At 51.0% G+C, this 99,500-nt stretch carries 91 protein-coding genes, 1 other RNA gene, 1 pseudogene and 1 riboswitch; of the genes and pseudogenes, 31 read left to right on the forward strand and 62 right to left on the reverse strand.

Annotation, left to right across the window (positions count from 1 at the left end):
• Positions 1-403: RNA-guided endonuclease TnpB family protein (locus tag HEQ50_RS03760; RefSeq protein WP_168899187.1), on the forward strand; the 403-nt coding region annotated here is incomplete at its 5' end.
• Positions 404-1,128: 725 nt separating this feature from the next.
• Here the strand turns inward: HEQ50_RS03760 and HEQ50_RS03765 are convergent.
• The 3 genes and pseudogenes from HEQ50_RS03765 to HEQ50_RS03775 all read right to left on the reverse strand — a co-directional run bounded on the left by HEQ50_RS03765 (position 1,129) and on the right by HEQ50_RS03775 (position 3,745).
• On the reverse strand, positions 1,129-1,401 hold the full coding sequence (locus HEQ50_RS03765; protein ID WP_168899188.1) for a DUF2812 domain-containing protein: 273 nt from the start codon (positions 1,399-1,401) through the stop codon (positions 1,129-1,131).
• 17 nt (positions 1,402-1,418) lie between these two features.
• Positions 1,419-1,731 (reverse strand): annotated as a pseudogene (locus HEQ50_RS03770) (PadR family transcriptional regulator).
• A gap of 286 nt (positions 1,732-2,017) precedes the next feature.
• Entirely contained in the window at positions 2,018-3,745 is a 1,728-nt protein-coding gene (locus HEQ50_RS03775; protein WP_168899189.1) for an MFS transporter, read from the reverse strand.
• A 95-nt stretch (positions 3,746-3,840) separates the two neighbouring features.
• On the opposite strand from HEQ50_RS03775, the gene HEQ50_RS03780 reads away from it, so the two are divergent.
• Positions 3,841-4,374, forward strand: coding sequence for a TetR/AcrR family transcriptional regulator (locus tag HEQ50_RS03780; protein WP_168899190.1), 534 nt, complete (start codon positions 3,841-3,843; stop codon positions 4,372-4,374).
• An 85-nt stretch (positions 4,375-4,459) separates the two neighbouring features.
• Here HEQ50_RS03780 and HEQ50_RS03785 read toward each other — a convergent pair whose 3' ends face one another.
• From HEQ50_RS03785 to HEQ50_RS03805, 5 genes are all read right to left on the reverse strand, one after another.
• Complete coding sequence (locus HEQ50_RS03785; RefSeq protein ID WP_168899191.1) at positions 4,460-4,843, reverse strand: type II toxin-antitoxin system HicB family antitoxin; 384 nt, start codon at positions 4,841-4,843, stop codon at positions 4,460-4,462.
• Between the two features lie 115 nt (positions 4,844-4,958).
• Positions 4,959-5,153 carry a type II toxin-antitoxin system HicA family toxin gene (locus HEQ50_RS03790; protein WP_168899192.1) on the reverse strand — a complete coding sequence of 65 codons (195 nt, stop codon included), beginning with the start codon at positions 5,151-5,153 and terminating at the stop codon, positions 4,959-4,961.
• 348 nt (positions 5,154-5,501) lie between these two features.
• Positions 5,502-5,999, reverse strand: coding sequence for a cysteine hydrolase family protein (locus HEQ50_RS03795; RefSeq protein ID WP_168899193.1), 498 nt, complete (start codon positions 5,997-5,999; stop codon positions 5,502-5,504).
• A 177-nt stretch (positions 6,000-6,176) separates the two neighbouring features.
• On the reverse strand, positions 6,177-6,707 hold the full coding sequence (locus tag HEQ50_RS03800) for a DUF3278 domain-containing protein (RefSeq protein ID WP_168899194.1): 531 nt from the start codon (positions 6,705-6,707) through the stop codon (positions 6,177-6,179).
• 2 nt (positions 6,708-6,709) lie between these two features.
• Positions 6,710-6,898 (reverse strand): helix-turn-helix transcriptional regulator, encoded by a 189-nt coding sequence (locus HEQ50_RS03805; protein ID WP_168899195.1) that lies wholly within the window; start codon positions 6,896-6,898, stop codon positions 6,710-6,712.
• Positions 6,899-7,130: 232 nt separating this feature from the next.
• Between HEQ50_RS03805 and HEQ50_RS03810 the strand changes: the two genes are divergently transcribed.
• On the forward strand, positions 7,131-7,643 hold the full coding sequence (locus HEQ50_RS03810) for an LURP-one-related/scramblase family protein (protein WP_168899196.1): 513 nt from the start codon (positions 7,131-7,133) through the stop codon (positions 7,641-7,643).
• Between the two features lie 80 nt (positions 7,644-7,723).
• On the opposite strand, the gene HEQ50_RS03815 is transcribed toward HEQ50_RS03810, so the two are convergent.
• Complete coding sequence (locus HEQ50_RS03815) at positions 7,724-8,524, reverse strand: serine/threonine protein phosphatase (protein WP_168899197.1); 801 nt, start codon at positions 8,522-8,524, stop codon at positions 7,724-7,726.
• Positions 8,525-8,691: 167 nt separating this feature from the next.
• Here HEQ50_RS03815 and HEQ50_RS03820 point away from each other — a divergent pair, with 167 nt between their 5' ends.
• The 3 genes from HEQ50_RS03820 (at position 8,692) to HEQ50_RS03830 (ending at position 10,944) form a co-directional block, all read left to right on the forward strand.
• The gene (locus tag HEQ50_RS03820) at positions 8,692-9,510 is read left to right on the forward strand and encodes a helix-turn-helix transcriptional regulator (protein ID WP_168899198.1); all 819 of its coding nucleotides are present in this window, start codon (positions 8,692-8,694) and stop codon (positions 9,508-9,510) included.
• Positions 9,511-9,586: 76 nt separating this feature from the next.
• A complete protein-coding gene (locus HEQ50_RS03825; protein WP_168899199.1) occupies positions 9,587-10,018 on the forward strand; it encodes an SRPBCC family protein in 432 nt (143 codons plus the stop codon).
• Complete coding sequence (locus tag HEQ50_RS03830; protein WP_168899200.1) at positions 10,018-10,944, forward strand: zinc-binding dehydrogenase; 927 nt, start codon at positions 10,018-10,020, stop codon at positions 10,942-10,944. The genes HEQ50_RS03825 and HEQ50_RS03830 overlap by 1 nt, the downstream gene beginning before the upstream one ends.
• A 249-nt stretch (positions 10,945-11,193) precedes the next feature.
• On the opposite strand, the gene nth is transcribed toward HEQ50_RS03830, so the two are convergent.
• Complete coding sequence (gene nth / locus HEQ50_RS03835; RefSeq protein ID WP_168899201.1) at positions 11,194-11,844, reverse strand: endonuclease III; 651 nt, start codon at positions 11,842-11,844, stop codon at positions 11,194-11,196.
• A gap of 133 nt (positions 11,845-11,977) precedes the next feature.
• Positions 11,978-12,826, reverse strand: a complete 849-nt coding sequence (locus tag HEQ50_RS03840; RefSeq protein WP_370520126.1) for an alpha/beta hydrolase — start codon at positions 12,824-12,826, stop codon at positions 11,978-11,980.
• 487 nt (positions 12,827-13,313) lie between these two features.
• Between HEQ50_RS03840 and HEQ50_RS03845 the strand changes: the two genes are divergently transcribed.
• The 3 genes from HEQ50_RS03845 to HEQ50_RS03855 are packed head-to-tail and all read left to right on the forward strand — an operon-like array spanning position 13,314 to position 16,655.
• Positions 13,314-14,036: a WxL domain-containing protein gene (locus HEQ50_RS03845; protein ID WP_168899203.1), complete on the forward strand. Its 723-nt coding sequence runs from the start codon at positions 13,314-13,316 to the stop codon at positions 14,034-14,036.
• 27 nt (positions 14,037-14,063) lie between these two features.
• The gene (locus tag HEQ50_RS03850) at positions 14,064-15,173 is read left to right on the forward strand and encodes a DUF916 and DUF3324 domain-containing protein (RefSeq protein ID WP_168899204.1); all 1,110 of its coding nucleotides are present in this window, start codon (positions 14,064-14,066) and stop codon (positions 15,171-15,173) included.
• A 15-nt stretch (positions 15,174-15,188) separates the two neighbouring features.
• A complete protein-coding gene (locus tag HEQ50_RS03855) occupies positions 15,189-16,655 on the forward strand; it encodes a WxL domain-containing protein (RefSeq protein WP_168899205.1) in 1,467 nt (488 codons plus the stop codon).
• 69 nt (positions 16,656-16,724) lie between these two features.
• On the opposite strand, the gene HEQ50_RS03860 is transcribed toward HEQ50_RS03855, so the two are convergent.
• From HEQ50_RS03860 to HEQ50_RS03870, 3 genes are all read right to left on the reverse strand, one after another.
• On the reverse strand, positions 16,725-17,639 hold the full coding sequence (locus tag HEQ50_RS03860) for a prenyltransferase (protein WP_168899206.1): 915 nt from the start codon (positions 17,637-17,639) through the stop codon (positions 16,725-16,727).
• A gap of 26 nt (positions 17,640-17,665) precedes the next feature.
• Positions 17,666-17,998, reverse strand: coding sequence for a MazG nucleotide pyrophosphohydrolase domain-containing protein (locus HEQ50_RS03865; RefSeq protein ID WP_168899207.1), 333 nt, complete (start codon positions 17,996-17,998; stop codon positions 17,666-17,668).
• 145 nt (positions 17,999-18,143) lie between these two features.
• On the reverse strand, positions 18,144-18,989 hold the full coding sequence (locus tag HEQ50_RS03870) for a bifunctional 2-polyprenyl-6-hydroxyphenol methylase/3-demethylubiquinol 3-O-methyltransferase UbiG (protein WP_168899208.1): 846 nt from the start codon (positions 18,987-18,989) through the stop codon (positions 18,144-18,146).
• A 239-nt stretch (positions 18,990-19,228) separates the two neighbouring features.
• Between HEQ50_RS03870 and HEQ50_RS03875 the strand changes: the two genes are divergently transcribed.
• Positions 19,229-19,744: a VanZ family protein gene (locus HEQ50_RS03875; protein ID WP_168899209.1), complete on the forward strand. Its 516-nt coding sequence runs from the start codon at positions 19,229-19,231 to the stop codon at positions 19,742-19,744.
• Between the two features lie 197 nt (positions 19,745-19,941).
• On the opposite strand, the gene HEQ50_RS03880 is transcribed toward HEQ50_RS03875, so the two are convergent.
• The 6 genes from HEQ50_RS03880 to HEQ50_RS03905 form a co-directional block, all read right to left on the reverse strand.
• Complete coding sequence (locus HEQ50_RS03880; protein ID WP_168899210.1) at positions 19,942-20,379, reverse strand: GtrA family protein; 438 nt, start codon at positions 20,377-20,379, stop codon at positions 19,942-19,944.
• A gap of 292 nt (positions 20,380-20,671) precedes the next feature.
• Positions 20,672-21,199, reverse strand: a complete 528-nt coding sequence (locus HEQ50_RS03885) for a folate family ECF transporter S component (RefSeq protein ID WP_334427150.1) — start codon at positions 21,197-21,199, stop codon at positions 20,672-20,674.
• 39 nt (positions 21,200-21,238) lie between these two features.
• A riboswitch (THF riboswitch) is annotated at positions 21,239-21,336 on the reverse strand.
• Positions 21,337-21,387: 51 nt separating this feature from the next.
• Positions 21,388-22,254, reverse strand: a complete 867-nt coding sequence (locus tag HEQ50_RS03890; protein ID WP_168899212.1) for a DegV family protein — start codon at positions 22,252-22,254, stop codon at positions 21,388-21,390.
• A gap of 225 nt (positions 22,255-22,479) precedes the next feature.
• Positions 22,480-23,727, reverse strand: coding sequence for an MFS transporter (locus tag HEQ50_RS03895; RefSeq protein WP_168899213.1), 1,248 nt, complete (start codon positions 23,725-23,727; stop codon positions 22,480-22,482).
• Positions 23,724-24,983, reverse strand: a complete 1,260-nt coding sequence (locus HEQ50_RS03900; protein ID WP_211089195.1) for an ectonucleotide pyrophosphatase/phosphodiesterase — start codon at positions 24,981-24,983, stop codon at positions 23,724-23,726. The genes HEQ50_RS03895 and HEQ50_RS03900 overlap by 4 nt, the downstream gene beginning before the upstream one ends.
• Positions 24,984-25,048: 65 nt before the next feature.
• Positions 25,049-25,480 carry a MarR family winged helix-turn-helix transcriptional regulator gene (locus HEQ50_RS03905; protein WP_168899214.1) on the reverse strand — a complete coding sequence of 144 codons (432 nt, stop codon included), beginning with the start codon at positions 25,478-25,480 and terminating at the stop codon, positions 25,049-25,051.
• A gap of 270 nt (positions 25,481-25,750) precedes the next feature.
• Here HEQ50_RS03905 and HEQ50_RS03910 point away from each other — a divergent pair, with 270 nt between their 5' ends.
• Positions 25,751-27,463 (forward strand): NFACT RNA binding domain-containing protein, encoded by a 1,713-nt coding sequence (locus tag HEQ50_RS03910; protein WP_168899215.1) that lies wholly within the window; start codon positions 25,751-25,753, stop codon positions 27,461-27,463.
• 108 nt (positions 27,464-27,571) lie between these two features.
• Here HEQ50_RS03910 and HEQ50_RS03915 read toward each other — a convergent pair whose 3' ends face one another.
• From HEQ50_RS03915 to HEQ50_RS03945, 7 genes are all read right to left on the reverse strand, one after another.
• Positions 27,572-30,145 (reverse strand): carbamoyl phosphate synthase, encoded by a 2,574-nt coding sequence (locus tag HEQ50_RS03915; RefSeq protein ID WP_168899216.1) that lies wholly within the window; start codon positions 30,143-30,145, stop codon positions 27,572-27,574.
• Between the two features lie 3 nt (positions 30,146-30,148).
• On the reverse strand, positions 30,149-31,225 hold the full coding sequence (locus HEQ50_RS03920) for a carbamoyl phosphate synthase small subunit (RefSeq protein WP_168899217.1): 1,077 nt from the start codon (positions 31,223-31,225) through the stop codon (positions 30,149-30,151).
• Positions 31,226-31,249: 24 nt separating this feature from the next.
• Complete coding sequence (gene pyrR, locus HEQ50_RS03925; protein ID WP_168899218.1) at positions 31,250-31,783, reverse strand: bifunctional pyr operon transcriptional regulator/uracil phosphoribosyltransferase PyrR; 534 nt, start codon at positions 31,781-31,783, stop codon at positions 31,250-31,252.
• Between the two features lie 135 nt (positions 31,784-31,918).
• Positions 31,919-32,842 carry an RluA family pseudouridine synthase gene (locus HEQ50_RS03930; RefSeq protein WP_168899219.1) on the reverse strand — a complete coding sequence of 308 codons (924 nt, stop codon included), beginning with the start codon at positions 32,840-32,842 and terminating at the stop codon, positions 31,919-31,921.
• Complete coding sequence (gene lspA, locus HEQ50_RS03935) at positions 32,842-33,306, reverse strand: signal peptidase II (RefSeq protein WP_168899220.1); 465 nt, start codon at positions 33,304-33,306, stop codon at positions 32,842-32,844. The genes HEQ50_RS03930 and lspA overlap by 1 nt, the downstream gene beginning before the upstream one ends.
• Positions 33,307-33,743: 437 nt before the next feature.
• Positions 33,744-35,399 (reverse strand): formate--tetrahydrofolate ligase, encoded by a 1,656-nt coding sequence (locus tag HEQ50_RS03940; RefSeq protein WP_168899221.1) that lies wholly within the window; start codon positions 35,397-35,399, stop codon positions 33,744-33,746.
• Positions 35,396-35,812: an EbsA family protein gene (locus tag HEQ50_RS03945; RefSeq protein ID WP_168899222.1), complete on the reverse strand. Its 417-nt coding sequence runs from the start codon at positions 35,810-35,812 to the stop codon at positions 35,396-35,398. The genes HEQ50_RS03940 and HEQ50_RS03945 overlap by 4 nt, the downstream gene beginning before the upstream one ends.
• A gap of 38 nt (positions 35,813-35,850) precedes the next feature.
• On the opposite strand from HEQ50_RS03945, the gene HEQ50_RS03950 reads away from it, so the two are divergent.
• Complete coding sequence (locus tag HEQ50_RS03950) at positions 35,851-36,258, forward strand: ribonuclease HI family protein (RefSeq protein ID WP_168899223.1); 408 nt, start codon at positions 35,851-35,853, stop codon at positions 36,256-36,258.
• Here HEQ50_RS03950 and HEQ50_RS03955 read toward each other — a convergent pair.
• Positions 36,234-37,358, reverse strand: coding sequence for an FAD-binding oxidoreductase (locus tag HEQ50_RS03955; RefSeq protein WP_168899224.1), 1,125 nt, complete (start codon positions 37,356-37,358; stop codon positions 36,234-36,236). The two genes, HEQ50_RS03950 and HEQ50_RS03955, sit on opposite strands and share 25 nt — an antisense overlap.
• A gap of 225 nt (positions 37,359-37,583) precedes the next feature.
• Between HEQ50_RS03955 and HEQ50_RS03960 the strand changes: the two genes are divergently transcribed.
• The gene (locus HEQ50_RS03960) at positions 37,584-38,090 is read left to right on the forward strand and encodes a hypothetical protein (protein ID WP_168899225.1); all 507 of its coding nucleotides are present in this window, start codon (positions 37,584-37,586) and stop codon (positions 38,088-38,090) included.
• A 119-nt stretch (positions 38,091-38,209) separates the two neighbouring features.
• On the opposite strand, the gene HEQ50_RS03965 is transcribed toward HEQ50_RS03960, so the two are convergent.
• Together HEQ50_RS03965 and HEQ50_RS03970 are read right to left on the reverse strand one after the other, a co-directional pair.
• Positions 38,210-38,812: a nitroreductase family protein gene (locus HEQ50_RS03965; RefSeq protein ID WP_168899226.1), complete on the reverse strand. Its 603-nt coding sequence runs from the start codon at positions 38,810-38,812 to the stop codon at positions 38,210-38,212.
• A 261-nt stretch (positions 38,813-39,073) separates the two neighbouring features.
• Positions 39,074-39,598: a TetR/AcrR family transcriptional regulator gene (locus HEQ50_RS03970; RefSeq protein ID WP_168899227.1), complete on the reverse strand. Its 525-nt coding sequence runs from the start codon at positions 39,596-39,598 to the stop codon at positions 39,074-39,076.
• Between the two features lie 185 nt (positions 39,599-39,783).
• Here HEQ50_RS03970 and HEQ50_RS03975 point away from each other — a divergent pair, with 185 nt between their 5' ends.
• Positions 39,784-40,449 (forward strand): CPBP family intramembrane glutamic endopeptidase, encoded by a 666-nt coding sequence (locus HEQ50_RS03975; RefSeq protein ID WP_168899228.1) that lies wholly within the window; start codon positions 39,784-39,786, stop codon positions 40,447-40,449.
• A 185-nt stretch (positions 40,450-40,634) separates the two neighbouring features.
• Here HEQ50_RS03975 and HEQ50_RS03980 read toward each other — a convergent pair whose 3' ends face one another.
• From HEQ50_RS03980 to HEQ50_RS04000, 5 genes are all read right to left on the reverse strand, one after another.
• Positions 40,635-41,096 (reverse strand): 8-oxo-dGTP diphosphatase, encoded by a 462-nt coding sequence (locus HEQ50_RS03980; RefSeq protein ID WP_168899229.1) that lies wholly within the window; start codon positions 41,094-41,096, stop codon positions 40,635-40,637.
• Positions 41,093-42,175, reverse strand: a complete 1,083-nt coding sequence (locus HEQ50_RS03985) for an acyltransferase (protein ID WP_168899230.1) — start codon at positions 42,173-42,175, stop codon at positions 41,093-41,095. The genes HEQ50_RS03980 and HEQ50_RS03985 overlap by 4 nt, the downstream gene beginning before the upstream one ends.
• 97 nt (positions 42,176-42,272) lie before the next feature.
• Complete coding sequence (locus HEQ50_RS03990; protein ID WP_168899231.1) at positions 42,273-42,470, reverse strand: hypothetical protein; 198 nt, start codon at positions 42,468-42,470, stop codon at positions 42,273-42,275.
• A 129-nt stretch (positions 42,471-42,599) separates the two neighbouring features.
• Complete coding sequence (locus tag HEQ50_RS03995) at positions 42,600-43,937, reverse strand: ammonium transporter (RefSeq protein WP_168899232.1); 1,338 nt, start codon at positions 43,935-43,937, stop codon at positions 42,600-42,602.
• Positions 43,938-44,249: 312 nt separating this feature from the next.
• Positions 44,250-45,197, reverse strand: a complete 948-nt coding sequence (locus HEQ50_RS04000) for an AraC family transcriptional regulator (RefSeq protein WP_168899233.1) — start codon at positions 45,195-45,197, stop codon at positions 44,250-44,252.
• Positions 45,198-45,324: 127 nt separating this feature from the next.
• Between HEQ50_RS04000 and HEQ50_RS04005 the strand changes: the two genes are divergently transcribed.
• The 3 genes from HEQ50_RS04005 (at position 45,325) to HEQ50_RS04015 (ending at position 49,329) form a co-directional block, all read left to right on the forward strand.
• Entirely contained in the window at positions 45,325-47,601 is a 2,277-nt protein-coding gene (locus HEQ50_RS04005; protein WP_168899234.1) for an excinuclease ABC subunit UvrA, read from the forward strand.
• Positions 47,602-47,615: 14 nt separating this feature from the next.
• Positions 47,616-48,266 carry a sugar O-acetyltransferase gene (locus HEQ50_RS12945; RefSeq protein WP_168899235.1) on the forward strand — a complete coding sequence of 217 codons (651 nt, stop codon included), beginning with the start codon at positions 47,616-47,618 and terminating at the stop codon, positions 48,264-48,266.
• Between the two features lie 208 nt (positions 48,267-48,474).
• Positions 48,475-49,329: an AraC family transcriptional regulator gene (locus HEQ50_RS04015; protein ID WP_168899236.1), complete on the forward strand. Its 855-nt coding sequence runs from the start codon at positions 48,475-48,477 to the stop codon at positions 49,327-49,329.
• A gap of 108 nt (positions 49,330-49,437) precedes the next feature.
• Here HEQ50_RS04015 and HEQ50_RS04020 read toward each other — a convergent pair whose 3' ends face one another.
• From HEQ50_RS04020 to HEQ50_RS04045, 6 genes are all read right to left on the reverse strand, one after another.
• A complete protein-coding gene (locus HEQ50_RS04020) occupies positions 49,438-49,827 on the reverse strand; it encodes an HIT family protein (protein WP_168899237.1) in 390 nt (129 codons plus the stop codon).
• Between the two features lie 6 nt (positions 49,828-49,833).
• Positions 49,834-50,979, reverse strand: a complete 1,146-nt coding sequence (locus HEQ50_RS04025) for a class I SAM-dependent RNA methyltransferase (protein ID WP_168899238.1) — start codon at positions 50,977-50,979, stop codon at positions 49,834-49,836.
• Between the two features lie 184 nt (positions 50,980-51,163).
• Positions 51,164-51,543: RNase P RNA component class B (rnpB, locus tag HEQ50_RS04030), an RNA gene on the reverse strand.
• A 19-nt stretch (positions 51,544-51,562) separates the two neighbouring features.
• Positions 51,563-51,916 (reverse strand): cell division regulator GpsB, encoded by a 354-nt coding sequence (gpsB, locus tag HEQ50_RS04035; protein ID WP_168899239.1) that lies wholly within the window; start codon positions 51,914-51,916, stop codon positions 51,563-51,565.
• A 54-nt stretch (positions 51,917-51,970) separates the two neighbouring features.
• Complete coding sequence (locus tag HEQ50_RS04040) at positions 51,971-52,540, reverse strand: DUF1273 domain-containing protein (RefSeq protein WP_168899240.1); 570 nt, start codon at positions 52,538-52,540, stop codon at positions 51,971-51,973.
• A gap of 169 nt (positions 52,541-52,709) precedes the next feature.
• Positions 52,710-54,929 (reverse strand): alpha-galactosidase, encoded by a 2,220-nt coding sequence (locus tag HEQ50_RS04045; protein ID WP_168899241.1) that lies wholly within the window; start codon positions 54,927-54,929, stop codon positions 52,710-52,712.
• A gap of 464 nt (positions 54,930-55,393) precedes the next feature.
• On the opposite strand from HEQ50_RS04045, the gene recU reads away from it, so the two are divergent.
• Entirely contained in the window at positions 55,394-56,002 is a 609-nt protein-coding gene (gene recU, locus HEQ50_RS04050) for a Holliday junction resolvase RecU (RefSeq protein ID WP_168899242.1), read from the forward strand.
• A gap of 30 nt (positions 56,003-56,032) precedes the next feature.
• The gene (locus HEQ50_RS04055; RefSeq protein ID WP_168899243.1) at positions 56,033-58,363 is read left to right on the forward strand and encodes a PBP1A family penicillin-binding protein; all 2,331 of its coding nucleotides are present in this window, start codon (positions 56,033-56,035) and stop codon (positions 58,361-58,363) included.
• A 153-nt stretch (positions 58,364-58,516) separates the two neighbouring features.
• Here the strand turns inward: HEQ50_RS04055 and tnpA are convergent, their stop codons facing one another.
• On the reverse strand, positions 58,517-58,957 hold the full coding sequence (tnpA, locus tag HEQ50_RS04060) for an IS200/IS605 family transposase (protein WP_168899244.1): 441 nt from the start codon (positions 58,955-58,957) through the stop codon (positions 58,517-58,519).
• A 476-nt stretch (positions 58,958-59,433) separates the two neighbouring features.
• Between tnpA and HEQ50_RS04065 the strand changes: the two genes are divergently transcribed.
• Complete coding sequence (locus HEQ50_RS04065; protein ID WP_168899245.1) at positions 59,434-61,161, forward strand: autotransporter-associated beta strand repeat-containing protein; 1,728 nt, start codon at positions 59,434-59,436, stop codon at positions 61,159-61,161.
• A gap of 121 nt (positions 61,162-61,282) precedes the next feature.
• Here the strand turns inward: HEQ50_RS04065 and HEQ50_RS04070 are convergent, their stop codons facing one another.
• The 4 genes from HEQ50_RS04070 to HEQ50_RS04085 form a co-directional block, all read right to left on the reverse strand.
• The gene (locus HEQ50_RS04070; RefSeq protein WP_168899246.1) at positions 61,283-61,981 is read right to left on the reverse strand and encodes a DnaD domain-containing protein; all 699 of its coding nucleotides are present in this window, start codon (positions 61,979-61,981) and stop codon (positions 61,283-61,285) included.
• Positions 61,982-62,113: 132 nt separating this feature from the next.
• Positions 62,114-63,289 (reverse strand): pyridoxal phosphate-dependent aminotransferase, encoded by a 1,176-nt coding sequence (locus HEQ50_RS04075; protein WP_168899247.1) that lies wholly within the window; start codon positions 63,287-63,289, stop codon positions 62,114-62,116.
• 17 nt (positions 63,290-63,306) lie between these two features.
• Entirely contained in the window at positions 63,307-63,810 is a 504-nt protein-coding gene (locus tag HEQ50_RS04080) for a DUF5590 domain-containing protein (protein WP_168899274.1), read from the reverse strand.
• Positions 63,811-63,859: 49 nt separating this feature from the next.
• Positions 63,860-66,703 carry a helicase C-terminal domain-containing protein gene (locus HEQ50_RS04085; protein WP_168899248.1) on the reverse strand — a complete coding sequence of 948 codons (2,844 nt, stop codon included), beginning with the start codon at positions 66,701-66,703 and terminating at the stop codon, positions 63,860-63,862.
• A 395-nt stretch (positions 66,704-67,098) separates the two neighbouring features.
• Here HEQ50_RS04085 and mvk point away from each other — a divergent pair, with 395 nt between their 5' ends.
• The 4 genes from mvk (at position 67,099) to fni (ending at position 71,240) form a co-directional block, all read left to right on the forward strand.
• Positions 67,099-68,046 carry a mevalonate kinase gene (mvk, locus tag HEQ50_RS04090; RefSeq protein ID WP_168899249.1) on the forward strand — a complete coding sequence of 316 codons (948 nt, stop codon included), beginning with the start codon at positions 67,099-67,101 and terminating at the stop codon, positions 68,044-68,046.
• Positions 68,043-69,020, forward strand: coding sequence for a diphosphomevalonate decarboxylase (mvaD, locus tag HEQ50_RS04095; RefSeq protein WP_168899250.1), 978 nt, complete (start codon positions 68,043-68,045; stop codon positions 69,018-69,020). Before mvk ends, mvaD begins: the two co-directional genes overlap by 4 nt.
• A 93-nt stretch (positions 69,021-69,113) precedes the next feature.
• Positions 69,114-70,187, forward strand: coding sequence for a phosphomevalonate kinase (locus tag HEQ50_RS04100; protein ID WP_168899251.1), 1,074 nt, complete (start codon positions 69,114-69,116; stop codon positions 70,185-70,187).
• Positions 70,188-70,199: 12 nt separating this feature from the next.
• Positions 70,200-71,240, forward strand: coding sequence for a type 2 isopentenyl-diphosphate Delta-isomerase (fni, locus tag HEQ50_RS04105; RefSeq protein ID WP_168899252.1), 1,041 nt, complete (start codon positions 70,200-70,202; stop codon positions 71,238-71,240).
• 113 nt (positions 71,241-71,353) lie between these two features.
• Here the strand turns inward: fni and HEQ50_RS04110 are convergent, their stop codons facing one another.
• On the reverse strand, positions 71,354-72,724 hold the full coding sequence (locus HEQ50_RS04110; RefSeq protein WP_168899253.1) for an RsmF rRNA methyltransferase first C-terminal domain-containing protein: 1,371 nt from the start codon (positions 72,722-72,724) through the stop codon (positions 71,354-71,356).
• A gap of 198 nt (positions 72,725-72,922) precedes the next feature.
• Between HEQ50_RS04110 and HEQ50_RS04115 the strand changes: the two genes are divergently transcribed.
• Positions 72,923-73,735 carry a Cof-type HAD-IIB family hydrolase gene (locus HEQ50_RS04115; protein WP_168899254.1) on the forward strand — a complete coding sequence of 271 codons (813 nt, stop codon included), beginning with the start codon at positions 72,923-72,925 and terminating at the stop codon, positions 73,733-73,735.
• Positions 73,736-73,840: 105 nt separating this feature from the next.
• Here HEQ50_RS04115 and HEQ50_RS04120 read toward each other — a convergent pair whose 3' ends face one another.
• The 8 genes from HEQ50_RS04120 to HEQ50_RS04155 all read right to left on the reverse strand — a co-directional run bounded on the left by HEQ50_RS04120 (position 73,841) and on the right by HEQ50_RS04155 (position 83,326).
• Positions 73,841-74,989 carry an ArgE/DapE family deacylase gene (locus tag HEQ50_RS04120; RefSeq protein ID WP_168899255.1) on the reverse strand — a complete coding sequence of 383 codons (1,149 nt, stop codon included), beginning with the start codon at positions 74,987-74,989 and terminating at the stop codon, positions 73,841-73,843.
• Positions 74,990-75,323: 334 nt separating this feature from the next.
• Entirely contained in the window at positions 75,324-76,958 is a 1,635-nt protein-coding gene (locus tag HEQ50_RS04125; RefSeq protein ID WP_168899256.1) for a glycoside hydrolase family 43 protein, read from the reverse strand.
• 16 nt (positions 76,959-76,974) lie between these two features.
• Positions 76,975-78,141 (reverse strand): glycoside hydrolase family 5 protein, encoded by a 1,167-nt coding sequence (locus HEQ50_RS04130; protein ID WP_168899257.1) that lies wholly within the window; start codon positions 78,139-78,141, stop codon positions 76,975-76,977.
• A 14-nt stretch (positions 78,142-78,155) separates the two neighbouring features.
• Complete coding sequence (locus HEQ50_RS04135) at positions 78,156-79,400, reverse strand: MFS transporter (protein ID WP_168899258.1); 1,245 nt, start codon at positions 79,398-79,400, stop codon at positions 78,156-78,158.
• A gap of 161 nt (positions 79,401-79,561) precedes the next feature.
• The gene (locus HEQ50_RS04140) at positions 79,562-80,437 is read right to left on the reverse strand and encodes an AraC family transcriptional regulator (protein WP_168899259.1); all 876 of its coding nucleotides are present in this window, start codon (positions 80,435-80,437) and stop codon (positions 79,562-79,564) included.
• A gap of 63 nt (positions 80,438-80,500) precedes the next feature.
• Positions 80,501-82,000, reverse strand: coding sequence for a glycerol kinase GlpK (gene glpK, locus HEQ50_RS04145; RefSeq protein WP_168899260.1), 1,500 nt, complete (start codon positions 81,998-82,000; stop codon positions 80,501-80,503).
• Between the two features lie 176 nt (positions 82,001-82,176).
• A complete protein-coding gene (locus HEQ50_RS04150; RefSeq protein WP_334427151.1) occupies positions 82,177-82,392 on the reverse strand; it encodes a 2-hydroxymuconate tautomerase in 216 nt (71 codons plus the stop codon).
• A 43-nt stretch (positions 82,393-82,435) separates the two neighbouring features.
• Complete coding sequence (locus HEQ50_RS04155) at positions 82,436-83,326, reverse strand: YitT family protein (protein ID WP_168899276.1); 891 nt, start codon at positions 83,324-83,326, stop codon at positions 82,436-82,438.
• A 281-nt stretch (positions 83,327-83,607) separates the two neighbouring features.
• On the opposite strand from HEQ50_RS04155, the gene HEQ50_RS04160 reads away from it, so the two are divergent.
• Both HEQ50_RS04160 and yjeM read left to right on the forward strand, forming a co-directional pair.
• Complete coding sequence (locus HEQ50_RS04160; protein ID WP_168899261.1) at positions 83,608-85,023, forward strand: C69 family dipeptidase; 1,416 nt, start codon at positions 83,608-83,610, stop codon at positions 85,021-85,023.
• A 55-nt stretch (positions 85,024-85,078) separates the two neighbouring features.
• Positions 85,079-86,593 carry a glutamate/gamma-aminobutyrate family transporter YjeM gene (gene yjeM, locus HEQ50_RS04165; protein ID WP_168899262.1) on the forward strand — a complete coding sequence of 505 codons (1,515 nt, stop codon included), beginning with the start codon at positions 85,079-85,081 and terminating at the stop codon, positions 86,591-86,593.
• A 60-nt stretch (positions 86,594-86,653) separates the two neighbouring features.
• Here yjeM and HEQ50_RS04170 read toward each other — a convergent pair whose 3' ends face one another.
• A complete protein-coding gene (locus HEQ50_RS04170; protein ID WP_168899263.1) occupies positions 86,654-88,642 on the reverse strand; it encodes a KUP/HAK/KT family potassium transporter in 1,989 nt (662 codons plus the stop codon).
• A gap of 16 nt (positions 88,643-88,658) precedes the next feature.
• Positions 88,659-88,952 carry an LlsX family protein gene (locus tag HEQ50_RS04175; RefSeq protein ID WP_168899264.1) on the reverse strand — a complete coding sequence of 98 codons (294 nt, stop codon included), beginning with the start codon at positions 88,950-88,952 and terminating at the stop codon, positions 88,659-88,661.
• Positions 88,953-89,610: 658 nt separating this feature from the next.
• Here HEQ50_RS04175 and HEQ50_RS04180 point away from each other — a divergent pair.
• Genes HEQ50_RS04180 through HEQ50_RS04195 form a run of 4 tightly spaced genes read left to right on the forward strand, consistent with a single transcriptional unit; the run spans position 89,611 to position 93,636 of the window.
• The gene (locus HEQ50_RS04180; protein ID WP_168899265.1) at positions 89,611-90,657 is read left to right on the forward strand and encodes an ABC transporter ATP-binding protein; all 1,047 of its coding nucleotides are present in this window, start codon (positions 89,611-89,613) and stop codon (positions 90,655-90,657) included.
• Positions 90,650-91,558, forward strand: coding sequence for a carbohydrate ABC transporter permease (locus tag HEQ50_RS04185; RefSeq protein ID WP_168899266.1), 909 nt, complete (start codon positions 90,650-90,652; stop codon positions 91,556-91,558). The genes HEQ50_RS04180 and HEQ50_RS04185 overlap by 8 nt, the downstream gene beginning before the upstream one ends.
• Positions 91,555-92,379 carry a carbohydrate ABC transporter permease gene (locus HEQ50_RS04190; protein WP_168899267.1) on the forward strand — a complete coding sequence of 275 codons (825 nt, stop codon included), beginning with the start codon at positions 91,555-91,557 and terminating at the stop codon, positions 92,377-92,379. The genes HEQ50_RS04185 and HEQ50_RS04190 overlap by 4 nt, the downstream gene beginning before the upstream one ends.
• Positions 92,380-92,385: 6 nt before the next feature.
• A complete protein-coding gene (locus HEQ50_RS04195) occupies positions 92,386-93,636 on the forward strand; it encodes an extracellular solute-binding protein (protein WP_168899268.1) in 1,251 nt (416 codons plus the stop codon).
• Positions 93,637-93,773: 137 nt separating this feature from the next.
• Here the strand turns inward: HEQ50_RS04195 and HEQ50_RS04200 are convergent, their stop codons facing one another.
• From HEQ50_RS04200 to HEQ50_RS04220, 5 genes are all read right to left on the reverse strand, one after another.
• Positions 93,774-94,721: a YafY family protein gene (locus HEQ50_RS04200; RefSeq protein ID WP_232842669.1), complete on the reverse strand. Its 948-nt coding sequence runs from the start codon at positions 94,719-94,721 to the stop codon at positions 93,774-93,776.
• 116 nt (positions 94,722-94,837) lie between these two features.
• Entirely contained in the window at positions 94,838-95,401 is a 564-nt protein-coding gene (locus HEQ50_RS04205; protein WP_168899269.1) for a hypothetical protein, read from the reverse strand.
• A 515-nt stretch (positions 95,402-95,916) separates the two neighbouring features.
• Positions 95,917-96,480 (reverse strand): hypothetical protein, encoded by a 564-nt coding sequence (locus tag HEQ50_RS04210; protein ID WP_168899270.1) that lies wholly within the window; start codon positions 96,478-96,480, stop codon positions 95,917-95,919.
• A 597-nt stretch (positions 96,481-97,077) separates the two neighbouring features.
• Complete coding sequence (locus HEQ50_RS04215; protein ID WP_168899271.1) at positions 97,078-97,632, reverse strand: TetR/AcrR family transcriptional regulator; 555 nt, start codon at positions 97,630-97,632, stop codon at positions 97,078-97,080.
• A gap of 160 nt (positions 97,633-97,792) precedes the next feature.
• Positions 97,793-99,500: hypothetical protein (locus HEQ50_RS04220; RefSeq protein WP_211089194.1), on the reverse strand; the 1,708-nt coding region annotated here is incomplete at its 5' end.

Consider the following 99,500-nt stretch of genomic DNA (forward strand, 5'->3'; position numbering starts at 1 on the left):
CCAACGGGAAGTTGCTAATCGACGGAAAAACTTCTTACATCTTGTTTCGACAGCACTAATCAAGAACCACGATTTGGTTGTCGCCGAAGAATTAAGAAGCAAGAATCTGTTACGAAATCACGCTCTTGCCATGAGTATCGCTGATGTTGGTTGGCGGACGCTCTTAGGCATGCTCACGTATAAAGCTAATTTGTATAACCGTCAATTTATGACTATTGATCCCCGAAATACCACACAAACGTGTCATGATTGTGGCTTTATCATGGGTACCGAAACAACACAAAAGTTGACCTTGGCCGATCGTCAATGGACCTGTCCGCGATGTGGCGCTTATCACGTTCGCGATCACAACGCCGCTAAAAATATTTTAGCTAAGGGATTAGCGACCCTAGCAGAGTCATAAGAAACACCGGTCCGTCTGGCAACCTGCGGACACTAAAGGCTTTGGTCATTAGCACGTAAGACCTGCATGCAGGCAATCGCTGTATCTAAGCAAATTGCGGTCATAACATTTTAAGATGTTGTTCCCGCAAACCTCTGACTTTAGTCAGGGGTGGTTGATCTTCTTTGACGACCTAAACGCCAAACAAATTGTAGTGACTCCCAAGGTTGTGCCGAATCTTTACTTAATCTTACTACAGAGAATCATTCAAAATTTAGTCGGCAATTGGCTAAAAAATGCGGCCAATTCTGCAGTTATTAGTCTCGACAAGGCTGATGAGCAACGCTTAAATTGGTCTTCAGCAATCACACCACCGAAGACTTGACTGGGGATGACACACTCACTGAGCAGTTTCGCACAACTAACGTCCATTCCTCGCAGAGTTAATCTTCTGAACCACGACCACGCCAAACGCACAGGCGAGACTGACCCGCAATAGTGCCCAGGGCGTCTCGAACCAAAAGGCTTGCCAAAACTGGTTACCCTGCAATTTGCCACAACCCAGGCGTTAAATACCAGCTCTGAAAATTAAAAATATTCACACCTGAGCTAATCAAGCCGAAAAACATGGCGAGAAACAAAACACCGTAGAAATACCCCATCCGACTGTAACGGCGACGACTGTCCTGCTTCGACCGCTCATCCGAAAAGATGGCGTTGTCTACCGAGTCCCTGCGCTGCTGAAATTATTGCACGCCACCGTGACGACTGCCACCAATCAAGCGCCAACCGCTATCGTTAAAGAGTTGCCGATAATCCTGATAGTTCCGCCAGCTCAACCCGCGATCGCGAAAGTCCAACTGTACTGTCGGTATAAATTGATCTGCAATTATCAACGGCACAAAGGTATAGCGATGTAAGATATGGTTCACAAACGTCAAGCGGTAGCCCGCAGCATGCACCCCATTGATCCAATTTTCTTCCTCGTCAAGATTTAAAAATACGCGAAATTTTTTCATGTCATCGTCCTCCCAAACTAATACCCAAATGACCGCGCTAACGTCCCCAGTTGTCGTAACCGCGCTGTCTCCAACGTCATGATTTTTCGGCCAGTTGGTGTGATTTGATAGACTCGCCGCCGTTTATCCGGACCCGGCACTTCTTTGATCCATTTCAGCTTCAGTAGGTTCTCAGTCGCCCCATACATGGTTCCCGCAGCCACCTTGACCCGTCCCCTGACTGATGCGGGCAATCTCTTGAATGGCACCGTAGCCGTGTAGCGGCTGGGTCAAAACAAGTAAGATGTAGTAAGTAGTCTCAGTTAAGGGCAAATTTTTATCTCGTTCCATTTTTCCCTCCAGTGGTTAGAAATCTCACACTATACAGTTCAGCTATATATAGAATGACTGTATAGTGCCTATTTTGCAAGCCAAGGTCGTTTAGATTTCTGGTGGAGGTCTTACCTGTCTTTTAAACTTATCATGAGTAAATTGGCTTAGCCCAGCATTTTCGTCTCTAGTCACTAAGCAAATTGATGGACAACTTATTTTTCGTTTTGATAATCTTCAATGATCATGGCAACCTCATGCACGACAAAAACGTCCAGAATCTCAATTCTGAACGCTTTTTTGCATGTTATCTGAATCCATGATCATTTTCTATGCGTTCACGTTCCAGATAATTCCGCCGTCTTCGAAGCAGAAAAACTGTCAGTAGCATGACCAGCGTAAACGGCATCGCCAGCCGATACGGCCGCATAAAGGCTCGGGTTAATTGACGCTTCGTTTCGTGGTGAATGGCCGCTGTCAGTCTCGCTAAAGCACGATTGTCATGGGCAACTCGTCGCGTCACAGCCCGCTCAATGCGCTGATAGATCGCCCGCTTAATCGGTACTGGTGCCTGCGTCAACCGTTGCTGAACGAGCGCTCGCTGGTAATGACGTTGAATCAGCTGATTGGCCTTTGCCTGGTCAATGAAGGTCGTTTGCGGGTGCTGGGATAGCGATTCTGCGGCTAACTGGTCGTTAACCTGAACAAGCGACTCTCGCTTGACTTGTGCGGTCACTGGTAGAACGGCGACTTCATTTTGGGCAAAAGCCCGTATGTTGGTTTTAGCGATGGCTAGATTGGTTGACAGCGCCGATACGAAGATAGCAACCGCCAGCGATGTCCCAACCTGGCGGAAGACGCCAATCACGCTCTGTGACGCCGTTAAGAGTTTGCCGGTAAACTCGCCAGCCGCTAGCACCGTGATGGGGCCAATGATGATGCCGTACCCCGCCCCAATCAGAACTATTGCCATAAGGACTTGCCCATACTGATTGGGATTCAGGCGAGCCAACACCATGTATCCGCCAATCATGGTTAGACTCCCCGTCAGAATCACCAGCCGTGGGCCCAATTTAGCCAATAGTAAGCCACTGAGCGGCGACCAGATAAAGATCATGACTGAGGCCGGCGTTACCATCATTGCGGCCAATAACGTCCCTTTCAGCTGCACCTTCACGAAGAAACTCGGCATCAACACCAGTAAGGCGACCAGAAAGATCCCCGACAGCACAGTCATGATGGCCGCCCCCACAAACTGCCGATCTTTGAAAAGCATCAGGGGGACCATGGGGTGTTTCGTGTGGGCTTCGACGAGAAGAAAGCCTGCCAGTGCCAGGCTGCTCAGCAATCCTAGCCCCAGGCAACGCAGATTCGTCCACCCCCAGTCACCGCCCTTGACTAGCAACAGGGTTAAACTAAAGAGCAGGGTCATCGACAGGACTGCTCCGCCTAGATCCAGGTGTTCAGCCGGTTGACGATGTTCGTGCGGGTCAAACAACCGCCAACAAAGGATCAGCGACAACAGCGTCACCGGTACATTGATCAAAAAGATACCGCGCCACCCCAAGAACTGGGTCACGACGCCGCCAATCGTTGGTCCCAACGCCGCAGCCAGCCCCTGCGCAATACCCAGTGTCGCAATCGTCTGGGGGCGTTTAGCCAAGGGAACGCTGTTAATACCAATCGTCATACTGGCGGGAAAAACAATTGCTGCTCCCAAGCTTTGAATGCCCCGGCCACCGACAAGCCATCCGATATTACCAGCCAGTCCCGAGACCAATGATCCTCCTAAAAATAGTCCCAATCCCACCAGGTAAACCCGCTGACGACCATAAATATCGGCTATCCGCCCCAGCGGAATCGTCAGCGTCGCAAATAAAATGGTGTAGAGATTGAGCGCCCAGGATAATTGTGCCAGGTCGGTGCTCAGCCCCGTTTGCATTGCGGGTAACGCAATGTTCATGACCGTGGTGTCCAACATACAGAGAAAAATCCCCATCGCCATGGTACCCACTAGTTTTGTTGTTTGCGCCATGATAAAAAATCCCCTCCTCAAGTGTTATCGCTAGTTTATCGGGTGCCGTTCAGATACACTAGCTTTAGGTTACAGAAAGGGGGATGTTGTGACCCATGACGCCACAAGCCCGTAAGCAACAAAATCTAGAGGCCATCTACCATGCTTTGCTGGCGCTAATGGCCAAAAAGCCACTGGCCGCAATTTCCATTACCGAGTTATGCCAGCGCGCTCAGGTCTCGCGAACTTATTTCTACCGCAATTATCAGGACTTTAATCAAATCATTACGCGCTATCAAATGCAAAACATGTTACGTTATCTCCGACGATTGCCGCGGTCCACACAAGTTAATCTGGCCGACCTGATGACACATTACTTCGAGCTGGTCCAGTCTGAAGCCACCACCTATCAGCTACTCATCAAAAATGGCCAGCTGGATGTCTTACTCCAAACTTTTCAAACGGTTTTCCAGCTCCTGAAGAAACAGCATCGGATCCACGGCTCGCGAATCAACGAACCGTACTACCTGGAATTCTTTTCCGGAGCCGTTATCAACGTGGCCGTTACCTGGGTCACCCACGGTTTCGTGGAATCACCGCGATACCTGGGAGACTTAGTGGCTCGCTTCGCCTCAGTAAAACAACTTTAAGCAAAAACGGCATGCCTCCCAGACTGGGAAAGCATGCCGTTTATTTATTACCTGTTATTGGATACATTGTCTAATTTCGAAGTCATCAAACCTCTAGTTTTGTTTTTAATGCCTCCGTTAGCACCTGAGAGACATTTAGCTTTTTCTCTTTAGCCATTGCATTTAAATATCCTGGAATGGTGACATTCCGACGCACCGTTTTAGAGTACTTAATTCTAAATGCCGCTAGATCAACTGAAATATAGACGAGGGACTCCCCTTCGGCTAAATCAATGTCTTGGGGATCCGAAGGCTTGGGATAGTTGGTCTCATCTTCCAGTAAATTACCGATTAAATCTTCAGCCATTTTTACAGCATCAACTGCATCCGTTCCCTGAGTGAAACCACCCTGCAAGTCGGGAATTCGAACAAAAATATAGTCCCCGTCCTCACTAAAAATTGCTGGGTAGATGACAATATCCTTCTGCACAGAAATCGGCCTCCCTTCGTGTTAAACCCACAGATTTTTTCATGATTTGCGTGACCTATTAAATATTTAAAGAAGCTATCTCCAATAACTTTTGGACCACAGACGAAAAATATAATTACCTCTTTATTCCTGCTTCTCTTAAAATCGCATGTTCTAAGCCTTTGCCTAGCTCTTTGGCGTGAATCGGTACCATAACAATCTTACCGGTTTGCGGATTGTAAAGCTTTAGGTGTGACGAACCATTTTGCGATTTTGCGATAAAGCCATTTTTCTCTAGCAGACGCACCATCTGTCTCGGCTTCATCGGCATCTCGGGCACCCCTTCATCATCAGTAGTTCTATTATACACACTGGATACACACTATGTAAAGGAAAAAGAATTCAAGCGACAAGAAAAATATCTTAGAATATTGGGGTGCCATTACCATCATGTCCGCATTTTACCCCATGCTTTAAACCAGCGACTCATCACACACCACTTGTTTTCCAATACCAGCTGTTTCAGGTCTAAACTAATTAAAAAGCCCTTAAAATGTCCCACCAACCAGTTACAAAATCGCCGCTAGTTTCTTTGGTATAGAAATGGGAGTGAGTGGCATATTCCGCCAGTCACTCCCATATCGTCTGCTACTTCGCTATTAACGCCAACGGCCTTGCATTAAGCCTCTAACATCGTAACAAATCGATGATCCCAAATACCTTCGAAAAAGGCAATAGTTTGTTCGGCCGTCATGAATTTATTATCCACTGTGGTCGTTAACCCGCGGGTCATTTGTAGGTCGTAGCCAATGCCATGAGCGACCTTAGTCGTGGTGTCCACACAGTATTCGACCTGGGCCCCACAAATTTCCAATGATTCGGCGGCGAAACTCGTCAGCACCCGCCGCAAATTGGTATGGTAAAAGGCGTTAGCGTGGTGCTTTGAGACTAAGGGGTCCGTGTCACGATAATCCAGGTCGGGAATCAATTCCCAATCGTGCGTTCCTTGGACCAAATCTTCATCCGAATGTTGAATAAAAACAATTGGCTTTTTCGCCTTGCGATACGCCGCAATCCGGGCATTAACGCCGGTAAGGACTTGGGGCATGTTTGCGGCGGTCTGTTCACCGTAACAAACCCCGTTTTGCAGATCAATGACTAGTAAAACGTCTGCCATGTCGATGGCCTCCTTTAGGGATCTTTTAGTTCAGTTCCTATCATACCCTATTTATAGAACCTATCACCAATAAATATGCCGATGTAAGCTATTGCTAGTTTAACGAAGAGCGTCCTCTTAAGAGACGCAACCCAATCAAATACCGAGCTGTGATCATCTCGTCAGTACCAACACCGCCTACTCCTGCTTTTTAAGACGAATCCAGTAAGAAATTCCCATGATAAGGCCAAAGAAAATTCCCGAATAAATGGCCTGCCGAATATTGCCGATAGCTGTGAGTTCTTGCCAAATGTTGGCGCCATCGAAAACAGTGTCGACTAAGGCCTGCATGACATACATGACGACCATAAAGTACAGCGCATAGCCCACGGCCTTCTGGACAACCTGCTTACGAGCTGTGCGCAGGTCTGATGCCGCAACTTCGTGGTCGGTCAGATGGGCCCGCCGACTTGCAAACGCTAGGTACGGTGTCACAATCACCATCACAAAGATGACATCAAACAGAATCAACCCGAGTAAGGCCGCTTCGGGTGAAGTCACCGCCCATAGCGCGGCAATTGTCGGCGGCAGGAGTAATGCCGGTATACACAGCATTAACGCGTTGGTCCCGATCCGATTGGCCTCCTGCCGCTTGTATTCGTCGAAATCCCCAGAAATATTAAAAAAGTGTCGCACTACCCGATTACGCAAACTTTCCCCGTTCTTCATGATTATTCCTCCCAGAATAAGTGATTAAGATCCGTCTGTAGCGCTTTGGCCAACCGAATGCAGAGATCGAGTGACGGATTGTATTTATCATTTTCAACCAGATTAATGGTTTGCCGCGCCACGGCGACCTGTTGGGCCAGCTGAAATTGCGTCAGTCCAGCCGCCTTACGATATTCCTTAACGCGATTCACGTTGGTCCACCTCCCATAAATGTCAGCTATATATGACACCATCAGTATAGAACGGTCATGGGTAGATGTCAATTATATGTGACATTCCGTATGAAATTGAATCACTATTTTCAGCACCCTGTAAATGTTTGGTAAACCATCTATGCTTGTTGCTAAATATTCGGTATCATAGAAACCAACTAAAGGACGGCGTCAACCGTGATCGTCGTTCCATTTGATGGGAGAAATTCTGATGCGTAAGCTTTATCTTAATCAAAAAGTTTGGTCGTTTCGCGAAAAATTTGCGATTTGTGACGCCAACGATCGGCCCGTCTACCATGCTGTGGGAAGTGTTTTCCAGATTCCCAAGCACTTTGATATTCTCGATTTGCAAGACAATCGGGTGGCCAGTGTCATCAAACAACCCATGACCTGGCTGCCTCGTTTCTATCTCAAAATCGCTGGTCAACAGGTGGCCACCATTCAGAAGAAATTCACCCTGTTTAAGCCCCGTTATGAACTGTCGGCGGCCGGCCTGACTGTGACCGGGGATTTTTGGGACATGAACTTTACCGTCTCCCGCCGTGGTAAGGTCATCGGTACCGTAGCCAAGCGCTGGTTCAGCATTGGCGACAAGTACGAGATCACCATTCAGGACGACACGGATAGCCTTTTATTGGTTGGTCTCGTCATCGCGATCGACTACGTTAAGCGCGCGGAGCAGGCTGCCAGCTCCTCTAGCAGTACCTTTAACGGTAGCAATTAACCCGGTCCCTAAAAAAACGGCAACAACTGACGGGAAAGTTTACCGTCAGTTGTTGCCATCCGTTATTGACCCCAACAGCATCACATTAAGTGTGGCCCCGTACCATCATAGAGTTGTCCCTTAATCGCCCAATTCATCGCGATGACCTCACCCTGTTCGGTCAGCGTTAGGGCAAAGATACCGCCGTTGCGAGCGCCCGAACGGCTCCCCGCATCGATTAGATATCGTGGCGTGTCCTGCGCATCAGCCTGCATCTTAATGAAGCCATAGCCCGACGTCGTCAACGTCTGAACCGGTGTATGCCCGGTCACAATAACCTTATTCGTCAGGTTACGATGCCACGAATGGTCTTGATCAAAGTAGTAATCATCACGAATCCAGATCAGGTCATCACGTAGCTGGTGGTCAAACGGATAGTCCCAGTTGAGCCCCGCATGCACAGCCAGTATGTGTTGCTGCTCCCAAGTGATCGGGAGACCGGCCAAGAATTGAGTATAACGCTGGAGCGGATCGTGGCTCAAGGCCGCGGCTATCACTTGCGGACTACTAGAATGGATTCCCAATTGGCGCCAAGTTCTGGCACCACCGTTAAGCCGCCAGGTCTGATAGCTCAGGTCGTCACCGCGCGCCGTTTGGACCCAAAAGTCATCGTGATTGCCTAGAAGCGCGCTATCGCCATGATTCTGAACGCGGTCCATAATCATATCCAGCACGGCAAGAGGGGCGATGGGACTCGGTTGTTTCGCCCCCATCCGCATCGCGCTGCCGTCGATATAATCACCGAGAAAAATCAGACGACTATTCTGTAGCGCATTGGCCTGCAGGAGCACCGCCAAATCGTCGGCCGCCGAATGGATATCGCCAATAAATGTATACTGCAATTCTCACACGCCCCTTTTAAAGTAGGTTGTTCAATTCAACCTGAATCGCCATCTAGGCGCTAGCATTTACTAACCAGCGTTCAGCATACCATACCGGTGTTCACTTCCGACACATGACTGGCCATTTAAGTGACGAATTGATAGATTAGATTGGGAGGCGATCATTCATGTCATTAGGAACGACACTCAAACAAGTTCGACAGCGTCAAGGACGGTCTCAGGCCCAAGTCGCAGAAGGCATCTGCGCACAATCAATGCTATCAGCGATTGAAAATGACCACTACACCCCAAACGCAAAACTTCTACTGGCTCTTTGTCACCGGCTGGCGATTTCTCTCGACGAAATTAGTCTAGCCACCGACTTCGCCATTAGCGGGGATGACACGCGCAATGCTCGGATGCAACGGCTCTGTAACCAACACCGTTACCAAGAATTGCGGGACTTTCTCATGGCACCAACTACGGTCGCCGCCGTCACGACGGACCAACAAACCCAAGCGTACTATTACTATCTGGGGGTGGCTCAACTCCACGTGGATACGCGTTTAACTGCCGCTCAACAAAATCTCACGTTTGCCACAACTATGACCACCCAGCGCCACCCAACCACATTGACTCGCCTAGCACTGGCCTCACTGGCCGTTGTGAAGGCCAAACAACAATTGAACCACAGTGCGGCTCTGTTGACCGATCAGGCCTTAGCGCAACTCGATCAGCAACCGTACGAAGAAAATCAAAATATTATTTTTTATCTGGCGGCGTTGACCGCTTATCGACTCAACGAGCCACAACTGGCCACCGATCGTCTGCTAACCGGCATTCGCTTCATTACCGATCACCACTCACACTATATGCTGGCCAACTGCTATCGCCTGATGGCTGAGATTGCCGATCAGGCCGGTCAAAAGAATGAAGCGGCGGATGCGCGGCAAAAACAACGTTTTCTTTCGATGCTGTTCCACGAAAAAGTTCCCGGTAAGTTTTAGATTATCAGAATTCTGATTTTCCGACACTGCCCCAATCGGGTAAAGTAAGGCCATCCAATTAAGGAGGTCTTTTTCTATGTCAACGGAACCTTTGTTTGAAAATCACACCATTATTCAGGCAACTCAGCACCAGGTCGTCGCGTTACTGACGGATCTTAAGAACCTACCCCTGTGGGATAACGAGATCACCCGGGTCACGCCCACAGCGACCGGTGCTCAAATTTTCCGACAGTCACCCGCGTTAAACCCGCGAGAACAGCTAACCGTCAGTGCCACGCCCCATCAGGTCCAGTATCACAGCCAAGGTAGCCGGCTCGCCTACCACCTGGTCTTTACCCTGACCGAATCCGCAGGTCAAACCGCAGTGACAGAATCACTCACAATTTCTGCGAATCCCGCTTTACCGGTACCGCTTAGTTTATTGGCCCCCATTGCCAAGCGCGCCTTCGCGCAGAAACTACAGGCGCTGGCCACCCTCGCTGAAAAACTAGAGGGGGTAACCGACTAATGCAAGCGATTATGCAGGCGTCCTATCAAGGCATTGACGCACTGAAACTAATCACCCAGTCAGTGGCGTCACTTAACCCAATGGCCGCGCGCGTGGAGACCCGTTACACGCCCGTTATGCCTTACGACATCTTAACCGAGACGGGACAATTACAGCGGCTACGCCCAGTCAAGTTACCACGGGTTGTCGGCTACGGGTTTGGCGGTATTGTGCGAGAAGTTGGTCGCTTACGGCCGTCACGATTGCTTAACCAACCCGTGATTGGGATCCACCTCAGCGGCAGTCACCAAGAACAAATCTTGTCGATGCTCCCACCATTTTTGTTTACAGTCCCCGCGGGTGTTTCTCTAGCCGACGCAACCACACTGATTGGCGGCGCGGATGCGGCCTACTTTGCCCTTAAGCAGAGTCGCCTTCAGCCTAACGAAACCGTTCTTGTTACGGGCGCCAACGGCAGTGTTGGTACCTACCTCCTGCAACTTCTTCACCTATTTGGTTATCATTCGCTTGCCGTCGGTCACACTAGCCGTCATGATCTCTTGACGACATTAGGGGCCGAACAGATTGTGGACTATGACCGTCCATTGGTCCAGCAGAAGGTTAACTTCGCCGCAGTATCCCACGTTGTCGATCTAGCCGGATCACCGGCACTACTCGATAGATTGACCGCTAAACTTGGTCCCGTGCGCATTCTGTCACTTGCCTTGCAGGATTACCGTCCACACCCCCACCAAACGTTTACCTTTGCCAGTGGCGCCATCACACCTAGGGACTACCGCTGGCTATTAACCCAGTTGGCGGAACAGAATCTTCGGGCAATTGTGCAAGAAAAATTGCCTTTCACGGCCATTAAAACGGCCCAACATCACTTGCTGGATCACCATGCAGCTGGCCGAATCTTAGTGACCTACAACCAGGAGGTCTGAACTTCATGCTCATGCTTATTTTACTGACGACCAATTGGGGCCAGCTTTTACCTCAACTCATCTGGCTTTGGCTCATTAGCTGGGGTGTCCGTGCTTTACTTGTTGGGCTCCTCTTGGGCAGCTTATTCTGGCTATATAGGCGATTACGTTAGCCGCGGTCGCTCGTGAATCAAAACCAGTGTCATCAAAAAACGGACTGAGGCGACGGCCCCGATCCGTTTTTTATTTGATACGATGACAACCTGTACGCTACAGTTCAGCCTCGTTTTCCTCGTTCAATTTGTCACAATCAATAATCACCTGACAGACCTCTTTTTCGGGCGTCAACTTCATCGAGTACTTCCGCCCAAATTCAATCATCGTGTGGTGCGCTTGATGCAGTTCGTCTGGCTGCAGCACGGCAATAATTCTCTGCTCAACCTGTAAGGGGGATGCCGACTGATCCACGAAATGTAACCGCTTGGAAATCGCCGAGACGTGCGTATCTACGGCAAAGGTCGGCTGATTAAAGACATCACTCAAGACAACGTTGGCCGTTTTACGTCCTGCCCCGGGCAATGCCATGATTCCTTTACGATCCGTGGGTACCACATCATCCAACTCTTCGTGAACAATCCGCGCCGTCTTGATAATGTTCCGGGCCTTATTATGAAATAACCCGACACTTTTAATGATCCCTTCAACATCCGTTACCTCGGCATTCATTAAGGCTTGCGGGTCCGGATACTTTTCAAATAAAATCGGCGTCACCTTGTTGACGGAGACGTCCGTTGCCTGCGCACTGAGAATAACCGAGATCAGGTATTGAAACGGCGTCCTTGAATCCAATGAAGGACCAACTGGCCCGATATCCGCTTCCATCTGATGAATGGCCCACACAATTTGTTCGTCTTTTAACACGCTATTTCCCGCTTTCTTCATCGTTTTGGGATACTTTTATTTAAGCCCAATTTTACCCGAAAACGCCGAAAAAGTCAGATTTCATTTTCGGCAGTGATCCCGATTTACCGAGGACTTACCGGTAACACGCCGCTTATTTCTCTGTAGCATGCTGCTGTGACTTTCCCCACAGGAATTGAATCAGGACGCGATCAACTTGCGGGTTATCGTGGAGCTTACTGTGTTGTGCGCGTTTCCCCGTGAATTCATGTTCTTGATAGGATTTGGCTCGCGGCTGAACGAGATACTTTAGTGAAAGAGATGAGACGTTGGGCACAGTCCCATCCGTTTGCCCGCCAATATTGCCGTATAAATTAAGAACCGCGACCTGATGTTGGGGCAATGTGTGCCGCAATTGTGTCATTTCCCGATAGGTCGCATTCATTTTGTTCGGCTTACCCGCAGCATTCAACCGTAGTCCGGCTGGTTGTTTTACACGAGCTGGCACCTTCTTAAAGTCCAGCCCGGCGAAGTGGCCCGCAATATCAACTTGTTTACGAAGCTTGGGGAGATGCGGATCCCGACTGGCTTCCAATGAATAGTAAATCAGTGAAATATTTCCCAACGAATGGCCGACCATATTAAAGGACTTAAAATGAATCTGCTTCTGCAGCGCACGAACAACGTTAATTGCCCAGACACCGTGTGTTCGGTAGTTCATCTGCGTATTATCCGCGTAATTCACTTCAACGATAGGATTACTTGCTCCTGGCTTAATCTTCCCCACCAACTGCACGTGCCCCTGTGGGTCAACCATGGCCCGAATGATGGTCCGGGTTACGCCAGCTTTTCTCGCCGCGTTAGCCATATGTTCTTCCGCATGATAACTGCTACCACCGCCATGAAAGAAGAGCGTTGGCACGGGTTCCTGAACATACTTCTGTGAATTAAGCCGCGTCCCACAGCCGCTTAAACCGACCACTACCATTATTAAACTCACCATGAATTCGAACCATCTACGGCGCATATCCCCAAATTCCCCCTATTGTTATTTTGCTTAAAGTATACAAGCTTAGAGTACGTTGAAGGCAAGCCTTTTTCCATAAATTAGACAAAAATTCTGAACAAATTCGCGTCTCCACATACAAGCACAAACTATGGCTCAAAACACAGCTAGTCTGTCTTAATCCGGTCCCCTGCGTCTCACGCCCTAATTAGCTTACCCGCCAAATGACTGAGCCACTCCGCCAGTGGTGACAATTAAAGAATAATGTCAAAATCATCATCTCACTATTAGCAGTTAGTATACAGACATCGCTAAACAAGCGTATGGGTCCTGGTTGGCTTTAAACCCTGCTAGTATAGAGTTGCAGGGAAGGAAATGATCAATTCAAGCGATTCATTTTAGAAACTATTTATAGCTAATCGCGTGGAGCACAGACTTCCAGTTAGCCAGCCTTAATTGGCACAATTAGATTGGAGGAAATATTATGCGTATCAAGAATATCATTAATCGTGCCAGCAGTAGTCTTGCTGTTGTTGCTTTAGCCATGGGATTATCTCCATTAGTCGCACAGGCGGCTGGTCCTGGGACCGCGACCAGTAACTTAACCACGGTTTCTACCGGTTATGTTGCCGATACGACGGGTCCTGCCGAAGCGACTTCTAACGCTGAATTCACTGTAACACCAGGGATGCTGACGCTTAATGCGGTTCCTAATGTTCTACTGAACAGTTCTAGTGTTAAGACGATTGCTTCATCGGATGCCACGTTGACCAGCAATACTGGTGCAACTACCGGTGGTACCGCTTATGACGGGAACAACACCGGTGCTTTGAACGTTACGGACTATCGTGGAGACCATTCCGGTTGGAACTTAACCGTTGGGATGGGTCCCTTCACATCTGGTACATCCACGGTTAATACGGCCACGTTGGATTTGGACATGACACCAGGAACCATGGATAACACAGCAACTGCTGCGCCAACCAGCGTTGCCCTGACTCAGGGTACCGTAACGAACGGCTGGATCACTAATCCTTCTACTTTGTGGAATGCTGCTGCTAACACTGGTGAAGGTGACAACAGCGCAACCACGAGCTCTAGCACGAATTTGAAGCTTGGCAAACAAGCAACGGTTTCTGCCGGGACTTATGATGCGACGCTTTACTGGTCCTTACAAGACGCGCCAACCGCTGCGCCTGCAGCTTAATTCTGATGACTAAAGGTGGTGCTGACAATGAATTTGAACAGGTTTAAATGGTGGCTCGTTGCGTTTCTAGCGCTTATTAGTCTGCTGGGCGGTGGTTCAGCAGTCTCGGCGAAAGCCGCACAAACTGGGAATGCGAACTTCGATGCGACGCCGTTGCTTCCAAAAAATCAATTGTCGAATAAAGTCGACTACTTTGATCTCAAGGTTCAACCCGGCGGCAGTCAAGTTCTCAAGTTAGCCGTTACCAATCCCAGCAAGACCGCGCGAACCCTTAAGGTTATTCCTGTGAATGCCACGACCTCAGATACTGGTCAGGCCGTCTACGTGCCATCAGATCGCACGGATCCATCCGCACAAACGACCTTTACGAAAATGACCTCAGGGGCCGTTACCTTGCATTTGGCGGCACGCCAAGGTAAAACCGTCACTTTCACAACACGAACGCCAGCATCCGGTTTTACGGGGCAAGTTTTGGGTGGCCTCTTCGTGACTGACCCTAAAGCCACACCATCGTCATCCAATAGCAACTTCACCTTGCAGAACCGTTATGCTGAAGTGGTGGCTGTGTCCCTGTGGTGTCAGCCCAATCAGGTTCTACCCATTAATCTCAAGTTAGCGGATGTTGCGGTTAAAACCCAAAATGGTCAACCCAAAGTCTTGGCCAAATTGCGCAACGTGACACCAGCTCTCTTCGGAAATATGCGGATTAAAGCACGGGTTATGCGGGGAAAGACGAACAAACAAGTGCTGACGCAATCCTTAAAGAACGGGTCAATGGCGCCAAACAGTTGGTTCAATCTACCGATTGGCTTGGGCAAGTCACGACTCGCGGCTGGTCAATATACACTTAAACTGCATGTGACCAGTGGCAAGCGTGTTTGGAACTTTAGTCGGCCGTTTACGCTAACCGCTAAGGCATCGCGAACACACAATGCACTTATTCACTCAGATAAAACCCCAACTAATTGGTGGATCTGGATCGTTCTCGCTATCCTGTTGATTCTCTTGCTGATCGGTCTGGCTTATTGGTTAGGCAAACGTCGTTCACGAGACGACGAAAACCCAGAGGAAGCATTGGATGACGCGACAACATCGGGCAAATCTACTGATGAGGCACAATCTCATTCAAAGTCGTAACAGGGGGAATTAGTTATGCGAAATTGGAAACACATTTTACGGGGGCTGCTGGTTAGTATCACCGTGTTAGTGGGCTGGCTAATTATCGGCACCACGGCGCAAGCTGCTAACACCAGTGCCCCGCAAACGCCAACATCGCCTCCAACATCGATTTTAGGGATTAACCTTGCCGGTGGTTTTACTCAGCAACCGATCGATTCAAATGCCGTTGCCGGTCACAATGTGACGTTGTCCGCTAAAGGAACCCGAAATATTCTAGAAGCCACAACTAACCCACTTGGGAGCCGGAAGTATGTCTGGTGGGAATCTACCGATGGTGGTAGCACTTATCAAACAGTCGGAACGAATAGCTCAACCTATACGTTCATGACGCCTGAGGTGACCAAAGCCACGCCACTCATGTTTCAATGTGAATACGATTTTACGGGAATCGGTCTCTTCTATAACGAATGGTCACGAATTGCGACCGTTACCGTAACGCCTGACCGAGTACCCACCACTGATATTCAAGTTTCAGCTGACAGTAATGCCCTGTATAACAATGAATCGACCACTGTCCATGCCACACTGACACCAGATAACGCCACTGATCCCATCACGTGGACCAGCAGTAATCCGGATTTAGCTACGGTAGATGACTATGGTAATGTCACGGCCACCAGCACTTCCAGTAGTGTTAATGGTCTGGCCGATGATCACGGTATTGTCACCATCACGGCCACCAGTAATGGTCATGATGCCAGCACCAAGATTATGATTGGGGCTTTGCAGGACGTCACCGTTAATGAAGGAAGTGATGCGACCTTCACCCTCAAGAACCTACCGGATGGCATGACGGTTGCCAACTGGTACAAGGTCGATGATGGCACCACCACAGCGTTGAATTCGACCGCTTCCAGTTATACCGTCAGCAAGACGACTGTTAGCGGCGATAATGGCACGTCGTACTACGCAAAGTTGAACTACACCGTCAACGGAAGTACCAAATCGGTTAATACCAACGCGGCACTGCTGACTGTCAATAAGAGCGGCTTGCTGTCGCTGACAGCGGTGCCTAACTTCAACTTTGGCAGTATCGACACGGCTTCGGTCATTCAAAGTGATACCACCCTTCAAAACTTGGATACGGCAACCAGTGGGAGTAACTACGATGGTAACAACAACGGGGACCTATCCGTTATGGACAGTCGTGAAACCGGTGGTGATTGGACCTTGACTGCCAGTCTGGCGCCCTTCACACTCAGTGATGGCGACAATGGAAGTCTCAGTACCGTGATTCTCGATCTTTCGGATCCGACATCACGGTTAGACCAGGACATTCCAGCCACGAATACCGCCACCAAGATCTACACGTCTAGTGATTATGATGGACAGAGCTTTGACGTCACGGACAGTCAGTTAACCTTTGCAGCTGACCCCAAGATAACCGCTGGTGACTATCAGAGCACTGTTACCTGGACATTGTCAGTAGCACCTAGTTAATCTGAATTTAGACAAAACGATCGTGTAAGCTAAACCTAACTTGCACGATCGTTTTCTTTTGCCCAGCTGCTAAAACCAAGTGCCCGCAACAAACAGCAACGGGTACGCAACAAAGAAGATGGACGCACTCTTTACCGTCGTCATAAAGGTTTTCTGCTTGTCCTGTACCTTGAAGAAGGGCCGCATACCCCACCACATCGCCGGTAGTAATAGCACGGTATACCCGGTACTCCAAGGCGCAATTTTTAAAATCACATTGACTAGCGGCCACAGGCTCCCCATAACGAGAAAGGACTGAATTAATCTGACGGCGCCTGCCTGTCCTAGGTAATAGGCTAACGTATATCGTTGGTTACGGATATCCTCTTCACGATCGGCCGTATTGTTGGCCAATTGTAACGTAAAGAAGATCAGCGTTAATGGCAGGCACAGCAAGAAAGTGATCCCTACCGTGGACCAAGTTAACGGCCGTTGCCCATACGTTGAGACCACGACGCAAGTCAGCTGAATCAGAAAGGCAATTGAGAGGGCCACCACCGTTTCACAGAATGGCGTCGCATTAATCGGTCGAGGCCCAGCCGTATAGAAGATACCAATAACGTAACCCAACGCCCCCAGTAGAAGAACCAGCCACCCCGTTCGTGAGACTAGCCAGATCCCTGGCAAAAGAGCTAGAACGTACAGTCCGATCGCCAGGCGACCCACGCCCTTCACAGGTAAGTTCAGACGTCCCAATGGATTGGTCTTTTGGGCGTAATCCACCCGATCCCGGGCGTGCAGATAATCATAGTAGTTGTCCGAGACATTTACAGCCAGGTCAAAGATAAAAACCGTCACTAGACACAAGCCAACATTCAGCCAGTTAACCACGCCCAAGTGAAACTGTGCAATTGCCACGCCTAGGACGAACCACATGATATTTAAAGGTGCTGTGTAAATCTCCGTTAGCTCATAGAACACCGGCCACGTTAACCATCGTTGCATTAAGAACTCCCCCGCTCATGTTAAAGTTAAACCGTCTGTTCAGCGTCCGCAAAACGCCGCATTAATTTTTCTTCACTCGCTCGCAGAAGCGCCTGGGCGTCCACATCGTACAGACTACTGATGACGAGAATCTGATCCAAGGCGTCGGCTAGCTCTTCCTTGAGATTAGCCTGCAACTCCGCAGCCGTCGCTGGTTGTTCACCAGGATGATCTCGACCAATCTCAAATGCTCGAATGGCTCGCGCCACTTCCCCCGTCTCTTCGGTTAGAAAATTCAGATGGACGAATGGTGAATACTGATACCACTGACGCTGCTTGTAAAAATTAACCAGCCACTGCTGGTGATCCGTAATCGTCACTTGATGCCCTCCTTTAGGTCCGTCTTTAACTTTAGCAAATTTGACCGCATTCACCAAAACACTCGTCTTACAAATTTAGTTATGACGCGTGAGTTTCAATCGTGGCAAGCGTTACGATCCCGGCCACAAAATGAAACCATTCCCACTAGGCTGACGGCTTCCGAGCGACCAAAGCAAACGTTAACGGAATTTGTGGCGCCCCTTCTGGTAGTTCGTACCACCCATCACGTTGGATGAGATCGGGCAAGGCTGGCCATTCGGTTCGCGGATATTCACCCAAGAACTCAACAGTTAAGCCTGCCGCCAATAATGCCGTCATGAGCTCCTGAAAGTCGTGGTTCCAGTTATGGTTCACCGTGTGCTGAATTTTATGTTCGGAATGATCCGTATATGAACTGTCCTGCTCGTAAGTTAACGCACCATCGTTAAAGTAGTCCGCATGCACGATAAACGATTCAAAATCTAGTGCATTTAAGAAGGGGTGGTCATCGCGAATCATGAATGTCCCGCCCGCCTTAAGCAGCGCCGCAATCGACTGTGCCCAACTCGTGAGTTCCGGCAACCAGGTGATGGTACCCATACTGGTGACGACCACATCGAACTGGGTCTGAATCTTCTGACTGGCGAACCGGGCGTCACCTTGAACGTACGTGATGGGCGCGTCTGCACGTCGAGCAATCTCACGCGCATCGACTAGCGATTGGGGCGAGAAATCCAGTCCCGTTACCTGAGTTGCTCCAAGCCGTTGCCACGACAGCGTGTCGGTACCGATGTGACACTGTAAATGTAATAGGCTCAAATTAGCCACCGTCTGCTGTGGCAGCCATGGTTTCAGCACCGCAAAATCGTGTTGAACCGTCGTCGTAATCTGATGTGGATCGGCAACCAGCTGATCGACACCATAAAAATCCGAGGCCATATGTACTTTGGCCCGATCGTCCCAATTCTTCTGATTGTCAGTTAGTTCTGAATGATAGTCTGCTTCACTCATTGACAACGCCTCCCGTTTTAATGATGTGCCTAGCATAGCATACGGCCAGGTGGGCGGCAACGCCATCCGCAAACGTCCCGAAAATGTGATCTTTTTGGGGCGAAGACCTTATGAATTTGCTAAAGGCCCAAAGAAACCTTAAAACCACCGCCAGAATGCCCACAGCTAGTCAATTGTGCGTTAGTCTAGAAACATGTTGAACGACTGTTTAAGCTATCGTATCTTACGGAGGTGATTCGATGCGCTGGGAACCCTTATTAATTATCTTACTCATGGCCTGCTTAAGTGGCCTACTCATCGTCACGACCATGCGTAAACACCGGTGGTTTGCATTGTTAACCTTGGCTTATCTGACCGGATTAGCTGCGATCCTATTTACGCCAATCTCATTCTCAGGTACCGACATCTATATCATGCCGGCGGGCTTTGGCCGTGTGAACCTCACACAATTAGATGTTTTGAATCTCGGTTTTGCGGAAAATATTTTACTGACACTGCCCTTGGGTCTGCTCCTAAAATGGTTAGTTCCAAAGATGTCACTGCTTGGCGTTGGCGCATTTGGCCTCTTCGCTGGTAGCAGTATCGAAACCATGCAGTACATCCTCTCCCAACATTGGCTGATCAATCGCAGTAGCGATATTAATGACGTTTTAGCCAACGCCCTGGGTATTCTTATCGGCGGTGCCGCCGTAGCCGTATACTACCGCCTACGCGTCACTCACCGCCGACAACGGCAACAGCACGCTGTGGCCTAAGCCAAACTGAGCCAAGTTCTCTCCGATTGCTCGGAAGAAGGACTTGGCTTTTCTGATGCTTAATTCCCCCCTACTAACTACTAATGTTTTTTCTCACAGATTTGTTGCACAGTTTCTTTCAAAACTTGATCTTATTTCCACTCTTGAAGGGACGAAAAAACACGTCACCCCAGCTGAGACAACGTGTCGATTTCACTTCAATCATTCATTGACGAGGTCGCTTTGGTCTTGCGAAAAACGAACCATTTACTGAAGAAGTAATTGGCCAGAACCACGACCACCTGATCGACCAACTTAGTCAGCATCTCATTTTGCGACAACAATGAGACCCCAATCCACATGATGCCTTCATCCAAAATCAACGTGACGGCCCGAACGGAGAAAAAAGTGACAATCTCCCGACCTAGCGCGCCAAACGTCGTGAAGTGCGAGTGGAATACCCAAACACGGTTAGTCAGGTACGCGAACAGTACCGATACAAACCATGCCACGGCCGTCCCAATCTGATAGTTCCAGTGCCACAGGCTAGACGTCACAAAGAAAACGACTAGGTTAACCAACGTTGTCAATCCCCCGAAAAATAGGTAGGCAATGACACTCTTGTATTTATCATAAAGCTGTAGTAGCTGTTTCATAGAAATCCTCCCCGAGATGGTCCCTCGTCAATCTTTGTTATAACTGAATTTTTAGCCTGACACAAGCGAAACCCCCGATTCAATAGAAAAAGTTAAGGGTTCAGGCATTAAACAAACTCTCCCTAGTAACGAGTTCGTGTTTAAGTTGTGGGTTAGTCGTTGTTGCGGATGTGGTGGTTTATTTGATGGTTTAAGTTAAAGTAATTTATTTAATTTAGCCTAATTCAATTCGGATAAACCCATTTAAAAAACACCATTCCGACGTTGCCGCCAAAATGGTGCCCCTTTTCAATTAAAGTTTTAATCGTTGTTGAATCCGCGCAACCACCTGACTCTTGAAGAGCAAGTAGAGTAACACGATTTGAATTGGCGTCATAATTCCCTCTTTTAAGAGCCGTACGGGCAACAAGCCCCAGAACGGTGTCTTATACATGATCGCCACCCACAACGTGTTCAGCAGGGCATTAACCACCACTGAGATGAGCACCTGTGCGATGATCAATCGTGACCAGCTGACCGGTTGCCGATACAGGAACAAGGCATAAATCAATGATCCCAGAATCGCGGAGATCGTGAAGCCAATAAAGAACGGCCCACCCGACATCAACGTTCCAATCACGTCCACGACTGCGGCGGTCATCATCCCCCACCAGGGACCAAACAACCGGGCGATCAACGCGGCGACCAGGAACGTAAAGCTAAACTTCAAAAACGCCGGTCCCACCGAAAAACTCTTGATCACCAACTGTAGCGCCATCAATAGCCCCATCGTGACCAAACTCAACGTACTCAGCTTAGGCAGCCGAGATTCTACCGTCATCTTCAATTCAGACATCTCCTAAGGGAGTTGCCACATCGCTGCGGCCAATGCGGAAATAAAATCGCGGGCCAATTGCCCTTCGTCCGGTGTTCACATTGCGTTCCACCAGCACTTGACGCTTTATTTCCTACTCCGTAAATTTTAATTACAGCAACTAGCTTACCATAACCACTTAGAGGATGCACGCTTTATGCGCGATCAAAATCTTTTAGCCAAGCCAGCGCCAACGCCTTTTCTCCCAGATGCGTCCCGATAACCGGGCCAAAGTAGGACCGCTCGACCGGAATCTCGGGGTATTGCGTGGCAATCTTATTGGCCCACATCTGTCCACCATCGGGATCGTTGGCATCGATGACCAGCGCGCGTAGTGGATAGTCAACCTTAGCCTGGGCTTCAACGAAGAGATCTTCTACCCGTGCCAGCGCCTTCTTCCGCGAGCGGACCTTTTCGAAGGCCACAATCTCATGCGTCTCATCATCAAACGTTAGTAGTGGTTTGATCCGCAGCACACTGCCGATGAATCCCGACGCGTTAGATAGCCGGCCGCCGCGAACCAGATTTTGCAGGTCGTCGACGACGAAGTACTCCCCGATTGTTGCGCGCAAATCGTCTAAGCGGGCAATAATCTCGTCGGGATCGGCGCCCTTGGCGGCCATTCGTGAAGCCTCAATGGCCAAGTACCCCATCAATTTGACCGTGATCTGTGAATCATAAGGAATCACCTTGATGTTTTCAATCGTTGGGGCTAACGCCTTGAGTTGGTTCACAAAGCCCGAAATGGTGCTTGCCAAGTGAATACTAATCACCGCATCGTAGCCCTCTTCGGCTAAATGATCGTAAAGATTGATCATTTCTCCTAACGGTGGTTGCGACGTGCTCGGAAAGGACTTGGAATTCCGTAACCGTTCGTAAAATTCACTCGTGGTAATATCAACATCTTCATCGTAGGAGCGACCATCAATGATCACCGGAATTGGGACGACGTGAATGTGATACCGCTCGACCTCTTCTGCGGACAAATAGCTGGTACTATCGGTGACCACAGCAATCTTCATGTTTATACCCCCACTTTATTTATCGTTTGTTTAAACCGCTTGTCGCTGATGCGACCGCGACTGACGACAGCGACATCCCCCTAAACGCGGACACGCACTGTACCGTACTGGTGGTCACAATGACTTCGCGACCACCCATTCGGCTCGTCATTTCTAAGAAACTCGCCTCATTTCAGAGACAAATTAAGTTTCAGAAACTAGAATACCATAAATCGTGCAACACGACTAGGATTTGTCCGCGGCCGTTCGGGGAATTGTTAGGAAAATAATCAACCCAACGACAAATAAAATGGACAGCGAGGCCGCCCCAATCCGTGACTGACCGGTCATTTGCGTGACCACCCCGACCAATATGGGACCGAGAACCGCCGAAAATTTCCCCAAAATGTTGTAAAATCCAAAGAACTCACTCGACCGTTCCTTGGGCACCAACCGGCCAAAGTAGGACCGCGATAGCGCCTGAATTCCTCCCTGGCTGGTCCCGACCAGCACAGCTAAGATCCAAAAGTCAGTCGTCGTTTTGAGGTTTAACGCATCCAGACAGATAAGCAGATAAACCACAATGGCGATCAAAATTCCCGTCCGCGTACTGGTCTTTCCCGCCAGCCAGCCATAGAAGATGGAGAACGGAAAGGCCACCAGTTGGACGACCAGTAGGACCATGATTAAGGTCGTACTGTTAATCCCGATATCTAAGCCGATCGAGGTCGCCATGGTAAAGATGGTATCGACCCCATCGATGTAGCAGAAGTACGCGATTAAGAACCAGGCCAGATATTTGTGTTGCCGTAAATGGCGAATGGTCTGCCACACGCGGTGCCAACTCTGACGGAGCGGCGCTTTAGTCGCATCCAAGGCGTGGCGTTGATGAACGTGCCGTTGGAAGGGAATGTAGAAGATCACCCACCACAGCGCGGCTAGGGCAAAGCCCCACCGTGCCACGCCCAGGCTGGTCAACTGACCGAACCCGTTCGTGAATTCCAAGACCATGAAGAGGACGAAGGCAATCACGCCGCCCAGGTAACCGAAACCGTAACCGACACTCGACAACCGGTCCATTTGCCGGTCATCACTCACATCGGTCAGGAAGCTGTCGTAGAAGAGATTACCGCCCGAATAACCGAGAATCGAGAGAATGTAGATGACTAACAACCATTGCCACTGCGAAGACGGCAATAGCGCAAGGCCCAGGGTCATCACCATCCCCAGGCTAGCAAACCCGGTGAGTAGGCGTTTCTTATACCCGCGATAGTCCGCCAGTGCGCCTAGAAACGGGGCCAAGATGGCCACCAGTAGTGTCCCAAAGCTATTGGCATAGCCCCAGTAGGCCGTCGCATTAGCCGCGGCAACACCACTACTCTGCGCAACACCCTTGAAGTAAATCGGAAGAACCGCCGTCGTCACGATAATGCCGTAACCGGAATTGGCCCAATCGTAGAAGACCCAACTCCACTGTTCTTTAGTCAGCTTCATCGACTCTCCTCCTTAAACGCCGCCGTGAGGGCGTGTCCCGGAAGCGGTTCTGGAAATTGAACGCCCAGTAGCTGCGCAAAGGTTGGCGCCTCATCAATTAGCCGTGCATCTTCAATGGTCTGATTCGGCTTAATGGCCGGGCCGTTTAACACGAGGGTGGTGAAGTAGTCAGGCTTGTCGGGATCATAACCGTGGACCCCATAATACCGGTCGGGTTGTCCCAGGCTATCCGGATCAACGGCTTCAACCACCGCCGGCCGCTGAACCTCATCGGTAAAGTAATAGCCCGCCTGTGCTTCAACCATAAACTGGCAGTGCGGATCGGCGCCGCGTTTGGCCGCAGCCGCCCCCGTAATCACCTGCGCGACCCCGGGCGTCTGGGCCAGCACTTGCCGCAACGTCTTAACATCCGCAAACTTACGCGTGTAAATGTAGGTACTCCCATCACAGGACTTGGCCCACACGTGCCAATCGTTTTTGACGGTGCCGTTAGCCGTGGGCGTTAACCAGCCCCGTTCGGCAAAGGCCTGGTTCAAATGAATCATGTGATCCACATTGATCTGATAGTGGTCTCCCAACACGGCAAAGTTCGTCGTCGCAAAGGTTCCCGCCGCAATCGTCGCATCAATGAGCCGGCCAACGCGCGCGTCCAATCGTTTCAACGCCGCCATGGCTTCCGTGGAGCGAACGCCGTACCGATGACGCATGCTGTCCATATCGACCAGATGGATCAACGTCAACATCGGCTTTTTGTGAACAATGGTATCCACCGCACAAGCCGTGATGAAGTCATCCAGTTCGGGCTGCTGAATCCCCCGCCGCAGATGCCCATACTTCTGGTTCATTCGGAGCAAGAAAGCCGGACTGCTGGCCTTTAACGAGACCAGTACCTGATTGGTCCAGATACGGTTAGGAAAAATTTCCGCCAGATTATATGTAATCTTGCTTCCGGCCGTCACGGGCCAGAGGAAGGCCGCGGTCTTTTGATGCCGCTGACGCACCAAGTCATACAGCGTGGGGACCTTAACCGCTCGCTGGTACCAGTACCAGTCGGGAGATCGCCGCTGGGGCTGTTTCTTGGTATTGTTGACAATCCCATGAACCGCCGGATACTGCCCCGTAATAATCGTGGTGTGGGAGGGGTAAGTCAACGTGGGATAAATTCCCCGTACCCGACGAACCCGTGTCCCGGTGACCACCAATCGCCGTAGATTCGGCAGGTCCTCGAGATGTTCATCCAAGTCCCGACTACCCATTGCATCTAACGAAATCACAACTAATCTCTGCTGAATAATCACTCACTCCTTATGCTTAAACGCCCTTATGGTTCCTTTACGGTGCGTTGCCGGTCCATACTCTTATCGAGCCGGTTTAATAGTATTTGTAATAAATTGCGTTCGTCGGTTGACCAATGCTCAAAGACATCATCGGATAACGCCTCAAAAGCCGAGTTGATGGTCGCCGCCGTTTCGGTGCCATTGTCAGTTATTGTATATACCAACTGACGTTTGTCCCGTCCAATCGCTTGCTTTGTGACCATGTCTTTGGCCACCAACCCCTTGAGTTGGCGACTCAGTGTCGATGTATCCAACTTGGTCTTCTGGGCAAGAATTTCTTGGGTATTCTCACCACCACCAATATGGTCAAGTAATTGCCACTCAGACACGGTCAGATGGTGTTGCTTGGTCATCCGTTGCAGCAACGTCTGTTGTACTTTATTGATGGCCATTAACGCCGCTAAACTGGATTTCATTTGCCCTCACTCCTTTTGATTGTATTGTACAACGATTTGGTTGTTTATCACAAGTCAATTTGATGACAAGTTTTAGCGGGATTCGGTTGAATTCCAAGGAAACATCTTTGCACTTCCGTCAATAGGCCGGTATACTTTAAGTTGTGTCGTTTTTAACGGTAAAAATTGTGCGTGTTGCTAGCGGTGAATGCCCCCGTCGGCCGCGCAACTGTTAATCTGAGCATTTCCTCATCAACTTATAAAAATCAAGTTTAGAAAGGTGTTGTTTTTATGTCATTTGACGGGTCTTTCACCCATGCAATGGTTCAGGAACTCAGCCACCAGCTGACTACCGGCCGGGTTAGTAAGATTAATCAGCCCTACGACAATGAAGTCGTCCTGACGATTCGGGCCAATAGTCACAACTATCCCATTCTCCTATCGGCTAATCCCACCTATGCGCGGATTCAAGTGACGCAGATTCCTTACGTTAATCCGCCCGTGCCAACCAACTTTACCATGATTCTTCGAAAGTACCTGCAAGGTGCCATCTTAAAGGATATTACTCAGGTGGCCAACGACCGGGTGGTCCACCTGCACTTCACCTCTCGTAACGAATTGGGTGATCAACAGGAACTGCTATTGATCATCGAAATCATGGCGCGTCACAGTAACGTCATTCTCGTCGATAGTGCCAGTGAAAAGATCCTGGACGCCATCAAACACGTGGGCTCCGATCAGAACCGCTACCGGCTCTTGTTGCCCGGTGCCCAGTACATTAATCCCCCTAAGCAAGATCTTGCCAATCCCTTTGCGGGGCCACTAGAGAGCCTGTCACAGACGCTCCGTGATTTTCCCAATCGCGATGTATTGGCACAAACGTTGCAGCACCAATACCAAGGTCTCGGGAAGGACACCGCGGCGGCACTTGCCAGCGCGCTTCACGAACCGGGTGACGCCAATCAACATTTTCACGACTTTTTCGCTGGCTTCGACCAACCCCAACCCACGCTCACCATCTCGCCCAAGGGCAAGACCAGCTTCACCGCCTTCCCGTACCCAACGGATGGTCAGCAGCAGGCGGCCACGACCCTCAGTGAGCTACTGGACACCTACTACCAGGACAAGGCCGAACGTGATCGCGTCCAGCAACAAGGTAGCGTCCTGATTCGGGTCGTCCGTAACGAGCTCAAAAAGAACCGCAACAAGCTCAAAAAGCTTCAACGGACCCTCGCCGAAACCGAGAATGCCGATGACTATCGCATCAAGGGCGAGATTCTAACCACCTATCTCCATCAGGTTGAACGTGGGCAAACCACCGTCTCACTCCCCAACTTCTATGATGAAAACAAGCCGTTAAAGATCCAGCTCAGTAACCAGCTCTCACCCAACCAAAACGCGCAGAAATACTTTAAACGCTATCAGAAAGCCAAGAACGCGGTCACCTACGTGAACGAACAGCTTAAAATCACGCAGGCCGACGTCGACTACTTCACCAACATCATGGCGCAGATTGAATTGGCCGCGCCTAAAGACCTGGTCGACATTCGCCTGGAGCTACAACAAGGCGGCTATCTTCGCGACCACGATCACCAAAAGAAGAATAAGAAGCAACGTCGCCAAAAGGTCAGCAAGCCGGATCGGTTCACCGCTAGCGATGGGACTCAGATCTCCGTGGGTAAAAACAACCTGCAAAATGACCAATTGAGCCTGCACACGGCCAAGCGTACCGACATCTGGCTTCACGTCAAGGACATGCCGGGATCCCACGTCATTATTCACGCGGACCATCCCAGCGAGGCCACCATTTTGGAGGCAGCCAATCTGGCGGCCTACTTCTCTAAGGGCCGTGAGTCCAGCAACGTTCCCGTGGACTACCTTCCCGTCAAACGATTACACAAACCTAATGGCGCTAAGCCTGGGTTCGTGATCTTCACCGGACAGCACACCGTCTACGTCACACCGGAAAGTGCGCTGGTTGAAAAATTGGCGGCTAATAATTAAGCTAGTTGTATCTAGCAATTAGTCTTTAAGCAAAAAGCATTCCGTCAACCAAAGTTGATAGAATGCTTTTTGTTATATGCAATTTTAAGTTCATCAACCCAAACCCGGTTAAATGGTCCGGTTAATGATCTTATCGAGCTGTTCCGTATCGCTGAGGTTGCTGAGCGTCAAGGCTTCGCTCGATCCAAAGGCAATAGTGGCGCCCATTTCCTGATCCGTGGTTCCCGGCCGGTTCAAGACGTGTAACTGTCTAAACGGGAAGACGGCATTCATTAGGGCCACGCGCTTGCTATTGAGATCAATCTTGACCGCACTCAGCTCGGCATCGTCCAGGGTCCCGATGTGTTGGCGGGTTAACATCCGCACCCAGTTAATCCCCGTGACCTTACTCAAGAACGCCATCTCAGTCAGACGAGTTGGTCTAAGGCCGACCACGTCCAGCTGTTTGCTAGTGGTCTTCTTGGGGGCAAAGAGTACCTGAACCATCCCCGTCAACTGATGCTCACTCACGGCCTGTTTTGCCTGCTCGACTAAGCGCAACCGGTCGGCCTTGGGCAGCTCGGCCGGCATTCGAAAGGCCGTGACCTGGGCAATCTCTTGATTCATCCCCGGCGCGATCATGTCCATGACACCAACGGCAATCTTATGCTGCGCGTGGACAAATAAGCTCACCCCAATGGTCGCATGCGTTGGCTGCGGTTGTCCAATTTCCTGGTCCGGTGGCAACACGTGTAGGTTCAGGTTCAGCTTGCTCAGTTCCCGCGTCAGGTAGTGACGGTTCCCCGGCACGATCACGATGTCCGGATGCTCCACCTTGATGACGTTTAGAACGTCACCCAGTTGAATCGGGTCCACGTACTGTTTATCCGTGAACTCCGGCGCAATTCCAATGGCATTGGGATTGGTATTCATCAGGATCGTATGGAAGCCCGCCCGCTTGAGCTGCTTGAGCATCTCGGTCGTAAAATACTCCGCCGCCGTGTTTGGCCCCAGCTGATTCCCACCGCGTCCTAAAACCAGCGCCGTCCGGTCCCCTAGCGGTTCGCTTTCATTTTCGTACTCGAAGGTACTGTAATACCCGCTGGCGTGTTCGTCAAACTCACCGGCCGTGGGTTCAATCATCTTATAGGTCGGTTGGATGTCCGCCTCGGCGGACAGTCGCCGTACCGTGGTCGTCTCCGTTTGCCAGATTCGGGCAATCATGCCGTCGCCAAAGCCGTAGTACCGCGCAATCTTTAGGGTATCGACGTCTAGCGGATTGTCTTTGATTTGTTTTTCAATCTTCAACAGATGCTGGAGCTTCACGAAATAAAAATTATCAATCTTCGTGAGTTCACTGAGTTCATCCGGTGCGTACCCCCGTCGCAGGGCTTCAATCAAGACCAAAATCCGGTTAGCCAGTGGATGAATCAATTGGCTAATCATTTCCCCATCGGTGAGGTTACGGACACTAGGCAAAACGTCCCGGGGTGAAAATTGCGAGCTCCGCACCGACTTCAGCATGGCCTCTTCGACCGACCGGCCAATCCCGATGGTCGAGCCCACGGCCTTCATGACCGTGTCCAAATGCTGATCGGCATCCGGAATCTCCTGGAAGGGCCAGATGGGAATCCGCACGCTCACGTGGTCAATGCTGGGCTCCATGATGGCCGTCTGTTTGATAAAGCGACTGGGCAATTTGATATCGACCAATCGCTGCCCCAGCAGTAATCCACCCACCACAAAGGCCAGTGGATACCCGGTCGTTCGCGCGGCCAACGCCACGCCTCGGGTGAAGTACGGGGCAATCTTGGTGACGTAGAAGTGCTGATTGTCGGGGTTCAGGGCAAAGTGGATGTGGATCACGCCCACAACGCCCAGTTCGGTCGCTACCCGAAAAGTCGCATCGCGTAAGTCCTGATACTCGCGATCATTTAACGTTTGCGGTGGCGTCACCACAATCGAATCGCCGGAATGAATCCCAATGGGGTCCACGTTTTCTAGACCGGCAATCAGGATGCGGGTATCCGCGACATCGCGAACCGCAATCATTTCAATTTCTTTATACCCCACGACACTGCGCTCCAACGTACACTGGTCGAACCGCGACTGCGAGAAACCCTGTCCCAGGGCATCCAGCATGTCGTCCACGTTTTCACAAATCGTCCGGTTCGTATCCAGCCGCGGGGCCACCGGCTTCACAATCAGGGGAAACCCGATCGACTCAACCAGCCCCAAGGCCTCGTCTTCCGTGGCCACCACCTTGGCCTCGATGACCGGCTCGTGGATGTCTTTGAGCGTGCTATTCAAGGCGGCCGGGTTGTTAATCTGACGCACCGTGGCCGCGGGCATCCCCAAAATGGTAATCCCAAATCGTCCAATGTCGCCGCTTTCAATTAGTTCCTGCGTGATTCGCACGCCCAACAACCCACCCAGCGTCGGCAAAATGGCATCCGGCTGGTCCCGTTCAATGATGTGCCGCACGTTAGCGGTCGTGACCGCCTGAATATACATGTTGGTCGGTTGAATCTCTTCAAGGGCGACGGAAAAGGGGTTGTTATCAATCACTAATGTCCGAACACCGTGTTTTTTAAAATTCGTGATGATCTGTACCGTGGCGCTGTCCAGCTCGGTCTCGTGGCCAATCTCCGTCGGACCACTCCCAATGATCAAAACTTTTTGTAAGTCATCCAAGTTCTGCAAGCCTTATCCCTCCCGTGCTGTCATAGCTTCCATGAATTCATCGAATAAGTCGCGACTCTCGTGGGGTCCCGGGGCACCATCCGCAAAGAACTGCACGGAAAACGCCGGATAATCTCTGTGGCGCAATCCCTGAACGGTACCGTTAATCAGGTCCACGTAGGTGGTAATCAGGCGATCGCGGTCGATTGACTTGGCAATTACCGCGTAGCCCTGCCCCTGCGTCGCGTAAATAATGTCGTTGGTAATAATGCGGCGAATCGGATGGCTACTCCCGTGATATTCCACGGGCAACGCCTCTAACTGCGCCCCGTTCGCCAGAGCAAACAACTCGTGACCCAGCCCAATCGCAAACAACGGAATCTCCGCTTGTACTGTCCGAATCATGTCTAGGACCCCTTCGCCAAGGTCCAGGGGCGATCCCGGTCCCGTCGACAACAACACCCCATCCGGATCCAGATTCAACACATCCTGGGCGCTGGCCGTCCACGGCAGAACCGTGACGTTACACCGCCGTTCGGACAATTGCCGTAAGATTCCATGCTTGAGGCCAAAGTCGATGACCACCACGTTCTTCCCGGTATCCGGGTTGGGATACGGCTTGGGCGTGGCAACCTGATCGACCTGACGATTCGTCAGCACCGTGGCATTCAATTGGTCAAAGGCGTGGGCGTCGGCAACGTCCACGATACTGCCCTTGACCGGTCCGGCCATTTTGCGCAATTTACGCACGAGGTGCCGCGTATCAATGCCACTGATACCGGGAATGTTGTGCTGCTGGAGAAACTCATCCAGTGACAACCGCGACAACCGGTTAGTCGAAATGTTGGTCACATCACGCACCACCATCCCCTTGGCCGTTGGCAGGATGGATTCGTAGCTATCGTGGTTAATTCCCACGTTGCCAATCGCTGGCTGGGCAAAAATAATGATTTGGTTGTGATAAATTTGATCGGTAATCGTTTCCTGATAACCCAAAAGGTTTAGGTTGGAAATGACTTCTCCGCTCGTAGTGGCGCCAGCACCAAATCCCTCACCGGCGTAGGCCGAGCCGTCTTCTAAAATCAAATAGCGTTTTGCCATGCTAAATCGGCCCCTTTATCAAGTCTATGCCTGTTGGATTTCTACGGCGTCACGGTCGTCAATCTCACTGACGGAAACCTTGATCCGTTCGCGTTGGGAACTCGGGATATTCTTGCCCACAAAGTCCGCACGAATCGGCAACTCCCGGTGACCGCGGTCAACGAGCACGGCGAGATTAATGGATTTGGGCCGACCCAGATCCATGACGGCACTCATGGCCGCCCGAATGGTCCGTCCCGTATACAAGACATCATCGACCAAGATGACTTTCTTGCCGGCAACTGAAAAATTAATATTGGCGGCGGACACCTTGGGATCACGATCGGCATCGTGTTCGATGTCATCGCGATAGGACGTAATATCCAGATCGCCCACGGGAACCGTCACGTTTTCGAGTTGTTGCAAGCGGCTGGCAATGCGACGCGCTAAATACACGCCGCGTGTCTTGATGCCTAGAATAACAAGGTCATCCACACCCTTATTTCTTTCAATGATTTCATATGTGATCCGGGTCAGGGCCCGTTGCATTGCCATTGCGTCCACAACTACCTTTGCCATCTTAAATTCCTCCTTAAAGTTTCACGGCGTTCATGTGCAGGAAACGGGCCGGCTTCTTCGGCAAAATCTGGTGAAGAAACCCGCCCGCCTAGCTACCGGCAAACCCGCTTATCTCGTACGTTTAGCATAAAAAACCTAAATTGCTTTGTCAACCGGTAATCCGGCTTCGCGCCGCAGTTTCTTGACCACCGCCATAAAATGCGCGGGAACCGGGGCCGTGAAGTCCAATTGTTTCCCCGTCGTGGGTTGAATAAAGCCCAACTCCCGGGCGTGTAAGAACTGACCCTCACCCTTGAGCGTCTTCTTCGGCCCGTACAAGGGATCTCCCGCAACCGGATGATTGATGTAGGCCATATGGACCCGAATCTGGTGGGTCCGACCGGTCTCCAACCGACAGGCAATCAGTGTGTAGGTCCCGTAGCGCTCCAGCACGCGGAAATGGGTGACGGCTGGCCGGCCATCGGCAACGACCGCCTGCTTCTTACGGTCCTTGGGTGACCGTCCCAGTGGCGCCCGAATCACGCCCTCTTCTTCCTTAAAGTTACCGTGAACGATTGCCACGTACTCACGCAAATTGGTCTTAGCCTGTAACTGCGCCGACAAGCTCTGGTGCGCGTGATCGTTCTTGGCGACCATCAGTAAGCCGGAAGTATCCTTGTCAATCCGATGCACGATTCCCGGCCGTAGCGTCCCGTTAATGCTCGACAGTGGGCTGTGATACAGCAACGCATTGACCAGCGTATGGTTCGGATGCCCGGGGGCCGGATGAACGACCATCCCCTGGGGCTTGTTCACCACGATCACGTCATCATCTTCGTAGACAATATCTAAAGGAATGTTCTCCGGTGTCAAATCAATCGGCTGGGGATCGGGCAATTCGATGTGAATCTTAGCCCCCACGGCCGGCTTATCCTTGGGCTTGGCCACTTGACCATCGACCGTAATCTGACCGGCCTCAATGGCACCCTTAGCTTGTGACCGTGAAATTGTCGGCACCGTTTCGGCGACCAGCTTATCCAAGCGCGCGGTCTCCTGAACGGTAAAATCTTCTATCTGCATTACTGTGCCTCCCGACGATCGGCGAGAAAGACCCCGATCGCAATAAATATCACACCGACCGTTAAGCAACTGTCGGCAAAGTTAAAGATTGGAAAATTAATAAAATCAAGTTGGAACATATCAACCACATACCCCTGCGCCAGGCGATCGATAAAGTTCCCAATGGTCCCGGCCATCATGAGCGCTAGGCCCAGTTCTTCCGGCCAATGATCGCCCTGGTTGCGATACTGCCAAAAGAAGTAGCCCATAATGCCCAACGCCACGATTGCAATGACGGTAAAGAACCACATTTGGCCCTGCAGGATACTCCAGGCGGCACCGTCGTTACGCAGATGGGTCAGGGACACCAGTCCGGGAATAAAGCTCTGTTCGCCGCCGAGGGGGATGTTGGCCACCACGGCGTATTTGATCCACTGGTCGATTCCGACCAGGCAAATGATTAAGATGGTATCAGCTATCAGCATCGCTTCTGGAACACCTTTCCTATAAAGTCGTTGTTGAAAATTATACCAGAAAAACCGGGTGTCTGACGGTTTGACGAAAATAAAAGTTATAGAACTCACCCGAGAGCCTCAGTGACGACGGAACAGGCTCATGGTCTGGTGAGCTAGATGGCACCTCATCCCCGCGGCTCCGCCGTTAGCTGCCATGAGGCGCCCCGATCAAATGGTTTAACCCATGTCCTGTTAAACCAAAAATCGTCCTTTTTAACCGATTGGCCGCAACAAAACGGCCGAAATTAACATTAGTCATTAGTAGCGGGGCCCGTATCCAACCACCGCAATCGCCAAAAAAGGCAGATCGCCACGAACGTGCGATCTGCCGCTAAAATCTGAAATTAGGTTGTTAGTGAGTTGCTTAAGAACGAAGCCCCTAAGTCAGCACGTTGATAACGAACCCACTAGAACAATCCCGTAATCTTACCCTCGGCATCAATATCCATGTCTAAGGCCGCCGGATGCTTGGGAAGCCCGGGCATGGTCAAAACATTCCCCGTCAAGGCCACGACGAAGCCAGCCCCCAAGCGTGGGGCGAACTCCCGGACGTGAATCGTAAAGTCCGTGGGGGCGCCCAACTGATGGGCATCATCGGTCAATGAATACTGGGTCTTGGCCATGCAGACGGGGAGCTTATCCCAACCGTGTTTGGCAAAAGTCGTCAACTGTCGGGCCGCCTTAGTCGATAATTCCACCTTGGCCCCACCATAAATCTTTTGCGTAATCGCCGTCATTTGGGTCATCAGATCCGCGTGTTCCGGCGACAGACGCGTGAAGTGACTCGGCTGCTGGGTCGCGGCCACGACCTTTTCGGCCAGGTCCATGGCGCCCGCGCCACCATCGGCCCAGACGGTCGTTGTGGCGACGGGGACGTTTAGCGCCGTTATCTCGGCCGTCAGCGCCGCGATCTCGGCATCGGTATCGCTCGTGAAGCGGTTGATGGCCACGACGACGGGCACGCCATACTGTTGCATGCTAGCAATGTGACGCTTCAGGTTTGCACTGCCGGCTTGCAGGGCGGCCACGTCTTCTTGTTCCAAATCAGCGCGCTTGACGCCGCCATTGTACTTGAGGGCGCGCACCGTGGCCACAATAACCACGGCATCCGGCGTCTTCCCCAGTACCGGCGTTTTAATGTCCATGAATTTCTCCCCACCGAGGTCGGCACCGAAGCCGGCTTCAGTCACGGCAAAGTCGCCCAATTGGAGCGCCGTTTGTGTGGCCAAGACGGAGTTACACCCGTGGGCGATGTTGGCGAAGGGCCCCCCGTGAATGATGGCGGGGTTGTGTTCCAAGGTTTGGACCAAGTTCGGCTTGATAGCGTCCTTTAGGAGCAGTGTGATCGCGCCGCCAACCTTCAAGTCACCCACCGTAACGGGTTCCTTATCCACGTTGTAGCCAATCAGGATGCGGTTCACCCGCCGTTTCAGATCGGCGAGATCCTCACTGAGGCACAACACGGCCATCAGTTCACTGGCCACGGTGATGTCAAAGCCATCTTGTCGGGGCACACCCGACGTCCGACCGCCCAGACCAATCACCGTCTGCCGGAGTTCCCGGTCGTTGATGTCCAGCACCCGTTTCCACACGATGCGCCGGGGATCGAGTCGGAGTTCGTTGCCCTGTTGAATATGATTGTCGATCAAAGCCGCCAGGGTATCGTGCGCCTCGGTCAACGCGTGAAAGTCACCCGTAAAATGTAAATTGATGTCTTCCATGGGCACAACCTGCGCATAACCCCCACCGGTCGCACCACCCTTAAGGCCCATGACGGGTCCCATGGAGGGTTCCCGCAGCGCCAACACCGTCTTATGACCGGCGCGATTCATGGCATCCCCCAGGCCGACAACGACCGTGGATTTGCCTTCGCCCGCCGGCGTTGGGTTAATCGACGTGACCAGCACTAATTTTCCCGTGTCGTGCCGTCCGGCCAAGGGGAGATTAATCTTGGCCTTAGTGTGACCGTAGGGTTCAATCTGATCCGGGGTTAAGCCCACCTTGGCCGCAATCTTTTCGATTGGCTCTAGTGGTGTCGCTTGTGAAATTTCAATGTCGCTCAATGCAGTTCCTCCTTCACCACGTCCGGGATGGCGGCCTGAATCAGCCCTGCCAGTTCAATCGCCGAATTCCGTGGCAATAAAAATTGATAAATCTTCCCCTGGGCAACGATTCCCATGCGATAACGTGAGACGCGAACACTGCGCACGTGCGCCAGTGGAATGACCAGATGGCGGTGATTCAGCACGGTGCTGACCGTCAAGACGCCATTCGCCATGGTAATATTGCGGTAGTGCACTTCCGTCCAACATAACAGGGCAAACACCGTAAAGAAGCCCAGCGTCCACCAATTAAAATGGGTGACTTCAAGCCAAAAGATGGCCCCTACCATCAAGACCATCAGCGTCCAGCTCCAGCAAATAATGCTGCTCACAGGGTTAGGTTGATACAAAAATCGTCGTTCTTGGGTTATCATAACTTCATACACCTCACGCAAAAGATTGGAGTGATTCTGTGTTTTCCTTATACACCGATGCCGCAACGCAGCCACAAACCGGTCTCAGTGCCGGGGGCATTCTGATCGTTCACGATCACGAACAGACCCAGCTCAAGCAGATGCTGACCGCCACCAACAACCATGCCGCCGAATTTGAGGTCGCCCGGTTGGGATTTCTCGAGTTGGCTAAGCTGGTAGGCGCCGACTGTGCCACGACCACCGTTCTATTCTATACCGATAGCCAGATTGTCAACGATAGTTTAACCAAACATTATGCAAAACATTACCAATCCGCCGTTGATGCCTTACTGGCCGCCCAAGCACCCTTTCAATTGGTGCTCACGCAGTGGGTTCCCGAAAAGCAAAACCAGGGGGCCCACACCTTGGCCAATCAGGCGCTTCATTCGGCCGAAGACGCCAGATAAGTCGTCAAAGGCTTCTCGTATTGACTCCAATCGGGGGTCCCGCCGTACAGCGCCGAACCGGCCAAGAACTTGCCAATCTGTGGTCCGGTGGTTAGCCCCGACGAGCCCAGCCCGGAGGCCACTAAGAAGTCCTCATGGTCCGGAACCAGACCAAAGAACGGCGCAAAGTCGTCGGTATAGGCCCGCGTGCCGACTCGTACGCCGGTCAGGCTATCAGCCGTAATGCCGCTAACCAATCGTTGGGCACTCGCCAACAGATCCGCCGTGACCTCGGGATTGACGCTAAGATCAAACTTACCATCGTTTTCATGGGTGGCGCCGACAATGAGCTTGCCGTGACCAAATGGCACAAAGTCACGTTCGCCCTCCGGCATGACGACCGGCATGTGTTCCTGTAACGGATAGTCTTTGACCGCCAATTCGATGAGCTGACCCTTCTGTGGTCGCACGTCCGCGACGATTCCTAGCGGCGCGATGAGTTCCTTTAGCCAAGCACCGGCCGCAATGATCACGCGATCGAACTGACGCGCACCCAGAGACGTCAGAACCTGTCCCTGCGCGTTTAACTTCACACGTTCATGACTGACCTTGAGGTTACGCTGACTGGCCAGGTCCAATAACCCCGCAACCAGTGCCGCGCCATCGACCCGAGCCCCACCGGTAATCAGGATCCCAGGTTGTGGTGCCGTCAACAGGGGCACTTGCGCCTGTACTTCTTGGGCGGTCAGCGCGTGAACTTCGCCCATGGCAGCGGCCGTCTTGCGGCGATCCTGAGCCAAAGCAAGCAACGTTTCCAAGTCGGCCTCGTCCTCACGCGTCACAATGGTCCCGGTCTGCTGATAGACCGCCGTTCCCAACCGCGCGTCATGAATCAACTCGGGATAAAGGTCGGCTCCCGCCTTGGCAAGCCGATACCACTGCTGGTTCCGGCGCTTGGAGAGCCACGGTGAAATGATGCCCGCGGCGGCTTTAGACGCCTGTCCGACGCCGTCATCAAACAGGGTAACCTTCACCTTTTCACTACCCGGTAATTTACTCAAATAATAAGCCGCAGTGGCACCAACGATCCCGCCACCGATAATGGCAATTCTCTTTTGCATGCAACTTGACCTCCTAATCAAGACAGTTTTAACTAGCTCTCATTTTAGCATACCTTGCTGGGGATAACGCCTAGTTAATCTGGGGCGCACGTTTTTAAGCTGACGAGCCCCCAGAATACCCTACCGGTAGCGCCATCAGAAGCTGTCTTTGTCGCCATTGGCTCTGCCACATATCCTTCTGTAGCTAGTGTATCATTTAACCCATATCATCTTGGAGGCGTACTCATGCTGACTTTTATCCATATTTTCTATGCTTCAGCGGTAATCTTGGTTCTTTTGGCGATAGCCTACCTCGTGGTGATCTACCGCATTTCAAAGGGAAAAACACTCACCGATCAAGCGCAACACGTCATCAAACTCGAACACTTTCATCAGACCCATCCTGCGGTGCAGCGACTCGCCGATCAATCTCGACGGTGGCGGCTGATCTTAACTATGGCCATGCTGGCCGCAATCCTGTTGCCCTTCTTATGGTTGGCCTTTCTGCCTAATCTCGGTTCAACCACCGGTGTACTCGTCTTGATCGCGCTTCTCGCCATCTGCGTCACCAGTGCCGCCGGGATTCATTTCACGCTTGATTCACGGTTACGCAAGGTTTATCGCCAACACGATCTGCTCTTCCGCCGAATCCCCCATCTGCGCGCTTTTCTCCTCACCTATCAAGCTGTCATGTTGATTTTTATTTATGAGGTCTTGGGGCTGGCAAGCATTTACGCCATCCTTTATTTTTGAACCGTGTGGTGGGCGTCGTAACGATCACCATCAATTTCCATTCAGAACCCAAAAAGCTCAGGAATTAGACGACTTGCCTAACCCTGAGCTTTTTATGAACCCGTTTAAAATCCAGTAGCTTACTTGAATACCCGGAACCGTTCGCTATCGTCCAGGTAATCCTTATCGCCGGCCGGTGCCTCGATGGAACCGAAGTCCATTTCGGCCCGTAACCGCCAGCTAGCCGGCACGTCGAAGGCGGCCCGCACGGCATCGTCGATCAGCGGGTTGTAGTGTTGAAGGTTCGCGCCCAAGCCATTTTCGGCCAGTGACGTCCATACGGCGTATTGGGCGTTTCCTTGGGACTGTTCGGACCAGTCTTGGAAGTTGTCCGCATACAATGGGAAGTTTTCCTCGAATTCCTTTACCGTCTGAGTCTCGGTAAAGAACAGAACCGTTCCAAAGGCCGCCTTGAACCCGTTGATTTTGCCCTGGGTCTTGGCAAAGGCGGCATCGTCCTTAACGACCTTGCGTAAGGATGCGGCCACGATGTCCCAGAGCTTCTCGTGGGACTCCCCGAATAGGATGATGGCCCGGGTCGTCTGATTGTTAAAGGAAGACGGTCCCTGCTTAATGTTAGCCTTAATCAGATCGACCAATTCATCCTGTGAGAAGGAGACGTTGCGCCCCAGCGCATAGATACTACGACGTTGCTTAGCGAGTTTAAGAAATTCTGTTTTCATATTAAATAGCCTCATTTCATTTCGTTATCGTTAACTTCTGATGTTGTTTACCAGTGTATCACTTACTTTTAGGAAGTAAAGTAATTCTTCAGCTAGTCGCTTGACTTATCTCTTGATTAGTGAACGGCCAAGGTCAAGCCTACTCACTGGTTAACCGTTTTCTAAACTGGTCTAAAATCTAGCTGAGTAAAATTATTAACTAAAACATTTACTCAGCCTTTTTCTTTTTACTAAAAGTCATTGGACCTGTGCCCAGCAATGTCACTCTGCCAGCAATTTCATCAATTGGGCGCTTACCCACTCGGCATCAACTTCCGCAGTGGGTAAACGTAATAGTGCCCCCAATAGAAAGGTCCACAGTGCCAAAACGGCCTGTTCCACCGGCACCGACAACTGCCGTTGGGCCACTAACAGGGTGACCACCGTTTTTAGGCTCTGGGGTACCGGTAATGGGGCCGTCAGAATAAAGGCGATTGCCCGGGGATGGGCTGTGGCATAATTCAAGAGGTTGGTGACCATACGCTGTAGCATCGTGGCGGCGTCGGCCGATGCCAAGACGTCAGCACGCAGGGCCGCTGTGAGTTCATCTTGAATGTCCGATCGTAGTTGGGCCAACAGGGCCGCCTTGTCCGGGTAGTGCCGGTAAACGGCGGCCGGTGTCACGGCGAGAAAACGGGCAATTTGACGCAGGGATAGCTGATCCGCCCCCCGCTCTTCCAATTGCTGGCGAGCCTGCTGGGCAATGGCCGCCGCTAGATGTTGGCGATGATACGGTTGTTCCGTCATGACTAATCTCCTCCTCAAGCTTAATGTTATCACTGATTACATTAATATGTTATCACCGTTAACATCAAAAGTAAACATTAGAAACATCGATTCGTTCACCGAAATCCTTACAGAAGCTTTACACGCAGGTCCCCGCAAAAGTTCTATAATAGGGATAAAACTTTATTCAGAAAAGAGTGCCGTCTATGTCCCGAACCATATCTACCCGCCGTCTTACACGCCAATTCCTTATCTTTTGGGTTATCTGGCTAGTCGTTCAGCTAGTCCTCAATTCCCCGATCGAACATCACCTTACCGGATGGCCAGAAGAACTGGCACTCGACGCCATCAAGCTCATCGTCTGGGTGGGTGGTGCGCTCTGGTTGTTGCACCGCGTCCAGCCTGAGGCGTTGGCCGTCAGCCCGCGCGCGCAATGGCGCCCCAGCTGGCGTTTCACAACCGGCTACATTGTCTGGACTGTGATTGTCGTTTATCTCTTGGTCGAATTCTGGATCAGCCATCACGGCCTGCGCATCAGTCCCACCTTTATTCCAGAGTACTGGGGCCGTTACTTTCTGGTCGTTGGCGTGACCGAGGAATTTGTCTTCCGTGGTTACTTCCTCAATGTTTTACTAAAGAAGTTCAGCCTCACACAGGCCAATACGATTCAAGCGCTGGCCTTTGCCAGCCTCCACATTCCTCGTTACCTAACGACCATCCCGGCGATGAGCCCTGCCGCCTGGGTTGGCAATCTCATCACCGTAGCCGCGCTCGGGGCCCTCTTCGGTTGGCTATATGCCAAGAGTCGCTCGTTATGGCCCGGCATCATTATTCACATGACGTGGGATATTCTGGTCACGTTATTTGCTTAAAAAAACTCGCCGCTAAATTTTAGCAGCGAGTTTTTTTAATTTAACGTATCCTATCCACCCCGGAAGAGCAGCGGTCGTATGTAGCTCAGTCTCCTGTGGAAATAGCCGGCGCAATGTCGTCATTTCTTAACCGTTTTTTCGCTTCAAGCCGGTTCCGCGAGACCCGCTTTCAGCTCAAACACTAGTTAGCCGCGATCGGGGCGCAATGGGCCATTCCAGCCGTCACTCACGACCGCAGCCGTCTCACGTCGAAAAACTTCGAGCAACGTCAACAGGCTCTCCGCACTATTCTCAACGGTCAGTTCAGCCGGGTCGAGCCAGTAGATGGGCCCTTCCTCACTTGACTTAATGGTCCCCGTAAATTGGTCGCCCCGGTAGAGCAGACCCAACTTGCGCTGTTGACGATCGGCCGAAAACCATTCGCAGGTGCCACAGAAGTCCACGGTGGCTAACGTCAGCCCCGTTTCCTCAAAGACCTCCCGGATCGCCGCGGTCGCACAGCTTTCGCCCACCTCGACGTGGCCACCAGGAAAGCTATGGCCCGCCTTCCAGGGCACGTTCACCTTGTCTTCCACCAGGACTCGGCCAGTCGCGGGGTCCGTCACCATAATCATTGTGACCAATTCTACCGGTTGCGTTCTCGTCATGATCTCTTCCTCCAATTTAAAAGCTTCGTGAGTCCCGCCGTAAAACCAAACGACCAGATCCACGTCAGTAGGTAACACGCCACAATCCCCAGCACGGGGTGGGCGCCGGTCACCGTCGCCCCGCCCAATCGCCAAATGACCTGAAGCCAGAACACATTGGCCAAATAGGACGGGTACGCATAGCCCGCCAATCGATGAATCACCGGCAGCACGCGCGAATGACGCGTCTGTTGGCGGCCAGCTAACGCTAGGATAAGGCCAATCACCGCTAAGTCATACACCACCGTCGCCGGTAAATAGTAGCTGGTGTGGCCCAAATCAAGTGGTAGCCGCCATGCCAGTAAGGCGCGTTGCTGAACAATCAATGCGCCCACGGCAACGACAACACTCATGGCCCACCAACGCTGCAGGTAACGCTGAATCGCAGGCCACCCGTACCAGGCCAAGATTCCTAGGATTGCATAAAGTACAAAACCCAGAAATACCCGGTCCAGCAGATACCAGCCGGTAAACCGTGATGTGGGGTAAACCATCAGGCGATACCAGACAATCCACAGCAAGTCCCCCACTGCGGTCACACCGAAAATTCCCCAGGCAGCGCGGTTGCCACGTAGCCACCGGCGAATTGCCCAGAATACGGGCATCAGAAAAATCATTTGCAGCATCATCGTGTTATACCACAGATGTGGCGCAGCATTCCCATTTACAAATTGCCAACCGAACTGCAGTAGGTCTTGGTAAGGGTGGTGTTGCTGCAAGCCCGGAAAAATCAGCAGGTAGGCCAGCGTCCAGCAGATGGTCGGTAAAAACAGCGCCGACCACTGACGCCTTAAGTAGCGACCATACCGCGGTTGCTGATCGACCGTGGTCCGCATCGTCGTGAGTAAAATCCCACAGATAAAGGCGGGGGCCGTGAATTTCACGGCCAGATACACCCCCGACAGGATCGGCCGGAGCGCCACCACCCGGGGTAAGTCCCAGGCAAATCCCAGGACGGATTGGAGCATGACCGCCGTACAGGCCACAATCTTGAGGTAATCGCCACCGTCGGCCACTCGATTTAATTCTTTTGCTTTCACGCGCATTCATCGCCTTTACAATTTCCATTTTAGCAAGCCGCCACGGAGACTGTAAAGGTCAAAAAAAAGAGGCTCTCTGGCCTCTTTCTTTGCTTCATTAAGCTTCGCGGCCTTCATGGTCACGATTTTTAAATTTTACCATCAAATCATCAATCCCGTAGCAGACCAGACCCAATCCGCCAAAGATGGCTGGAAAGGCGATCCACATTGGTGACTTCATTAACACCAGCACTAGGCTCAAGAAGCCCACTGCAAAGACGACCAAGACTGACAAGATAATCGTGTCTTTTTTCATATTGCTCCCCCTTAAGCTAAAGTAATCTTGTGGCCCCTAACCACATGCTCAGTTTAGCAGGTTCTCACATGAACAACAACGACTTTGACCAAGCTTAATAAAGTCACTAACTTTTGCCAACCGCCTTACTCAGCGGCCATTTCCATGATTCGGGAGTGGATGCTCCAGGTGCTGGAGCTGACCCCGAAATTCCGTGGCGTACCGTTCTTGATCGGACTGACTCGCCATTAACCGTTCGCTTAGCCCAACGGCATAGTCGGCCTGTTCGCCGTGTTCGCCTTGGTCCAAGCCCAGCTCTTCTTCTCCGGCCGTAACCCGCATCGGCATGAACCGACGCAAGACCACGATCAGGAGGCACCCCATGGCGGCCACGAATAGAATCGTGAAGCCAGTAGCTAGGATTTGAATCCCTAACAGATGCCAGCCACCACCGTAGGCCAACCCATTTTCGGCAATCGTCGGGTTAACCGTCCTGGTCGCAAAGACCCCGGTCAAGATACTGCCAACGATCCCACTAACGCCGTGACAGCCAAAAGCATCCAACGCATCGTCCACGCCCAAACGCGGCTTTAATAGGCGAATGAACGCGTAACTGGTGCACGTGGCAATGAGGCCAATCGCTACGGAACCCATGACCGTCACATAGCCAGCCGCTGGTGTAATCGCAACCAGCCCGCACAGCGTTCCCGTACAAACACCAACCAGTGTCGGTTTACCCGTGGTCCAGATATCCAGAAACATCCAGGTCACCATCGCCATGGCCGTGGCTACAGTCGTGGTAATCGCCGCTTGAGCCGCGACAACGTTCACGGCTAAAGCGCTCCCAGCGTTGAAGCCGTACCAGCCGATCCATAAGATCGCCGTTCCTAACAAGACCCACGGCAAATTGTAGTGCGGATTGTCCCGGTTACCGGTCAACCGCGGTCCCAGCCAAGCGGACAGAACCAGTGCTGTCACGCCCGCATTGATGTGAACCACCGTCCCACCGGCAAAGTCTAAGACGCCCAGCTTAGCCAACCAGCCCAGTGGACTCCAGACTAAGTGAACCATCGGATAGTAAATGAAGATGGACCAAACCACCAGGAAAATAAGCAGAAACTTGAATCGAATCCGACCAACGACCGCGCCCACAAACAAGGCTGGCGTGATGATGGCAAACATCATTTGAAACAGGGAGTAGACCCCCACTGGAATATGGCTTGCCGTTAGACTGGCAAGGTTGACGCCCGCCATAAAGACGTGATGGAGATCCCCCACAATACCGGCAACATTTCCAGAAAAGGCCATACTATAGCCTAGAAAGATCCACAATAAAACGGCCACGCCGGTCATAATAAAGACCGACAACATGGTGTTGACGACGTTTTTCTCGGAGACCAAGCCCCCGTAGAAAAAGGCCAACCCCGGTGTCATAAACAAGACCAGGATACTAGCAACTAAAACAAACGCGGTGTTCGCAAGATTCATGTGCAACGCCCTCTTCATCTCTTAATGTCACAAATTCTAACATTGAAAATGGTCTACGTCCACCTTTGGGGTTAGAACAGCCTATTGTTTGCCGTTTTGACTTACTAACGTCCCCAATCAAGCGATTTGGTCTAGAAGAGGTCCCGCTAAGCCGGATTACTATGTTATCTTTCCTTACATATATTTTTAATAAGGATCAAAAAAATCAGCCGCACGTAACCGTGAACGAACGAAGCGGTTGAGAGGCAAGTGCTTTCATGAAAACATTAAGATTTGTAAGCAATGTTATGTTTTCTTATATTTTAAAACGACCTACGAATCAAACCCAGGTTCTCCATGTTGCAAGTTTCCCTGAGCCATTTTCGTTTGGTATTGCCGGGGGGTCATTTCAAAACGTTCCCGAAATTTTCGTCCAAAGTAGCTGGCCGTTTTGAACCCACAGGAGACGGCAATATCCGCCAGCGTCCGTTGCGTATCCGCCAGGAGCATTGTAGCCATTGACATCCGATAATCGGTCACATATTGCATCGGTGTTTTATGTAACATCTTTTTAAAAATCCGAAAGCATTCTGCACGGCTAATAAGAGCCTGCTGGGCCAATTCGTCAACCAAAATTTCTCGCCGATAGTTCTCGTGTACGAAGCGAATAATCAGTTTTAGTTGTCGATCCGTCTTGGTTGCACCAACTAGCTCAGCAGTCTCAGGATACAATTGGACCGCAGTAATGAGGTGGCGCCAAATGTGCATGGCTAACTCTAGCCCTTGTAATTCATAAGCGATTCCATCTTCTGGGAGCGCACAAAGTTTTTGAATACTGGTGATAATCTCCCGTTTCTGCGGATCATTCAGTTTTAGGAATAAAAAGTACAGCCCCGATTGGGCAATTGGTTCCAGAACTTGTTCACCGAAGGCATCAAACAATTTCAACTTAAAAATAACCTTCGATAACACAAAACAGTCAATGACCGTATTAGCCGCCAAAGCCTTAGCGCTATGCAAAACATTCGCGTTGATGAAGATGCCTTCCCCTGGATGCAGCACCACGTCTTGCGAACCATTTGGCCCTCCGTAAAGCGTATACCGCAAAATCCCCTGTGTGACTACCCCAAATTCATACTCTTCATGCCAGTGACAGTCCCATTCCCGTTGATAGTAGTCATCGAAGTGATCCACGCAAATCGATAAGGGGATAATATGATTATCATAGGTAATGTGTTCGCGCAAATCACTTTCTAGCTGAATCAACTTTTTCTGGGTCATAACATCCTCCTGAACGAACTTGATACGATAGTGACATTGTTCTACGCAAATGTGGCTTTTATTCCGTTATTCATGTCACTATAATATCACATATTGACCCAACAAATCGCATAGGAGGCTAATCATCATGTCCATTCACTCGGAAGACTCCATCAACATCATCAACGCACACGAACACAATTTAAAAAACGTCACGCTCAGCATCCCCAAGAATCAAATCGTCGTCTTCACTGGCGTCTCCGGTTCCGGTAAAAGTTCATTGGTCTTTGACACCCTAGCCGTCGAGAGCCAGCGTCAATGGCAAGCATCCTACTCCCAATACATTCGCAACAAGATGCCCCACTATACGCGCCCCCAGGTCGATCAGATTCAAAACCTCACCCCAGCCATTGTTATTCGCCAGCGAGCCGCGACACCTAGTAGGCGTTCCACGGTCGGCACTATTGTGGATACCGCACCGCTATTGCGACTGTTGTTCTCACGAATTGGTCACCCCAGCGCTGGCGGCTCCATGGCTTATTCCTTAAACCATCCGGCAGGCATGTGCCCTGTTTGTACTGGACTAGGCAAACGGCAAGATCTAAATGTTGACAGTCTATTTGATACGACCAAGAGTTTAGCTGAGGGCGCCATCACCTTCAGCCAATTCAGCGCTGGTTGGCAAAGCACCCTTTATACCGACAACGGCATATTGGATCCTAACAAACCGTTGTGTGACTTCACACCAGCCGAATGGCGATTCCTCCGTGACGGTCCGCAAGAAGAACGCAAGATTGAGATACGCTCGAACACCTCAGGACGCGTTGACCAGGTTGACTACGAAGGCGTTATCCCCCGCTTCAAGCGCCTGTATCTCAATCGTGACATCGGTAAGCTGGCTAAGAAGCTCCGCACCGAAATCACCCAACATATCACGACCGTCCCTTGCACGGCCTGCCAGGGAACCGGACTAAATGCCAAGGCCTTAGTCTCCAAAATTAACGACTATAATATCATCGACATGATGCGCCTCACCGTTGAACAGCTATTGGCCGTCTTAACTGATATCACTGACCCTCGCGGCATTTCCCTGGTCAACCAGTTGACCACCACGCTTCAGCGTATGACCGACATCGGCATTGGCTATTTACCATTGGTCCGGCCCGCTAACACCTTGTCTGGCGGTGAGTTACAACGGCTTAAAATCGTCCGCAACCTCGGTGGGAGCCTCAATAACATCACCTATATCTTCGATGAACCAACGACTGGTCTCCACCCCGCGGATATTCGCAAGATTGGAACCATGCTAGAGCAGCTGCGCGACGCCCATAACAATGTTCTGGTCGTCGAACATGCCCCCCAGATTATGCGCATCGCCGATATGATTATTGATATTGGGCCATTAGCTGGTGACCACGGCGGTGAGATTAGCTACCAAGGATCAGTCGCAAACATTCAGCAGTTACCAACGCCAACCGGCCAGGCGTTACGTCGCCGACTCACCGTGAACTCGACGCCGCTGCCGTGGCAAGATAGCTATTTGGTGACCGATGCTCATCAGCACAACCTAAAGCACCTCAACGTCACGATTCCCAAGCACGTGCTGACTGCGGTAACCGGCGTTGCGGGTTCTGGGAAAAGTACGTTAGTCAGCCAGGAATTTGTGGCTCAATACCCTGATACAATCACAATCAACCAACAGCCCATTGGCACATCTATTCGTTCAACACCCGCGACGTATACGGGGGTCATGGATGATATCAGAAAGCTCTTCGGCCAAGCCAATGGCGTCTCGCCGTCATGGTTCAGCTTCAATGCCAAAGGTGCCTGCCCCATCTGTCATGGTAAGGGCGTCATCAAGTACGACATGGCCTTTGCCGACGCGGTTGAAGTCACCTGCGAAGCATGTCAAGGCCGCCGCTATAATCCCCAGGCACTCAGCTATCGTTTTCAGGGTAAGACGATTGAACAGGTCTTAGATTTGACGATTGCCCAGGCTCTGAACTTTTTCAACACTCCGAAAATTACGGATAAATTGACTGGACTGACCAATGTCGATCTCGACTACCTCACGTTGGGCCAGCCAACCAGCACCCTGTCTGGCGGCGAGACCCAACGAGTCAAGATTGCCGCTGAATTACAAAAACAGGGGGCTACTTACGTTTTGGATGAGCCCAGTGCGGGCCTTCATCCCCATGACGTTCAAGTTCTACTACGACTACTACGCCAATTGGTTGCCAACCAAAACACCGTCATCTTGATTGAACACAATTTAGACCTCATCAGTCAAGCCGATTGGGTCATTGACCTCGGCCCACACGGCGGTGAACGCGGTGGCTATCTAAACTTTGCGGGGACCCCCGCTGATTTATTAACTTGTCAGAATTCGTTGACTGCAAAATATCTGCGGTTAGCCACAAACTAAAGGAGCATTATGCCATGATTTCACAAGAAAAAAAGGACCAATTCAATCAACTTACTCACTCAGGCGAGATCTACGCCAGTATGGACGACGAGTTCATCGTATACCAACACACTCTCGTTCAAAAGATCTTAGACTTTAACAACACTGCCGAGACACCAGCTGGTCTCCAAACACGCGAACACTTACTACACGACATGGTTGGCACCTATGGCAAAAATCTTTATGTCATCCCACCAATTTACGCAAATTCCGGCTTGAATAATGTTCATTTCGGCCAAAACGTCGTCATCAATTTCAACTGTAATTTCGTAGACGACGGCGATATTTACATTGGTGATGACTGCATGGTTGGCCCCGGTGTGACGTTTGCCACCGCGCTACACCCGATTTCGCCTAAGTTACGTCGCCACAAGTTGCAGTTCAATCACCCCATCCGGCTGGGCCAAAACGTCTGGATCGGTGCTAACGCCACGATTCTACCCGGCGTCATTATTGGCGATAACGCCGTCGTGGGGGCTGGTAGCGTCGTGACCAAAGACGTGGCCGCCAACACGATTGTCGTCGGCAATCCCGCTAGAAAGTTGCGCGACATTACCCCCGGCGATGATGTCTTCTACGAAAAGGACAAACGCGTTCCGCAAGCGATTCGGGAACGTTATTTGTAAAAACGATATTTAGCGGACCTGGGACAATTTGTTTCAGGTCCTTTTAACTGCCAGCATTTGCCAAGAAATTTTGCCACCTGCTTATCTTACTGGTGTTGTACACTAAAGCTACTAACAAGATTACTGTTCGACTAAATTTGGCCGCCAATTATCAAGTCCGTCGGCGACTTATCGTATAGACTTGTTCTTGAAGTGAAGGAGGATTCCCATGCAAACACTCAATAAACTCATTGACTACATCGAAGACCACCTGACAGATGACATCTTGTTTTCAACCGTTGCCTATCAGCTTGGTCTGTCAGAATATCATCTACGCCGGACCTTTTCTTTTATTGCTGGCATGTCACTCCACGATTACGTCCGCAACCGGCGATTGGCTGCAGCCAACGTTGACTTGGTCAAAGGCCAAGCCGTCACCACCGTGGCCTTTAAATACGGCTACCAATCTGTCGAGGGCTTCTCCCGAGCTTTTCGTGACTGGAGCGGCTATCTCCCGTCCGAAGTCCGTCAGAGTGGTTTGCAGAAGACCTTTCCTAAACTTTCATTTCACCTTGAAATCAAAGGAGGTATTCCCATGAACTTCAAAATCGAACAGAAACCAGCCTTTAACCTGGTCGGCGTCACCAAGCGCATTCCTCTTCAGTTTTCTGGGCAAAACCCCACCATCCAGACGCTGGCACAAAGCATCACGCCACTGCAAAGGACCCACATGCACGCGCTAGGTGATCTCTATCCCCATCAAGTGTTAAACGCATCTTACGCCTTTGACGACGCCCGATTAGCCGAACAAGGTCAACTTACCCATCTGATTGGCTTTGCCACCACTCAGGAAAATCCCTATGCCGACTTGACCCAGTTGGTGGTTCCCAGCCACACCTGGGCCATCTTCCCTAATCAGGGACCCTTCCCGCAGCAGCTCCAAGAGACCTGGGGCCGTATTTACAGCGAGTGGTTACCTGCCGCCAGGTACAAGCTGGTTGACGCGCCCGAAATTTCTTTTTCTCAGTTCGGTAGTGTTGATGTCAAAAGCGAAATATGGATTGCCATAACGCCTAAATCGTAACGACCCGACCTACAACAGCCGCTGCAGTGTCCCAAAACGTGAAGTTCAAAAGAGTGACCAACCATCATTAGGATTAACGATGGTTGATCACTCTTATTTCGTTTACGCTTATTTTCGCTTCGAACCTAATCGCCGGACCGCGTGAGGAATCATCTTGCGAATCCCCCCCCGTGGATCCTTAACATCCCCGACGTACCGCGGAATCAGGTGAATGTGGGCGTGCATCACAGTCTGCCCGGCGGCCGCATCGACGTTGATGCCGATGTTGTAGCCGGCCGGCGCGAATTTTTCATCCAACAGTGCCTTGGCTTGAAACGTCAGGTCGTCCATGGCCTGGCGAGTAATCGCCGGCACATCGAAGTACGTGGCATAATGTTGCTTGGGAACAATCAACAGATGACCCTTTCGCACCGGATGAATATCCCAGAAAGCCTTGGCCAGGTCGTTTTCGAGGACAATCTCAGTCTTTTGACAAAAGATACAATCTGCTTTAATCACCACTCATTACCCCTTATGTTGTCGTGGTCGCCGTTGCGCCCAGAACTGGAAGTAATCCGTCCGTAGCGCCCCGTTGTAGAGTTTCCGCGTTTTGGTGGCCTTTTGACCGTAGAAGTGTTCGAACTCCAGGTCGGCCGTCAGAATATACTTGGACCAGTCGGTATACGGCTTAAAGACCTGTCCCATTTGCTTGTAGAGCTCCCGCACGCTGGCCTGATCGCTTAACCGTTCCCCATAAGGTGGGTTGGCAACGATCACCCCGTGCTTCAGATCCGTTTGGAAGTCCTGCACGGCGAGCTGCCGGAACGTAATATCCTGCGACAGGCCGGCCTCTTCGGCGTTCTTCTTGGCAATGGCAACCATGTTTTCGTCAATATCGGTTCCAAAAATCTGAAGCGGCGTATCGTAGTCCGCTTTGGCATCGGCCTCGTCACGAACCTTATCGCTCAATTCTTGTGGCACCCACTCCCAGCTCTCACAGGTGAAGTCTCGGTTGAATCCCGGCGCGAGGTTGCGGCCAATCAAAGCGGCCTCGATTGGAATCGTTCCGGACCCACAGACGGGATCCCAGAAAGGCATGTCCTTGTGCCAACTGGTCAGGGCAATCAGGGCCGCCGCCATATTTTCTTTGATGGGCGCGCCCCCCTTACCGACCCGGTAGCCGCGCTTAAAGAGGCTTGGGCCGGTGGTATCCAGCGTCAACATCACGTGGTCCTTGTCTATCATGACTTCCAACGGATACGTGGCGCCTGTTTCCGGCATCCGCGTCCGCCGATGATAGACGGCCGCCAATTTGGTAGCCACGGCCTTCTTCACGATTGCCTGGGCATCCGGTACACTATGTAGCTGTGATTTTTTGGACCGTCCTTCGACCGGGAAGGCCGCATCCATCGGCAATAACTCGTCCCATGCAACCGCCTTGGTGGCTTCAAACAGTTCATCGAAGGTCACCGCGTCAAATTCGGCCACGATGATCCGCACCCGGTCGGCCGTCCGTAGCCACAGGTTGGCCCGCAAGATATCCTCGACCGTCCCGTCAAACCGGACCCGCCCGTTTTCCACCTGCGTATCGTAGCCCAAGTCTCGTAATTCCCGACCAGCTAGGGCCTCAATACCACTAGCCGTTGCGGCGTATAAATGAAATTTCTTCATAACATCCTCCTCATATCACGGTTACGTCAACCGTTGCGATCGTCTCTTAGGAATGGCCGTCGCGTTCCCGGCCACCTATCTGCGACCAGTTTACCACCAAACGCGGCGGCCTTGGGATTAACCCGTTAAAATTGTCTAAAAAAAGGGTGGGAGCAAGCTCCCACCCACCTGACATGGTGTAAATCCCTGTAAGCCATGTTTTGTACCACCCAACCGTTTCAGGCAAACGGCTGACTGGCAGTAATCATCTATCTCGAGAGTTTCCTCTCCCCCCACATTTCGTTCATTTCCATATGTGAAGCGCCCCTACCAAAAGTTTGGGTTGCCCGCTCGAGGGGTTTACCGCGTTCCACCGTCTAGGTTTCCCTAGACGTATCGTCACTGTGGCACTTTTCAGGGATACTAGGGCATAGCCGAAGCCGTAGCCGTGTTTTCCCGCCGTAACGTTATTGCTAACGTCCCCCGGCTTATTTTTTCACCGAGCACGAACACTACAGACATCGCAGTCTGTGCGAGCATGGACTTTCCTCAGCCGACAAAAGCCGACCGCGATTACTCAGGATTTACACCAGTCTTTATAATTCTACAAACGATGTGACTCGTTTGGATCATTATCTAATTGTGAGCCGAAAACGTGGCGTTCCAGATTAGACAACCGTTTCAAGATATCCATATTGGTGGCACTTGAAACCGGTTGGCTCGTCGTCGACGTTTGGCGTTGACTACCACCCACTTGGACTTGCTTCGTGAGTTCATCAACCTTAGCCAATAACCGTTCATTTTCATCTTGAAGCCGTTGATTTTCCTTAACAAAGGTGTCGTAGTCCTTGATCACGTTGTCTAAGAAACTATCGACGTCATCTGGATCGTAACCACGCATCTTTTGTCGAAATTGCTTTTGCAAAATTTCCTTGGGAGTGAAATTAACGTTTTCCATTGATCTTTACACCTCGTTGTCTTATCAAACCGGCAATTAATATAATACCAGTTTTCATTCGATTTGGGAACCATTATTTAAATTTTCTTGATATTCGTTAGCACTTTCTTGTAGCCAATCCATATCGATGAGTGTTAAGGGATAAGTATGCTGCTCCTGAAACTGCGTTACGGCGCGATAATCATACTTCGGTTTTCCTTCGACCTCTAAATCATATACCATGACTGCCTCATCCGTATGGGTCAGCATAAATTCTTGATAGTTTCTTAACTGTTGGGGGCCATGATAGGGTTGCTCACTAACCGACTGGTGAAAATCCACTTGACTGGCTAAGGTGGCATATTGCGCCTGGTTGCCCTCATTCCAGTTACCACCGAACTCCGCGAACGGCGTCATCATGGCAATTTTCAACTCCGGATACGTCTTTTTGAGCGTTAACCCCACCTCGGCGGCCCACTGCTCAACACCCAGTTGACCACCGGTGATGAGCCAATCCGTTCCAGACTCTACCTTATTGATCAATAATTTACGCAGCGTATCCTTAATGACCAGTAGTTTGGGATCTTGATTGCCAAACACACCTAATTCATAGCTCCGATAACCCGTTAACCACAGTCGACTCACCGCATGACCCCCTCTTTACGTTTCCGAGACAACACGCCTTGACTTCGGGTGTTCTCCGCGATTAGATTTCCGAGATGGGACCCGAGTAAGCTGGTTCCACCCACCGTTTTAACGGCTCTATCTATCTAGTGTAGCGAAAATTTCTAACGACGGCAACCGAACCGTACTGCTAATCGACCGCATCAATCACAAAGACCCGCGCACTGAAGTCGGCGGAGGCGTCGACGCCCTGCGTGGTCGTCAACAAATGGGGAATGAAGAGCCCCGCGTGCATCAACTCATCGCCGAAATAGACGTGTGTGTCCCCGGCCACGCGATACCGCTGACTCGCCTGTAACCCGCGTAGATAGAGCCGGTTATAGGCGGGATTGGGCTGATTCAGGATTTGATAACGGGCCGCAATCGCGTGGCGGCCATCACCGCTGACGACTTGCCAACTCCCAACGTTTCGGGAGCCCCTAAAGGGATTATCCAACCGGTAAAACGTCCCCTGCTGGAACAGTTCCCGGTGGGCTTGGTAGAAGGCCACTTGGACCTTGATGGCGGCCTTCTCGGCGGCCGAGCACTTGGTCACGTCAAGTTCGTAGCCCAGATCGCCGAAATAGGCCACCGCCGCGCGCGTCGCTAATGGCGTGACGCGACCGGTTTGATCGTTTGGTACGGCGGACACGTGCGCGCCCATCATCGCCAGGGGATACCCATAGGACGTCCCAAATTGGATACGGAGCCGCTCCACGGCATCGGTATCGTCACTGGCCCACGCTTGCGGGGCATAGGCCATCATCCCCAGATCAAATCGACCACCACCGGATGCACAAGATTCAAACAACACCTGAGGATAGGTCGTCGTCAACCGCGCGTAGAGGTGATAAACGCCCAACATATAACGATGGGCAAACTCCACCTGCCGATCGGCCGGCAATGTCGGGCTAAACGCCTCCGTGATATTGCGATTCATATCCCACTTGATGTAGTCCAGATGCGCCGCACGAATCAGGTGACTAATTTTATCATATAAGTAATCCACCACTGCCGGATTAGCCATATCGAGAACGAATTGATTCCGTCCGGGGGTCATTTCCCGGTGGGGTGCACCGACCGTCCAGTCGGGATGGGCGCGATACAAGTCGCTGTCAATGGAGATCATTTCCGGCTCGAACCACAGACCAAATTGGAGGTCCATGGCGTGAATTTGGTCGGCTAAGTGGGCGATGCCGTTCGGTAATTTGGCCGCGTAGACGTCCCAGTCCCCAAGCGACGTGGTATCGTCGTCTCGGTGACCGAACCAGCCATCGTCCAAGACAAACATTTCAATCCCCAGCTGCTTGGATTCCCGGGCGATCGCCAGTAATTTATCTTCATCAAAGTCAAAGTACGTGCCCTCCCAGTTGTTGATCAGCACGGGCCGTGGCTGCTGCGCGAAGCGGGGATTGACCAAATGGTGCTGATAGAACGTCCCCATCTGCTGGCTCAGTTGGTTCAACCCCTCGCTGGTGTAACTCAGGACGGCTTCCGGCGTTTGAAAACTCTGACCGACCGCCAGCTGCCAGCCGAATTCAGTCGGATTAATCCCGCTTAAGACCCGGGCCGTGCCAAAGGCGTCAACTTCCACCTGATCCAGAAAATTACCGGAGTACACCAGGTTGACGCCCAACGCCGCGCCCTGGTCTTCGGTTGTCTCCGGCCGTGCTAGAATGATCGCGGGATTCTGTTGATGACTGGAAGCCCCGCGCAGACTACCGACGCTCTGAATCCCACTACGAAGTCGTTGACGAATCAAGTGGCGTTCACGCGCCCAACTCCCGGAGAACTGCAGGAGGTCGTAGTTGGCATCCGGGAGGTCCAGCTGTAGGCTCAGGGCGCGGTTCACCATGACCGTCGTCTGTCCCTGATTGGTAAATTTAGCACTACGAACGATGACGTCTTGATGGGGAAAGACCGCATAACTCAAGGTCATGGTCAACCCGGTGACGGCATCCCCCAACGTGATCATCAGGGTCTGGGCATCGTCATCGCAATCGTCAAACGTAGACGGTAAGTCTTGTAGCCGTTGTTTTCCAGACAGGAGGCGATAATCCCGATAGCGAAACTCGCTGATCCGACTACCATCCGCACCGGTCAGTTGAAAGGCCGGGTCCCGGTAGTCCCCCTTGCCTAGACTGGCAAACTCCTGTTTCAACGTTTCGGGCTGAAAGTCGGGATGATCCAGCCGCCACGCCGGAATGGCCCCGTGCTCTTCCCGCACCGCCAGCTCGGGAAAGGCCGGTTGATCGTGAAGTCGCTGGCCGTAATACAGTTGACCCAACTCCCCATTCGCCATCACGTGAAAAATGTAGCTGGTGTGATCCGTTTGCAGGTGAAACTGGCGATCCTTGACTAAGATTGACATAGCGATTCTCCCTTCATGATTGCAAACACTTAAAGTTATCGTAGCACATTTTGTAAGCGCTGACAGCTAGGCCGGTGATAACTTTTAAAAAGCTTCCTTACGGCTAGTCAACGCCAGCCGGCGGATTCGATCCATCGTGGGCCTCGTTGCGCAAGATGCGTAGACCACCTTACAAACCGCAACGCACTTAACCGTGGGCGGCCACAACGACTTTCCTCATCATCTCCCTCCCGCCAGCGCCCTAGCAACCGGTGAAACGACTGGCAATTTCCGAAAGTTGCCGCGGCCCACCGTTCCGTTTTCCGGGTACGATCAAGGGGTTAGGCGTTACCGGAAAAGTGATTTTAAAAAGAAAACATTTCTTTAGAATTTGTTTGGGAGTTTTTATTTCCGGGTCAGCTTGGTATAATGTCAATAACTGGGCCACAAATGAAAGCCAGCTTTCAGCAAGGAGTGAGGAGTCAATGACTATTCGGTATCCTAATGGGCATGCCTACCAAGCGCCAGCAACCTCTACGGGGCCCAAATTTACCAGCCACTACACCAATTACGGTAAGCGGGGTATGACGCTGGAAGAGGAACTGAACCAAAGTAATACCTATTATCAAGCACACGGTCTGGCCGTCGTCCACAAGAAACCGACGCCCATCCAGATCGTCAAGGTCGACTATCCTAAACGGAGTGCTGCGGTCATCAAGGAAGCTTACTTCAGTACCGCGTCAACGACCGATTACAACGGTGTCTACCAAGGACACTACCTAGATTTTGACGCCAAGGAGACCAAGAATCAGGCGTCGTTTCCACTCAAGAACTTCCATCAACATCAGATTGATCACATGCGGGCCTGCATCGTTCAAGGCGGTATCTGTTTTGCTATTATCAAATTCGTCAATCGCCAAGAAACCTACCTGTACCCCGCCACCGATCTATTTGCTTTTTGGGATGATCAAGCCACCGGCGGACGCAAATCCATTCCTTACACGGAAATTGCCGCTAGTGGTATCAAGATTACCGCACAGCTACAACTACCGGTGCCCTATCTTAACGCCGTGGACCAACTACTGAAGCGGTAGCTGACACGTTTAAACGCAAAGGAGATTACCATGTCTAGTAACAATTCAAGCAGAGAGACCCGGATGAGTCGCAATGCCGAACGCAATGTCAGACCCACCGGAAAATCCGGTGGGCCTAAACGGCCGCATAGTGGCTGGCGAACCTTTCGCCGGGTACTCTTCGTCATCGTCGCGATTGGGATCCTGGGGATTCTCTTTGGTGCCGGTCTGTTCTTTTTCTACGCGCAGAGTGCCCCTAAGATTTCTCAGGCCGCCCTTTCCAGTGACGCCTCGACGCGGGTCTACGATGCCAACGGGACCGTCATCTCACGGTTGGGCGCGCAGAACCGAAGCTACGTCAAATCTAAGAACATCCCGGATGCCCTGAAAAAGGCGGTGGTCTCAACCGAAGACCGCCGTTTCTACAAGAACAACGGGGTTGATCCCATCCGAATTGTGGGGGCCGCTTTGGCAAACGTCACCGGCTCTTCCCTAGGGATGCAAGGGGGCAGTACCCTGACCCAGCAGTTGGTGAAGCTCTCCGTCTTCTCCACCGCGGCATCCGATCGAACGCTCAAGCGTAAGGCCCAGGAGGCCTGGTTGGCGCTCAAGGTCGACCACAATTTCTCCAAGGACCAGATTCTTGAGTACTACATCAACAAGGTCTACATGGGGAACGGCGTCTACGGTATGCAGACGGCCGCACAGTATTATTATGGTAAGAACCTGAAGAATCTCGACCTGGCGCAGCTGGCGATGTTGGCCGGCATGCCCCAGTCCCCCACGAACTATGATCCCATTGCTTATCCGGATCTGGCCAAGAAGCGGCGGGACCTCGTCCTAGATGCCATGGCAAAAAACAACGTCATTACCACGGCACAAGCGGATCAGGCTAAGGCAACCAGTGTTAAAACTGGACTGGCCTCTTCCCACAAATCCACGGCGACTGCCAGTCACAAGACCACCAAGGTGATTGACGCTTACTTAAAGCAAGTCTACGCCGAGCTGAAGGCCAAGGGCTATAACACCACAACCGGTGGCCTCAAGGTTTATACGAACCTCGACATGGGCGCCCAAAAGACGCTGTATAACATCGTCAACGGCAGTAGCTACGTGAACTTCCCTTCAAACAAATTCCAGGTCGGCTCAACCATTGTTGATCCCAACAACGGGAAAGTTGTCGCCATGATTGGTGGCCGGAAGACGGGGAACGTCACGTTTGGTCTGAACCGAGCCGTGCAAACCGACCGGTCCAGTGCCTCGACGGCTAAGCCCTTGATGGACTACGGACCCGCCATTGAGTATCTGAACTATCCGACCTACGAACCCGTTAAGGATACGGCGTTTACGTATCCGGGAACCACCAAGAATCTGTATGACTGGGATAGAAAATATCAAGGCACCATCACCATGCGTAAGGCACTTTACGAATCACGGAACATTCCAGCGATTCGAACGCTCCAAAATGTCGGGATCAAAAAGGCAACAACGTTCCTCGATGGCTTGGGACTGTCCTTTGACAAGACCTTGACCCTGCAAAACGGGATTGGCCTGTACATCTCGACCGAGCAGGAAGCCGCCGCTTATGCCGCCTTTGCTAATGGTGGGACCTACTACAAGCCTTACCTGGTATCCAAGGTGGTGACGCAGGATGGCAAGGCCCACAACTACGTCTCTACTGGGAAGAAAGCCATGAGCGCCGCGACCGCCTTCATGTTGACCGACATGATGAAAGATGTCATGACCAACGAGAACGGGTCTGGTCGCTCCGCCGCCATTTCTGGCCTGTATCAAGCCGGAAAGACCGGGACAGACTCCTACCCTGATGATTATGCGGATAAGGTCCCAGACGGCGCCACCATGGACTCCTGGTTCACGGGATATACCAAGAACTATTCGGTTTCCGTGTGGACCGGTTACGACAAGCAATTCCAGACGGGCCACTACGTCAGTGAAACTCAGACGACTATCGCTCAGGAGATCTATAAATACACGATGAGTTATCTGGCTTCTAAGAGTACCAACGTCAACTGGACCAAGCCAAGTACGGTCACGGAGACGACTCAAAATGGTAAGACCGAGTACTACGTCACCGGTCATCCGGGAACGGTCTCCGATACCACGTCAACCAGTCAGTACGGGTCGACCAATACCACGAGTTCTTCGGCTTACAGTAGCAACGGTCAGGTGACGACCAACTCTAGCAGTAGTTACCGGACGAACTCCTCGTCAACCAGTCAATCCAGCTCCAGCAAGGAATCTTCCAGCACGGAACAAACCACTGGCGGTGGTAACAACGGTAATGACGATAATAACACCACAAATTCCAGCTCCACGAACACCTCCTCTGCGACAACCACGCAGGATAAGGATAATAATTAGTTAGCTAAACCCCAAAACCAGCGGTGCATGGCCCCTCAACAGGTCATGTACCGCTGGTTTTTACTGTCTTTTTATCGCCCAATTACCGTCACAGTCTCACTGATAGCTAAGGCTGAAATATTTTGATTCCAATCCGGAAAGGAATGCCAGTCACTACTTCTCCTGAGGCGTCTTGGTGAGTTGGTCCTCGACGTATTTTTCGACAACCGCCTGACTCATATTACCCAGTGTACTCATGTAATAACTGTTCGACCAGAGATGCCCACCCCAGAGTTGTTGCTTGGTGGCGGGATGCTTCTCAAAAAATAGTCGTGCAGAGGCCCCCTTAAAGGCCTTGACAATATTTGTGGGTGCGTATTTGGGCTTGAAGCTGATTAACAGATGAACATGATCCGGCATGACTGCCATCGTTTCCACGGTGACCTCATTCAGTTGGGCAATTCGCGTTAGAATTGTCTTCATGTCAGAAACGAGACTTGGCGTCGTAAAAATAGGCTTTCGATACTTTGTGACCCAAATTAAGTGAAAATGAAAATTATAGACATAACCTCGTTCATAAATCGCATCCGGTATCCGGCTAACTTCTTTACTCATCTACATCCTCCTATAATATTATTTATAAGCATTTTAAGCACGTGTTGATTGTCTTATATGATACCATAGTTCCATGGACAAAGGTGGAATTGACTTGCGTAAAATGATGGTCCAGTTACCATGTCCTTACAACATAAGGTAGCCAACCGGTAAATCGCTGACTTCAGGCAGGAGTGGTTGATGTATTGGGTTTATGCCTGCACAGCTAATTGCCAGTTTGACGGCCATACGTTGACTGTCAGCGGCATTGGACTACCTCAAAACGATGTGGCCTTTTTTACTGAAAAATTAATGAAAACAGGTCATTATTAGTCTTGCAATACTTAAATATTAGCGTGCTTATCGTTGTGTATCGGTTTGGTATGGTTCACGTATAGGTTTGATGAAGCCGCCCACATCACGGTTCAAGTCGGGTATGATGAAAATTGAAACACAGAATGAAAATATATCTTTCAACGTGAAAGGCAGGAATTTCTATGAAAATCAGACAACGTACCTGGACTAAACGAGCCGCCGCGATTCTCTCATTGGTCGCCGTAACGCTTCCCATGGCAACCAACGTGGCGCAAGCCAGCACAACCGCGCAATTAGCGCCGCAACGGGCCGTGTATGGCTACTTTATGGATACATACAAGCAAAACGTGTCGACCTATAAGACGGCAGCCAACAATCCAATGATTGGGATGCTTGCCGAATTTTCCAACTACTACGCGGATGGCAAGAATCTGAATAAAGCGTTAATGCAGGAAAACATTGACAAGTCCGCACAGATTACCCAGAACCGGACACCCGCAGAAGAAGAACGTTCCTACTTAACCGACCGGCGAGATCTCCGCTATAGCGTCATCAACGCGCTTGGCCCTTACGCACCCGCATTTATCAAAAACGCAAACGCACAAACGCCTTTCCACAAAATGCCAAACACACCCGATCCGGTCAACCAAAAACACGCTCACGTTGATTGGGCCGATGAAAATGCCAAATTAGGACCGATCGTGGCCTTCATGAATCACAATTCTTACACCGCCTACTCCAACACCGGCATTGTAAAAAGCGTTGTTCGCTACAAACGCCCCTACCGTTGGAGTACCGACGTTAAACCCTTACCCGCGCTTTCAAAAATTATGGCTGCGGCTCCCGCAACTGATTTTGACTTTGCTAGCGGCCACACCACTACAGGCTTTGAAGATGGTCTGTCACTAGCTTACGCGTTCCCAGAAAGATTCCAAGAACTCCTCACGCGTTCCTCCGAGATTGGACTTGACCGTGTCATCGCCGGACGTCACTCGCCACTTGCCGTTATGGGTGGCCGGATGGCGGGGAGTGCCGTTGTCGCTTCAGCTTTGAATAATTTCAGTAACCAGGACATGATGAAAAAGGCCTATGACGCTGCACATTCCGCTGATTTACTAGGAAGCAAGGATGCCTCGGCCCAGGATGATTTCGCTGACTACCAAAAGAACCGTGAAGACTACCGTTACCGAATGACTTACGGCTTCAAGCAAATTGGGAACCCCAATGTTGACATGCACGTTCCCAAGGGGGCCGAAGCTTTGCTTGCAACTCGTCTCCCTTATCTAACGGACACGCAACGTCGCGATGTTCTGTTCACGACTGGTATGCCTTCCGGTTATCCTTTAATGGATGATGCCGAAGGCTGGGGCCGCTTAGACCTCTTCTCTGCTGCCAGTGGTTATGGCAAGTTCAACGACGCCGTTACGGTGAAGATGAACGCTGCTAAGGGCGGCTTCAATGCCCAAGATAATTGGCGTAACGACATCTCCGGTAAGGGATCATTAATCAAGGCTGGTAGTGGCTCACTCCAATTGAGTGGCGACAACACTTATGCCGGTGGCGTGAGCGTAAAGGGTGGCACGTTACGATTGGCCTCCGCCACGGCTGCTGGTAAGGGTAACGTACAAGTCAAGCGCGGTGCCCTTCAACTGAGCGCTCAAAAGGTCACAATCAAGGGACGCTACCAACAAGCCAAGAACGGTCAATTGTCCCTAGCGAAGACTGCCCGTTTGGCCGTTAAGAAGAATGCCCAGCTAGCCGGTACGTTGAAGTTAACGGCTGGTCGTTTGAAAAATGGGGCTACGATTATGACCTTCCGCAGTCATAAGGGTAAATTTGCCCACGTGACGGGTCTTTCAAAGGGCTGGCACGTCGTTTATACGAAGCATGCCGTTAAATTAGTCAAATAGTTCCAATCAAAAGATCCAGTGGCCACTAAAAATTGCGCCACTGGATCTTTTATCTGCTTAAGTGCTTTTAAAATGCCTAGACGCCATTACGTAAAGTAAACCATGCGCTTCGCAACAGGTCCTAATTATCCGTCAATTTAAAAATCGGAACGTCGGGGATATCGTTGCCCGGTGTCGACGTTGGTTTCGAGCTAGAACGCGGATTCTGCCGCTCTTTTTCACGTTGCACCTGAGCAGCGGTCTTCAAGTTCTTCTTTTCCCAGCTTAACAGGATGCGGTCCATGTACTTCAGACTGTAGGCCTGACTGAGCACCGCTTCTTTTAGCGCCAGCTGAATGAGTTCGGGGCGGTAGTGATCATCGTCCAACCACTGATTGATACTCTCCATCTCCAGGGGTGAAAGGGGCCGCCCGAATTCCGTTTCAATCTGGTTAAAAACGGTCGCCCGGTCGTTTGTCGCGGCCTGTTTCACTTCTTTTTGAGTCGTCTGTACCGCTAGTTGGCTCAGCTTTTCCAGTAGCAACCGAAAGTCGTAGGCGTCTTGTTTCTGCCCGTGACCATCTGGCACACTGGTGATCGTCATCAACTTATTGGCGATCAATTCGTGGAGCACCTGATAGACCTGCTGTTTGTCCCAGCCCAGATGCACGGCCAAAACATCCGCTTCGGGCATCTGCTGACCACGGTCCATATAGCGGCGCAACTGCAAGAAGACCAACAGTTGGTCGGTCGTCATCCCCACCTCACGGAAATGATCCAACAAATAGTTGGCAATACTGGTTTGACCAGCCTGAATATAGCGTTGGGTAAACTCTTCCATCTCAAAATCCCCCTGTCTCTCGTTCGCCACCGGCCTGTAAAACTGGGCCAGTGGCAAGAAACGACCGAACCCGCAGAATGCAGCTCGATCGTCTCAATTGTTCATGTTGCATTTCAATTTAAAAATCACCAGTTAAGCCGTCATGAAGGCTCGTAGCCGATCAACCGCTGTCTGTAGCGTGTCTAAATCGGTCGCATAACTCAACCGAATGTGCTGCGGTAACCCAAAGGCCTCACCCGTGACCGTAGCCACGTGGGCTTCGTTGAGGATCAAATCAACAAAGGCCGCCGTACTCGTCACGTGCTTCAGGGCCATCGCAGCCGTCACGTCGGGAAAGAAGTAAAAGGCCCCGGCCGGTCTCACGAGGTCAAACCCTGGTAAGGCCGCCAACTGGGGATAAATGACATCCCGCCGCGCCTTGAATCCGGCCTTCATCTTAGCAACGGAGGCCTGACTACCGGTCAATGCGGCCGTAGCAGCGGCCTGACTCACTGCCGCCGGATTCCCAGTCATATGCGACAGTACCGTCTTCAGGGCCGCCGTAATTTCGGCATTGGCCACGGCATAACCAATCCGCCAGCCCGTCATGGCATACGTCTTGGACACCCCGTTAATTAACACGGTGTGCGCATCAATTTCGGCCGAAATACCTAGCATTGACGGTGCCGGCTGGTCGTCATCGTACAGGAGTTCACCGTAGATCTCATCCGCGACAATCACCAAATCGTGGGCAACCGCAAACTCGCCGATCGCGCGAAGTTCGGCCCGGGTGTACGTCGTCCCACTGGGGTTCTGTGGCGAATTCAGCACAATGGCCTTCGTCGCCGACGTCAGTGCACCAGCAAGCTGTTCGGGGGTCACCTTGAGAGAAGCCGTGGGCGCAACGTCGATCGGTCGCCCGCCCGCTAATTTGACCTGTTCGCTATAACTCACCCAGTATGGCGCCGGTAATAACACGTCATCCCCAGGATTCAAGAGTACCTGAAACAGCGCATAGAGGGCCATCTTGGCCCCGGTCGTCACGACCACGTGCTGCGGATCGACGGTCACGCCGTGCAGGGCCGCCAAATTTGCGGCAATGGCCCGGCGGAGGGGCAAGACCCCCTCGGTTGCCGTATAGCCATTCACCTGATCGGCTTGAATCGCCGTCACCGCCGCATCCTTAATCGACTGCGGCGTGGCGTAGTCGGGTTGACCAACGCTGAGATTAATCACGTCGACCCCCTGTGCTTGAAGTACCTGTGCGCGCTGACCAGTGGCTAAAGTCGCCGATGGACTGACCGCCAAGGCCCGTTGTGACAACTGCATGTGACCTGCCTCCTCTACTAAATGTTAGCGATTTGTTGCAAGACTTTTCCGTTGCTGTATTGGTACGTGAGGTAACACAGCTTGCCACTCTTGTTGAGGTAGCTAATCTGCCAAGCTGGTTTACCGTTAAATAGACTAAGGGCCGCGGAGAGCACCTTCTTAGGGTTGTGCTGCCACACCTTCTGGAGCGCCGCATTGCGGGATAACCCGTCGCTTTGCTTCAAAACCGTGACGTTATTGCCAGTCTTGGGCACGATGGCATAAACGGCCTGTTTGGCCTTGTTTTTACCCGCAACCGTATAGTAGGTCGTATCTAAATTGGTCCAGTAAAATCCACTGGTACTGGTCAGATGGCCAGACTTTTTGGCGACCGATTCGGCCCGCGTTTGGTCTTGGCTGAGTGGCTTGGTGGCCTTGTTAATCACGTAGCCCGCCCCCAGCAACAGCGCCAGGATCACGACTAAGACACTGAGTAACACCCAGTGGTGTGGTCGCTGGCGCCGTTGATATTGTTGTCTCATCAATTTTCCATCGTACTCCCTTGTCAGAATTCAATCTTTCCCAATTATATCAAATTTCCGGTGGCGTCTGCGAATTGGTTGGTCTTTTTTCAAAAAAATTAACCAATCCTTGGGAAATTGCCGTCACATCGCCGATTGTTCGTGGTAAGTCAGCTGGCAAAGCCCGCAAAATACTTTGGCCATAGTGTCGTTCAATCAGTCGTTGATCCAAGATCACAATCGCTCCGTGATCCGTAGGCGTCCGAATCAACCGGCCAACGCCCTGCCGAAGCTTCAGCGTGGCCGCCGGAAGCGCCGCATTGTAGAACGGATTCTTTCCGGCCGCTTCCAGCCGGGCATAGTCGGCCTTAACGAAGACCCGATCTGGCGAATCAAACGGTAACCGGGTCACAATCAGGAGCTCCAACTGTTCGGCGGGAAGGTCAATGCCCTCCCAAAAACTCGCGGCCCCCAACAGGATGGCCCCGTGACTCGTCGCAAATCGCTTGGCAATCCGCTCTCGGCTGCCGCTAATCCCCTGCGCAAAAATCTCACGTTGGGCAAACTCCGGTTGCGTCACCAACTGTTGATAGACCTGCTCAATGACACTTAGCGAATTGAAGAGGATCAACGTCTGCTTATCGACAGCCCCCGCAATCTGCGTAATCGCGGCGGTCAAATAAACCACGTAGTCACTCGGAGTCACCCGGTTCAATTCGGGACCGGATTCCGCAATGAACAGCTGGGCCTGCTGACTGTAGTCAAAGCTCGACCGCATGCGGTGGGTCACCGTATCATCCCGATCCAGATCAAACTGATCCAACACGTACTGTGACCGGCCCGAGGAAAACAACGTGGCCCCCGTTAACAGGACCGGCTGAAAGTGCGTATAGATCTGCCGCCGTAAGAAGCCCTCGGTGGCGAGTAACCCACTGGCCAGTTGTAAGCTATTGCGGTCGCCCACGTGGTTAATCGTGACCCAAAATAGGCTGGCCGTGTGGGTCTTGGTTACCTGGGCAAAGATGTCCTGCAGTTGGGCGACTTCCTCGTCAAACTGATGGATCCGCGTATCGACCTGCGCGAAGAGGTGGCGTTCCGACGCCGAGAAACGGTCCTGCTGGCGATCAAAGCTTTGACGCAATGCCCCCAGCTCCGCTAAGAGCGCCGTTGTATCATTACCCACGGTCGCAATCAGGGGGGCTGTTTGTGGCCGCAATGCATCGAGTGCCTCGGTTGGAATTAACTTTTCAATTGTCTGGTTTTGATTATTCCCCCGTTGTCGGGCCAGAAAAGCCAAGAACAACTGGTTAACCAATTGATCCAACGTGGCTTCCAGTTCCTCGCTGAGTCGAACCACGCGGTGTAGGGTGTTGGTCGCCTGTGTATCCCCCGCGAAGAGGCCCAGTAAGCTCGGACCAATTTCACGATTAATATCTCGTTGAATGTGATGCAAGGCATTCGTCAACTGTGCAAACTTAACCTGCGTCCGGCGCTGGCGCAGGGTGCTTTCGGCCAAGTGTTGGGCCTCGTCGATCACAAGGTAGGGCCGAGCGAGCCGTTCCCCCAGCTCCTGGGCGTGTTCGCTCAAGTAAGCATGGTTAACGATAATCACTTGGGCCTGCGCCATCCGCTGATCCCTGCGACGCAAGAAGTCATCGTCATAGAAGGGATTGTCGGTCTGAACGGCCCCCTCATGAATGACCTCTTGGAAATACGGCGCCCGGTAAGTGGCCAAATGCAACTCGTCCAGGTCCCCCGTCGTCGTCATGGTGAGCCAGACCAACAATCGTAATTTTAACAATTGCGTTTGTTTGGAGCTCTCGGCCACCTTTAATGTGGTGGCAAATTTTTGCAGATCCAGATAGTGCCGACTCCCCTTGACCAGAACCGCGTTAATCTGAAACGGCACAATCTGATTCAAGAGTGGCACGGTCTGATCCAGTAACTGTTCCTGTAACAGCGTGGTCGCCGTACTGATCACCACGGGACGCCCCTGCTGATTGAGATAGGCCATGGGCAACAGGTACCCCAGACTTTTGCCAATCCCTGTTGGCGCCTCCACAATCATCTGTTTGACGGGATGCTGGTCGCTAGCGGCGTAGTTGTTATAAATATAATTCATCATCTTAGCTTGTTCCGGACGCCATTCCAGGTTATCCGGCATCAATTTTTGTTTTTGCTTCTTTGTCTTCGGGTACTTCGTCGGTTCGGCCAGCGTGGTCGCGGCCAAGTCCGGCGTCCGCCGCAAGGCTAAACCATTCTTGATGTACAAGTAATCCGGTAACTTGCGGGGCTTTGCCGTATTGAGCCGTAACGCCACGTCAAAAAGCGCCGCCGTCTGTAGCGGTAGCTCGGGATGTAGCGCGATCATCTGCTGTAGGGTCACCAATGGCAATGCCCGCAACCGCCGGAAAAGAAAGATAAACAGCTCTGCCGTGGCACTGGCATCACTGTCCGCCGAATGCGGATTATCGTGTTCGATGTTAAACAGCCGACTCAGGTCGCGTAACCGAAAGCTCGCGGCCGTCGGCAACAGGATCTGACTCAATGAGACCGTGTCTAAGCCCTCGATCGTCAGTTCCGGATACCCCACGCGAGCAAACTCCGCGTTAATAAAGGGTAAATCAAAGTTGACGTTGTGGGCCACAAACACCGTATTGACCAACTGGCTGTACAACGTTGCCGCCACGTCATCAAAGAGCGGTGCATGACGCACACGTTTATTCGTAATACCGGTTAGACGTGAAATGCCGGCGGGAATCTCCCGCAACGGATTCACATCCGTTTCAAAGTGATTAATAATCTTGTTGTGCTGGACGAAGACGCACCCAATCTGGATAATGCGGTCGCCATCTGTCACACTGGTTCCGGTCGTCTCAATATCAACCACCGCGTAAACCGTGTCTTTATCCATAATTTGCTCACCAATTTCTGCACGATTGCGTTAATAACTGGCACTATGATACACCACTTAGGCGGCCGGCGCTACCACTAACGCCCCCGGAGTCTCGCGGCGGATTGATGGGCGAAATAGCTAACGATGACGGTCCTACCAGCGACAACGCAACCCCCGCTTGACTTGGCCGTTAAACGTGGCCCCAACATCAGTGAATCAGAGATAGGACCACCTGTGTGCAATTTCCCCTAGACCAATTTAGCGGTAAAAACCAGTTTTTCCGCCAAACTTTCTATAGAAAGGGTTAATTTTTGGTAGAATTACGAATTTTAGTCGGCAAAACTAGCGCAAAGAGAATCAGTAGAGTATGATATTCTGGTAGGAAATTTAACGCAGAAAGTGAGCGAGCAACCTTGGGTAGAACGGTAAGCGGACAAAGTAATGCCAAAATCATTCTCATCGGTGATCACAGCGTGGTGTACGGTCAACCGGCAATTGCCTTAACGTTGCCATCGGTCACCACCAACGTTTCGATGACGACCACCGCACAGGGGCAACACCTAAATAGCCGTTATTTTGACGGACCGATTTCCCAGCTGGGGCAGAATCTAGCGGGCGTGGCGAAGCTGATTGACACCCTGTTGACCCGTTTCGATGGACACGCGGTTCCCTTTGACATGACCATTACGAGTGCCCTGCCAGCTGAACGGGGCATGGGCTCCTCTGCGGCCGTGGCCGTGGCCATCACTCGGGCCATGTACGCTTTTTTTGACCGCCCATTGACGCGAGACGTCTTATTAGCCAACGCGGAAATCGCGGAGAAAATCACGCACGGTAATCCCAGCGGCATCGACGCCGCCACGGTCAGTTCCGACGTCCCGATTTGGTTCGTTCCGCATCAGGAGACCACCCAGATTCCCTTTGCCTTACAGGGCTACCTGGTTATCGCCGATAGCGGCATCAAGGGGCAAACGGGTAAAGCCGTGGCCACGGTCGCCCGACGTAAAACGACCATGCCTGACGAAACAAACGACCAAATTCACACCTTGGGGCAACTCAGTGTGGCTGCCCGTAGTGCGCTTGCCAAGCCAGATCTCAATCAGCTTGGAACCATCATCAGTGACGCGCAGACGCAATTACACGGTCTGGGCGTGAGTTCGCCGGAACTGGATCGCCTGATTCATGTGGCCACGGCTAACGGCGCGTTAGGCGCTAAGCTGACCGGCGGCGGTATGGGCGGGTGTCTCATCGCCCTATGTCCCGACCGTAAAACCACCCAACGCGTCCAGGACAGTTTGGTCACTGCTGGCGCCACAGCCACCTGGATTGAAGCCTTTAACCTAGAGGAGGAACACTCATGAACGCCGCGATAACCGCCAGAGCGCATACCAACATCGCACTCGTTAAATATTGGGGTAAGGCCGACACCGACCTCATTATCCCTCAAACGGGAAGTCTGTCCCTCACCCTGGATCAGTTCTACACGGACACCACGGTCGTGTTCGATTCGAGCCTGGCTGCCGATGAAGTCTCCGTTAACGGCGACCGCCTCACCGCCCAGCAGGCAACCAAAGTACATAATTTCTTAGATCTGGTGCGCCAGCAAGCTTCGCGCACCTCTTTTGCGCGAGTAAGATCCGTGAATCATGTCCCAACCGCGGCGGGACTCGCGTCTTCAGCCTCCGCTTTTGCGGCGTTAGCTGGTGCGGCTAGCCGCGCAGCCGGTCTGACCCTCGACCGCACGGCCCTGTCTCGTTTAGCGCGGCGGGGGTCGGGATCGGCCACCCGGTCCATCTTCGGTGGGTTCGTGGAATGGCACGCGGGTCACGACGATCTCAGTTCGTACGGCGTTCCCTTACAAGAGGATGTGGACTGGCCCATCGCCGTGATCGCCCTCGTGCTTGATCCTAAGCGTAAAAAGGTCAGCTCACGTCAGGGTATGCAGAACAGCGTCAGCACCTCGCCGTTCTATCCGGCTTGGAAGCAGATTGTGGCCGATGATCTGGCCGCCATCAAACCGGCGATCCTTGCTCGAGACTTTACGACCGTGGGCGAGACGCTGGAGTCCAACGCTATGCGGATGCACGCCCTCACCCTGAGCGCGTGGCCCCCGTACAGCTACTTTAACGGGGACACCCTCGCGGCGATGCAAACGGTCAAATCCTTGCGGGATAGCGGCGTGGCTTGCTACTACACGTTAGATGCCGGACCCAATCTCAAGATTTTCTGTCAAGCCGCCGACGTTACGCCGATTCAAGAACGCCTCGCCCAGCAGTTTGGCCAAGCCAACGTGATCGTTGCCCACCCCGGTCCGGGAATTCAGTTTCTGGATTAAGGGGCTATAAACGGTCACCACAGCTTTATGCCTCTATTTATCGATTACAAGTATCATTAAAACTATTAACTGTTACAGAAGGGACCTGATTTTTTGATTTCCGCGCAAGCACCCGGAAAACTCTATATTGCTGGCGAATACGCCGTGGTCGAACCGGGCTATCCGGCAATTATTGTTGCCTTGAACCAGTTCGTCACCGTGACCATCACCCCGAGCCATGACTATGGCCGGATCGCCTCCAAACAATACCAAGAGAACTCTCTTTACTGGCAACGCCAGGGAAGCGAGCTCGTTTTTGACAATCGGGATAACCCCTTTCACTACATCTTATCGGCCATTCGGTTGACCGAACAATACGCCCAATCGCTGGGCAAGCCACTGGCCATCTATCACTTGAACGTGAACAGCGATTTGGATAGTGCCGATGGCAAGAAATACGGGCTGGGCTCCTCGGCCGCCGTTACCGTGGCGACCGTGAAGGCCCTGTGCCAATTCTACGACATCGACATGCCCAAGGATCGCCTCTTCAAGTTGGCGGCCATCGCGCACTTGGACGTCCAGGGGAATGGCTCGTTGGGCGACATTGCCGCTTCCGTATACGGTGGTTGGATCGCCTACCAGGCGTTTGACCGCGACTGGCTGGCCTCCGCACGTCACGAGATCAGCTTGACCGACCTGCTCCAAATGGATTGGCCCGGCCTGCAAATTGAATTATTGACGCCACCCGAGTCGTTGCGCCTCATGATTGGCTGGACCGGCACCCCCGCCTCCACGTCCCACTTAGTGGATAAGGTGGCTCTGTTCAAGGCGACGCGTCGTGAAGACTACCACGCCTTTCTACAGGAAAGCAAGGCCTGCCTGCAACGCATGATCGCAGGCTTCCACGCGCAAGACCTGAACGCCATTCAGACGGAGATTGGCATCAACCGGCAACTGCTCAACCAATTGGCCGGGCTCAGCCACGTGACTATCGAAACCAAACTCCTCAAAACCATGTGCGATATCGCCGTTCACATCGGCGGGGCCGCTAAGTCTTCTGGTGCCGGTGGTGGCGACTGTGGGATCGTCATTATCAACGCGGCCAAAGATCTGGCCAGCTTGTTAAAGGAATGGGAACACCGCGGCATCGAACCCCTGAAGTTAAACGTCCATCACGTGATTGAATAAAAGGAGACCGCTATGGCAGAACTCTCACGGCACGCCCATCGGAAGGACGAACACCTTTCGTTGGCTGAAAAATTTTATCACCCTACGGCCACCAGTCAATTCGATCAGCTGCGATTCGTCCACCAAGGCTTACCAGAAATGGCTTACGCCGACGTGGATCTGCACACGCAGCTCGGACCGCTCACGCTACCGGTACCGCTGATGATTGAGGCCATGACCGGCGGTAGTCCGCGGACGGGCAAGGTCAACGCCATGCTCGGCCGAATGGCGGCGGCGACGGGGATGCCCGTCGCCAGTGGCTCGCAGAGTATCGCGTTAAAGGACGCCCAGGCCGTTTCGACCTTTACCGTCCTGCGAGAAAACAATCCGGATGGCTTGGTCTTCGCCAATATTGGGGCCGGTCACTCAGTCGCTCAGGCCCGGTCCGCGGTCAACATGCTGGCCGCCGATGCCCTAGAGATTCACATCAACGCCGCCCAGGAGCTGGTCATGCCCGAAGGCGACCGCGACTTCCACTGGTTGGATGAAATCGGTGAGATTGTGGCCGCCCTCGATGTTCCGGTCATCGTGAAGGAAGTCGGCTTTGGCATGGCGCGTGAAACGCTGACCCAGTTGGCCGGCGTGGGCGTACAGTACGTCGATCTGGGCGGTCGGGGCGGCACAAACTTCGCCCAGATTGAGAATTTCCGGCGGCCTGAAAAGGAGCTCGACTATCTAGCGGGCTGGGGCCAGTCGACCGTGGAATCACTCTTCGAAGCACGGCAGGTTCCGGCGCTCACCGTCATTGCGACCGGGGGCGTCCGGCAACCGCTCGATGCGGCAAAGGCGTTGGCTCTGGGCGCGTCTGTCGTGGGGAGTGCCGGTCAGATTCTACACAGCCTGATTAAGACGGATGAGGCGACCACCACCCAGATGCTTCTGGATTGGCAAACCGGCTTGAAAACGATTATGACCTTACTTGGTACCCGCAATTTGGCGGCGCTCCGGGAAAAACAGTTGCTCCTGTCCCCTGAACTAACGGCTTATTGTCAGCAACGTGGTTTACCGAAATAACGCGTTTTGCATCTGCCAAAAAGCGAAAAATCCCCAGTGATGAGCACCCTGATTTTACAATCAAGATGATGATCACTGGGGATTTTGTCACACTTTAGTTTTATGCGAACCGCCTAGATGGTGGCATCCGTATCGTAGACCGTAAACCGCAGGCCCTTAGGGAAGAAATTCTTCACCGTCGTGCCCACAACCTTGCCAAAGCCCACGGGTTGATCCGCACACGTTAAGAGGTACCAGCCCTTTTTGGGGGCCTCATCCAGCGTAAATGTCTCGCCATGAACCCACGCACGCCACTGATCACGCGTGATTGCCAGTGTCTGCTTAACGTTCTGGGGATCACTGGCTAGGGCCAGCGCATAGGCGGGTTCAAACCGATTCTTCTTGAAGGTGCCCAGATGTAGACCGGGACGGAAGACGTGGCACTTCTTCAAGTTAGGCAGGTCTGCCGGCACCGCGAAGAGTTGATCCTTCACGGTAACCAGCTGAGTGGCATCCGTGCCACCCAAGACTTGTTGGGCAAAGGCTTGCCATAACTTACGCTGATCGCCCGTCAACGGCGTGCCTAACTTAGCCTGGCCATGTGCGGCTGACGATTCCCCCGCCACCCGTTCTAATTTCGCAACGAAGTGCCCTTCACCGGCCATCAGATGGGGAAATAGCCGCGCAGCCTTGGTTAATTCGGGATTACCATCAGCCCAATCCGGCCGTGCATCCACGACGCCCCCACTTTTTGAAATCGGCACCAGATGGAATTCGGGGAAGGTCTTCAGCACCCACGCCATCATCTGTTCGTCTTCCTCCGGTGCAAAGGTACAGGTGGAATAGATGAGTTGTCCTCCCGGTTTCACCATCTTCAGGGCTTCCGTCAGAATCTCGCGCTGCCGCGTGGCACACTCCTCGACGTAATCCAGTGACCAGTAGGACATTGCTTCCGGATCCTTACGGAACATGCCCTCACCGGAACACGGTGCGTCGACTAAGACCTTGTCAAAGTAGTCCGGAAAGACTGGACTGAGCCGATCGGGCGATTCATTCAGGATGACCGCAGATTTGACACCAAACCGTTCGACGTTTTCCGCCAACACCTTCACTCGTTTACGGTTGATCTCATTGGTGACCAGTAAGCCGGTTCCCCGAAGGTAGCTGGCCAGATGCGTGGTCTTGCCACCGGGAGCCGCACATAAGTCAAGCACCTTGTCACCCGGCTGTGGTGCGGCCGTGGCCCCCACAAACATCGCACTGGGCTCCTGACTGTAGACTGCGCCACTCTGATGCGCCAGCGTCCGGCCCCCGACCGTCCCAAAATGGCCCAGCGGTTCATAGGGAACAGTCGGTGCCTCAGTCAATTTAGTTGCGACCTGGTGGTGGGCGGGATTGATCCGATACCCACTGAGACTTGGCTGATCAAAACTTGCCAAGAAGTCAGCTGCTTCGGCACCCAGAAGTCGTTGATATTTCGTGATAAAGTCTTCAGGTAAATTCACCGTTATTCCTCCATTTTGCATGTTACAATCATATAATTGCTATATACATATTCTCTTTTTATACCATTTACTTCGCCTATTATACCCGTTTCACGTGTTGCGGACTACCCCGTTGACGGGTGAAATGAGTGCAACGAACCGTAAACTATGGTAAATTGTAAGGGTTACTTTATTTCAAAAAATGCGAGGTGCTCTCTGTTGGAACGAAAACTCATTGCCATCGACTTGGATGGCACCACTTTAAATGCGGACGCCAAGATTTCGGCTAAGACGAAAGCCGTTTTAACTCAGGCCCGCGAAGCCGGTCACATCGTCAGCATCGTGACCGGGCGGCCGAACCGTATTTCGGCAAACTTTTACGATGAACTCAATCTGGATGGCCCCATGATCAACTTTAATGGCAGTCTGGGCCACATCCCCCACCAACAATGGGCGAATGAATACCAGTACACCTTTAACAAGGAAATTGCCTTTGACCTCCTCGCGCACCGTGAAGAACTCGGGATTAATATGATTGCCGCCGAGGGCAAGGATCTCTTCCTAGCCGTTCGGCAACACCCCGTGGAAGTAGGCTTCTTCCCCACGGTCTTACAATCCAATGAAATTCTTAATCAAAAGACCTTGCGTGAAAACCCGACCAGCTTAACGGTGGCCGTGGATCGTAGCCATCAAGATCATCTCTTAAGTTACCTGCAGCACAACTTCAGTGACGTGATCGATGCGGCGCCTTGGGGGGGACCTAATGCCGTGGTCGAACTCGGCGTTAAGGGCGTTCAAAAGGCTACTGGGGTTGAGGTCTTGGCCCACCACTACCACGTAGAACGGCAAAACATCATTGCCTTTGGCGACGAGCATAACGATGCCGCCATGATCGACTACGCGGGCTGGGGCGTAGCCATGCAAAATGCCACGGCTCCCATTAAGCAACTGGCCAATGACATGACGACACTGGATAACGATCACGATGGCCTGGCCACCTATCTACAGGATTACTTAAAGTTAGCGGAATAATCTTAATCAAATAAGCACCTAAAGAGCAGCGCTGAGAAGTCAAAAATGATTTCTCAGCGCTGCTCTTTTAACGATACCTAGTCAAAATATCAACGGCTTAGCGACTTACTCGCCTAGATAGGCCGTCATCAACTTTTGGTACAGGGCCGTAAAGTCCAGGTACATCTGACGGTCAACGTACTCATCGACCTGATGGGCCGTTTCGTTCCCGGGGCCAAAGACGATAAATGGATAGTTGTTCCCCTTATCCTTCAGTAAGTTCGAGGCATCCGTGACGGCCGGTAGTGCTAGCTTGGGAATCGGTGCACCCGCGTAGCTGGCCCCGATGGTCGCGGCTAAATTACTCAGTACATTATCCTTGGGCTCTTCGACGGGTGACTGCGACATGTAGATATCCATTGTCACGTGGCCGCCCTGTTCATTGACCTGGGTAACCAACTGCTGGAGCACCTGGGTCACGCTGGCGTTATCGAATTCGGGAATCGTCCGGACGTTTAACTCGGCGGTGGCCGTAGCTGGAATCGAATTAACTTGATTGCCACCGTTGAAGACGGTCGTGTTAAAGGTTAGTTCCCCCAAGGTCGCATTTACCCGGTCGGTCTTACGGAACGCTTCATTCGCTTGGCTCAGTAGCGACAACAACGGATCGATCGCATTTTGTCCTAACTCGGGCATGGAACTGTGGGCGGCCTTACCCTGTGAGGTTAGCTTTACGTCCATTGACCCCTTATGTGCAGAGAAAATGTGATAGCCGGTTGGTTCGCCAATCAGGAGGGCATCGACATCTTGCATTGCGCCATCCTCATAGAAGGCTTCGGAGCCCGTCTCCCCAACTTCCTCACCCACGGTGGCCATGAGTCGAATCGTCCCCTTGGTCGGCCGGCCCGCCGCGTGAAGTTCAATCATCGCGATGACCAGTGCCGCTAGTCCCGCTTTCATATCGGTGATGCCGCGTCCGTATAGCTTGCCGTCACGGGCCGTCAGCTTGAAGGGATCACTCTGCCATGCCGTCACGTCCCCCGGAGAAACCACATCCATATGTCCGGAAACGCACAAGAGCGGATGGCCACTCCCAATCTCAGCAACCAAGTTGGCACGCGACTCACTCAATGGCTGCAACTGTGCCTGAATGTCATGGTCGGCTAATAAACGTTGAAGGTAGGTTGCCACCTGTGTTTCATGATCATTGACTGACTGAATCGCCACGAGATCCTCAAGAATCTGTATTTTTTGTTTATCCGTAAACACTGTCATCGCTGATTCCTCCTTAATTACTTAAATTGTAACGCAATCAATCATTAAACTCATAGATTTACGCCTTGTGAAAATTTTGACCCTAAACGCGAAATTTATACTTGTGACGATGACTTTAACAATCGTCGTGGGTTTTGTGTGTTTAGACCTTTTTAGAAACCAGTTGGTTATTACAATAAGCTGATGTTTAGCCTTTAACAGCTTCCATATCTTCGAAGTAGCGAAAAACCGGATAGTTTTCTACCATTTCTACATAAATTTCAATTTAATTACGCAAAATGTAGTATACAAAAAGCCTTTCCAAAAGAAATTGTATCCTTGGAAAGGCAATAAATTAACTTTGATTTTCTGTCATAAACCAGCCAAAGTCAGCGTATGACTCCCGACGATAAGCATCCCAGGTACCAATTCCTACCATCAGGCCAGTAAAACCATCAATATCTTCATCCGATAAATAGCTAATATCCACAGACCGACCAACCGACGACCATTTAGAATTGACATTTTCTCGCCAAGAAAATTGCGCGCGATCGTTGTCAGTAGTTACTCGTAATTCGGCTGCAGAGCTGGCAACAGGAATCTTAACGGGTTCAAGTTCAGTTCGTTCACCATTCTTAGCTTGGACCACATCCAATACTGTCACATCATTGTTTTCGTCATAACTCAGACGCTCGAATAACCAGTTGTGATTGTCATAGTACAACACAAGCCCGGCCGATTGTGAGAAATGAATTGGCTTAAACTTTACGTGAGTCGTAGCCGTTTCATGGAAACTTGTCAAAGCAGTTGCCATCAATGACACATCCATCCGGGAGAAGAACGATTGTCGTCCCCACATGCGCAACCCTTGATTGTTCAAATTAAGCCAATCTTTAGTAGGTCGACTGTACGGTGTTAACCAGTGAGAATCTAATTGTGATTTACCAAAATCATCAACCAAATTAAAAGGACGTTGTTCCTGATCGAGTGTAACTCCCTTCATTCCCGGTGTTGTCGCTTTAGCCAAGTTACTCCCATCAGCCATCCGTAACCAACCATCAGCCGTCCAAGTCATCTTCTGAATAGACGTTTCACGGCCAAGAATAGAATGTAATCCGGGTAACGGTCGAGCCGATAAATGAGCAACGTACCATTCGCCAGTTTGCGTTGACACGAGGGACCCATGACCAGCTTTCTGTAAAGGTGCATCAGGATTATATAAATCAAGGCGACTAGCATCGGGGTCATTTCGGCGATAATAATAGTATGGCGTCGAAGTGATGATGGGATTCTTAGGATCTGACTCGTACGGGCCTGTAATCTTTTTAGACCGTTGGAGGACAACTGCATGGCCATAGCCGGTCCCACCTTCAGCTGTCATCAGGTAATAGTAACCTTCATGTTTATACAAGTGTGGAGCTTCCTGAGCCCCTCGATCGGTCCCTCCCCGCGTAATTCGCACAGGATCGCCAACCAATTTTTGTTGTTTAGCGTCAAATTCTTCGAGGACAATTGCACCGGGGTGTTGATAACCAAGCCGTGTTTCCCATTCCAAGGTAACCACCCACTTCCGACCATCCTCATCGTGGAATAATGATGGGTCAAAACCAATCGAATTCAGGTAAATTGGCTTGCTCCATGGCCCCATGATACTCGTTGCGGACATGGTATAATTGTCGGCATCGAACATTCGACCATCTTGATTGTTCATTTTGCTATAGGTCATCCAAAAGCGTTTAGTCTGCGCATCATAAGAAAGATCAGGTGCCCAGATACCTCCGGGAGTCATCGTACCACGAAGATCTACCTCTGGAACATCAGCCAGTGGATGAGCAATTAGTGTCCAATTGGCCAAATCCTTAGAATGAAAGACCTGAATACCGGGATTCCAGTGAAATGTTGACGTCGCAATATAATAATTTTCACCAACTCGTAAAATTGACGGGTCTGGTGTGAAGCCAGGCAAGATAGGATTTTTAATTTCAGTCATAAATAAAATATCCCCTCTATAAGTCTTTAGGATCAATCCAATGTTGGTCCAAGGAACGACTAGCACTCCAGGAATCCCAACCATACCAAGCTGGCTCGTTAATCGTATCTATGTTTAACTTATATGTCCAAAAGAAGTAGCCACTGCCATTATTCCAAGCGCTTGCTTGAGCGCGCCACAATTTTTGATAAGCTTGGATCAGATCATCCTTGCTTAGACGGTTCACTTTTCCCTTCATTTCCTCTTGGGTTGGGTTAATTCCTCCCTTAGTATCAATACCCGCTGTATATGAATTAAAAAGTGAAAATTCACCCGTAACAACTGGCACTTCCTTAGCAACAACCGTAATCTTCTGACCAAATTCCTGCATCACTTTAACATAGTCGTCAACTGTCTGCGGTGTTCCAGACAGCTCCGCCATCATCAGATATTGATGCGTATCTAACACAACATTTTCAAAAGAATGATTGGCGAAAAAGTCATGCCAAGCGTCAAACTCAAATCCATCGTGGAAATAAATGGCCTTTTCAACTGGCAAGTCTTTTCTCAAAACATCATAGGCTTTTACGTAGAAATCATAGAGAAAATCCAAAGTAATTGGCGCATTATTTTTAGCTAGCTCCGGTTCTCTCGGCTGATAACGCGTTGACATCGACTTAAACATTCCTGCCGTTGCCGGTTCGTTAAGGACTTCAATACCAAGTAAACCAGAACGATGGCCGTATCGTTGTGCTAGCCGTTGAAGAACGCTTAATGCAAAGTCTACTTCGTGAGATTGTTGTGCCCAAGTACATACACCGGAAATACCTCCATTATCAAAGCCGTTTTGACTACCGGGAACCGTATGCAAGTCAATGAGAATCTTTAAACCATACGCTTCTGCCCATGAAAAGGCACGATCAAGTTCTGCCACACAACCAACGAAAGGCGCACGGTCACCAAATATGAAGTACGGAACTGGAATTCTGACAGCATTAAATCCTCGACTGGCGATATTAATGAAGTCCGCCTCAGTAATGAATTCGGCCCGATGCATCTTAATTCGCGTTTCATATTCACGGGTCGGTAAATCTTGGGCCAGATAATATTCATCATCACTAGGTACCCCGTCAAATAGATGCGGTGACATCCATTTTTCAAGTACTAACCAACCACCTAAATTAACACCTTTAATTTTAGTCATTTTAACTTCTCCTCTTATTTAACTTTTTTAATACACATAATCATGACGCAGCCAATAATACAAATGATAGCCATGACTGGAAAAATCATCCGGTAACCTGCCATTGAAATGACGGCACCAGCCGTAACTGGGCCCATGATCTGTCCAAGCGTTGCTGACAAGTTCATGACACCTAAATCCTTCGCTGCCGTATTGGGATTAGGCAAAACAGCAATATTTAACGCTTGATCTACAGCCAAGTATGCACCATTCCCAATACCGGATAGAACAGCATAAACTAGCATCGTCCACGGTGCGGCGTCGAAGAATGGAAAAATACCGGCAATAGCAATCATCAAGGTCGCCAAAGCAACTGGCATCTTTAATCGGCCAATTTTATCTGCGATTGGGCCTGAAACAGCCCCAAAAACAATGGCGGTCGTCATCAAGATTACGGAGATAATTGCGACCATTCTGGAAGTTGTCGATTGATTCAGACGCATATAGTCAGTCAAAATGTATAATTGATACCCTGTAATCATGTAAGACCCAACCATCATTAAAAACTTACCCAGTAAGGCCAAATAAAAATCTCGAGCATTCTTTAAAGGAAATGCAAATGAAGCTAGTAACTCTTTGCCTTTAAGTGGAATCTTGGGCTCATCAGCACTTGAAGGTTCCTTAATTAAGAACATTGCAATCCCTGTGAGAATCACTTGAACCAGTGCAAAAACCCAAATCCCGATATTAATCTTACCCAAGAATTGTGAAGCAACAACCCCTGACCCGTATGCCCCGATCGACATGCCAATCCCATAAAACGATGAAACTGTTCCACGAAACTTTGGATCAATGGCATCTGCAATAATTGCAACCATTGGGGCAACAATCGCGTTTAGCGTTAACTGATATAACGTCCAAGTAACCAATAGGATAGGAATTGTCGGCGACCAAGATAGAACAAAGAACATCAGCACACTACCAATGGTTCCCCCAATAATCCAAGGCTTTCGTTTACCAAACCGTGAACGGGTTCTGTCAGATAAAGCGCCTTCAATTAAGTTGGCAAACATCGCAACAATCATGGCAATTGCTGCAAACGTCGCAACCAGCTTAACTTTATTGATAGGATCTAACATTCCGATTTTCGCTGGTAATAAGGTCCCGTTCATCCCTGAATAGGGTCCCATCCAGCTAACGCAACCAATGAGTAGTCCCCAGGCTAAACGCTTAGGCATTTTCTTCTTTTCTTGAGTTGGATTCATGACAACATCAGCCATTAAAAAACACTCCTTAATCATTTTGACGGAAAACAATCAAATTTTCCTTTAGCCCAACTAAAATCAATAAATCCTTCGTCAAGGGTTCATAAAGCGCTTACAAGAACTATTCTATCTGAATTTTTAACATAAAAAAGAGGATAATTCGTATAGAACTATCCCTAATTCGTACGTTTCTCTTTTAACCCTTGAATATAATCCCGCGGCGTTTGTCCAAAATGTTTTTTAAATTCCCGGGTAAAGTGACTAGGTGCTGTATATGCCAGCTTAGCTGAAACCACGTTAACGCGCGCTCGTGGTTGGCTCAATAATTCTTTTGACGTGGCTAATTTTAATCGAATCAGATATTGCTGAGGTGACTCCTGATAATATTTTTGAAAGAGCTTCAGGGCATAGCTTTGCGAAATATTGTGATCGGCTATAATCTTCGTCACTGAAGGCTGTTGGGGTATTGCGGCATGATAAACTTGATAATCCAGTTGGGCCTTAAGATCGCTAGCTAACTGGTGACACAACATAAATTGATCGACATCAGCCGCTTGAGGTGTAAATTTTCCGGCGGCTTTCAGATCTTTCACCAGTGTCATGATAATATCAATGACTCCTACCTGCAGGTCCAATTGATCTGCCAAATTATAGTCTGGACCTATCATTGCAATCAATTGTTCGGTCTGCTGGCGTAGCTGGCCATAGAGTGCATCCCGTGGTCTAATTATACGTCCAGCATACTCTCGGATTAAAAGATAACGAAGGGCCGGATCATCCAAATTAAAATGCATACAAAAGTATGTCATGGGCCGGTGGTCTAATGCTGCATTAGTATGTCGCGTTTCAATTGGAATGATGGTCATTTCACCAGACTTAAGCACCAACTCACCGGTCTCCGTGACCGTTCGTTGTCGCCCGTTAAGAACATACATGAGTTCAAATGCTGGATGTTCCTCAGCGGGCCACAGCCAATCAGCTGGCACTGTTTCTAAATGACCACCAAACAGAGTAAAATGCGTATTTATCACCGGTAAATAGTCAATTGCCATAGCATCATCCCCCTAACAAAAACGACCACCAACCCATTCCGGTCAATGATCGTCGTCAATGTCTTAATCTTCAAAGGCTTGCGTCGCTTTGATGGCCGCTTGCCACCCCTTGTAACATTTTTCGCGCTTGTCGGCCGCCATCTGCGGTGTAAATTCATCCCGCAAGGCGTGCATCTTCCGAATGGCAGCCATGTCCGGCCAAAAACCGACCGCTAGCCCCGCAAGGTAAGCCGCGCCCAGTGCCGTCGTTTCGTTGATGGCCGCCCGTTTGATCGGTGTATCCAAGATGTCCGCCTGGAACTGCATCAGGAAGTTGTTGTTGGCCGCACCACCATCGACACTCAGTGACTGAATATCCAGCCCGGTCTCGTTGGTCATGGTGTCCACAACATCTCGCGTCTGGTAAGCGATGGCTTCCACCGTGGCCCGCACGAATTGTTCACGCGTGGTGCCCCGCGTCAGGCCAAAGACCGCGCCCCGCGTCTCCTGATTCCAGTAAGGCGCACCCAGTCCGGTAAAGGCCGGCACCACGTAGACATTGCCGGTCGTCTTGGCATCAACTGCCATCTTCTCCGACTCACTGGCATGCTCGAAGAACCGCATCCCGTCACGTAGCCACTGCACGGCGGACCCCGCCACGAAGATTGACCCTTCCAGCGCGTAGGTCACCTTGCCGTTCAGGCCATAGGCAATCGTTGTCAGCAGGCCGTTGTGCGATAAGGTCGGCTCCTCGCCGGTATTCATGACGATGAAGGCCCCGGTTCCATAGGTGTTCTTCACCATCCCCTTGTCAAAGGCTGTTTGCCCAAACAAGGCCGCCTGTTGGTCCCCAGCAATCCCGGCAATCGGCACCTGAACCCCAGAGAAGGTGTATCCGGCCGTGTAACCGTAAATTTCGGAGGACGAACGAACCTCAGGCAACATCGCGGCTGGAATATTCATCCAGTTCAGGATATCGTCGTCCCACTTAAGGTCATGAATATTGTAGAGCATGGTCCGACTGGCGTTGGTGTAGTCGGTCGCGTGGACCCGGCCACCTGTGAGCTTCCAGAGAATCCAGGTATCAATGGTCCCAAATAACAGTTCGCCGCGTTCAGCGCGTTCCTGGGCCCCTTCAACGTGGTCTAAGATCCAACGAATCTTGGTTGCGGAGAAGTAGGAGTCAATGACCAACCCGGTCTTATCATGAATCGCCTCGGTGTAACCATCGGCCTTCAGTTGATCGGCCAGATCACTGGTCTGCTTAGACTGCCACACCACCGCGTGATAGATGGGTTCGCCGGTCTTCTTGTCCCAGACAATCGTGGTTTCCCGCTGATTGGTGATCCCGATCCCCCGGACCTTATAGGGTTGGACGTCGGAATCGATCAGGGCGTCGGAAATGACGGATTGCACCGCATTCCAGATTTCGTTGGCGTCGTGTTCGACCCAACCTGGCTGGGGAAAGTATTGGTGAAATTCCCGTTGTGCCTGTCCCGCAATTTGGCCGTGCCGGTCGAATAAAATAGCTCGGGTGCTTGTCGTCCCCTCGTCAATTGCCATCATGTATTGTTGATCATTCATTGTCTTAGACTCTCCATTCATTCGTTGTTAGCAACGGCCTAAATCCACCGTGATGTCACACTTGTTTCTAGTATACCGAAAAGTGCCCGCCGCGCCAAATGTTTTTGCAAATGAAACCGCCACCAAGGCGAACGTATCAGGGTTGGTGGCGGTTTATAAGATTTCGGAAATTCTGATTACTTTTCGTCGCTCTTCAAAACACCGGCCACGCCGTAACGGTTAGGCTGCATTTCACGGAGAATCACGTGGACGTGTTCGGCTGGGGCACCGGTGTTCTTGGTTACCGCCGTCGTGACGTCTTGGACCAAGGCCTTGAGCTGGTCTTGTGAACGACCGGCAATCAAATCAATGTTAACAATTGGCATATTTTTCGTTCCCTTCTCTTTATAGATATGGCTATTATACCGATAAGCCTTAACGTTGGCAATTACCTGTCTACTTTTTCCCGGTCTCCTCGCGCAACTTCAACTGTTCCGTCTCATTGTAGAAATTCCCCTCGATATCGACTGTGTTCACCAAGTTGACGAAGGCGCTGGGATCGACCTCCTTGACCGCCCGTTCCAATGCATAAAGTTCATACCGCGAAATAACGGTCATCAGAACCGTACTCGACTGCCGGGTGTAAGCCCCGAACGATGGGATCACCGTGATTCCCCGAATAAGCGTCTTATTTAGCTCGGCAATCACCACATCCTGTTGCGCCGTCACAATGAAGGCCGTGAGTTTCTGGTGCCGGGTGTGAATGCTATCGACCACCCGTGACATTGCATAAATAGAAATGATCGTGTATAACGCACTCTCCCAACCGAACAGAAAGCCCGCCACGATCACGATACTAAAGTTAATCATCATCATCAGTGTCCCGATCGTGCGGCCCGTCGTCTTCTCCAACACCACGGCGATGATATCCATCCCCCCGGTTGAAAACCCATTCTTTAGTGGATAGGCCACGCCCACACCGGTTAAGATTCCGCCAAACAGCGCCGCTAGCAACGAATTATTTGAGATATTGTTGACCGGTACCACAATGGCCAGAATCGAGGTCAGAATCGCCACCATAATTGAATAAATGGTAAAACTCCGTCCCACCTTAAACCAGCCCAGCAGGCCGATGGGAATGTTAAAGAGGAGGATAAACCACCCGGTGCTCAGGTGAATGCCACCCGCCGCCAATAAGGTCGCGATAATCTGAGAAATCCCATTGATCCCCGCACTGAAAATCTTACCGGGAACCAAGAATTCGTTTAATGCAATTGCCGTAATCATGGCCGATCCCACTAGAATTAAGAGGTGTTTCCCCACCTCACGCCGATTATTTTCACCCATCATGCCGCTATCCACACCTTTCCGTCGTCAGTCGTTTTCACTATTTAACCACAACTCCCGTGACTTAGCCAGTCCAATAACGACCAGTCTGACAGCTTTTTAGGCCCTAAACGGTTCGAATCCCCGTAGCAATCCTAATCATAAAATTGTATAAATATTTATTGTGATGAGAAAATCATGTAAATTAATTAAAAAAATCACCGAAATCAACCCCCTCGTTCCCCAAAAATGATAGAATAAGTAACGAGAATTTTATTCAATAGCCAGAAAGGAGTGCTCCCATGAATTATTCCGCTTGTACCAGTATTTTAATTGGCCCTAAAGCCACAACGGACGGATCGGTCATCATCGGCCGAAACGAAGACGCCAAGGCCGCCTGGCCCAAGCATTTCGTCGTTCATCCCGCACGCACCGCAACGACACCCCAGCAGTTCGTTAGCACGGACAATGGTTTCACCATGCCCCTGCCGTTAACGGCCGCCAAGTATACCGCCACCCCCGAATGGACCGACAAATATGGTTTGTTTGAGGAAGACGGCATCAATGCCTTTGGTGTGGCGATGAGTGCCACCGAAAGTACCTACTCTAACGAACGGGTCCTGGGTGCCGATCCCTTGGTTAAGGACGGGATTGGTGAGGAAGCCATGGTTACCGTGGTCCTCCCCTACATCAAGACCGCTAGAGAAGGGGTCGCTCGCCTCGGCCAAATCATCGAGCACTACGGTACCAGTGAATCTAATGGGATCTTATTCGCCGATCAGCAGGAAACCTGGTACCTGGAAACGGGGGCCGGCCACTACTGGGTCGCCCAGCGAATCCCGGCCAACGGTTACGCCGTTGTGGCTAATCAAATGGCCATTCAGGACATTGACTTCAAGGATAGCGAAAACTTTATGTTTGCTCGGCACCTCCGTGAATTCGTTGTCGACAATCACCTGAACCCATCGCGTCATCGCTTCAGTTGGCGTGACATCTTTGGCACCCAGGATCAATCCGATCTGTACTACAATACGCCGCGCGTTTGGTACGGCCAACGCCGGTTTAACCCAGAGATTGCGCAAGACCCGCAATCCTTTGACTTACCGTTCATTCAATACGCCGATCACTTACTGAGCGTGGACGATGCGCAGGGTTATCTCAGCAGTCACTTCGAGGAAACGCCTTACGATCCCGTCGGCGCCGGCACGGACGAGCAACGCAAACGGTTCCGACCGGTCAGCCTAGCCAAGACGCAGGAATCACACGTCTTACAGCTGCGGCCCGACATGGATCCCGCCTTGGCGGGTATTCAGTGGCTGGCCATGGGCGTTGGGGCGCAGAGCGTCTACGTGCCGTTCTACGCGGGCATCGACAGTACCCCGACCGCTTACCATTTAGGCCAAGCCACTTATGATTCTAAGTCGGCCTACTGGGTCTACAAGTTAGTCAGCGTCCTACTCGATGCGCACTACCACGAGGCCTGGCCAACGGTGAGTGCGGTTCAAAAGGAACTGCGGATTGCGTTTAAACAGTCCGTCAAACACACCGATGCCGTGGGGCAACAACTCAGTGGCCCCGAACTCAGTCATTACTTAACGCAACAAGCCAGCGCAAACGCCGCATTGGGAATTCGGCGCTACCGTGAGCTCGCGGCCACCCTGATCACGCAAGCCACCGATTTGGGACCGCTCAACTATCACCAAGATCTTAATTTATAAACAAGCTGCAACTGGCCTCGACTAGTCTGCACGAAATATGGGAGATATTAATCTAATGGAAAAGCAAAAAAAGATTGGGCTTTTTAGCCTGATCTTAATGATTTTTTCGGCCATCTATGGTTTTGCGAACGGAACCGTGGCCTACGACCAAATGGGCTATGCCAGTATCATCTGGTACGTCCTTGCCGCTTTATTCTTCTTTCTGCCCAGCGCGTTGATGCTGGCGGAATACGGCTCCACCTTTAAGGAAGCCAAGGGGGGTATCTACTCCTGGTTAGCCGAATCCATCGGCGAAAAGCTGGCCTTCATCGGGACCTTCATCTGGTTGTCCTCATGGATCATCTGGATGCTGTCCACGTCCACCAAGGTGTGGATTCCGCTGTCGACCTTAATCTCCGGGAGCGATCAAACTCAGACCTGGGGTATCTTGGGTCTGAGTTCCACGCAAACGATTGGGATTCTCGGGATCGTATGGATTCTTGCCGTCACCTTCTTTGCGACCCGTGGTGTGAGTTCCATTGCCAAGATTTCTTCATTGGGCGGAATCTTCGTGATGGGCCTAACCATACTGTTCTTCATCGCCAGCATCCTAATCTGGATCTTAAATAAGGGACAGCTCGCAGAACCGGTCAACGGCCTGCACAGCTTCATCGCGTCACCGAACCCACAATTCCAGTCACCAATGGCGCTACTGTCATTCGTGATCTACGCCGTCTTTGCCTACGCCGGGATGGAATCCATGGGGGGCATCACCGATAGTATGGATAAGCCGGAAAAGACCTTCCCTAAGGGCCTGATCATTTCCACGATTACCATCACCATCGCCTACTCTCTGTCCATCTTCTTGTGGGGGATCAGTGCCAACTGGCATGAGGTCCTCGGCAGTAACTCGGTTAACCTTGGCAATATCACCTATGTCTTAATGAATAATCTTGGGCTGGTTATGGGTCACGCCATGAACTTCTCCCACGGTACGTCCGTGATGATTGGGGATGTGCTCGCTCGGCTGACCGGGTTGAGTATGTTCATGGCTTACCTAGGCTCCTTCTTCGTTCTGGTCTACTCCCCACTGAAATCCTTCATCATGGGATCTTCACCAAAGTTGTGGCCCAAGAAGATGACGCGCCTCAACAAAGCCGGTGTGCCCGCCTACTCCATGTGGATTCAGGCCACGGTCGTTGCGGTCTTTATCTTCTTCGTGTCCTTCGGGGGTTCCGCAGCCAAGGAGTTCTATCAAATTTTGACCAACATGGCCAACGTTTCCACATCGGCACCGTACCTCTTCTTGATTGGGGCCTTCCCATTCTTCAAGAAGCGGACCGACCTGGAGCGACCATTCGTCGTCTACAAGAACAAGGTCTTCACCAACATCATCGTGGGCATTGTCCTACTGGTCTTGATTGCTGGGATCGTCTTCACTTGTCTCCAACCAATCTTGGATGCCGATTACAAGACCGCCTTCTGGACGATCATCGGCCCCATCTTCTTCGGGGCAGTCGCTTGGATCTTCTACCGCAACGCTGAGAAGCGTTCGGCTAAGGAAGATACGCCGGTTAAGGACGAAGATTAATCTGATTTCAAAAAATTTCCAGACCCGCAATATTGGGTCTGGAAATTTTTTTACGCTTTTTTAACGCCGTCGCAACGTCCGATCCGGCGCGTGCCCAATAAACAAGGGGACCCGTTCCTCGACCACGTCGCTGAATTCCAGACCGTACCACCGTTGTGGCGACAGGCTGACCCGCTGAAGGAGCAAGCGTCCGCCAATCAGTAGGCGATCCAAGGCAGGCAAGTCATCATCGGCCCCCAGATCCTGAAACTGCTGATTGAGCATGACAAATTTAAAGTTGCCCACCCGGCGTCCCGGCACACTCGAATACCGGGGTGTTTGATCGGCCAAGACCCCCGTTGCCAGGAGGTCGTTGACAATTTGGCGCAGGTAGACGTTGACGCGCTGCGACTTCTTAAAGCCCAAATAGAGCTGAACATCCATAACGTTGTGTGTTCCCAGCGTTTCCACGGTATAGCTACACTCATAGGGCGTATCCGCCTCATTGATGGTCACAAACCAATAGACCGCTGCCCGCTTCGGCTGTTGGTCCAGAATGGAATAGACGACGGCCCGCTTAACACTATAGTCCGCCGTGACGTGCCCCACGTAGACCAGATTGGCCGCAAAGGATGGCACCTGATCGTCTTGACTCAACGCCGTTAATTGCGGCAAAAAGTCCAGTAACGACACGTATTCCGAATCGACCACGTGGGCGCTGCGCCGCCGGTTACCGTAGTACCAAAAGACCATAACCGTCAGAATGACCAGCGTCAAGCACAGCGTGACATACCCACCGTGCACGAATTTCGCCAGACTTGCGATCAGAAATAAGCCTTCCAGTAGGCCAAACGCGACCACAAAGACCTGCGCCAAGATCCGATGCCCCCGTTGCCGAAGAAACGCGTGCAAGAGCAGTGTCGTCATCAGCATGGTAATCGTGATGGCCAGCCCATACGCCGCCTCCATGTGACTGGACGTCTGGAAGAACCACACGATACTCAGGGTCACCGCACACAGTAACCAATTGACCGTTGAAATATACAACTGACTCTTCTCGTTACCCGGAAATTTAATCCGTAGCCGCGGCAGTAATTTCAACCCAATGGCTTCATGCACCAGCGTGTAGGACCCGGTAATCAGTGCCTGTGAGGCGATGATCGCTGCGACCGTCGCAATCCCAATCGCAAATAATCGCCAACCGAATGGCACCATCTCGTAGAAGGGATTGACCGGATGCGCCGTTCCCAGTAGACCGGCGTGGCGAATCACCCAAGCGCCCTGGCCGAGATAGCTCAACATCAACGTCAGGTAGACAAACGGCCAAGTCCCGTAGATGTTGCGTTTACCCACCTGTCCCATATCCGAGTACAACGCCTCCGCACCGGTCGTGGCGAGGAAGATGCTACCCAGGATGAAGATCCCCTGGCGATTATCTGGACTAAATAAAAAGCCCAAGGCGTACGTCGGCGATAACGCCCGGAGAATGGCTGGGTAGGCGGCCAGATTATACGCGCCGACTAGACCAATGAAGCTAAACCAAATCAACATCAAGGGGCCAAACGACCAGCCAATGAGCTGTGTTCCCAGTCGCTGAACCAAGAAGAGCCCGACCAGAATCCCGGTGACCACCAGCAAGACCCAGCTCTGGGCATCGCCAAAATGAAGTGCCCCAAACGTCTGGTTCTTCAATCCCTCAATCGCCGAGGTCACGGTGACGGCGGGTGTTAACGTCCCATCGGCCAGCAAGGCTGCGCCGCCAATCAAGGCCGGGAAGATCAGCCATTTGGCGTGATTACGAACCAGCGCGTACAGGGCAAAGATGCCGCCTTCATGGCGGTTGTCGGCCCGCATCGCCAGCAAGATGTATTTCACCGTGGTGATCAACATCAAGGTCCAAAAAATCAGGGAGATACTCCCTAACATGACCGGGGTCATCGCGGTCATTTCACCGCGGCCCGCCTGATCGATAATGGCATTCATAACGTAAAGGGGCGAGGTCCCGATATCGCCGTAAACAATGCCCAGCGTAATCAGCATCCCCACCCCTGTGAGCTTTTGTGTCGTCATTTGTGCATGCGCCTCCCTACAACCACTGATGGGTCACGATGCGGTGGCGCAATTCTCCCAAGGCCAGGATGCCCACCGTCGCCAGTAACCAGGTCAGGCCCATGCCCCCGGGATGGGTGTACCCGCTGAAATGGCCCGCAACGTAGCTGATCCGAAAAAACGGGAGTCCCAGTAAATTTAACGTGTAATGGGTCACGCCGGATGCTTGAACATAAGCATAGGTGCTCGAAATGATTAGCGACAGCAGGCCCGCCGAAACAATCATTCCGCCAATGATCTCAATGGTCAACCGCACAACCGTCTTTGACATACGACATTCCCCCTCTATCCATTCATCATACTGAACTGCCCGGTGAAAACCAATCACCTGTGCTGGCTTAAGAAGGTATCTAACCAAATTAATCAGGGGACAAACCACTTGTCGTTTAAAACGAATTTCCCGATGAATTCGCCAAATCCTGCAACCAAAACGGTGGAAAAAACATTAGTAATAAGTATAGCCGTCAAAAAAGCGATTCGGAAATTTTCGCAATTTCTGAATCGCCTACTTATCACTGGGGCATTCACCCCACATTATTGTTGCTAAAAAAAATCGCCCGCCATTCCTACGAATGGGCGCGCGATCTTCAAATCTAAGAAACTCCGGCTTGCTAAACAATCTCTCTGAATCTCTTTATTAGCATCTCTTAAACTCTAATAGATAACTATACATGATAAACTGATGAATGTCAACAACTTTTGGTAATGCCGATTTAATTCACGATGAATCCGTATTAGTTGTCGGTGTCAATCGCGCGCAACCGCCCCAATTTAAATGCCTAAATCCCAGAAAAACCGTTTGCAATCAAGATTATTCATACCACTGCTTTTCCAGATAAGCTATAATGATACAGGCCCATCCGTTTTTGGATACAGCTAAATTCGCTATCCACTACAATGACGATCATGTGAAAGGAGGTGGCCCCACTATGCAAGTAACCCTACGCGATATCAAACTGGCCTATGACCACCAACCGGCGACGTTGAACCACTTTAGTGCACAACTACCAGACGGCCAGCTCACCGCACTACTGGGTCCCAGTGGAAGTGGCAAGTCCACCGTTTTAAACCTATTAGCGGGGCTTTTAACGCCCGATGCCGGACAAATTTACTTTGACCAAACCGAAGTCACCCACCTGGCTAGTCGCCAACGGCATATCGGCATGGTCTTTCAAGATTACGCGCTGTACCCCCACTTGACCGTCCGAGACAATATCGCCTTTCCGTTAAAGATGGCACACGTTCGCAAGGCCGCCCGCTATCAACGCGTCGCAGAACTGGCCCAGCTCGTGCAGATGACCGATCAGCTCGCTAAATTTCCAAGACAGCTCTCGGGCGGCCAGCAACAGCGCGTCGCCATTGCGCGGGCCCTGGCTAAACGACCCGATCTACTCTTACTGGATGAGCCCCTATCGAGCCTGGATACAACCCTGCGCGAAGATCTACGGGAAGGCATTCACCGGATTCAACGCGCCACCGGGGTCACCACGGTGCTCGTCACCCACGATCAAGACGATGCCCTGCAGATCGCCGATCAGATCATGATTCTTGCCGACGGTCGTTTACAACAGGTGGGCACGGGAACTGCGCTATACCGCCATCCTCACAATCTCACCGTGGCCCAGTCCATCGGCCGACCGCAGCTCAACACCTGTGCCGTGACGGCCTTACCGACCGCTTGGCGACAGGTACTGCCCCTTGAATATTACCAGCAGGCGACCACGGTAGGCATTCGCAGTGAAGCCCTGCACCTCGAGACGCCAACCGACCCTCATACCGTCGCCGGCACCATTAGCCGCCAGATCCAACTGGGTCGTGATCATCAAACCACCTTACATACGGCAACGCTGCGCCTCGTGAGCACGGCGCTGCCTGCCACATTGCAAACAGCCGTTTCAATTGGACTTGATCCGACCGGCTGCCTACTGTTCGCCGCGGATGGCCGCTGCATTTGGGCGGGTGATGCCCATGCTTAACGCCAAACCTACCTGGAAAAGCACGTTAAAAACACTCCTCTACTTAGCGCCGCTATTGCTGATTACCGCGGTCTTCACCATTTGGCCGCTACTAAACGCTTTTCTCATGAGCGTCTATACCAAATACAATTACTTTACCGATCACGTTGGCGCCATCGGCTGGAACAACTTTGCCTATCTCTGGCACGATCCGCTCTTCCACTTAGCCTGCCGCAACACGCTTTTACTTGCGCTAGTCGCCACGCCACTGACGGTGGCCTTATCACTGCTCATTGCCTATGGTCTGAACCGTATTCACCACTTAGCCCGTTTCTTTCGAACAATCTACTTTTTACCCTTCGTGACCTCGACCATTGCGGTTGGGCTCGTGTGGAACTGGATCTTCCGACTGGACGGTGGCTTGTTGAATCGGATTCTCGGTTGGTTCGGCTATTCGGCCATCGATTGGCTCAATGACCCCCACTATGCCTTGGCAGCGCTGATGGTGGTCTGCGTGTGGCAGGGATTGGGCTTTAACATCCTTCTCTTTTTAGCTAGCCTCAACCACATCGACCAACGTTATACGGCTGCCGCGCGGCTTGACGGGGCTAACGCTTGGCAACGTTTTACTAACGTGACATGGCCGTTACTTCTGCCCATGACCATTTTAATTATCGTCAACACGGCCCTCACCAACTTCAAGGTCTTTGACCAGGTCTACGCGCTATTTCACGGATCGGCCGGGCCGGGAAATGCCGATCTGACCTTGCTGTATTACCTGTACCAAAAGTTCTACGTTGAGAACCAGTATGCCGTTGCGGCGGCCAGTGGCGTGATTTTCTTTCTCCTGATTGGTGGGGTAACCCTACTGACCTACGGCTACTTCCGCCATCGGCGCCGCCAGATGGGAGGCCGCCTATGAACCGTCATCCTTGGTTAACCCTATTCTGGGGCCTCGTACTGACCATCGGTGCCGTACTGACCCTGATGCCTTTCGTCTGGATGATCCTAACCAGCCTCCAACCCGCTGCCACGACGCTGAGCATCCCCACCTCATGGTTTCCCCGCTCCCTTAATTGGGTTAACTACCTAAACATCTGGCGAGCGGCGCCCTTTGCGCAGTATTGTTTGAACTCCCTGCTGGTGACGCTGACCACCACGTTAGGTCAACTCCTGACCAGTATTCTGGCCGCATTTGCCCTGACACATCTCCGCTTCTATGGCCGCCGTCTTCTGTTCGGTCTTCTACTCATCTTGATGCTGATTCCGGGTGAACTGCTGATCATTCCCAACTTCATCACCCTGGCCCAGCTCCACTGGATCAACACCTACGCCGCGCTGATTGTGCCGTGGCTTGCTAGCGTGCTCATGGTTATCACCTTACATCAAGCCTTTCTGTCACAGCCAAAGACGCTCTATTACGCCGCGCGCCTCGATGGGGCCAGTGACTGGCAATATCTCTGGCACATTCTGGTACCGACCAATTGGCCCGTCATTACGGCCGTCACGCTGCTTCAAGTCATCGGCTCCTGGAACGCCTTCATGTGGCCCCTGATCGTCACCAATGACGACGCCCGACGCACATTACCCGTGGGCCTGATGGCCTTTACCACCGAACAAGGCACGAACTATCCGCTCCTCATGGCCGCCACGGTCTGCGTCATTTTCCCACTGATCTTGCTGTATCTCGCTCTCCAAAAATACCTGGTTTCAAATATTTTATCTTCCCATTCGAAAGGCTGATTCTTAATGAAAAAAACGCACCGGCTCCTGCTCACCCTGAGTGCCCTTGCCCTACTTGTCCCACTGAGTGCCTGCGGTCACCGTCAAGCCACCAAGGCCACGGCCCAAAAGCGAGTCACGATTACCTTCTGGCACGGGATGACGGGAACTAACCAACAGGAACTTAATACGCTAATTCGTCACTTCAACCACACCCAATCGACCTACAAGGTGGTCCCCCACGCACAGGGAAACTTTGCCACCGTCCAGCAAAAGATTACCGCGGCCGCCAAGTCTCACACCCTGCCTACCCTGGCGCAAACAACCTACACCAACGTCCCCGACTACGTTCACGGCGACTTTATTGTCCCGCTGGACGGTTACCTCCAGAAACAAACGCTCCGTCAGATCTCCCCCACACTCCGAGCATCCAGCCGCTATCAGGCCAAGACTTATGCGCTGCCTTTCTCGAAATCTGTCCGTGTTTTATACTACAATCGCGACCTGCTCCAACAAAATCACCTCGCCGTTCCCCAAACTTGGTCAGCCCTCCAACAGGCTAGCACTCAAGTCAAGGCTCAGGGCATCACCGGTCTGGCCTTAGATCAAAGTTTTACGGCCGAACTCAGCGCACTGTCCTTTGCCGCCAAGACCCCCTTAATTCAGAAACAGCCTCAGCTGACCAATACACGGACCCTAGCAGCGACCCATGCCATCTGGGACATGCTCAAGGACAAGACGGCCAGGACGGCGGGCACCGATGGCTTCGGCAATGTTCAATTTCTGAAGGGGAAAACCCTGTTCTTCGCCGGGTCGTCAGCCGCCATGGGCATCATGCAGGCCAGTACCCCCAAGGGGATGCACTGGAGCACGGCGCCACTCCCACGTTATCGGGGACGACGAGCCACAATCATTCAAGGAAATGACCTAGTTCTCTTCAAATCGGCTTCAACCCAACAACGGCGCGGGGCCGCAGCCTTTATGACCTACCTGCTGCAGAAGAAACAAACGTTGCAGTGGGCTCGCGCAACTGGCTATCTGCCGCTAACCATCGCCGCATTAAGGAGCGCTGACTACCAAGATTATCTGAAGCATACCCCAGCGGCCCAAGCCGTTGCACAATCCCTAGCCTTCGGACATCAGGATCAAACGTTCTACGGCTACAGTCAGTACCTGAACGCCTTGAATCAGGCGGTCAACCAGCTCAGCGCGCTACAGACCACACCCGAAAAGGCGATGCGACAACTCCAACCACGAGTTAAGCAGATTACTCAGTAATGCTGTTCACTAAAGCCTCGGATGTCCCTACACGCAGTCGATTCCGCTAACGGGGTCGACTGATTTTGTCGGTCAGCAAATTTTCGATATCAAAAAAGGTCGACCGCCATAGGCCGACCTCCAATACTTACATTTAGTTACTCTTCGTACTGATTGCGGGCCGCCGTCAGCGTATCCCGCATCCGATTGACCAACGACACCGGGGACAAGACTTTTAAGCCGGTGCCCTGACTCAATAGCCACAGCATCGCCCCATCAACCTTGACGTAAGCCTCAACAACGTAGCTACCGTCCGCATTTTGTTTGACGATTCGCGAGTCCGGAAAGTGATCCAAAACCGTCTGAATATTGTTACGATAGATGAAGCGAATCTGGGTCAGTGAGCCCGAATCCAGGAGATAAGTATAGTGCCGGTGCTCCTGCAGGGAGAAACGCGTTGCATAATCTAGCTTTTCTCCGGGGTGTTTTTCCAAGATGTCCGTCATCCGATCCAATCGGTATAACCAGTAACCACCGTGTTCCACGCTCAACATGGCAACGTAGAAGTAATAGGTCTCAAAGAATAAGGTGACGGGCTGCGCGTGGTGAATCTGTGACCGTGGGGCTCCAGGTTCACTGCTTTGGTAAACAAAGACCATCTTCTGTGAACGACTAATACAGGCCGCCACCTCACGCAATCGCAACAGTAATGGCTGGGCATTGGACACCGGCGTATAGCTCCCCCGGGGAACCGTCAACTGCTGGCGAACAATGCGCTGCATGGTCGGCGACAAGCCGCTGCTTAGGTAGTTCAGCGTTGCCGTCAACTCCGGTCGGCTGAGTGCCCGCGAGCCCAACAGGATATTGCTTGCGGTTAAGACCATGTCTAACTCGTCTTGGTCACTTTGACGAGAAAGGTGATAAGCACCCTCATCTTCCACGAGGCGACCAGCCGCATAGTCTGCCAGTGCGCGGCGAATGTAGGCCAAGTCACGCTGACAGGTGCGATGACTGATGCCATAGTGTTGTTCCAACACCACTTGCTGTAGAGTTTCTCCCGTCATTAATCGCGTCAACACTTCAGCGATCCGCTGATTACTTTGCATACCTTTCGTCCCACCTTGCCTTAAGCTACATACTCATTATTATGAGGCGTTAGGTGGCAAAGTTCAAGAAAAGGAATTGTCTATCAATTTAGATAATCCCCTTTTTAGAATATTGACTATTTGACACCCTTGTAGGCTGCCTTTAAATTGGCGCGGTCGGACGGAGTAATATGATTTCTAAATTGGTAAGAATTCATAACACTCTTAGCTGACTTATTCAGTTTTAACCCCAAACTGTAGCCCAACGCTTGGGATGCTACACTAATTCGATCTGATGTCGAATATTTGTAATATCCATCATCCATAAATACTCGATGTAATTTCATACTTGAATGGATGATTACATTACCCGTATTATCGTTAACACCAGAATATCTCTGACTTTTTAGGGTTCCTGCGATAGATGTTAATCGAATATCTGCATTACTCTTTTTGTTCGTGTTTATTAACTTGACAACATGTTGACTATTCCAATTCTTGATTGCTGACTTCCAAATTCCCCGATAATGCTTAGATGTGGAATCAATATGATAAGTGATACGTTTTGAATCGAAATGCCCCCAATATGCTTTTTTCGACGCATTTGCAGTGATGCCACCGGCACCCAGCAGGCTAATGCCAATGCCTAGTAAAGTAACAAACTTTAACAATCCTTTTAATTTGCGGTTCATTTTCAGCATCGTAACAATCTCCTTGTATGTATGATGAACATGCTTCTCTATTCTTGATAAAACCAATACTTTTCCCTGAAGTGGACCCTCTCCAATTCGAGGGTATCACTTCAACCTACCAAAATGGCGGTCATTTGATTTCACAACTTGGGAGGGTCTTTCTTAACTGTCATTCCCTATAATTTTGATCCACTATTAGCACTTGTGTACTACAACATATGCTCTTTCGCAACGGAAACTTCAAATTACAAACTTTTTGCTTATCAATTTGAAATTCGCTACTTAATTTTAAAAAAATTACGTTACTAGCACTACGCATTACCTATGATAGATATACGCCAAGCTTAGATCCGTATAAAATGATGTGCTGCACCAGAAACTATCGTCAGTCTCAGCGATAATCCTATGGCACACGTGATACCTGCATTCTTAACTAGCTTTAAGCTGCACGTCCTCTACTATGAGGCGTCAGGTGTTAAAATTCAGGAAAAGGAATTATAAACTGATGATTTTTAGGACATTGACTACTTGACACCCTTGTAGGCTGCCTTTAAATTGGCACGGTCGAATGACGTAATGTGAAAGTTATCTTGAGATTGGTTCATAACACTTGATTTTGAAGTATCCCCGAGCCATTCCAGGCCCAACCCAAATCCAATTTCAGAAATTGCATATTGTACTCGCGTACTATTATCAAATTCATACGCATCTAAAGCATGTCGATTCAAGCGAACTGATGAATTCATGATCGAGTCCCCCATTGTCCAGTAACGAGTATAATCGACTTTATTACTATTTTTTGACACGGTCGTCATTCTTATGTCCGCATTCTTTTTACTTTTTGTACTCTTTAGTTTAATAACTTTTTGCTCTTTATTCCAAGCTTTAACTGCCGATTTCCAAATACCACGATAATGTTTTGATGTTGAATCAATGTGGTAGGTGATACGGCGTGAGTCAAAGTGAGCACAATAATTCTTGCTAGACGCATTTGCTGTTACACTACCGGCACCCATTAAGCTGACACCAATCCCCAGCAAAGTGACAAACTTTACTAATCCCTTTGCTTTGCACTTCGTTCCCAACATAATACCAATCTCCTTTGTACGCGTTGTACAGTTCCGTAATATTACCGAACTGTTCTTTCACAGACTTGATTATACAAAACGCCGATGACACAATATGTCATAATTGCTCAGCTAAATGGAAAACTTTTATATCCTTACGTGTCAGCTCGCCAGGTCAGAAATTAACTAGGTTTGATGTCAACAAATAGGCCATTTTTTTGTCACACTTAAATCCCCATTTTCTCTAACTTTGTGATACCTTTACCATCACTTTTAAGAGTACATTAAATAGCCATTAGCTCTATTTTAGATGATAACTGATTGGTCTCTAGTCCCCTCTAAGCTGAACTCGGTTGGGAACAGTTGACGTTGTTTTCGCAGCTTCATGGGCGCTCTGATTCGAGCAATACATTTCTTGTTCATAAGAAAAACTTCACCAATTTGTTGGATGAGGTGATCATATCGTGTTGTGGCGGTCAATCGCTGACGATCAGCTATTTGGTGCTTACTGATGAACTAAAACGGGATTAAAAAATCACCCGCCGTTATTACGAATGAACGAGTGATTTTGCTTTCTACGTGATTACGCTATTACAACTCCATCTCATATTATCTACTTCACTGAAAAAGTTGCTTACTAATCTTGGAAAGAATTTTCATTCCATCTGAAAGTTCCGAAAATTCTGGTACATGTCGATTTTCCAAAATAAAATCCAAATCGCCCATGGCTAAATTTACCAATAGGTAACTCGAAAAACTATTCGTCTCGATTTCCAATCTATCTTGATAGATTTCTGCACATAGTCGACGACATTGCGCATCAAACCCTTTTTCTCCCAACGGAATCAAACGAATCTTTTGAAGTACAGTGGCTTGGCCCTTAAATTGTGAAACTAGATTCACTAAAAACACCTTATACCAGTTTGTTTGCCGACTATCTGATTGTTCTAAGCTTTGCTCAATTGCTGAGCGCAGACGCTTTATCCACTGATTGACTACCTGTTCTGCCAGTTCGGATATGCTACCGTAATGAGCATAGAAAGTACTTCGATCAACGTGACTCAACCGGGCCAATTCCGAGACTCCTAAATTTTCAAAACCAGGTTCGGTCAATACTCTAACAAAGGCCCGTTGAATATCTGCATCAGTCCGTTCAAAACGATGGCCCGCCATTTAAATCATCCCTTCAATGATATCTTACACATTGTCAGTTTGCACAACAATGCTCAACATCAAGAAATTTAAAATTAACGACACAAAACCGCCCCACCAAAAAACACGGGACGGTTCTTAGCCTAATAATCATTACTATCGTGTTACTTATTTAACCCGTTTAATGCCGACGACGAAAAGCAAACGGTACAGTTAACAGCACTAACAATATCTCTCCTAAATGAGCCCAGAAGCCCTCATTCTTTTGCCCCGTTTGTGGCAATTCACTTTCCTGCTGAACTGGCATGTGTTTAGTTCCTGTATTACGTGCACGCTCGGCATTAGAAATTGCTAACGACTGTGAATGACGACTACTAATTTCATCAGCAGCTTGTCGCGTAAAAGATGTGATCATCCCAAGCTCATCAAATCGAACAATGATAATGCCACCTTTACCATCGGGCAAAACTACAAATGGAGAACCTGAAGCAATTGTCCGTTGCTCAACAAGGTAACCATTTCTTAGTTCACGAATGATTCGCTTAGCAGTCGCCGGGTCATAGGTATAAATAATTTTACTACCATCCGGCCATTGCTTGGTAATCTTCACGGTCTTCTCCGGCTCATTCGTAGGCTCATTCGCAGGCTCGTCCGTAGGTTCATCAACTGGCACATCAACAGCCACATTGTGACTAGCTGGATAATGAGTGATCGTTGGCAAGGTATCAGATTCGTTAATCTTGACAACGATGGTTCCGCCATCACCATCTGGTAAGGTGACGTTCGAATCACCAGGATTCATCGTCTGTTCACTAACGATCTTGCCATCCTTTTGTTCCGTGACCGTTCGTTCACCCGTCTTGGGATCATAGGTGTACGTTGTTGTACTCCCATCATTCCAGACTTTGATAACCTTGGTAACATCACCAGTAGAATCCTTGGTTGCAGTCGTCACGTTATTCGACCCATCGGTATCTTTGTGGGTTGTGTAGTGTTCAATTGTTGGCTGTGCGCCTGGCTGCCCTGCATCAACCGTCGTTTCAACATCACTACCATCCGACAGGGTCACGTTCGAATCACCAGGGGCAATCGTCTGTTCACTAACAGTCTTGCCATCCTTTTGTTCCGTAACCTTTCGTTCGCCCGTCTTAGGATCATAGGTGTACGTAGTGGTACTCCCATCATGCCAGACTTTAGTAACCTTAGTGACATTACCAGTGGAATCTTCGGTCGTGGTTGTCACGTTATCCGACTTATCAACATCTTGTTGAGTTGTGTAATGCTCAATCGTTGGTTCCTTAGTTTCAGGGTCAATCGTTACAACACTAGTTGCACCCTCACCATCAGGTAACGTTAGTTTAATAGAATCAGGTGTAATAGCCTGATAGCCAGTCTCTTCACCATTCTTCTGTTCCGTCACATTTCCTTTACCTGTCGCTGGATCATAGGTATACGTGGTCGTACTCCCATCATTCCAGACTTTGGTAACCTTAGTGACGTTACCAGTTGAATCTTTGGTCATAGTTGTCACGTTATTTGACTTGTCGGTATCGTGCTGAGTTGTGTAGTGCTCAATCGTTGGCTGTTCTCCTGGCTTCCCAACGTCAACTGTCGTTTCAACATCACTGCCGTCTGGTAAAGTCACGTTCGAATCGCCAGGTTCAATCGTCTTTTCACTAACGGCCTTGCCATCTTGCTGTTCCGTGACCTTCCCCTCACCCGTCTTAGGATCATAGGTATACGTGGTTGTACTCTCGTCATTCCAGACTTTGGTGACCTTGGTAACATTGCCAGTTGAATCTTTGGTTATGGTTGTCACATTGTTCGACTCATCGGTATCTTTGTGGGTTGTATAGTGTTCAATTGTTGGCTGTGAACCCGGTTGCCCA

This window comes from Lactobacillus sp. HBUAS51381 (assembly GCF_012641095.1).
Classification (GTDB): Bacteria; Bacillota; Bacilli; order Lactobacillales; family Lactobacillaceae; genus Levilactobacillus.

Coding starts and splice junctions, on each gene's coding strand:
- HEQ50_RS03765 (WP_168899188.1), bottom strand. CDS start 1,401: ATGAAAAAATTTCGCGTATTTTTAAATCTTGACGAGGAAGAAAATTGG.
- HEQ50_RS03775 (WP_168899189.1), bottom strand. CDS start 3,745: ATGGCGCAAACAACAAAACTAGTGGGTACCATGGCGATGGGGATTTTT.
- HEQ50_RS03780 (WP_168899190.1), top strand. CDS start 3,841: ATGACGCCACAAGCCCGTAAGCAACAAAATCTAGAGGCCATCTACCAT.
- HEQ50_RS03790 (WP_168899192.1), bottom strand. CDS start 5,153: ATGCCGATGAAGCCGAGACAGATGGTGCGTCTGCTAGAGAAAAATGGC.
- HEQ50_RS03795 (WP_168899193.1), bottom strand. CDS start 5,999: ATGGCAGACGTTTTACTAGTCATTGATCTGCAAAACGGGGTTTGTTAC.
- HEQ50_RS03800 (WP_168899194.1), bottom strand. CDS start 6,707: ATGAAGAACGGGGAAAGTTTGCGTAATCGGGTAGTGCGACACTTTTTT.
- HEQ50_RS03810 (WP_168899196.1), top strand. CDS start 7,131: ATGCGTAAGCTTTATCTTAATCAAAAAGTTTGGTCGTTTCGCGAAAAA.
- HEQ50_RS03820 (WP_168899198.1), top strand. CDS start 8,692: ATGTCATTAGGAACGACACTCAAACAAGTTCGACAGCGTCAAGGACGG.
- HEQ50_RS03825 (WP_168899199.1), top strand. CDS start 9,587: ATGTCAACGGAACCTTTGTTTGAAAATCACACCATTATTCAGGCAACT.
- HEQ50_RS03830 (WP_168899200.1), top strand. CDS start 10,018: ATGCAAGCGATTATGCAGGCGTCCTATCAAGGCATTGACGCACTGAAA.
- HEQ50_RS03840 (WP_370520126.1), bottom strand. CDS start 12,826: ATGGTGAGTTTAATAATGGTAGTGGTCGGTTTAAGCGGCTGTGGGACG.
- HEQ50_RS03845 (WP_168899203.1), top strand. CDS start 13,314: ATGCGTATCAAGAATATCATTAATCGTGCCAGCAGTAGTCTTGCTGTT.
- HEQ50_RS03850 (WP_168899204.1), top strand. CDS start 14,064: ATGAATTTGAACAGGTTTAAATGGTGGCTCGTTGCGTTTCTAGCGCTT.
- HEQ50_RS03855 (WP_168899205.1), top strand. CDS start 15,189: ATGCGAAATTGGAAACACATTTTACGGGGGCTGCTGGTTAGTATCACC.
- HEQ50_RS03860 (WP_168899206.1), bottom strand. CDS start 17,639: ATGCAACGATGGTTAACGTGGCCGGTGTTCTATGAGCTAACGGAGATT.
- HEQ50_RS03870 (WP_168899208.1), bottom strand. CDS start 18,989: ATGAGTGAAGCAGACTATCATTCAGAACTAACTGACAATCAGAAGAAT.
- HEQ50_RS03875 (WP_168899209.1), top strand. CDS start 19,229: ATGCGCTGGGAACCCTTATTAATTATCTTACTCATGGCCTGCTTAAGT.
- HEQ50_RS03880 (WP_168899210.1), bottom strand. CDS start 20,379: ATGAAACAGCTACTACAGCTTTATGATAAATACAAGAGTGTCATTGCC.
- HEQ50_RS03885 (WP_334427150.1), bottom strand. CDS start 21,199: ATGACGGTAGAATCTCGGCTGCCTAAGCTGAGTACGTTGAGTTTGGTC.
- HEQ50_RS03890 (WP_168899212.1), bottom strand. CDS start 22,254: ATGAAGATTGCTGTGGTCACCGATAGTACCAGCTATTTGTCCGCAGAA.
- HEQ50_RS03895 (WP_168899213.1), bottom strand. CDS start 23,727: ATGAAGCTGACTAAAGAACAGTGGAGTTGGGTCTTCTACGATTGGGCC.
- HEQ50_RS03900 (WP_211089195.1), bottom strand. CDS start 24,983: ATGGGTAGTCGGGACTTGGATGAACATCTCGAGGACCTGCCGAATCTA.
- HEQ50_RS03905 (WP_168899214.1), bottom strand. CDS start 25,480: ATGAAATCCAGTTTAGCGGCGTTAATGGCCATCAATAAAGTACAACAG.
- HEQ50_RS03910 (WP_168899215.1), top strand. CDS start 25,751: ATGTCATTTGACGGGTCTTTCACCCATGCAATGGTTCAGGAACTCAGC.
- HEQ50_RS03920 (WP_168899217.1), bottom strand. CDS start 31,225: ATGGCAAAACGCTATTTGATTTTAGAAGACGGCTCGGCCTACGCCGGT.
- pyrR (WP_168899218.1), bottom strand. CDS start 31,783: ATGGCAAAGGTAGTTGTGGACGCAATGGCAATGCAACGGGCCCTGACC.
- HEQ50_RS03930 (WP_168899219.1), bottom strand. CDS start 32,842: ATGCAGATAGAAGATTTTACCGTTCAGGAGACCGCGCGCTTGGATAAG.
- lspA (WP_168899220.1), bottom strand. CDS start 33,306: ATGCTGATAGCTGATACCATCTTAATCATTTGCCTGGTCGGAATCGAC.
- HEQ50_RS03945 (WP_168899222.1), bottom strand. CDS start 35,812: ATGATAACCCAAGAACGACGATTTTTGTATCAACCTAACCCTGTGAGC.
- HEQ50_RS03955 (WP_168899224.1), bottom strand. CDS start 37,358: ATGCAAAAGAGAATTGCCATTATCGGTGGCGGGATCGTTGGTGCCACT.
- HEQ50_RS03960 (WP_168899225.1), top strand. CDS start 37,584: ATGCTGACTTTTATCCATATTTTCTATGCTTCAGCGGTAATCTTGGTT.
- HEQ50_RS03965 (WP_168899226.1), bottom strand. CDS start 38,812: ATGAAAACAGAATTTCTTAAACTCGCTAAGCAACGTCGTAGTATCTAT.
- HEQ50_RS03970 (WP_168899227.1), bottom strand. CDS start 39,598: ATGACGGAACAACCGTATCATCGCCAACATCTAGCGGCGGCCATTGCC.
- HEQ50_RS03975 (WP_168899228.1), top strand. CDS start 39,784: ATGTCCCGAACCATATCTACCCGCCGTCTTACACGCCAATTCCTTATC.
- HEQ50_RS03980 (WP_168899229.1), bottom strand. CDS start 41,096: ATGACGAGAACGCAACCGGTAGAATTGGTCACAATGATTATGGTGACG.
- HEQ50_RS03990 (WP_168899231.1), bottom strand. CDS start 42,470: ATGAAAAAAGACACGATTATCTTGTCAGTCTTGGTCGTCTTTGCAGTG.
- HEQ50_RS03995 (WP_168899232.1), bottom strand. CDS start 43,937: ATGAATCTTGCGAACACCGCGTTTGTTTTAGTTGCTAGTATCCTGGTC.
- HEQ50_RS04000 (WP_168899233.1), bottom strand. CDS start 45,197: ATGACCCAGAAAAAGTTGATTCAGCTAGAAAGTGATTTGCGCGAACAC.
- HEQ50_RS04005 (WP_168899234.1), top strand. CDS start 45,325: ATGTCCATTCACTCGGAAGACTCCATCAACATCATCAACGCACACGAA.
- HEQ50_RS12945 (WP_168899235.1), top strand. CDS start 47,616: ATGATTTCACAAGAAAAAAAGGACCAATTCAATCAACTTACTCACTCA.
- HEQ50_RS04015 (WP_168899236.1), top strand. CDS start 48,475: ATGCAAACACTCAATAAACTCATTGACTACATCGAAGACCACCTGACA.
- HEQ50_RS04025 (WP_168899238.1), bottom strand. CDS start 50,979: ATGAAGAAATTTCATTTATACGCCGCAACGGCTAGTGGTATTGAGGCC.
- gpsB (WP_168899239.1), bottom strand. CDS start 51,916: ATGGAAAACGTTAATTTCACTCCCAAGGAAATTTTGCAAAAGCAATTT.
- HEQ50_RS04045 (WP_168899241.1), bottom strand. CDS start 54,929: ATGTCAATCTTAGTCAAGGATCGCCAGTTTCACCTGCAAACGGATCAC.
- recU (WP_168899242.1), top strand. CDS start 55,394: ATGACTATTCGGTATCCTAATGGGCATGCCTACCAAGCGCCAGCAACC.
- HEQ50_RS04055 (WP_168899243.1), top strand. CDS start 56,033: ATGTCTAGTAACAATTCAAGCAGAGAGACCCGGATGAGTCGCAATGCC.
- tnpA (WP_168899244.1), bottom strand. CDS start 58,957: ATGAGTAAAGAAGTTAGCCGGATACCGGATGCGATTTATGAACGAGGT.
- HEQ50_RS04065 (WP_168899245.1), top strand. CDS start 59,434: ATGAAAATCAGACAACGTACCTGGACTAAACGAGCCGCCGCGATTCTC.
- HEQ50_RS04070 (WP_168899246.1), bottom strand. CDS start 61,981: ATGGAAGAGTTTACCCAACGCTATATTCAGGCTGGTCAAACCAGTATT.
- HEQ50_RS04075 (WP_168899247.1), bottom strand. CDS start 63,289: ATGCAGTTGTCACAACGGGCCTTGGCGGTCAGTCCATCGGCGACTTTA.
- HEQ50_RS04080 (WP_168899274.1), bottom strand. CDS start 63,810: ATGAGACAACAATATCAACGGCGCCAGCGACCACACCACTGGGTGTTA.
- HEQ50_RS04085 (WP_168899248.1), bottom strand. CDS start 66,703: ATGGATAAAGACACGGTTTACGCGGTGGTTGATATTGAGACGACCGGA.
- mvaD (WP_168899250.1), top strand. CDS start 68,043: ATGAACGCCGCGATAACCGCCAGAGCGCATACCAACATCGCACTCGTT.
- fni (WP_168899252.1), top strand. CDS start 70,200: ATGGCAGAACTCTCACGGCACGCCCATCGGAAGGACGAACACCTTTCG.
- HEQ50_RS04120 (WP_168899255.1), bottom strand. CDS start 74,989: ATGACAGTGTTTACGGATAAACAAAAAATACAGATTCTTGAGGATCTC.
- HEQ50_RS04125 (WP_168899256.1), bottom strand. CDS start 76,958: ATGACTGAAATTAAAAATCCTATCTTGCCTGGCTTCACACCAGACCCG.
- HEQ50_RS04130 (WP_168899257.1), bottom strand. CDS start 78,141: ATGACTAAAATTAAAGGTGTTAATTTAGGTGGTTGGTTAGTACTTGAA.
- HEQ50_RS04135 (WP_168899258.1), bottom strand. CDS start 79,400: ATGGCTGATGTTGTCATGAATCCAACTCAAGAAAAGAAGAAAATGCCT.
- HEQ50_RS04140 (WP_168899259.1), bottom strand. CDS start 80,437: ATGGCAATTGACTATTTACCGGTGATAAATACGCATTTTACTCTGTTT.
- glpK (WP_168899260.1), bottom strand. CDS start 82,000: ATGAATGATCAACAATACATGATGGCAATTGACGAGGGGACGACAAGC.
- HEQ50_RS04155 (WP_168899276.1), bottom strand. CDS start 83,326: ATGGGTGAAAATAATCGGCGTGAGGTGGGGAAACACCTCTTAATTCTA.
- HEQ50_RS04160 (WP_168899261.1), top strand. CDS start 83,608: ATGAATTATTCCGCTTGTACCAGTATTTTAATTGGCCCTAAAGCCACA.
- yjeM (WP_168899262.1), top strand. CDS start 85,079: ATGGAAAAGCAAAAAAAGATTGGGCTTTTTAGCCTGATCTTAATGATT.
- HEQ50_RS04170 (WP_168899263.1), bottom strand. CDS start 88,642: ATGACGACACAAAAGCTCACAGGGGTGGGGATGCTGATTACGCTGGGC.
- HEQ50_RS04175 (WP_168899264.1), bottom strand. CDS start 88,952: ATGTCAAAGACGGTTGTGCGGTTGACCATTGAGATCATTGGCGGAATG.
- HEQ50_RS04180 (WP_168899265.1), top strand. CDS start 89,611: ATGCAAGTAACCCTACGCGATATCAAACTGGCCTATGACCACCAACCG.
- HEQ50_RS04185 (WP_168899266.1), top strand. CDS start 90,650: ATGCTTAACGCCAAACCTACCTGGAAAAGCACGTTAAAAACACTCCTC.
- HEQ50_RS04190 (WP_168899267.1), top strand. CDS start 91,555: ATGAACCGTCATCCTTGGTTAACCCTATTCTGGGGCCTCGTACTGACC.
- HEQ50_RS04195 (WP_168899268.1), top strand. CDS start 92,386: ATGAAAAAAACGCACCGGCTCCTGCTCACCCTGAGTGCCCTTGCCCTA.
- HEQ50_RS04200 (WP_232842669.1), bottom strand. CDS start 94,721: ATGCAAAGTAATCAGCGGATCGCTGAAGTGTTGACGCGATTAATGACG.
- HEQ50_RS04205 (WP_168899269.1), bottom strand. CDS start 95,401: ATGCTGAAAATGAACCGCAAATTAAAAGGATTGTTAAAGTTTGTTACT.
- HEQ50_RS04210 (WP_168899270.1), bottom strand. CDS start 96,480: ATGTTGGGAACGAAGTGCAAAGCAAAGGGATTAGTAAAGTTTGTCACT.
- HEQ50_RS04215 (WP_168899271.1), bottom strand. CDS start 97,632: ATGGCGGGCCATCGTTTTGAACGGACTGATGCAGATATTCAACGGGCC.